At 39.7% G+C, this 97,206-nt stretch carries 80 protein-coding genes, 5 tRNA genes, 3 rRNA genes and 1 other RNA gene; 23 read left to right on the top strand and 66 right to left on the bottom strand.

The window, feature by feature from the left end; genetic code table 11:
- From LNTAR_RS17945 to LNTAR_RS17935, 3 genes are all read right to left on the bottom strand, one after another.
- The coding region (locus LNTAR_RS17945) for a GspE/PulE family protein (RefSeq protein WP_007280170.1) at positions 1–1,566 on the bottom strand (1,566 nt) is incomplete at its 3' end.
- A gap of 164 nt (positions 1,567–1,730) precedes the next feature.
- Complete coding sequence (locus LNTAR_RS17940) at positions 1,731–2,066, bottom strand: DUF2288 family protein (RefSeq protein WP_007280169.1); 336 nt, start codon at positions 2,064–2,066, stop codon at positions 1,731–1,733.
- Positions 2,067–2,156: 90 nt separating this feature from the next.
- Positions 2,157–2,363: a hypothetical protein gene (locus tag LNTAR_RS17935; RefSeq protein ID WP_007280168.1), complete on the bottom strand. Its 207-nt coding sequence runs from the start codon at positions 2,361–2,363 to the stop codon at positions 2,157–2,159.
- Positions 2,364–2,747: 384 nt separating this feature from the next.
- On the opposite strand from LNTAR_RS17935, the gene LNTAR_RS17930 reads away from it, so the two are divergent.
- The 5 genes from LNTAR_RS17930 (at position 2,748) to LNTAR_RS17915 (ending at position 5,027) form a co-directional block, all read left to right on the top strand.
- Complete coding sequence (locus tag LNTAR_RS17930) at positions 2,748–3,032, top strand: Rdx family protein (protein WP_007280167.1); 285 nt, start codon at positions 2,748–2,750, stop codon at positions 3,030–3,032.
- 59 nt (positions 3,033–3,091) lie between these two features.
- Positions 3,092–3,458, top strand: an RNA gene (gene rnpB, locus LNTAR_RS26040) — RNase P RNA component class A.
- 29 nt (positions 3,459–3,487) lie between these two features.
- Positions 3,488–4,282, top strand: a complete 795-nt coding sequence (rsmI, locus tag LNTAR_RS17925) for a 16S rRNA (cytidine(1402)-2'-O)-methyltransferase (protein WP_007280166.1) — start codon at positions 3,488–3,490, stop codon at positions 4,280–4,282.
- On the top strand, positions 4,221–4,508 hold the full coding sequence (locus LNTAR_RS17920) for a BolA family protein (protein ID WP_052607339.1): 288 nt from the start codon (positions 4,221–4,223) through the stop codon (positions 4,506–4,508). Before rsmI ends, LNTAR_RS17920 begins: the two co-directional genes overlap by 62 nt.
- Before the next feature lie 90 nt (positions 4,509–4,598).
- Positions 4,599–5,027, top strand: a complete 429-nt coding sequence (locus LNTAR_RS17915; RefSeq protein ID WP_007280163.1) for a (deoxy)nucleoside triphosphate pyrophosphohydrolase — start codon at positions 4,599–4,601, stop codon at positions 5,025–5,027.
- A 12-nt stretch (positions 5,028–5,039) separates the two neighbouring features.
- Here the strand turns inward: LNTAR_RS17915 and LNTAR_RS17910 are convergent, their stop codons facing one another.
- The 11 genes from LNTAR_RS17910 to hemF all read right to left on the bottom strand — a co-directional run bounded on the left by LNTAR_RS17910 (position 5,040) and on the right by hemF (position 15,161).
- Complete coding sequence (locus tag LNTAR_RS17910) at positions 5,040–5,405, bottom strand: hypothetical protein (RefSeq protein ID WP_007280162.1); 366 nt, start codon at positions 5,403–5,405, stop codon at positions 5,040–5,042.
- Positions 5,406–5,509: 104 nt separating this feature from the next.
- The gene (locus tag LNTAR_RS17905; protein WP_007280161.1) at positions 5,510–6,250 is read right to left on the bottom strand and encodes a DUF3050 domain-containing protein; all 741 of its coding nucleotides are present in this window, start codon (positions 6,248–6,250) and stop codon (positions 5,510–5,512) included.
- A 572-nt stretch (positions 6,251–6,822) separates the two neighbouring features.
- A 5S ribosomal RNA gene (gene rrf, locus LNTAR_RS17900) occupies positions 6,823–6,937 on the bottom strand.
- 133 nt (positions 6,938–7,070) lie between these two features.
- Positions 7,071–9,987, bottom strand: a 23S ribosomal RNA gene (locus LNTAR_RS17895).
- Between the two features lie 228 nt (positions 9,988–10,215).
- Positions 10,216–10,292, bottom strand: a tRNA-Ile gene (locus LNTAR_RS17890).
- Positions 10,293–10,300: 8 nt separating this feature from the next.
- Positions 10,301–10,374: transfer RNA gene (locus LNTAR_RS17885), tRNA-Ala, on the bottom strand.
- A 125-nt stretch (positions 10,375–10,499) separates the two neighbouring features.
- Positions 10,500–12,015, bottom strand: a 16S ribosomal RNA gene (locus LNTAR_RS17880).
- The 16S, 23S and 5S rRNA genes sit together here with 2 tRNA genes alongside, the layout of an rRNA operon.
- A 325-nt stretch (positions 12,016–12,340) precedes the next feature.
- A complete protein-coding gene (locus LNTAR_RS17875; RefSeq protein WP_007280159.1) occupies positions 12,341–13,030 on the bottom strand; it encodes a uroporphyrinogen-III synthase in 690 nt (229 codons plus the stop codon).
- A gap of 4 nt (positions 13,031–13,034) precedes the next feature.
- Entirely contained in the window at positions 13,035–13,940 is a 906-nt protein-coding gene (locus tag LNTAR_RS17870; RefSeq protein ID WP_007280158.1) for an NHL repeat-containing protein, read from the bottom strand.
- Positions 13,933–14,247 (bottom strand): hypothetical protein, encoded by a 315-nt coding sequence (locus tag LNTAR_RS17865; RefSeq protein WP_007280157.1) that lies wholly within the window; start codon positions 14,245–14,247, stop codon positions 13,933–13,935. The genes LNTAR_RS17870 and LNTAR_RS17865 overlap by 8 nt, the downstream gene beginning before the upstream one ends.
- The gene (gene hemF, locus LNTAR_RS17860) at positions 14,247–15,161 is read right to left on the bottom strand and encodes an oxygen-dependent coproporphyrinogen oxidase (protein WP_007280156.1); all 915 of its coding nucleotides are present in this window, start codon (positions 15,159–15,161) and stop codon (positions 14,247–14,249) included. Before hemF ends, LNTAR_RS17865 begins: the two co-directional genes overlap by 1 nt.
- Positions 15,162–15,409: 248 nt before the next feature.
- Here hemF and LNTAR_RS17855 point away from each other — a divergent pair, with 248 nt between their 5' ends.
- Positions 15,410–15,832: a hypothetical protein gene (locus LNTAR_RS17855; RefSeq protein ID WP_007280155.1), complete on the top strand. Its 423-nt coding sequence runs from the start codon at positions 15,410–15,412 to the stop codon at positions 15,830–15,832.
- Positions 15,833–15,902: 70 nt separating this feature from the next.
- On the opposite strand, the gene LNTAR_RS17850 is transcribed toward LNTAR_RS17855, so the two are convergent.
- Genes LNTAR_RS17850 through pth form a run of 10 tightly spaced genes read right to left on the bottom strand, consistent with a single transcriptional unit; the run spans position 15,903 to position 26,233 of the window.
- On the bottom strand, positions 15,903–16,709 hold the full coding sequence (locus LNTAR_RS17850; RefSeq protein WP_007280154.1) for a phosphoribosylformylglycinamidine synthase subunit PurQ: 807 nt from the start codon (positions 16,707–16,709) through the stop codon (positions 15,903–15,905).
- 2 nt (positions 16,710–16,711) lie between these two features.
- Positions 16,712–19,675, bottom strand: coding sequence for a phosphoribosylformylglycinamidine synthase subunit PurS (locus tag LNTAR_RS17845; RefSeq protein ID WP_040915259.1), 2,964 nt, complete (start codon positions 19,673–19,675; stop codon positions 16,712–16,714).
- Between the two features lie 10 nt (positions 19,676–19,685).
- Positions 19,686–20,141 carry a Fur family transcriptional regulator gene (locus tag LNTAR_RS17840; RefSeq protein ID WP_007280152.1) on the bottom strand — a complete coding sequence of 152 codons (456 nt, stop codon included), beginning with the start codon at positions 20,139–20,141 and terminating at the stop codon, positions 19,686–19,688.
- 8 nt (positions 20,142–20,149) lie between these two features.
- On the bottom strand, positions 20,150–22,405 hold the full coding sequence (gene bamA, locus LNTAR_RS17835) for an outer membrane protein assembly factor BamA (RefSeq protein ID WP_007280151.1): 2,256 nt from the start codon (positions 22,403–22,405) through the stop codon (positions 20,150–20,152).
- 8 nt (positions 22,406–22,413) lie between these two features.
- On the bottom strand, positions 22,414–23,874 hold the full coding sequence (gene dnaB, locus LNTAR_RS17830; RefSeq protein WP_157473675.1) for a replicative DNA helicase: 1,461 nt from the start codon (positions 23,872–23,874) through the stop codon (positions 22,414–22,416).
- A gap of 6 nt (positions 23,875–23,880) precedes the next feature.
- Positions 23,881–24,330 (bottom strand): 50S ribosomal protein L9, encoded by a 450-nt coding sequence (gene rplI, locus LNTAR_RS17825; RefSeq protein ID WP_007280149.1) that lies wholly within the window; start codon positions 24,328–24,330, stop codon positions 23,881–23,883.
- Positions 24,331–24,340: 10 nt separating this feature from the next.
- Positions 24,341–24,577, bottom strand: coding sequence for a 30S ribosomal protein S18 (gene rpsR / locus LNTAR_RS17820; protein ID WP_007280148.1), 237 nt, complete (start codon positions 24,575–24,577; stop codon positions 24,341–24,343).
- A 36-nt stretch (positions 24,578–24,613) separates the two neighbouring features.
- Positions 24,614–25,246 (bottom strand): single-stranded DNA-binding protein, encoded by a 633-nt coding sequence (locus LNTAR_RS26035; protein WP_083800079.1) that lies wholly within the window; start codon positions 25,244–25,246, stop codon positions 24,614–24,616.
- Positions 25,247–25,271: 25 nt separating this feature from the next.
- Positions 25,272–25,592: a 30S ribosomal protein S6 gene (gene rpsF, locus LNTAR_RS17810; protein ID WP_007280146.1), complete on the bottom strand. Its 321-nt coding sequence runs from the start codon at positions 25,590–25,592 to the stop codon at positions 25,272–25,274.
- Complete coding sequence (pth, locus tag LNTAR_RS17805; RefSeq protein ID WP_007280145.1) at positions 25,589–26,233, bottom strand: aminoacyl-tRNA hydrolase; 645 nt, start codon at positions 26,231–26,233, stop codon at positions 25,589–25,591. The genes rpsF and pth overlap by 4 nt, the downstream gene beginning before the upstream one ends.
- 116 nt (positions 26,234–26,349) lie before the next feature.
- On the opposite strand from pth, the gene LNTAR_RS17800 reads away from it, so the two are divergent.
- Together LNTAR_RS17800 and LNTAR_RS17795 are read left to right on the top strand one after the other, a co-directional pair.
- The gene (locus LNTAR_RS17800; protein WP_083800078.1) at positions 26,350–28,086 is read left to right on the top strand and encodes a DUF4388 domain-containing protein; all 1,737 of its coding nucleotides are present in this window, start codon (positions 26,350–26,352) and stop codon (positions 28,084–28,086) included.
- A gap of 3 nt (positions 28,087–28,089) precedes the next feature.
- Entirely contained in the window at positions 28,090–29,064 is a 975-nt protein-coding gene (locus tag LNTAR_RS17795) for a bifunctional methionine sulfoxide reductase B/A protein (protein ID WP_007280142.1), read from the top strand.
- 213 nt (positions 29,065–29,277) lie between these two features.
- Here the strand turns inward: LNTAR_RS17795 and LNTAR_RS17790 are convergent, their stop codons facing one another.
- Genes LNTAR_RS17790 through yaaA form a run of 3 tightly spaced genes read right to left on the bottom strand, consistent with a single transcriptional unit; the run spans position 29,278 to position 30,819 of the window.
- Complete coding sequence (locus LNTAR_RS17790) at positions 29,278–29,730, bottom strand: MEKHLA domain-containing protein (RefSeq protein ID WP_007280141.1); 453 nt, start codon at positions 29,728–29,730, stop codon at positions 29,278–29,280.
- Positions 29,723–30,049, bottom strand: coding sequence for a cupin domain-containing protein (locus LNTAR_RS17785; RefSeq protein WP_007280140.1), 327 nt, complete (start codon positions 30,047–30,049; stop codon positions 29,723–29,725). The genes LNTAR_RS17790 and LNTAR_RS17785 overlap by 8 nt, the downstream gene beginning before the upstream one ends.
- Entirely contained in the window at positions 30,049–30,819 is a 771-nt protein-coding gene (gene yaaA / locus LNTAR_RS17780) for a peroxide stress protein YaaA (protein WP_007280139.1), read from the bottom strand. The genes LNTAR_RS17785 and yaaA overlap by 1 nt, the downstream gene beginning before the upstream one ends.
- A 189-nt stretch (positions 30,820–31,008) precedes the next feature.
- Here yaaA and fusA point away from each other — a divergent pair, with 189 nt between their 5' ends.
- Positions 31,009–33,099 (top strand): elongation factor G, encoded by a 2,091-nt coding sequence (gene fusA / locus LNTAR_RS17775; protein WP_007280138.1) that lies wholly within the window; start codon positions 31,009–31,011, stop codon positions 33,097–33,099.
- A gap of 91 nt (positions 33,100–33,190) precedes the next feature.
- On the opposite strand, the gene LNTAR_RS17770 is transcribed toward fusA, so the two are convergent.
- Together LNTAR_RS17770 and LNTAR_RS17765 are read right to left on the bottom strand one after the other, a co-directional pair.
- Complete coding sequence (locus tag LNTAR_RS17770) at positions 33,191–35,518, bottom strand: protein kinase domain-containing protein (RefSeq protein ID WP_007280137.1); 2,328 nt, start codon at positions 35,516–35,518, stop codon at positions 33,191–33,193.
- 1 nt (position 35,519) lies between these two features.
- On the bottom strand, positions 35,520–36,116 hold the full coding sequence (locus LNTAR_RS17765; protein ID WP_007280136.1) for an RNA polymerase sigma factor: 597 nt from the start codon (positions 36,114–36,116) through the stop codon (positions 35,520–35,522).
- Between the two features lie 160 nt (positions 36,117–36,276).
- On the opposite strand from LNTAR_RS17765, the gene LNTAR_RS17760 reads away from it, so the two are divergent.
- Positions 36,277–40,035, top strand: a complete 3,759-nt coding sequence (locus tag LNTAR_RS17760) for a 3-keto-alpha-glucoside-1,2-lyase-like domain-containing protein (protein ID WP_007280135.1) — start codon at positions 36,277–36,279, stop codon at positions 40,033–40,035.
- Positions 40,036–40,130: 95 nt separating this feature from the next.
- Here the strand turns inward: LNTAR_RS17760 and LNTAR_RS17755 are convergent, their stop codons facing one another.
- Positions 40,131–41,087, bottom strand: coding sequence for a hypothetical protein (locus LNTAR_RS17755; protein ID WP_007280134.1), 957 nt, complete (start codon positions 41,085–41,087; stop codon positions 40,131–40,133).
- Positions 41,045–41,305 (bottom strand): hypothetical protein, encoded by a 261-nt coding sequence (locus LNTAR_RS17750; protein ID WP_007280133.1) that lies wholly within the window; start codon positions 41,303–41,305, stop codon positions 41,045–41,047. Before LNTAR_RS17750 ends, LNTAR_RS17755 begins: the two co-directional genes overlap by 43 nt.
- A 286-nt stretch (positions 41,306–41,591) precedes the next feature.
- Here LNTAR_RS17750 and LNTAR_RS17745 point away from each other — a divergent pair, with 286 nt between their 5' ends.
- Together LNTAR_RS17745 and LNTAR_RS17740 are read left to right on the top strand one after the other, a co-directional pair.
- Positions 41,592–42,785, top strand: a complete 1,194-nt coding sequence (locus LNTAR_RS17745; protein ID WP_085955265.1) for a phosphoglycerate kinase — start codon at positions 41,592–41,594, stop codon at positions 42,783–42,785.
- Positions 42,786–42,905: 120 nt separating this feature from the next.
- Positions 42,906–44,903, top strand: a complete 1,998-nt coding sequence (locus LNTAR_RS17740; RefSeq protein ID WP_007280131.1) for an alpha/beta hydrolase — start codon at positions 42,906–42,908, stop codon at positions 44,901–44,903.
- 29 nt (positions 44,904–44,932) lie between these two features.
- Here the strand turns inward: LNTAR_RS17740 and rtcA are convergent, their stop codons facing one another.
- From rtcA to LNTAR_RS17720, 4 genes are all read right to left on the bottom strand, one after another.
- On the bottom strand, positions 44,933–45,949 hold the full coding sequence (gene rtcA, locus LNTAR_RS17735) for an RNA 3'-terminal phosphate cyclase (protein ID WP_007280130.1): 1,017 nt from the start codon (positions 45,947–45,949) through the stop codon (positions 44,933–44,935).
- Between the two features lie 46 nt (positions 45,950–45,995).
- Positions 45,996–47,225 carry an RtcB family protein gene (locus LNTAR_RS17730; protein ID WP_007280129.1) on the bottom strand — a complete coding sequence of 410 codons (1,230 nt, stop codon included), beginning with the start codon at positions 47,223–47,225 and terminating at the stop codon, positions 45,996–45,998.
- Between the two features lie 90 nt (positions 47,226–47,315).
- Positions 47,316–48,596, bottom strand: coding sequence for a slipin family protein (locus tag LNTAR_RS17725; protein ID WP_007280128.1), 1,281 nt, complete (start codon positions 48,594–48,596; stop codon positions 47,316–47,318).
- Positions 48,597–48,862: 266 nt separating this feature from the next.
- Positions 48,863–48,936 (bottom strand) — tRNA-Leu (locus LNTAR_RS17720).
- Positions 48,937–49,228: 292 nt separating this feature from the next.
- On the opposite strand from LNTAR_RS17720, the gene rtcR reads away from it, so the two are divergent.
- Entirely contained in the window at positions 49,229–50,821 is a 1,593-nt protein-coding gene (rtcR, locus tag LNTAR_RS17715) for an RNA repair transcriptional activator RtcR (protein WP_007280126.1), read from the top strand.
- Here the strand turns inward: rtcR and LNTAR_RS17710 are convergent, their stop codons facing one another.
- Positions 50,822–51,517, bottom strand: coding sequence for a pirin family protein (locus tag LNTAR_RS17710; RefSeq protein WP_007280125.1), 696 nt, complete (start codon positions 51,515–51,517; stop codon positions 50,822–50,824).
- A gap of 62 nt (positions 51,518–51,579) precedes the next feature.
- Positions 51,580–52,044 carry a DoxX family protein gene (locus LNTAR_RS17705; protein WP_007280124.1) on the bottom strand — a complete coding sequence of 155 codons (465 nt, stop codon included), beginning with the start codon at positions 52,042–52,044 and terminating at the stop codon, positions 51,580–51,582.
- Positions 52,045–52,150: 106 nt separating this feature from the next.
- On the opposite strand from LNTAR_RS17705, the gene LNTAR_RS17700 reads away from it, so the two are divergent.
- On the top strand, positions 52,151–53,026 hold the full coding sequence (locus LNTAR_RS17700) for a LysR family transcriptional regulator (protein WP_007280123.1): 876 nt from the start codon (positions 52,151–52,153) through the stop codon (positions 53,024–53,026).
- On the opposite strand, the gene LNTAR_RS17695 is transcribed toward LNTAR_RS17700, so the two are convergent.
- Together LNTAR_RS17695 and surE are read right to left on the bottom strand one after the other, a co-directional pair.
- Positions 53,023–53,403 carry a RidA family protein gene (locus tag LNTAR_RS17695; RefSeq protein ID WP_007280122.1) on the bottom strand — a complete coding sequence of 127 codons (381 nt, stop codon included), beginning with the start codon at positions 53,401–53,403 and terminating at the stop codon, positions 53,023–53,025. The genes LNTAR_RS17700 and LNTAR_RS17695 overlap by 4 nt on opposite strands.
- A gap of 10 nt (positions 53,404–53,413) precedes the next feature.
- On the bottom strand, positions 53,414–54,190 hold the full coding sequence (gene surE / locus LNTAR_RS26030; protein WP_007280121.1) for a 5'/3'-nucleotidase SurE: 777 nt from the start codon (positions 54,188–54,190) through the stop codon (positions 53,414–53,416).
- Positions 54,191–54,392: 202 nt separating this feature from the next.
- Between surE and LNTAR_RS17685 the strand changes: the two genes are divergently transcribed.
- A complete protein-coding gene (locus LNTAR_RS17685) occupies positions 54,393–54,695 on the top strand; it encodes an HU family DNA-binding protein (RefSeq protein ID WP_007280120.1) in 303 nt (100 codons plus the stop codon).
- A 71-nt stretch (positions 54,696–54,766) separates the two neighbouring features.
- Positions 54,767–56,542: an aspartate--tRNA ligase gene (gene aspS, locus LNTAR_RS17680; RefSeq protein WP_007280119.1), complete on the top strand. Its 1,776-nt coding sequence runs from the start codon at positions 54,767–54,769 to the stop codon at positions 56,540–56,542.
- A 75-nt stretch (positions 56,543–56,617) separates the two neighbouring features.
- Here the strand turns inward: aspS and LNTAR_RS27310 are convergent, their stop codons facing one another.
- Positions 56,618–56,767, bottom strand: coding sequence for a hypothetical protein (locus tag LNTAR_RS27310; protein WP_157473673.1), 150 nt, complete (start codon positions 56,765–56,767; stop codon positions 56,618–56,620).
- Between the two features lie 186 nt (positions 56,768–56,953).
- Between LNTAR_RS27310 and LNTAR_RS17675 the strand changes: the two genes are divergently transcribed.
- On the top strand, positions 56,954–57,766 hold the full coding sequence (locus tag LNTAR_RS17675) for a M90 family metallopeptidase (protein ID WP_007280118.1): 813 nt from the start codon (positions 56,954–56,956) through the stop codon (positions 57,764–57,766).
- Between the two features lie 79 nt (positions 57,767–57,845).
- Complete coding sequence (locus tag LNTAR_RS17670; protein ID WP_007280117.1) at positions 57,846–59,270, top strand: SRPBCC family protein; 1,425 nt, start codon at positions 57,846–57,848, stop codon at positions 59,268–59,270.
- On the opposite strand, the gene LNTAR_RS17665 is transcribed toward LNTAR_RS17670, so the two are convergent.
- A complete protein-coding gene (locus LNTAR_RS17665) occupies positions 59,267–60,331 on the bottom strand; it encodes a TIGR03032 family protein (protein WP_007280116.1) in 1,065 nt (354 codons plus the stop codon). The two genes, LNTAR_RS17670 and LNTAR_RS17665, sit on opposite strands and share 4 nt — an antisense overlap.
- A gap of 143 nt (positions 60,332–60,474) precedes the next feature.
- Positions 60,475–60,555, bottom strand: a tRNA-Leu gene (locus tag LNTAR_RS17660).
- Positions 60,556–60,862: 307 nt separating this feature from the next.
- Between LNTAR_RS17660 and LNTAR_RS17655 the strand changes: the two genes are divergently transcribed.
- Positions 60,863–62,041, top strand: coding sequence for a hypothetical protein (locus LNTAR_RS17655; RefSeq protein ID WP_007280115.1), 1,179 nt, complete (start codon positions 60,863–60,865; stop codon positions 62,039–62,041).
- A gap of 54 nt (positions 62,042–62,095) precedes the next feature.
- Here the strand turns inward: LNTAR_RS17655 and LNTAR_RS17650 are convergent, their stop codons facing one another.
- Entirely contained in the window at positions 62,096–62,725 is a 630-nt protein-coding gene (locus LNTAR_RS17650; protein ID WP_007280114.1) for a cell envelope integrity TolA family protein, read from the bottom strand.
- Between the two features lie 110 nt (positions 62,726–62,835).
- The gene (locus LNTAR_RS17645) at positions 62,836–63,507 is read right to left on the bottom strand and encodes an HAD family hydrolase (RefSeq protein WP_007280113.1); all 672 of its coding nucleotides are present in this window, start codon (positions 63,505–63,507) and stop codon (positions 62,836–62,838) included.
- A gap of 123 nt (positions 63,508–63,630) precedes the next feature.
- Here LNTAR_RS17645 and LNTAR_RS17640 point away from each other — a divergent pair, with 123 nt between their 5' ends.
- The 4 genes from LNTAR_RS17640 to LNTAR_RS17625 all read left to right on the top strand — a co-directional run bounded on the left by LNTAR_RS17640 (position 63,631) and on the right by LNTAR_RS17625 (position 67,241).
- Positions 63,631–64,854, top strand: coding sequence for a PD40 domain-containing protein (locus LNTAR_RS17640; protein WP_007280112.1), 1,224 nt, complete (start codon positions 63,631–63,633; stop codon positions 64,852–64,854).
- Positions 64,854–65,732, top strand: a complete 879-nt coding sequence (gene xerA / locus LNTAR_RS17635) for a site-specific tyrosine recombinase/integron integrase (RefSeq protein ID WP_007280111.1) — start codon at positions 64,854–64,856, stop codon at positions 65,730–65,732. The genes LNTAR_RS17640 and xerA overlap by 1 nt, the downstream gene beginning before the upstream one ends.
- Before the next feature lie 3 nt (positions 65,733–65,735).
- On the top strand, positions 65,736–67,040 hold the full coding sequence (locus LNTAR_RS17630) for a hypothetical protein (protein WP_007280110.1): 1,305 nt from the start codon (positions 65,736–65,738) through the stop codon (positions 67,038–67,040).
- Positions 67,041–67,151: 111 nt separating this feature from the next.
- A tRNA-Ser gene (locus LNTAR_RS17625) sits at positions 67,152–67,241 on the top strand.
- A 1,099-nt stretch (positions 67,242–68,340) separates the two neighbouring features.
- Here LNTAR_RS17625 and LNTAR_RS17620 read toward each other — a convergent pair.
- From LNTAR_RS17620 to cysQ, 22 genes are all read right to left on the bottom strand, one after another.
- Positions 68,341–71,160 (bottom strand): bifunctional fucokinase/fucose-1-phosphate guanylyltransferase, encoded by a 2,820-nt coding sequence (locus tag LNTAR_RS17620; protein WP_007280108.1) that lies wholly within the window; start codon positions 71,158–71,160, stop codon positions 68,341–68,343.
- Between the two features lie 241 nt (positions 71,161–71,401).
- Positions 71,402–72,520 carry a GDP-mannose 4,6-dehydratase gene (gene gmd / locus LNTAR_RS17615; RefSeq protein ID WP_007280107.1) on the bottom strand — a complete coding sequence of 373 codons (1,119 nt, stop codon included), beginning with the start codon at positions 72,518–72,520 and terminating at the stop codon, positions 71,402–71,404.
- 485 nt (positions 72,521–73,005) lie between these two features.
- A complete protein-coding gene (locus LNTAR_RS17610; protein ID WP_007280106.1) occupies positions 73,006–74,376 on the bottom strand; it encodes an exopolysaccharide biosynthesis polyprenyl glycosylphosphotransferase in 1,371 nt (456 codons plus the stop codon).
- A 1,343-nt stretch (positions 74,377–75,719) separates the two neighbouring features.
- The gene (locus LNTAR_RS17605; RefSeq protein WP_157473671.1) at positions 75,720–76,100 is read right to left on the bottom strand and encodes a VanZ family protein; all 381 of its coding nucleotides are present in this window, start codon (positions 76,098–76,100) and stop codon (positions 75,720–75,722) included.
- Between the two features lie 214 nt (positions 76,101–76,314).
- The gene (locus LNTAR_RS17600; RefSeq protein ID WP_007280104.1) at positions 76,315–77,688 is read right to left on the bottom strand and encodes a nucleotide sugar dehydrogenase; all 1,374 of its coding nucleotides are present in this window, start codon (positions 77,686–77,688) and stop codon (positions 76,315–76,317) included.
- 471 nt (positions 77,689–78,159) lie between these two features.
- Positions 78,160–79,131 (bottom strand): UDP-glucuronic acid decarboxylase family protein, encoded by a 972-nt coding sequence (locus LNTAR_RS17595; protein WP_007280103.1) that lies wholly within the window; start codon positions 79,129–79,131, stop codon positions 78,160–78,162.
- 407 nt (positions 79,132–79,538) lie between these two features.
- On the bottom strand, positions 79,539–80,468 hold the full coding sequence (locus tag LNTAR_RS17590; protein ID WP_007280102.1) for a KpsF/GutQ family sugar-phosphate isomerase: 930 nt from the start codon (positions 80,466–80,468) through the stop codon (positions 79,539–79,541).
- Positions 80,455–81,213: a 3-deoxy-manno-octulosonate cytidylyltransferase gene (gene kdsB, locus LNTAR_RS17585; protein ID WP_007280101.1), complete on the bottom strand. Its 759-nt coding sequence runs from the start codon at positions 81,211–81,213 to the stop codon at positions 80,455–80,457. The genes LNTAR_RS17590 and kdsB overlap by 14 nt, the downstream gene beginning before the upstream one ends.
- Positions 81,213–81,782 (bottom strand): KdsC family phosphatase, encoded by a 570-nt coding sequence (locus tag LNTAR_RS17580; protein ID WP_007280100.1) that lies wholly within the window; start codon positions 81,780–81,782, stop codon positions 81,213–81,215. The genes kdsB and LNTAR_RS17580 overlap by 1 nt, the downstream gene beginning before the upstream one ends.
- 2 nt (positions 81,783–81,784) lie before the next feature.
- On the bottom strand, positions 81,785–82,606 hold the full coding sequence (kdsA, locus tag LNTAR_RS17575) for a 3-deoxy-8-phosphooctulonate synthase (protein WP_007280099.1): 822 nt from the start codon (positions 82,604–82,606) through the stop codon (positions 81,785–81,787).
- Between the two features lie 461 nt (positions 82,607–83,067).
- Positions 83,068–84,060 carry an NAD-dependent epimerase/dehydratase family protein gene (locus LNTAR_RS17570; RefSeq protein ID WP_007280098.1) on the bottom strand — a complete coding sequence of 331 codons (993 nt, stop codon included), beginning with the start codon at positions 84,058–84,060 and terminating at the stop codon, positions 83,068–83,070.
- Positions 84,057–85,232, bottom strand: a complete 1,176-nt coding sequence (locus LNTAR_RS17565; protein WP_007280097.1) for a glycosyltransferase family 4 protein — start codon at positions 85,230–85,232, stop codon at positions 84,057–84,059. Before LNTAR_RS17565 ends, LNTAR_RS17570 begins: the two co-directional genes overlap by 4 nt.
- Before the next feature lie 7 nt (positions 85,233–85,239).
- Positions 85,240–86,409, bottom strand: coding sequence for a glycosyltransferase (locus tag LNTAR_RS17560; protein WP_007280096.1), 1,170 nt, complete (start codon positions 86,407–86,409; stop codon positions 85,240–85,242).
- Positions 86,406–87,161 carry a glycosyltransferase family 2 protein gene (locus LNTAR_RS17555; RefSeq protein ID WP_007280095.1) on the bottom strand — a complete coding sequence of 252 codons (756 nt, stop codon included), beginning with the start codon at positions 87,159–87,161 and terminating at the stop codon, positions 86,406–86,408. The genes LNTAR_RS17560 and LNTAR_RS17555 overlap by 4 nt, the downstream gene beginning before the upstream one ends.
- Positions 87,161–87,691: an acyltransferase gene (locus LNTAR_RS28270; RefSeq protein WP_007280094.1), complete on the bottom strand. Its 531-nt coding sequence runs from the start codon at positions 87,689–87,691 to the stop codon at positions 87,161–87,163. The genes LNTAR_RS17555 and LNTAR_RS28270 overlap by 1 nt, the downstream gene beginning before the upstream one ends.
- Positions 87,692–88,540: an O-antigen ligase family protein gene (locus tag LNTAR_RS17545; protein WP_157473669.1), complete on the bottom strand. Its 849-nt coding sequence runs from the start codon at positions 88,538–88,540 to the stop codon at positions 87,692–87,694.
- Between the two features lie 404 nt (positions 88,541–88,944).
- Positions 88,945–89,886 (bottom strand): hypothetical protein, encoded by a 942-nt coding sequence (locus tag LNTAR_RS17540; RefSeq protein WP_007280092.1) that lies wholly within the window; start codon positions 89,884–89,886, stop codon positions 88,945–88,947.
- Between the two features lie 7 nt (positions 89,887–89,893).
- Positions 89,894–91,015 (bottom strand): hypothetical protein, encoded by a 1,122-nt coding sequence (locus LNTAR_RS17535; RefSeq protein WP_162026421.1) that lies wholly within the window; start codon positions 91,013–91,015, stop codon positions 89,894–89,896.
- Entirely contained in the window at positions 90,975–91,961 is a 987-nt protein-coding gene (locus tag LNTAR_RS17530; protein ID WP_007280090.1) for a polysaccharide pyruvyl transferase family protein, read from the bottom strand. Before LNTAR_RS17530 ends, LNTAR_RS17535 begins: the two co-directional genes overlap by 41 nt.
- Positions 91,962–92,386: 425 nt before the next feature.
- Positions 92,387–93,931 (bottom strand): adenylyl-sulfate kinase, encoded by a 1,545-nt coding sequence (gene cysC, locus LNTAR_RS28010; protein WP_007280089.1) that lies wholly within the window; start codon positions 93,929–93,931, stop codon positions 92,387–92,389.
- A 136-nt stretch (positions 93,932–94,067) separates the two neighbouring features.
- Positions 94,068–94,406, bottom strand: coding sequence for a four helix bundle protein (locus tag LNTAR_RS17520; protein ID WP_007280088.1), 339 nt, complete (start codon positions 94,404–94,406; stop codon positions 94,068–94,070).
- Between the two features lie 95 nt (positions 94,407–94,501).
- Positions 94,502–95,245 carry a 3'(2'),5'-bisphosphate nucleotidase CysQ gene (cysQ, locus tag LNTAR_RS17515; protein WP_007280087.1) on the bottom strand — a complete coding sequence of 248 codons (744 nt, stop codon included), beginning with the start codon at positions 95,243–95,245 and terminating at the stop codon, positions 94,502–94,504.
- Positions 95,246–97,206 lie beyond the last annotated feature (1,961 nt).

The following is a 97,206-nucleotide window of genomic DNA, read 5'->3' as shown; positions in this document are numbered from 1 at the left end:
ATTAAGTGTACCTAAAACCGCGTGTAAAGTCGTTGTTTTACCCGAACCCGTAGGCCCTACCACCAACATAATGCCGTGAGGGTTTTTGAGGAGGTCAATTAATTTACTTTCATTACTGGGAGAAAGCATCAACTTATCAAATGGTAAAGGTTCACCCTGTGCCAAGATACGAAGAACGGCCGATTCACCATTAACAACTGGAAGAGTCGCAACACGAAGTTCTAGAGTTGAACCCTGGAATCGTAAGCCCATCTTACCATCCTGAGGCTTCCTTTTTTCGGCGATATCCAGATTAGATAGAATTTTAATACGTGAAAGAACCGCCCCCATTAGCTGGGCAGGGATATCAAATACTTTTCGGCAAACACCATCAATACGGAAGCGAACTTCACCGGGGCGCTTACCTTTGTGTGGCTCAATATGAATATCCGAACAACCATCCATTGTGGCACGCACGATAATCTTATTCACCAACTGAATGATTTTTGATTCTTCTTTCGAGTCGAGAATATCACCATCCTCATCATCAGGACCAGCCTCATCAGCACTAACTGATGCACTCTCACCATCCATGATATCATCGAGTTGGCCGAAAGCTTTTAAACGCTCTTCTTCTTTGGAACTTAAGCCTAAGTATTGATCGATATCTTCTCGAAAAGCAACATGGAAGTCGTAGTACACCGCTTTAACGATATTTTGAATTTCCATAATAAGTTCTTCATTGGCTGGATCAGCCATCAATACGACAGCATGCTCGCCATCGTTCATGACGGGTACCCAACTATTACTTGCTAAGAAACCTACGTTAAGGTTTTCAATCAATGAAGGATCTAGCTCAAAGCTGGGATCAAAAGGGTGATAAGGAACTTGGTAGAAATCAGAAAGTGCATTACCCAAATCTGCAGCATTAACGCTGAATTTATTCTTCAATACTGACGCAAGAGGCACCCCTTCATCATTAGAGATCTCTTCAGCTGCCTCAAAAGTCTCTACACTGATAACCCCTGCTTCAACTAATTGGTCAAAAGCTCCACGACTACTCTTTAATTCGTAACGGAAGTTTTCTGAAACAACTTTAGCAAACTCTACCGTTCTGAAATAAGTTTCATCTGGGAAGGCACCACCATCAATATTATTGATAACCTGGAACACACCATAGAGTTTATCCTTATGGATAATGGGAACCATTATCATAGCTTCCGACATATAGCCCGACGATCTATCGTAAGCATCATCGAACCTTAAATCTGGATGCACACTCTCAAGGTATTCAGAATCATAGGCGTCATCAACCATCAATGCTTGACGAGTCATCGCAACATAACCAGACAAAGATGAAGGTGACATATAAAGACGAATTTCATCTACTGAATCAGAAGACGTTCTATACCAAGAGACAATCTCTTTATCGTTTTCGTCTTTTTGGAAAATGGTGAAACGTTCTGCACCAAAAATATCAAGTAGATCCGCTTCAATTTCCCAAAGCGTATCCTCTAGCTTATCAGCTTCTTGAAGTCGTTCGACAACTTCTTTAAAACGTAACTCGAGCTCTTCGTTAGTATCCATAAAATAATAACCTTATTTATAATTTCATCATAAAGTAATATTTCACTAGCTCTACACCTTTGCAACTCACAACTCCATCGACTGTGAGCACAAAAACTAATTTTATAGGCTTTACTAAGAGGCGAACGAAAGGAATACTTCACTCGCCTAGTTTTTACGTTAAATCAATGCTCTTTTTTAAGAACTTCTGCTTGGCTCTCTAAAACCTTGGCATAAGCCGCCATATCCATCTCTTGAATAACGACAAATGGAGAAACTATCAAAGTCAAAAAACGAAGCTTATCCTTCTTCCACTTCTCCACTTGGAATCCATCTGGGCGAAATATAGATCCGCTCTCAATCGCCTTTCCTACAATTTCGGTATTATTTTCCGCTATTGCTTCAGCCAATAAAAAACAATCTTTCCCCTCTTTTACGGCAAATAACATATCCCTAATAAAGGAATCATGTAAATCTGACCATTCACACCAGTCAGCTTCTTTCAATAATTTCTCATTCATAATCAAATCATCTTCTGTATAAAATAAAAAAGTGAAACACTTTACACAGCGTTTCACTTCCTCATACGTCTTTACAGAAAAAAACGAAGTTTATTTCACATCAAAAGATAGAAATATATCATCCCTTAAACGGCGAGCTTCATCTAAAGACTTAGTCTTTAACGAGCGTCTAATACGTTTTTTTGTCACAGCCGTAGGATATACAGTGTAATGGATGAACCATGTACCATTGTTATTCCACAAGTGATGATTGTCATTCGCTTCATCTGTTCTAATAGCTAATTCAGCTTCTAACATAATTGACTTCCTTAAAAGTATTACAAACAGTTTCAATTTAATCGACAGTAAACTTTTTCTTTTATTGGTACTGCCAATTTCAACGCTAACTTAAACACATTGGTATAATTAAGAAGTAGTTTTTATGGTACTTTTATATTTTTTCATATAATCAGCACTAATGTCATAAAAAATCTACGATATACAGGAGGGGCACTCGCTCGCAAATACGATATTCGTAAAACAAGTATAGATGAAAAATCAATAAATGCCATTTTTTACGCTTTTTTAAAAAATCCACCATCTAATTTTATAAAAAAAGACTATTTTACAATAGAAACATGAAGTATTCATATTAATCATGAAGTGAAAATTTAAAATTCGTAAAACCTTATAGACATTACAATGAAGAATAAAATCAATATAACTTACTGCCCGGGATGCCGTTGGCTTACGAGAGCTTCTTGGATGAGCCAAGAATTACTTATTACTTTTGAGAAAAATATCGATGAAGTCTCACTTTCTCCCTCTCCAGAAGCAGGCACTTTTAAAGTTTTCGTAAATGGGGAACTTGTCCACTGCCGAAAACAACACAATGGCTTTCCTGAGCTGAAAATTCTCAAACAAAAAATACGTAATCTTATATGTCCCGAAAAGGATTTGGGGCACTCAGATCAAAAAACGAAATAAGCTCCTACTAAATCCCCCTAGCGCATTGCGTAGAATTAATACCAAGTTAGATTAGCCAGCGCAACCGGTTGACGGTCGCTATGGTTCGCCATAGAGGAAAGTCCAGACACCGCAGAGTAGGATGCCCTTTTGCAAAGAAGGATACTGTGTCCCATAAAGTCACAGGAAGGAAAGTGCCACAGAAATGATACCGCCTCACTTGTGAGGTAAGGGTGAAATGGTGAAGTAAGAGCTCACCGTGCTTTTAGCGAGAGCGGAGCAGCATGGCAAACCCCATCCGGTGCAAGATCAAATAGGGAACAAAGATGCGACTCGTATCGTTTTTCTTCGTGAAATATAGTTCCGGGTTCTGATCGCATAGTCAAATGACCGTCCATTTGCGATTTTCGCAAAAGACAGGATCTGGCTTACAGCCGGTTGCGCTTTTTAAATTCTAGTTGTGGGAAACACTATATATGAGTCAAGAATCACAAGGCCAGCTCTACCTTCTTGCTACGCCCATTGGCAATTTGGATGATATGAGTTTTCGGGCAGTAAAAACACTTCAGCTAGCAGATTTGATTGCTGCAGAAGACACTCGTCGTGCGGGAATATTATTGAAGCATTTCGAGATCAAATGCAAGACGACTTCATATCACATGCATAATGAAAAAGAGAAAACATCCTACCTCATTCGCCAAGTCAAAGATGGCAAAAAGGTCGTTGTCTTATCTGATGCTGGCACTCCTGTCATTTCTGACCCAGGCTTTCTTGTTGTCAGAGATGCCGTTGAACAAGGCATTGAACCACAAATCATCCCAGGCGTTTCCGCTCTCACTTTTGCTGCAGTAGCCTGTGCCTTCCCCCTTGACTCCTTCACTTTCGCGGGCTTTCTTCCAGTAAAATCAGGCAAACGCAAAGCGCTCCTAGAAAAGTACTTAAATAACGGGCTTTGTACTTTTTTCTACGAATCACCCTTTAAAATTGATAAATTACTAAAAGATCTGCATGAAATATGTGGCCCCAACACTCCCGTTGCCCTAGTTCGCGAAGCGACAAAAATGTTTGAAGAAACCATCCGCGGCACAGTATCTGAGCTTATTGAGCTCGGAAAAGAAAAAAAATGGCGTGGCGAATTTGTTGTCGCTGTGAATATGCGCGAAGCAGACCATATTGTTACAGAAGAACCTAAAAAGAACAAGAAGAATTATGATCGATTTAGCACAAATAAAACTGAAAATCCAGCAAACCTTCTCCCCCCTTTACCTTGATATAAATGATGAAAGCAGTACTCATGCAGGGCATAGCGGCGCCATCCCAGGACAAATAACTCATCTACGCATCACTATTTGCTCTGATCAATTTGATGATGTAAGCATGATTAAACAGCATCGATTAGTCAATGAATGTTTAAAAGAAGAACTTAACAATGGTCTCCATGCTTTAGCACTTAAAACTTATAAAGTTAAACAATGGGAAGAACGTAATTATGGATGATTATGAATGGAAAAAAACTATCATTACAACTGTTCTCGTGCTTTTGATTTTGGCCGGCTTAGTCTACGGAATGCTTAAAGTCGTCTAATAATGGCTCAAAAAATAATAAATGTTTCTGCTGGTATCATTATAAAAGACGACCAAGTTCTCATATGTCAGAGACGTGAAGCACATCACAAGGGTGCCTGGGAATTCCCCGGAGGAAAAATAGAACTTAATGAAAGTCACCAAGAAGCTTTAAAGCGGGAATTAAACGAAGAACTATCAATTAATTGCGAAATAGGCCAACACTTTCATTCGGTATTTTATAAACTCAACATTAGTACACAGCTGAATTTACATGCTTACTTAATTAAAAGCTTTATAGGTACTCCGAAATGTCTCGTACACTCTAAAATCCTCTGGATCACTCTACAGGAGCTTAGCTACTATAACTTCCTTCCAGCTGATCTTCCTCTGGTGGAAAACTTATTAAATAGACATAAAAAAGAGCCAGTAAAAACTGGCTCTAAAAGATAAACTTTAAGAAAACTATTTTGTTTCTTCTTTCGACTCTTCAACTTGAGTCTTCTTGACGGGAGATAAGCCTTTTGCACGGTTATCAACGGCTTCATCTAAAGTAAAACCACCCGACATCCAATTCTTTGCTGCATCTGCACTAAACTTACTTCCGTTCCAAGCAATGATTGTTTCAGCATCAGTAATATTTAAAGCTTTCCACTCGCCATATTTTTCAGGAGTAATTGAATGCTCTGTATACTGGTTGGCTAAAGCTGCGTCAACACCTTCTGCTTTCCAAGCTGCGATTGTTTCTTCAGACATATTGTCCCAAGTTGCTTTACTAGCACACGCACTCATAAAAAGCGCAACGATTAAAACGGCAATAAATTTTTTCATTTGTATTCCTCTTATTGTTAATGACACTATGTCGTCCATGAATATAAAGGCTCGATCTGATTTGTTAAATAAGTTCTTGTAGAGTTTCTAAGAATTTACAATTCTTAATTCGATCCTATTATTTCTTTTAAAATAAAAGACCATAACTTATCACGTAGATACAATGCTTTATCGACTGCTTGCTGAGCTTCCTCTATTTTTTCAGGAGAATCACAAAAAGATTGATAGAGTCGTTCAGATGCAGGACCATGCTCACCACCATCCACTTCTATATGCCTATTTAAATAATAATGAAATAAAGACCACTCCGTAGGACAATCCACTTCTAATTTTGTAACTAGGCCTGAGAACATATCGGGGATTAATGTTTCACGTCCTTTTGCAAAAACCGCACAGATTTCATGATCGGAACCATTAAAAATAAGTTCAAAGCTAAAGTCTAAAAATTCTCTTAGCGCTACAGGAAGTTCCTTATTTAAATCAAATAAACTTTCGCCACCTTGTAAAGCTTTCATGTAATTTTGATGAAGTTCAAGATCTGCACCACATTGCTCCATCGCTTTCAAATAAAGTTCATAATGAGAGCAGTATGAGCCATTAGTTGGATCCACATCAGTCTCTTCCTCAAGAATTACTTCATTAATAAGACGCCTTAATTCAGGTGACTTTCCTGGCATCCATGGAAATTCGGGTGGAGAACAAATATGTTGAACTTTTTTAGCTAAGCTCTGAAAGTCCCACACACAAAACACATGGTACTTCATGAATACCTTAATACCCGTAGTTGACCATACTTTTTTATATAGGTCATGGTCGGCAAGTTTACCAGTTACTTCTGAACTCATTTATATCTTCTTCTTTTTTTGCCTAAGTGTATTCATTACTAAGGATTTAACAAGCTTAATAAGAAATATTTCAGTAATTATATAAAGCTAGAACAGGAGCTAAATCAAAGTGGTCAGTTCGCTGCGCTGATAGATCGTTCGCAAGCTCACTGCAAATCGGCCTTCGGCCTGCAGTTGAGGGAAATACTTTATTTTGCTGGGAGCTCCGCATTCTATGCGGAAGTTGAAATTCTATCTCTCCTGGGAGCGCGGGCATCCCTGCCCGCTTAAGTGCTGACCTCAAGCCAAACAATAAGTCCCATAAGTCCCATAAGTCCCATAAGTCCCATAAGTCCCATAAGTCCCATAAGTCCCATAAGTCCCATAAGTCCCATAAGTCCCATAAGTCCTATAAGTCCTATAAGTCCTATAAGTCCTATAAGTCCTATAAGTCCTATTGCTTAGACTCTATCTAGGCACAAAAAAAAGCGCATATCCTAAGATATGCGCTCTAAAAATTTCGGCTTGAAGCCTAGCTATAGGGAAATAAAACTATCTAGTAGAATTATCCGCCCCTACGGCAGCAAAAAAAAGGCTGGCAACGACCTGCTCTCCCACAGTCTTAACTGCAGTACCATCGGCGCTGGAGGTCTTAACTACCGAGTTCGGGATGGGATCGGGTGTGGCTCCTCCGCTGTGGTTACCAGCCGGAAAATGTTGGGAAGAAAACTTAGTGATGAAAGATAAGATCGCAAGACATAAGACTTAACTTAGTTGAGCTTATTTGTGTGTGCTTATTATCTTTTTTAGGTGACATTGAATGATGACAACTAAAAAAGAGGTGGACAAGCCTCACGGCTGATTAGTACTGGTCAACTGAACATATTGCTATGCTTACATCTCCAGCCTATCGAACAGGTAGTCTTCCTGTAGCCTTTAGAGGATAAATCCTGGGATATCTCATCTTTAGGGGGGCTTGGCGCTTAGATGCTTTCAGCGCTTATCCTTTCGCGACTTAGCTACCCAGCAATGCACCTGGCGGTACAACTGGAACACCAGAGGTCACTCATTCCCGGTCCTCTCGTACTAGGGAATGCTCCTATCAAATATCCTACGCCCGCAGAGGATAAGGACCGAACTGTCTCACGACGTTCTGAACCCAGCTCGCGTACCACTTTAACCGGCGAACAGCCGGACCCTTGGGACCTTCTTCAGCCCCAGGATGTGATGAGCCGACATCGAGGTGCCAAACCGCACCGTCGCTATGGACGCTTGGGTGCGATAAGCCTGTTATCCCCAGAGTACCTTTTATCCGATGAGCAACGGCGATACCACTTTCCACCGCTGGATCACTAGGTCCTGCTTTCGCAACTGCTCCACCTGTCGGTGTTACAGTAAAGCCTACTTCTACCCTTACGCTCTACGCATGATTGCTGACCATGCTGAGTAGACCTTCGAGCTCCTCCGTTACATTTTAGGAGGAAACCGCCCCAGTCAAACTGACCCTCTGAAACTGTCCCCCATCCGGATTCACGGACGTGGGGTTAGATGCCCAAACTAATAAGGGTGGTATTTCACTGACGACTCACAAACGCCTGACGACGCAAGTTCACAGTCTCCCACTTATGCTACACATATTAGTCCGAACAACAATATCAGATTACAGTAAAGGTTCATGGGGTCTTTCCGTCCATCTGCGGGTATCCGGCATTTTCACCGGAACTACAATTTCACCGAGATCCACGTTGAGACAGTGTCTGGATCGTTACACGATTCGTGCAGGTCGGAACTTACCCGACAAGGAATTTCGCTACCTTAGGACCGTTATAGTTACGGCCGACATTCACCAGGGCTTCATTTCGAAGCTTTGCCCGAAGGCTAACCTCTCCATTTGACCTTTTGGCATTGGTCACGTGTCACACCCTATACTTCCTCTTTCGAGTTTGCAGAGTGCTATGTTTTTGCTAAACAGTCGCCCAGACCTCTTAACTGCGGCCCCCCTGAGGGGGCACCCCTTCTCCCGAAGTTACGGGGCTAATTTGCCGAGTTCCTTAACGTGGTTTCTCTCGCGCACCTTAGTCTACTCGACCTTCCTACCTGTGTCGGTTTTAGTACGGATAACTAAGCATCAGACGCTTAGAAGCTTTTCTTGGCAGCATGGTTCTATGTTAGACGGTTCCACCCGAGGGTTTCTTCGCCCCATCACAGTTGGTTCTTATGTAAAGCGGATTTTCCTACTCTACGAATTGCCTGCTTGGTATGACTAATCCATCAGTCATTAACATTTTCCTTCCGCGTCCCTTCATCACTACACTTAGCTAGTACAGGAATATTAACCTGTTGTCCATCGACTACGCCGTTGGGCCTCGCCTTAGGGTCCGACTAACCCTGGGGGGACGAACCTTGCCCAGGAAACCTTCGGATTTCGGTGACCGGGATTCACACCCGGTTTTTCGTTACTTATGTCTGCATTCTCACTTCTATGCGGTCCACCTGTTGTTTCCATCAAGCTTCACTCCTGCATAGAACGCTCTCCTACCCCCAGCAAGCTGGGTCGCGTCTTCGGCAATGGGCTTTAGTCCCGATTATTTTCGGCGCAGAATCACTCGATCAGTGAGCTATTACGCACTCTTTAAATGGTGGCTGCCTCTAAGCCAACATCCTGATTGTCCAAGCAACTCCACATCCTTAATTCCACTTAGCCCATCTTGGGGGCCTTAGACGGCGATCTGGGCTGTTTCCCTTTTGTCTATGCGGCTTGTCCCACATAGACTGACTCCTGAGCTCATAAATTTACGGTATTCGGAGTTTGATATTTGTTGGTACCCCGGTAAGGGCCCGCGAAAAATCAGTAGCTCTACCCCCGTAAAGAAGCACTCAAGGCTAGCCCTAAAGCTATTTCGGAGAGAACCAGCTATCACTGAGTTTGATTGGCCTTTCACCCCTATCCACAAGTCATCCAAGCGTTTTTCAGCACGCAATGGTTCGGTCCTCCACCCGATGTTACTCGGGCTTCAACCTGCTCATGGATAGATCACTCAGTTTCGGGTCTACTGCATACGACTTAAATCGCACTATTCGTACTCGCTTTCGCTTCGGCTCCGTTTAATAACTTAACCTTGCCGTATACAGTAAGTCGCAGACTCATTATGCAAAAGGCATGCGGTACATCATATAAAGATGACCCACACTTTGTAGATGTATGATTTCAGGTTCTATTTCACTCCCCTTACGGGGTTCTTTTCGCCTTTCCCTCACGGTACTGGTTCACTATCGGTCACTAACGAGTATTTAGCCTTGGAAGGTGGCCCTCCCTGATTCAGACCGGGTTTCACGTGTCCGGCCCTACTTGGGATACCCGCTATATATTAAAGAAATTTCGCTTACGGGACTATCACCCTCTGTGGTTCGGTTTTCCAAACTATTCAGCTATCTCTTCAATACAATGTTGCAGGTCCCGCAACCCCTAAAAGCATGCTTTTAGGTTTAGGCTCTTGCGCGTTCGCTCGCCGCTACTAGCGCAATCTCGGTTGATTTCTTTTCCTCTAGGTACTGAGATGTTTCACTTCCCTAGGTTCGCCTCCCTAACCTATTTATTCAGTTAGGGATAACTGGACATAACTCCAGTTGGGTTTCCCCATTCGGATACCCACGGATCAAAGCTCTTTTGCAGCTCCCCGAGGATTTTCGCAGCTTAACGCGTCCTTCATCGCCTGTTAGTGCCAAGGCATCCATCATACACCCTTACTAGCTTGTCCACCAAAAATATTAAAAATAATATCTTCAGCGACACACCTAATCTCTACTAAGTCTTTCTTTGTCTTGTATTCTTTTGGTTTGCGATCTTGGTATAAATTGTTTTTTGGTTGGTTCCTTTAACTTATAAAAGTTAAAAGACCTCAATTATACTTTGACTCTTTCATTCTATTGTTTTCTTCCTTTCAAAGATCTAAAGCTCTTTCCCGCTTTCGGGAATGCTTAAATTCTGGTACGCGCACCAGGATTTGAACCTGGGACCTCATCGTTATCAGCGATGCGCTCTAACCAACTGAGCTATGCGCGTATCATAAGTGGAGCCTATGGAATTCGAATCCATGACCTCCGCCTTGCAAGGGCGGCGCTCTAGCCAGCTGAGCTAAGGCCCCGTATATAATACAGCATTAGATACTCAATGTCTGAATTATACGATAGTAACGGGGTAATAAGTCTTGTAAAAAAGTACTCTTCTTCGGCCGAGGCCTTAAAGAGGTTAGTCTTTTTCATTCCTTAAAAAGGAGGTGATCCAGCCGCTGGTTCCCCAACGGCTACCTTGTTACGACTTCATCCCAGTCACTAAGCCCACCTTCGGCGTCTGCCTCCTGCAAGCAGGTTGGCGCAACGACTTCGGGTGAACTCAGCTCCCATGATGTGACGGGCGGTGTGTACAAGGCCCGGGAACGTATTCAATGAGCCGTAGCTGATGCCCATTTACTAGCGATTCCATCTTCATGGAGTCGAGTTGCAGACTCCAATCCGTACTGAGACCGGTTTTGGGGATTCGCTCCATATCACTATGTCGCTGCCCTTTGTACCGGCCATTGTAGCACGTGTGCAGCCCCGGGTGTAAGGGCCATACTGACTTGACGTCGTCCACACCTTCCTCCCGCTTAACACGGGCAGTCTCCTTAAGGTTCTCAGCATTACCTGTTAGCAAGTAAGGATATGGGTTGCGCTCGTTGCCGGACTTAACCGAACACTTCACAGCACGAGCTGACGACAGCCATGCAGCACCTGTTTTTGCGCCCCGAAGGGAATTCGACTTTCACCGAACGTCGCTCAATGTCAAACCCGGGTAAGGTTCTTCGCGTTGCCTCGAATTAAGCCACATGCTCCACCGCTTGTGCGGGCCCCCGTCAATTCCTTTGAGTTTTAGTCTTGCGACCGTACTTCCCAGGCGGTACACTTATCGCGTTAGCTTAGACACTGATCCGACTAACCAGACCAACATCGAGTGTACAACGTTTACTGCTAAGACTACAAGGGTATCTAATCCTTTTCGCTACCTTAGCCTTCGTCCATGAGTGTCAGTATTGTGCCAGTAAGCTGCCTTCGCCTTTGGTCTTCCTTGTGATATCTACGCATTCCACCGCTACACCACAAATTCCGCTTACCTCTCACATACTCTAGTCTACCAGTTTCAAATGCAGGTTCAGTGTTAAGCACTGAAATTTCACATCTGACTTAGTAAACCACCTGCGGACCCTTTACGCCCAGTAATTCCGAATAATGCTCGCCACCTACGTATTACCGCGGCTGCTGGCACGTAGTTAGCCGTGGCTTCCTCTGGGGGTACCATCATCGTTTTTCCCCCCTGACAGATCTTTACAACCCGAAGGCCGTCTTCGATCACGCGGCATTGCTCCGTCACGCTTTCGCGCATTGCGGAAGATTCTCGACTGCAGCCTCCCGCAGGAGTCTGGGCAGTGTCTCAGTCCCAGTGTGGGTGATCGTCCTCTCAGACCACCTAGCCGTCATAGCCTTGGTAAGCCGTTACCTTACCAACTAGCATAATGGCACGCGAACTCATCCCTAAGCGTAACCTTTAAATATCAAAACATGCGTCTTGATAGTCACATCCGGTATTAGCAGTCGTTTCCAACTGTTGTTCCAAACTTAGGGGCAGATTATTCACGCGTTACTCACCCTTTCGCCACTTTCCATTCACCGAAGTGAATTTCTCGTTCAACTTGCATGCCTAATCCATGCCGCCAGCATTCATTCTGAGCCAGGATCAAACTCTCCAATCAATTGATTGTGTTTGTATCCGACTTAATTACTTATATTTTTATATTGAGTTTTCTCTCGAAAAAATTAACTCTTAAATCATCTAAATGATTTAGGAGCCCGTTACTATCATATAATTCAACTATCAAACATCTTCTTTTTCTTACTTGATTAGCGCGCTTTCGGCTTCGTTTTGTTCCCGTCGTTTCTGACAGGGCTCTTAGGATATCGCCAGTTCTTTTTTCCGCAAATGCTTTTGCTTAAAAAAAATTATTTTTTTTGGAGTTTCAGTGAGAACATAAAGCAATTTTACACTGAGCTTGCTCAATATAAAGAGTTTACAAAAAATCAGTTCGTAAACAAAACTTTTGCAGTTTCTTCAGCATTCGCCTCTTTTGCAAGAACAAAAGGTAAATCTGAGTATTGCCTAAAGGTAACAGCCGTAGATTCACCTATGAGCGAAACCTTTTTTCCTGCTAAATCCTTCGAGTTTTTCAAAGAAAAATAGGCCTCAACTGCCGACGAACTAAAAAAACATATTGCATCAAAGTTGGGAATACTTGCGATTTGATTCCTTTCAGGTAAATAAAAATCGTGGCGTTGAATTGATATACCATTTTCAGCTAAAAGGTTTACTAAGTCATTCTTTGCCAACTTAGAACAAGGGAATAAAATTTTCTTATCAACAAATTGCTTTTTATTTTCAACAATGATCTTGGCAAGTGAACTTGCCGAAAAGTTGGTTTCTGGCAACAAAGAACATGCTCGACCATAATCACCTTCGAGTGCTTCTGCGGTAGACGGGCCAACACAAGCGGCTTTATCAAAGTGATTCAATGGATATAAATGCTGCATATATAATCGAGCCGCTGTTGGAGAGGTGAAAATTACCCAATCACTTTTCCCGAGCAACTTAATTGAACCAGGAATTAACTGCATTTCTTGCAATGGGAAATCTATTACTTCAGCTGAATAGCTTTCGAGGATTGCTCTTGCTTTACTATTAGTATCTCGGAAACCCGTCAGTAGTACTCGCAAACAACTACTCCTTCGAGCTTGGCCTTGGCTTCAAAGCTGGGATCAATGTGATTGTATTTGTAAAATACTGTGAAACCATCAAAGCATTTTTTCCGGGATAGTAACTAATGGACTGAGGAGTAACGACTCCATTTTTAAACAAACGCACTCCTCGTTTACCTTCCCAATTTAGATCAAAGAGATAGACACTTTCTTTATCTTTATTGAGCAAATATAATTCGCCCTCAGAACCTTGACATAAATCAATAAAACCCTCACCAGCAGATTTTTTACTAGATGTTAGTTTTATAGTTTTTTCAGCTTTGTCTGTCTGAGAATTAAAAACGTAGAGCAAATCATTAACTGCACTTAATATATAGAGTCGGCCATCATCATAAATCATACCACTGGCTCTTGGGATTTTGTTTGTCAAAGGCTTCACTTCTGACTCAGCAGAATATATATCTTCAATTTTATATAAGGCATTCGCCATCATATCTGTAAAATATAAATCACCCGCATCAGTTAGTACAATAGATTTTAAGTGCTTCACTTTTGGCAAGGGAATCAATTTTTTAGGCTTGAGGGAAAATCCATCCAATTCAAAAATTGCGATTTGCTTACAATCTCCAACAATGAGATTCTTACCATCCAAAATCATTTGCACTGGTGCCTGAAGATCCTTTCTCTTGCCTGAGTTTGAGTGTAAAACTTTGAAAATGTTTTTTCTGGGTTTTTCAAAAGGATTAGAAATCAAAACAATTTCTGCATAGGAATCCGCAACGTTTTCTACGCCTTTCATATTACTCACCATGAAAGCTTTTTTGGCTGGGTAATAAACTACCGATGATGGGCGGTCCAAGCCTGGGTTTTGCAATTGCTGGGCACCAAGAGATAAGACCATTGTAAAAATAAGTAAAAATCTAAACATATAATTTCCTAAACAAAGCTAAAGTCACATAAGAATCTAGTTTGGCCGTAGAAATCATCAAATGACTTCCCTGCCAATACGCTTTTATATCTTCTTCTAAAGCAGATTCATCTTCTATAGAAATTTGACGAAAAAATGCTAACTCACTCTGCTCTGCAGGTTCAAAGAATACCCATAGCTCATAATCATTTTCATAAAGTCCATAAGCTTGCATAGGGTTGGACAATTTTGCCATGTCCGCAAGGCGCTCATTAGCTCCCTCTACACTGATAACCAAATCTTCTTTGGCGAATTTCAAAATCCTCATTAGACCCAATCCTTTGGTTTCAAAAAATAATCTGTAAGACGCGCTTCATCAGACCCTTTAGGATAAGACGCACAATAGTCCCAACTCGCTAAAGGTGGCATTGACATAAGAATAGCTTCTGTTCTTCCCCCAGATTGCAAACCAAAAAGAGTTCCTCTATCATAAACTAAATTAAATTCTACATAGCGACCACGTCTCTGGACTTGAAAGTTTCTTTCACGTTCACCATAGGGGTGGCTTTTTCTTTTTTCGGCAATCGGTAAATAAGCATCTAAAAAAGAATTCCCAATGGCCTGCATAAACTCAAAAGACTTATCAAAACCCCACTCATTTAAATCGTCAAAAAACAAGCCACCCACACCGCGCTGTTCATCACGGTGTTTAAGATAAAAATAATCATCACACCATTTCTTATATCGAGGGTAGACATCTTCCCCAAATGGCTTACAAGCATCTTTCGCTACTTGGTGCCAATGACGACAATCTTCTTCAAACGCGTAATAAGGTGTGAGGTCGTAACCTCCACCAAACCACCATGTAGGGTTTTCTTCTCCTGCAGAAAAGAAACGCACATTAGCATGAGTCGTGGGCATATATGGATTGCGCGGGTGAAGCACTAAAGAAACGCCAGCTGCCTTAAATGGTTTATTAGCTATTTCGCCTCTGTGAGCTGAAGCTGAACCAGGTAGTTTAGCACCTTCGACGCAAGAAAAGTTCACTCCGCCTTTTTCAAAAACAGCACCATCTTTAATAACGGCACTTATACCAAATCCGTTCAAGCCTGTTTGACCACTTTTGTCCCAGCGATCAAATTCAAATGATTTTTCACCATCAAAATCCTCTATCCCCTTACAGATGCTTTTCTGCAAAGCTTGTAGGTATGTAGTAATTTGATGAAAATCCATCTGCGACATATATAACTCCAATATTTCTATTAAACGCCAATATAGTTTTTAATTAGGGAATGTTAAGCAGAAATCTCTGTGTCTATCTTTAATAATACATAAAGGCTATACATTTTTCAGCATTTAGCTCCCTTCACTGACATGAGAGATAGAGTTGAATCAATTCTTATGTAATCCACAATATTTTGAATTATCAACTTTGTCATTGGCAAAGGAATAGCATATTAAGCTAATCACATTCATTAAAAAGGATAGACATGAAACTTTTCTACACTCTCATTTCCCTACTTTCTGTGCAATTAATCTCTGCCGAAGACGCAAAACCCAGCTTTTCTGAATTCATTTTAGGCAAATGGGAATTTGACATTCCGAATGCTATCAAAGAACAAGAAAAGGGGCTTAAAAAAGAATTGCCGGAAAAACTTAAAGACCAAGTACGTGCTCAATTAGAAGGTGCGACTGTCATTATCAAGAAGGATGAAATTGAAGTTTTGCTCATTGCATCTGAAAAAAAATTAAAGTACACAGTCAAAGAAGTTGGCCCTAATTATATTAAAACTTCTATTACTTATCCACTTGGAGGAGTCGAGAGCCGCACTTTCATCTACGAGAACAACCTTCTCTATATTCGTGAAGGCAATAAAAACTATATGATCCTAAAGAAACCAACTAAACAGTAAGCATTGTTCATTTAGACAAAAAAGCCCTTCACCAAAATGATGAAGGGCTTTTTTATGAATAGTATAGATTTTACAGTAACTCTGACTCAGCAAACTCAACCGCATTTCGGAAGATTTGCATACCTAAACCTTCTTCAGGAAGCGTGCCGTTAATCTTTTGTTGTGTCCAATGCGGGTGATTGAATGGTGAGATGTAAGCCTCTGGGTGAGGCATCAAACCAAACACTCGACCTGATTTGTCACAAATTCCTGCGATTGAATTCTGTGAACCATTAGGATTCATGGGAAATTCTTGAGTCGGCTCGATAGACACTGGATCTGCATAACGAAGACAAACATGACCACCCTCTTCTAAGTCATTCAAAGTCTCTTCATCCATTGCAACTAACTTACCTTCGCCATGGCGAATAGGCACTGGAAGTACATGGATACCTTTAGTGAATACGCACTGCGAGCTTTCCTCAACCTTTAAAGTCACCCAATTGTCGCGGAAAGTACCACAATCATTGTGCTGTAATGCCACTTCTTGATTAAATAGTCCTTTTAATGCCGGAACGATACCTAAGCGAGTCATTGTTTGAAAACCATTACAAATGCCAATGATCAACTTACCTGATTCAATAAAGTCTTCTAATTCTTGACGTAAACCATGTTTAATACGGTTTGCTAATACAGTACCAGATCCTAGGTGATCACCAAAAGAAAAACCACCAATAAAAGCAAGTACGTGATAATCCTTAAGTTTTGTTGTATCTTTTAAGAGATCATTCAAGTGAATTTTACTTGCACTTGCACCCGCAGCTTCAAAAGCTACTGCCGTTTCTTTTTCACAGTTCAGACCAAGGCCCGTAATAATTAATGCTTTAACGCGACTCATGATTAAACTCCATCCAATGTCTTCTTGTAAGACTTAACTAAGTTTTCTAAATTAAGTGCAGCTACAATGTGCTTACCTTGGCGAATAACTAATTCATCATCCAAAGTCACTGTACCCACTTTTGCAAAAGCCACACCTTCAAGTAAAGCTTCAAATTCTTCCGCTTTGTCTGGAGCTACTGTTGCCACTAAACGACTGTTCGATTCAGAGAAAAGCAACTCAGTTTCACTGAGGTCATCGGCTGGGATAAGATTAATATCAATTTCCATACCCAAACGCCCTGCAATAGATTTCCTCGCAAAGGCGGCTGCTAAACCACCAAAGGCAGGTGCGTGAAGTGAATGAACGACTTCAGCATCAGTTGCTTGATGGACTTGTTTATAAATTTTCTTCGCTTTTTCAGCATCTACTTGAGGAACTTTGTTACCCACATAGCCTTTCTGAGCTGCATACTGAGATCCGCCTAATTCAGCTAAAGTTTCGCCAATCACATAAACATAATCGCCTGCACGCTTAGATGAAAGAGTCACCGACTTAGAGACATCCATCATCGGAGCAATTGTCGAGAAAAGTAATGTTGGCGGAATAGAGATCTTTTTACCACCACGAGTACTATCATTCTTCATGGAGTCTTTACCAGAAATACACGGGAGTGTGAAAGCTTTACAGTAATCATACAAAGCTTGGTTAGAACGCACCAATTGGGCCAACTTGTATTGACCGTCAGGAGTCTTGGCTGATTCAACCGGGTCTGGCCAACAGAAATTATCTAAACCAGCAACCTTATCAATTGATCCACCTACGGCGACTGTACGACGAAGACACATGTCAATAATTGACGCAGTCATGTGGTAAGTATCAATATCAGAATAAGAAGGTGCCACACCATTGGCGAGCACAAAACCTTCTTTAGTCATTGGTTCCGCCATGAAGACACTTGCATCGGAATCAACATCCGCTTCCACACCTACATAAGGCTTAACCACAGAAAGGGCTTTTACTTCGTGATCATATTGACGTGCTTTATATTCGCTTGAGCAAAGATTTAAGCTCGCGAGTAATTCGTGAATATCGTCAGAAATTTCACTATCCAATTCTTCTGGAATCTCTTCAAATACTGGAGCTTCCCACTTAGCTTTCAACTGAAGCTTAGGATTTCCGCCGTGCATGAAGTCCAAATCAAGGAAGGCCACTGTAAGGTCATTGTAGATCAAGTGACACTTACCTGAATCGTTAAATTCACCAAGCACTGTCGCCTCTACGTCACGTTCTTGTGCGAGAGTTAAGAAAGCTTCGACTTTTTCTACAGGAACTGCAAAACTCATACGCTCTTGAGCTTCTGAAACGAAAATTTCCCATGGCTGTAAGCCCGCATATTTTAATGGGGCTTTAGCAAGATCAACAAAACAACCATTACATTCAGTTGCCATCTCACCAATTGACGAGGATAAACCGCCCGCACCATTATCCGTTACAAAACGATAAAGGTCTGCATCACGTGCTTCATAAAGGAAGTCCGCTGCTTTTTTCTGAGTAATAGGGTCACCAATTTGAACTGCAGCTACAGGAGAATCTTTGTGAAGTTCTTCTGATGAGAAAGTTGCGCCGTGGATACCATCTTTACCGATGCGACCACCAACCATGACAATGACATCACCTGGCTCAATAGTTTTAAGTGATGCTGATTTGCCGTGCTGTTTGTGCGGAAGGATACCTACTGTACCACAGTAAACCAAAGGCTTACCAATGTAACGCGCATCAAAATATTCCCAACCTAAACCATAAGGGATACCGGATTGGTTACCACCTTCGATAACACCTTGGTGAACACCATCACGAATACGACGTGGGTGAAGCAATCCCTCTGGAACTTCGCTTTCGTCAACGAAAGGAGATCCTAGGCAATAACCCCACACATTCACAAGCATCTCTGCACCTGTACCTGTACCCATGATATCACGGTTCACACCAACAATACCGGTCATTGCGCCACCATAAGGGTCGAGTGCTGAAGGGCTATTGTGTGTCTCGAGTTTAAAAGCTAAATCGTATTTTTCATTAAAGGTAATCACACCTGCATTATCATGAAAAACAGAAACGAGCCAATCAACTTGATCACCGATCTCGAAAGTTGACTTCTTAATATAACTCTTATAAAGTGAATTGATTGTTTCTACATTTCCGTCAGCATCCGTGTATTCGATATCGGCTGCGAAAATTTTGTGTGAGCAGTGCTCACTCCAGCTTTGTGCTAAACATTCAAGCTCAGCATCAGTCAACTTACCTATAAGACCCAACTCTTCACGCTGTGCGTCATTATTATTAATTGCATAGTCGCGAATCGCCTGCATTTCGTCTAATTGCAGTGCAAGTGTTTTTGAATTGGAGATCCCCATGAGCTCTTCATCACTTACATCAATATTGATGAAATCAACTTTAGGCTCTTGTATCGCTACAAACTCAGGTGTATTTGCAGGACTTCCATTATGCTTCCACTCATCGAAAGACATAATCGTGAGGCTCTGAATTAATTCATTAGCTAGCAAATCTTTCGCAATGTGCTCAACATCTTCTTTCTTTAAGTTCTTTGAGCTAATGAAATACTCTCTTGAGCTGTAAACTTTCTCTTCATCGGTCAGTTGACGACCAATAATATCACGAATAGCTTCGCGAGCTGTACGAGATACATTATCTGTTACACCAGCTAAAAAACCAACTGCAATAAACCAGTCGAAAGATCGTTGCTCTACTGCACCGATGAGACCTTGCTGTAAAACAGGGTTCACGATTTCTTTTAAAATCTCTTCCGCAGATTTTCTTTCAACATTTGCATCAATAGTCAAGACTTCAGCCGTATCTACCTTATTCAATTCGTAAGATAAAATGGATTTTGCCTTTCTTTGAACCGTATGTCCAGCGGGATCATCCATCCCTTTACGTGGGCTTATTTCCAAGCGATATATCATTTTATTACCTTTAATTATTGGCTTCAGCATCGGCTTCTTTGCAATCTCCGCAAATACCAAATAGCTGTAAGCTATGATCTTTTATCTCGAAACCATGATCGACACAGACCTTCTCTTGAAGCTCTTCGATTCGTGGTTCTAAAAATTCAACAACCTTATCACATTTGAGACACACCAAGTGATCGTGATGCGCACGGTCAACCATGTTTTCATAATGTTGGTGCTTATGCCCCAAAGTTGTTTTGTGAACAATCTTCATGTCGTGAAGAATATCCAAAGTCCTGTAAACTGTAGCACGTGAAACCTTAACTCCACTAACGCTAAGATCTGCAGCAAATTGATCGGCATCAAAGTGATCTTTTCTTTTCATAACTTCTTCAAGGATCATCAGTCTTTCACGAGTTACCTTTAAGTTCATAATCTTAAGTTGTGCTTTAAAACGTTCTAAAATTTCTTCGTAGGGCATAATTGTTCCTAAAAATTGTATCCCATATTAAAATGGAAGCTTCCTGAATCATCTTCATTTTTTGAATTATCTATAACTGGTTTACCATAATAAAGTTCAACCACACCAATTGGAAGATTGATCCTTACACCAGGGCCTGTAGTTAAACTAAGGTCGCTTAAATCGGCAAAGTCATAGGAGTCCTCCCACACATTACCTGCATCCACAAACCAAACACCATTGAAGGTTTTGTTAAATGGAACATCTAACTCTGCTGACAAGAGGAGGAATGATGCACCACCTAATGGATCTTCTCTTGAATCAATCGGACCTAACTCTCGCTCATCATAACCACGAACACGACCAATACCGCCACCGAAATAGCGATCATAAATGGGGTCATCACCAATGAGAGTATTCACTTCTGCATGAAGTTTTAGAACTGATTCTTCGAAAGCTTCATTATAAGTCGTCCAACGTACTTTAAACTTTCCAGATTCATTATCTGAACCAATCACAATAGATTGTAATTCTGATGTAAACTGCATGATGCCACCCTCATTAGGGCGACGCGTACTATTACGCGTATCTTTTCTCAAAGTTAAAATATAAGCTGAAGAAATATCTGTTGTTTCTTCATCCTCTAATTCTTTAGAAACATCATCATCCATATCCAATTGAATTTGATAAAGTCTATGTGCGTGACGAATTGTCCAAAGGGGATACTTGGATAAACGTTTGGTTATACCAACTTCATAACCCAATTTCTTCTGGTCATAGTCATCGTAATAGCGCTCATTCATGTAAAACGATGTACTAAGAGACAGAGGCTTGCCCATAAACCACGGATCCACCCAAGCAATTGTTAAATCTTGTCGCTCCGAACCAAATTGTGCACGTGATTGAAATCTTTGACCGCCACCAATGAATGGCCAACCCTCGTACAAATCGAAGTTGGACTGAGAAAAGTTTACACTACCAACAAATGAGTCCGCAGATGAAAAACCACCACCAAGACCAATCTGACCCGTGCTCTTCTCTTCTAATTTTAATTGTAGATCTTTATAGCCTTCAAGTTCAGTATTAACGGGAGTAATATCCACCTTCTCGAAGTAGTTCATATTAATCAAACGCTTTTTTGATTTATCAATCAAATCTTTATTAGCTTTATCGTCAGGCTGAATCGCTAATTCGCGACGAATGACATACTCTTTTGTATCATTGTTGCCAGTTATAATAATATCTCTAATTTTTGAAGGCTTAGCTTCAACTATACGATAATCTACATCAACTATATGTGTTTGTGGATTAGGCTTTAATTGTGCTGAACAATAGAGGTCCAGATAACCTTCGTTTTGGTACTTAGTTGTCATCCTATCAACATCCGCATCCTCGACCAAAGTAGAATAAGAGAAACCTGACTTTGCTGTGACAAGCTTTTCCAGTTCAGCCGTTGAATAGATACTGTTACCAGAAATTGTTACATTGCCCACGATGTAAGGACGACCTTCCGTAATAAAGATATCTAACTCTAAATATTCACCGTCATCTTTCTTCACGACTTTTTCTACTTTAAAGTCAAGGTAACCACGTGCTTTATACTGACGCTTAATAAGTTTTAAATCAGCATCAAAGAGAAGTTCATTGAAAAAGCCCGTATCAAACAGGTAACGCCAAAAACTTGGCTTTGTATTAATCAAGTCTGCTAAGTCGTCATCGAGTATAACAGTGTTGCCATGGAAGCGAACTTCGTCGACTTGAAGACTACTCTTTTCATCAATAGTAACACGTAAAACAACCTCTTCGGGATCGTCTGTTTTTTCTACATCAAAGAAAATATCTGCATTATAAAAACCGTCGTCATCATAAAGCTTTTTGATATTGTGCTTATCCGCTGCCATCACGGTCTCGTCTAGCAATTCATCTATCTCCACATCCATCTCGTCAGCAATATCTTCATCGTCAAACTCTTTATTACCTTCAATAATAATTTTTATGAGTTTGGGACGACGAGTTACTGTAACCTTTAAAATACCCGTATCTTCATCAAATTCAGTTTCAACGTTAATGAACTCATTCGTTTGGTAAAGTCGACGTATATCACTCGATAAAATACGAGGAGACAAGTTCGATCCAGGTTTTGATTTTATGTTATTGAGAATGAAACCAGACTGAATCTCTTCCCCTTTTGAATTAAATACTTTGACTTCTTGAATTTCTTTGGCCATCGCAAATGACGTAAATAATATTGCGATTAAAAAGACTTTATAAATTTGTTTTAACATGACACCCTCTAAAATTGATCATTATTATAATCACCACCGAAGCTTGCTACAGGGTCATTATCTATAAATTTTGTATATTGAGGCATAAAGTTAAGTTCGACGATACCCGTCTCACCATTACGGTTTTTCGCTACAATGAGCTCCGTCATTATGCCTTCTGCTTCGATCTTTGCCTGATCTTCTTCAATTTGCTGCCCACGATCCCGGTGCAAAATCATCACAATATCCGCATCCTGCTCTATCGAGCCCGATTCCCTCAACTGAGATAATTTAGGGCGGGCAGCCTCTTTACTTCCACCACCTTGCTCGGCTTGACGATTCATCTGAGCCAAAATGATCACAGGAATATTGAGTTCTTTAGCAATCCCCTTGATCGCACCAGAAATTTGTGCAACTTCTTGTTCACGACTCGCATTGCGATTTAAACCACGACCTCGTAAAAGCTGAAGGTAGTCGATCACAATGAGATCCACATCAAACTTCTCTTTCATGCGTCGCGACTTAGCACGTAGTTCCATAACATCGAGCTGAGCTGAATCATCAATATGAATCTCAGTATCAGCGAGAATGTTGGCTGCTTTTTGAATGTTTGCAAAATCATTTGTTGTCACGTTCATATTGCCTATATCTTTCAAGCTTATTTCAGCTTCAGAGGCAACCATCCTAAGGACGAGTGACTGTGTATTCATTTCCAGTGAGAAGACTCCCACTGCAATATTTTTATCGCTTTGTCCTCTGGTATTTGCCAGAGCTACATTAGCAGCAATATTCATTGCTAAAGTTGTTTTACCGATTGAAGGACGTGCCGCCAAGACGATCATCTCACTGCGTTTCAAACCACCAATCTTATCATCTAAATCTCTATAACCTGTTGAAAAGCCTTTCTCGCCTTTATCACCCTCTGCCAAGCGAAAAATCGTTCCCATGGCGGCATCGAGTTCATCTTTTAAAGCAACAGATTCTTCCTTAAATAAATTATCGGATATATCAATAACTTCTTTGTGCAATTGGTCCAAAACGGCACCAGCACTGGCATCATCCTGCAAGCACAATTCTAGCGTTTCACTAGAGCGGCGTATTAGACGACGTAAGACAGAAGCATCTTGAACAATATCCAAGTACTTATCAAAGTTTGCGGTACTCGGAACTGAGTTCATCAATTCGAGGAGGTAAACTTCGCCACCCGCCTGAACAAGCTCGGAACTCTTCTTTAAAGCATTAGCTAAAGTCAATACATCAACGGCTTCTTCATTTTTTGCCATCTCGAATAAAGCACCCGAGATATATTGATGTGCCGCAGAGAAAAACGCTTCACGCGTTTTCAGTATCGACATAGCATTAACAATTAAAGAGGGGTCATTGAGCATACAACCCAAGACCCCTTTTTCCGCATCTATATTATGCGGTAAAGGCCGCTCCCCAGAGAGGAGCGACCCAAAATTTACTGCAGTATCAGTTTTGTTTTCCACTGCGGTTTATGCTTTCACCACCCACACTTTGAGTGTAGCGCTGACTTCTGCATGAACCTTTACAGATACTTCGTGTACGCCGAGAGTCTTGATGGCTTCGCCAACAGCGATCTTACGACGATCAACTTCGATACCATCTTTTGCAAGAAGGTCGTGAATTTCTGTAACAGTAACTGAACCGAATAACTTATCATCTTCACCAGCCTGCATTGGGATTGTGATAGATGTTTCGTTGATCTTAGCTGCGAGCTCTTGTGCCACGGCAACTTCAGCTGCATGTACTTCTGCAACCTTAGCACGACGTGCTTCGATCTGCTTTAGAACTGCTTGACTAGCGTGAACAGCTAAATCACGTGGAAAAAGAAAGTTACGTGCGTAACCATTTGCCACTTTTACTGTGTCGCCAACTTTACCGAGTTTTTCGATATTATCTAAAAGTACTACTTCGATAGCCATAATAAACTCCTTATTTCACCAACGCAATGTTGCGTGCGCGTTTGATTGCTGATGCAAGCATCGCTTGATATCTTTTGCTTACGCCGGTGATACGACGAGGAAGAATACGACCACCCTCAGTCATGAATTTTTTTAATACATCTGCATCAGTGAAATCGATGTATGTAACTTTTTGCTCGCTGAAGCGGCAAACTTTTGCTCTTACAGCAGCTTTTTTACGCTTTGGTTTTCTTCTTTGATTAGCCATTTGCTTATTCCTTATAAATTAAATTGCTTCCAAAACTCAGAATGGAATATCATCTTCCACATCATCTACATCAAAAGCAGGGGCTGGAGGTATCTCTGCCTGCATTGTTTGCTGTGGCCTTTGCTCAAAAGTAGGAGCTGGTGCAGCTGCGGGAGCAGTATTCATTGGCTGACCTTGATTGGGCGGCGTAAATGAATTTTGCTGTGACGCTGCGGGAGCACTAGCTTGAGTTGGTGCCACTGGCTCCATATAAGATGGTGCTTGTGGTTGAGCTGATGGAACGGGTGCAGCTTGCTGATACGGAGTATTGCCTTGCTGACCACCACCATCATTTCTGGGTGTGTTTAAAAATTGCACTCTTTCGGCGGTAACAGAATGACGTTGCCTGGACTGGCCAGTTGTCTTATCCTGCCATTGCTCCAACCTGAGTGAACCTTCAACAAAAATTGATGAACCTTTTCTGAGGTATGTGTTGGATGTCTCTGCCTGGCGTCCCCATGCAACTACATCTACATATAAAGTATCTTCGCGGCTTTCGCCTGAAGCGGTACGGTACGGACGACTTACAGCCATTCGCAAAGTACATACAGCTTGACCTGAAGCCAGCTGACGCAACTCGGGATCTCTGGTGAGATTGCCCATTAGAAATACCTTATTAAAAGATGCCATGGTTGATTCCAGTAAAGACCGTTAATTACTTATTAAGATCTAGTGTTACCGCGTTCTCTGGGATCTCGTAGTTGTATACAACAGTTCTAAGAACAGTATTATCCAAACGGTAACTCTCGATAAACTCACTTACTTTATCTTCTGGAAGATTAAGGAAGAAACGTAGGTAAAGACCTGAAGTACGCTTGCCAATAGCACGTGCGAACTGTTTTCTACCCATATTCTTAACTGTAACATCGCTACCACCGAGTGATACGATTTGTTCTTCGACCTTTTTAGAGAAGGCTTCGCCGCCATCTTCATACTTGCGGTCATTCAAGATGAATATTGCATCATATTTTTTCATTTTTTTGTCTCCTGATTTGGTTGACCTGAATCGTTCGGCACCGTGCCATTGAACGTATTCATTGCAGCATCACACCCCTTGGTGCAAAGCATCAGTACGGCATCCACAGACGCAGATACCGCCGGAGAAATAAGCGCCATTTCCGATAAAGTAAAGTCCGACAAGACATAATCTGCGATATCTGCACCCTTGCCAGGATGATCTACGCCGATGCGCACACGATAAAAGTCAGCACCACCAAAATACTGCAAGATTGACTTCACCCCATTATGCCCACCTGCACTCCCACCTAAACGTAAGCGTAAGCGTCCAACTTTCAGGCTCATTTCATCGTAAATAACGATGATTTCTTCTGCCTTCACGGAATTCTTTTTAGCAAATTTTTTTATGGCTTCGCCAGAGTTATTCATATAAGTCATCGGCTTAATGAAGATATACTTATTGCCTTCATCCTCACACTCTGCGTATTCCGCGCGCCACTTCTTTTTGAATTTTAGAGAAAACTTTTCTGCGAATAAATCAATAGCCTTAAAACCCACATTATGTCGCGTATTCTCGTAGGAGCTACCAGGGTTGCCCAAACCACAGATCAGATATGTCTTTTGTTCATTTCCATTATGATTATTTAAAAAGGAAAACATTTCACACCGAATTTATTATTATAAAGCGTAAAAATAACTGTAAAAAAGCCTAATACACTCTCTCGTATTTGATCATTATCTTTTTTTTTTGAATTAAGTGGAGTTATTATTTCACCATGCCACATAAGAAATCCACCATACTTGCGCTCTCCAGCGACTACGACACGCGAATGTTTTTCTTTGATCAAATCAAAAGAAAAGACGTCAATCTACTCGTACGCCAAACACGTGAACGAGCCCTCCACCTTTTATCTATTTCCGATGTTTCATTATTAATTATTGATCGCAACCTAGAAGACTGTACGGGCCTCGAACTGATCAAAGAAATTAAAAACAGCGACCTCTACTTCAACGACATACCTATCTATGCCATTGGCCACAATGACAAAGAAGAAGAGGAATGCATCGAGTTCTTTAAATCAGGTGCGGATGACTACTCGGCCAGCCCGGTTGCTCCATCCATTTTCCAGGCACGAGTTAATAAACTTCTTGATTGGTCAATCAAACAAAAAAATAATCCCGTCAAACTCTCCACCCAAATGGACTCATCAGAAATACCGGGAATTTTACAACTTTTAGAAACCGAGCAATCTACAGGCATCCTCCAAGCTTCACACTCAAAAGATTACGCTCAGGCAATCCTCCACAAGGGTAAAATCATTGAAGCTCGCACTGAGTATTGCATAGGTAAAGACGCAATCACCGAAATTTTAGCTTGGCCTTTTGCCCAAATCAAATTCACCGAAAATGATGATGCTCCTGACAAAGTAGAAAAACCGAAAGCACTCAATATTTCAGCGACCCTCATGGACTGCGTTCTGGATGTCGATATCTACAACGATGCAAAAAAACGCCTCGACGATACTGAATTAGCTTTTGTACACGGCACAAAATCACTCCCTAGCAACAGTAATCGCGTAGCGAAACAAGTCGTAACTATGGCCAACTCAGGCCTTAGTCTAGGTGAAATTTACGATGCTATTCGAGTCAACCAACGTCACCTCACACTCATGATCGATCAAATGATCAAAGCTGGCTATATAAAAATTGCGCCACCGCCATTTGATAATTACCTAAAAGACAACGGACAAACTCTGCGCTCCATTCGCACAACCGAAAGCCTCGAACAATGCAAAGAAAATCTCAGCAAACTGCTCTTCCCCCTTGCTAAAGAAGTTACTGATGTCCCCTACGCAAGCTCATCCATCTTAATAGACCACAGTCAACCATCAATTATCCTTGCAGGAGACAGTGACACCACTGTTAAACGCGCCTTAGAAACCATGCTTAAAGTTGCCGCTAACTCCTCGCGAGTACATGCAAAAACAAGCTCACAAAGAAAAGGCGAAAAGCGCACCACTCTCATTTTTGATAAACATACCACCATTGATCTCGTCTGTTCAGCACAAAAACTGGATCATCACTACTTGAGTAATCTACAAAAAGACTACCCTAGCTGCTCATCCATCATCTACTGCATATCTTCTTTAGATAACCCCTCCAACCAAGCCAATCATCGTAATCTAAGAAAGCTTCGTAATGTTTTTTCTGTCCCTTTTACGGTTGCTCTACTCTCTGAACCTGAAGAAGGCTACGAACCCACATTCACTTTTGAATGCGGTAAATGCACCCATAAACTTAAAATTGAAATGAGCTTAGAGGGATCGATTGGAACATGCCCTATTTGTAGCACCGAAGTTAAAACCCCCGACTGCCTGGCCTATGCAAAAGAAAAACTTCACATCGTGGAAAACGTCCCCATTGTCACACTCCCTGCTCGATCAGATTCTTCTTGGACCACTCTCCTCTCTATGATTTGCGACGATATTTTAGACACTAAAACTTATAGGTGATTTATGAATAAACTCTTAATCCTCATTAGCTCCCTCTTTTTCATCCAAAGCTTTTGCTTTGCTGAAACAAAAAAAACAGATTCTCCCGATAAAGGAAAAGAAATCATGTCTTACAACAAGCTCACCCCCGAAGAAGCCTATGTCATCGAACAAAAAGGCACTGAACGTCCCTTCACAGGCGAATACAATAAAAACAAAGCTAAAGGCACTTATATCTGCAGAAAATGCAACGCCCCTCTCTATAAATCTGACTCCAAGTTCGACTCTCGCTGTGGATGGCCCAGTTTTGACGATGAAATCAAAGATGCAGTAAGAAGAGAAACAGATGCGGATGGTCGTCGTACAGAAATTCTTTGCAAAAATTGTGATGGCCACCTCGGTCACGTTTTTTTAGGCGAAGGCTTCACTGCCAAGAACACGCGTCACTGCGTTAACTCACTCTCAATGAAATTCGTCAAAGAAGGTGAAGAAATGCCAAAAGTAGTTCCTCGTCCCAAAACGGCGAAAGCCATTTTTGCTTCAGGATGTTTCTGGGGAACTGAATACTGGCTTCAACAAGCTCCCGGCGTCCTCTCTGCCACATCTGGCTACATTGGTGGCCATGTCAAAAAACCAACTTACAAACAAATCTGCACGGGCCTAACAGGTCATTACGAAGCCGTGGAAGTTGTTTATAATCCCGATGTCACTGACTTTGAAACCCTCGCAAAACTCTACTACGAAACACATGATCCCGAACAAACTAATGGTCAGGGACCAGATATTGGCAGTCAATATTTATCAGCAGTCTTCTATTTCGATGAAGAACAAAAAGCGACAATTGAGAAGCTCATGAAAACCCTCAAGGACAAAGGCCTCAAACCCGCAACAGAGCTCAAAGAAGCCACCATTTTTTACCCTGCGGAAGTCTACCACCAAGACTACTACTTCAAGCATCGCAAGACGCCTTATTGCCATAAGTATAAAAAGCTTTTTTAAGTCAAAAATACTCGGTATAGATATCAAACCCCAGAGGCCCTGTTCGGCTTAATGGGATCGCTGAGCTCCTGCTCGACTTAATGGGACCGCTGAGCTCCTGCTCGGCTTAATGGGTTCTAATTTAACGACTTTCTTGTCCGCAACTGCCAAGCGGGAGCTTGGCGATCTCAGGACTGAAAAATTAAGTAAACCAAAAAACTACTACCGACTCTATTAAAGATCTTCACATTGAGAGAAAGCCGCGGCTTGCCCGCGGTAAACTCCCTCCTCATCCACTAGGTTCCAAACGACCGCTTGCTTAATGAGAAAGCGCTTTCCTGTCGACGAAATACGCACGCCTTGATAATCATCAATAAAGCCATACTGAGTGACGCGATCTAAAAGTGCTTTGCGCTCTTCGCGACTCGGTGCTTCCGCGGAGTAACGCGAAGGCAAGTTGCGCATATCTAACCAAGTCAACTCGAACTTATCCAAAGCAAATTGATTCGCAAAATTAAAGATGGGATCATCTTGAGTCCCGTGAGATAGAATTGCGAAGTCCGCAAAATACATCTTCTCGAGTAAATCATCTGTGGAAGTCAGTTCCAAAAGTGGCTTTCCCAAGAGCTTTGCGTAACTCGCAAAGATCAACTCGGCTTGCACCCGGCTCTCTTTCCAATTATCCATTTAAATCACCCTTAAAGAAAAGCGCCAACCAAATACATTTGGGCTCCACTGAGCTTGATTTTACTCTATGCTTACAAGTCGCTGGTATTAACACATAGTCACCAGACTGGAGCCTTTTGACTGCTCCATCAGCATACTCTAACTCAGCCTCGCCCTGTAAAACGATGACCCATTCATGTTCATCTTGTTCATACCAAAAATCGGGATCTGAACTATGCCCTTGTGATACGATTCGTTCGATTCGAAGCGATTCGTTTTTAAAAACCTCACTAAATAACTCTTCAGGTAAATCCTGAGGAATATCGGCAAAAAGGTTCATTACTGCTTACGGGTAAAAATGTACTTATCTTCTGTACTACGTTCTGGGCAATAGCCATAACCTGCCGTATCGAACTGCATCAGATCTTCTGGGTTCGTCAGATCATTTTTAATAATATAGGCAGCCATCATGCCGCGAGCTTTTTTTGCATAGAAGGAGATGATTTTATATTTATCCGTTTTCCAGTCGAGAAAATCCACTTCGATCATCGGACGAGCTAAATTCTTTTTCTTCACTGACTTAAAGTATTCGTTGGACGCAAGGTTCACAAAATGACTATGGCCACCTGCCTCTAAGTCAGCGTTAATAGCGTCAGTAATTTTCTCCCCCCAAAACTCGTAGAGGTTTGCGCCCTTCGCATTCGCAAATTTTGTCCCCATCTCTAATCGGTAGGGATGAATTAAATCCATCGGCTTCAATAAACCGTAAAGTCCCGACAAAATTCGCAGGTGCTTATTGGCCAAATCAACTTCTTTTTCATTAAAGACATATGGATCCATCCCCGTATAGACATCACCCTTGAAGGCAAAGACGGCCTGACGCGCCGCCGGTAAAACGTGATCTGTATTCCACTCATGGAAACGCATTTCATTGAGCGTCGCAAGTTTTTCACTTAACTTCATTAACTTTGCCACATCCGCAGCATTCAGCTTACGTAGCTCTTTAATCAACTCTTCAGCTTCAACCACAAACTTGGGCTGACTAAATTTTTCGGTAGGAACCTGGCTCTCGTAATCTAGAGTTTTCGCAGGGGAAACAACACAAAGCATAACTAATCTCTCTTCAATATTAAGTCTTGGAACTCAGCTCATTTTCGGCTTTTAAAGTGATTTTAAGAAAGAGCGAAATTTTCAATTTGCAAGGGCTAGAAATCGGTTTACATTCACAGGCGATTTTTAACGTCTATATATAGATGTAAATATTTTGAATAACAAAACATTAAAAAGGAACTGACGATTATGTCTAGACCACTCGACAATGTAAGAAATATCGGTATTTCTGCACACATTGACTCTGGTAAAACTACACTTACCGAGCGTATTCTCTTTTACACTGGCCGTATCCACGCTATCCACGAAGTACGTGGTAAAGATGGTGTTGGCGCAACTATGGACCACATGGAGCTCGAAAAAGAGAAGGGTATCACTATTACTTCTGCTTGTACGTTCGCTCAGTGGGAAGATGACCGCGGCAACGAAATCAATATTAACATTATTGATACTCCTGGTCACGTTGACTTCACTATTGAAGTAGAGCGTTCACTCCGTGTACTTGACGGTGCTATCCTCGTTCTTTGTGGTACTTCAGGCGTTCAGTCTCAGTCTATCACTGTTGACCGTCAGATGAAGCGTTATAACGTTCCACGTATTGCTTTCGTTAACAAACTCGATAACCCTGGTTCTTCTCCTTACATCGTAACTGAGCAGCTCCGTACTAAGCTCGGCCACAACGCTATTATGTTCCAAGTACCAATCGGTGCTGAGTCAGAACTTAAAGGTGTGGTTGACCTCGTTAAAATGCGTTCTTTCATCTTCGAAGGCGAAAATGGCGAAAACGTAACTGAAGGCGAAGTTCCTGCAGATCTCCTCGACCACGCTACTGAAAAACGCGAAGAACTCCTCGAAGCACTTGCTGAGTATGACGATGACCTTATGGAACTCGTTATGGAAGGCAACGACGCACCAGAAGACATGGTTAATGCCGCTGCTCGTAAAGGCGTTCTTTCACTCGAACTTACTCCTGTTTTCTGTGGTTCTGCTTACAAAAACGTTGGTGTTCAAAAGCTTCTTCACGCTGTTTCACTTTACCTCCCTTCACCTTACGATGTTGAAAACGTAGCTTTCGACCTCGATAATGATGAAGAGCCTGTAACTCTTGAATCAGATGCAAGCAAAGATTTCGTTGGGTACATCTTCAAACTTGAAGACGGTGCTTATGGTCAGCTCTCTTACATGCGTATTTACCAAGGTAAAATCGCTAAGGGCGATACAATGATCAATATGACTAATGGCAAAAAACACACTGTTGGTCGTCTCATGCGCGTTCACTCTGCTGACACAGAAGATATCTCTGTTGCAGAAGCTGGTGACATCATCGCTGTATTTGGTATTGACTGTGCGACTGGTACTACTTTCACTAATGGTGAGCTTAGCTACAACATGACTTCTATGTTCGTTCCTGCTCCAGTGATCGACATGACACTCATCTTACAAGACCGTAAGACTGCTGGTAACCTTTCTAAGGCTCTTAACCGTTTCGGTAAAGAAGACCCAACTTTCCGCGTTCGCGTTGACGAAGAATCTGGTGAAACAATCATCTCTGGTATGGGTGAACTTCACCTCGAAATCTACGTTGAACGTATGAAGCGTGAATACAAAGTTGATCTCGAAGTTGGACAACCTCAGGTAGCTTACCGTGAATCAATCGAGCAAGACTCACCTTTCGACTACTCACACAAGAAGCAGTCTGGTGGTCGTGGTCAGTACGGTAAAGTTGTTGGTGCCCTCAAATCTACTGAAGGCGAGTTCGTAATGGAGAACAACGTAACTGGTGGTAACATTCCTAAAGAATACATCAGTTCTTGTGAAAAAGGTTTCGCTGGCTGCCTCAAAGAGGGTGCTCTTATTGGTTTCCCAGTTGTAAACGTAATGGTTGACCTCCAAGACGGCGCTTACCACAACGTTGACTCGGACGACATCTCTTTCCAACTAGCTGCACGTGGTGCTTTCCGCGAAGCTTATGCTAGAGCTAACCCAGTCATCCTTGAGCCAATCATGTTAGTTGACATTGAAACTCCAACTGAGTTCCAAGGTACTGTAATGGGTAACCTTAACTCACGTCGTGGTATCATCACTGGTACAACTGAAGACGAAGCATTCTGTAAGATCGCTGCTGAAGTGCCTCTTTCAGAAATGTTCGGTTATGTTGGTCAGCTACGTTCTATGACTCAGGGTAAAGCTGAGTACACAATGGAATTCGCTAAGTACTCTAAAGTACCTAAGACTCTCCATGACCAACTCGTAAAAGAATTTGCTGAGAAGAAAAAATAATCTAAGCATCATTCTTTAGAAAAACCCGAGTCGAATGGCTCGGGTTTTTTGTTGCCCATTTTCGGTCAACTATGATGAAGCATAGGTGGTCCTAATCCGTTTTAACTTTACGTGATAAGTAATCCAAGTTAATGCAGTTCCTTGTCCGAAACTTCATCCTCAAAGTAATCCTATTCTCACCCTGATTTAACTTTACGGGCAAGGTATAAGTACTCCAACGCGTCCACTTTTTAGTCGATTTGAGAATGAGTTCCTGCTCGACTCCATTGACGCCAAACAAAATAACCGCATCATCGTGACCTGCAGAGTAGCGAATGGTAATAAGCTCCTCACCAGCTTTTTCTGCATTTAATTCAAACTTCACCTTCCCATCTATATTCATAAAAAAACCATCCAAAAACTTGCTCGATGTGTAATTGATATGATCAAAATTGGTTTTCACGCCACCTGTATATTCAGCTTGGCTGGCAGGATAGATTTCAACTAAATCTTTCGTGAAACGACGAGAAAAACTTTCCAATTGTTCTTTTGGAACTTGGCCATCATTAATGGTCACATGATCGAGGCTTGGCAAAGTCAACAAAGGGCGCAAATCTTTAATTTTAGTATGTTGTAAATAAAGACTACGCAAGTTCAAGCCTGCGAACTCATTGGCATCGGTAATTGAATTATCCGCTACAAATAAATCTTTAAAATCTAAGTAACGCAAAAGGCTCAACTGAGTAATCGGAGAAGTCATGTACTTGAGCTGTGGACCCCAAAGATCCAGCTTATAATCATTAAGACCAATTTCTACCTTATGGTTTTCATGATAATAGGAAGTAATCAAAGAAGAAATCAGTTTAGGAAAGCTCTCCTCCTGATTAAAACTTTCAGCATTATAGGCGATGAGCAACTCCATCAAAACCGGCAAGCGTTTCGCAAAATTCACCATCGCCACAAACTCATCATAATTTGCTTGAACAGTAAGATCTCGTCCAGTAAGATACTTATCCACATAAGGCGCATAAAAGATGAGTTCTTTCGAATGTTTCTTATAAAAATTCACAAATTTCGGATAGTTGAGTGAAATAAAATAGTTAGCTGCCAAGGCTCTAACAAGGTAGATATCGCCCGGTGTCGTTTCATAAGCTGCCTCTAAATAACGGCTCGATCTTTCAAGCGAAACTTTCGGAGTCATGAGCAATTGATAATCTCGATATTTTTGATTATCCGAAAAAATTCGATCCACAATTTTTTTGGGCATCCGACTTATGGATTCTTCCAAATTTTTGTTTTCTTTTAAGGTCTTCTCAAGCTCCGATGCGTAGCTCTCAGATTTTTCTAAAGCCTGCAGAGTATCACTCTCACTTTGTTTAATTTCTTGCAGGAACAACAACAAAGAAATGATAATCACCATGCATGAACTCGTCAGCACTAAACTCACATACTTATTGCGGCGCCATAAAAAACTAAGCTGAGTCAAAAGGCCGGCTTCTTGGGCAAAAGTTGGGTAACTATTGAGGTAACGCTCTATATCATTTTTTAAATCTTCAACCGATTTATAACGATCTCCACAGTCAACTGACATCGCCTTTGCGATTACCGCACTTAGGCTCTTGGGCAGATCCGCACTACTCAGCCCCTGAAGATCACCTAAACGACTTTGCGCTAGGCGCTCATCTAAACTCTTCCCTTTTAAACGATCGGGAACAAGTAGAGTATACAGCAAAGCTCCCAAAGCATAAATATCGGTCTGCTCATTCTTATTCTTACCTTCCAATTGCTCGGGGGCCATGTAAGCTGGTGTCCCTTTCGCTTCGCCATACATCGTACAATGATTGAGCATGTCTGCATCAACTTGGTAGGCCGATGTTTCTTCTCCGGCATCTTTCCTAGTGAGGATCTTTCCCAAGCCCCAATCACACACGATTACTTCACCGTACTCTCCGACTTGCACATTATCTGGCTTAAGGTCTAAATGTAAAATTTTTCTCGAATGGGCATAGGATATCGCATCACAAATCTTTACGTAAATCCCCAAGAGAATATTTTGCTTACGATCTAGCTGAATGTAGTCTTGTAGGCTTGAACCCGTCTTTAATTCCATGGTAAAAAAGGGCTCACCCTCATCGGATAAGGCGATCTGGTAGATCTTAATTATATTCGGGTGATCTAGCAGAGACGTGAGTCGCGCCTCTCTAATAAAGGCATCGCGCAACTCAAATTTAGAAGGTTCATTAAGAGTCGCTTTGGCTACGTAACGGTGAGTACTATTACAAAAGACTTTAGAAATCTTTTTCATACCTCCCGTAGCTATCACGGTTTCATCAGTGAATTTATCTGCTGTCTGTGGTAATTGGTCACACAAGAGCGAAGTCACTTCTTGTGTTTCATCATAACTCTCCGCCTCCTCATACAGTGATAAAAAATCGCTCATATCAAAATTCTAAGCTCGCACGTAACTTATTCATTTCTTTCAGCAAACGATCTTTCACTCGATTGCGCAAGACATAAACTGTATTGGCGGGAACATCCAATTTCTCGCTGATCTCTTTTGTTTTCATGCCTTTTGAACTCAATAGAAAAACGTCGATTGCCTTGCCTGAAAAGAACTGTCGCAAATGCTCAATGACGTGATTCACCATATAATTGACCCACTCATCATTAATGAGCTCATCAATTCGACTGGAGTTTTCACTTTCTTCTTCTAAATCAGCAAGCGACAAAGACAATTCACGATTCTCCCGCTTTCGATAAGAACGCATATAAGCCAAAATAGCATGACGAATTACCACTCCTAACCAAGCTCTAAACTTGGCACCTTCACGCACTTCATATTGCTGTAATGATTTCCAGATCTTCAAAAGTACTTCTTGTTTCAGGTCATCGTGAATCTGATGAGGGATATCCATCTTGTGGAGTAGCATTTGGATGAAGCCAGCGTAGTACTCCACAAATTCATTCCAGGCTAATTGATCGTTCGGATCCTTCGCTCTCATAAGAAGCGTTTTTCTCGTATTATATTGATCCGTCATCTTCTGTAAATCCTAGCTAATTACATGCAGTATACAACTTTAATTGCACTCTGCGCAAAAAAATAACATAAATTTTCTCATGGCTGTAAAGAAATGAAATCTTACTTGCACTTACATAAGGGAACAAAGTAAATTCAAAAATCAATTTATAAGGAAAGCCATGAAGATAAAAACAAGTCAAGTCCTAGGAAGTTTACTGCTTTTGACCTTCGGTACACTCGTATCTGCCAAAACGCAAAGTCCCGTCATCTATGAAGCCGAGGACGCACATCGCGACAAAGTCACTCATGAGCACAACCACCTTGGATTTTCTAGCACTGGCTTTGCCGCTGGCTTTTATAACAATAACAAAGGCATACTCACTTTTAAAGCTCAATCAGATAAAGCCGGGGAGCAGGTAATCACTTTCCGTTATTCCGCTGGTTTTGGCGACGCAGAATTAAAGCTCACCATCAATGGACAAACACAAATAATCACCATGCCAGCCACGGAAGGCTGGAAAGTCTGGAGTGATCATTTTGTCAAAGTCCCTCTTAAAAAAGGCGAAAATACTATCTCTTTACAAATGAAGGACTCCACTCATAAATGCGTGAACATTGATTATTTAGCTACGGGAAAACTCGAAGTCAAATTACCCGAACAAAAGGCTAAAACCCTTCGAGACCTCTTTTTTAAGCCTGGCGGCTGGGAAAATATTGCTTCGGCAAAAGCTAAGAGAAGAAAACTCATCGTCACGGAAGAAGGCGAAGGTATGCTCATCAATGGCCGCAAAGGCAAGACCAACAACATCTCCACTAAGAAGCACTACAAAGATATTGAGTTTCACCTAGAATTCATGCTAGCAGAAAAATCCAACGCGGGGGTCTACTTCATGGGCCGTTATGAAATTCAAATTTTAGATTCATACGGAAAAGATAAATGGGGTTCCGGCGACATGGGGGGCCTCTATCAGCGCTGGCCACCAGCGCGCGGAGCTGGTGTTGCTGCTAAAGTAAATGCCGCCAAAAAACCCGGTGAGTGGCAAACAATGGATGCTGTTTTCCGCGCCCCCCGCTTTGATGAAAAAACGGGAAAAAGAATCTCACAAGCCTATTTTAAAGAAGTCAAAATTAATGGCCAAGTCGTGCAAGAAAACCTCTATGCAGTAGGTCCCACGCGCTCTTCGCAATTTAACGACGAGGCTCCCAAAGGCCCCATCATGATCCAGGGTGACCACGGCCCCATTGCCATTCGTAAAATGACTGTAAAAGAAATTGATTTAGAAAGCACTAAGACAAAAGAATTAACTGCCGATGAGCAACGTCCACTCGCAAAAAATGGTGAGGCTATGGTAGAAATGGTGGCCATGGGAAAAGGTATCTTCCAAAACAAAGGTTGCATTGAATGCCACAACACGACGACGGATAATGAATTCGTCAAAACTGGCCCCGCAATCTACGGCATTTTCCAAAAGAAACCTATAAGCATTAAAGTACTTGAGAGTGCGGAAAAACATCTTGTGGATTTTCCCGCAGACAAAAGCTACCTCTACCAATCTCTGAGGGAGCCCACTGCACACTTGTCATTAAATGTGAATGATAGCAACAAACCTCATTTGCCCATCATGCCTATTTTTACTCCGGAAACATTGAAGGACAGCGAGATTGAAGCCATCTATCACTACCTTCTCACCCTTAATGAAGAGAAAAATGCGGGTCCCAAAGTAAGCTGGCTCAACAAACCAAGTGATCAATACAATATCTGGAAAGATCGCGGTTCAGTCATTGTTCAAAATCGCCCTCGCATACAAAGAACGAATATCCCCGGTACATCTGCAAGAACTTATTTTGTTGGTCTCCCAGGAAACCTCAACTACAGTTTTGATCAGCGCACAATGGGAATCTCGATGATATGGAATGGCCCTTTCGTCAGTATTAATGGCATGATGAATGGTCGCGGTAAGCCCAGCGCTATCGGCGACAAAGCGATTAAATGGACTCAAGGCACAAGTGACTTTTTCACCCCTTACCTCGCGAGTGGCAAACTCCTAGACCGTTCTTGGGCCGAGCCTGCTAAAGCCGACTATCACTATGTTTATAAAACCCTCCACTTTGAAGGTGACTTTCTTGAAGAAGTTCGCAAACTTGATAGTAAATTTATTTCTGTTGAAACCAAAAAAGGGCAAATCCCAAAATTCCACTATGAAGTGGAAGGCAATCGACTCGACCTCACTTTCGAGGTTCAGAAAAACAATTCCATCAAGGCTATTTTTAATGCTCAATTGAAGCGTGACCTAAGCCTCAATGTCCCCACCAGCAACTTTACTGACTTCAAAGCAAGTGCAGGATCCATTGAGGGCAATAAATGGACTCTGCCCGCAGGCACCCACAAGAACATTATCTTCACGGCTAAGCGCAAAGCTCAATTCAAAAAAATCCATACCGCGGGTGTAAACTCTGCTCCAGCCGAAAACTTAAATGGACAAAAAATCAAATGGTCCAAAGCGCCTGATACTGAACAGAAAAAAGCTGGTATGGATTCCGCTTACACTCTTCACAATGCCGAAGCCCCCAAAGATATCCATGGCCGTACACAACTTTTTGAGCCGCTTGGCATTGAGTTCTTAAACAAAGACATCGCCTTTGTCACCACTCGTACCGCAGGAATCTGGAAAGTTGTTAAAGATGAGTGGTTTCTCTTTTCGGAAGGACATTATGATTCACTTAGCGTACTTATTGAATCAGAAAACTCAATTGTCATCGGTGAAAAGCCCGGCCTCACTCGCCTCATTGATAGTGATGGTGATAACTGGGCCGACAAACGCGAAAACGTTTCCGATCACTTCCGCTTCTGTGGCAATTATCACGAATACCTTTACGGACCCATACCCTATAAAGGTGGCTACCTCTACAACCTTAACCTCACGCACAACCTCCCCTTTAACTACAAAGCTGGCGGTGCCTTCATGGGAACAGGCGGGGGCTTAAAAGGTTGGATGTGTTATGTGGATAAAGATGGTAACTTCTCCACATTCGCCAATGGCTTTCGTAGCCCTGCCGGCCTCTCACTCTCTCCTAACAAGGAAATTATTTATACAGAAAACCAAGGTGAATACGTTGGCACATCCAAGGTCTTCAAAGTCGAAAAAGGCAAATTCTACGGTAACCCAACGGGTTTAGTAGATCTTCCTGGAGTGAACTTCAAAAGTAAAGAGATTCAGTGGGACAATGTAAAAGCCAAGCGCGAGACGGCCATGATTCTCCTTCCACATAATAAAGTCATGAATGCTCCTGGCAATCCAACTTGGGACCTCACCAAGGGAGCTTTCGGCCCCTTCGAAGGACAAATGTTCCTTGGTGATCAAACTCAATCCTGCATCTACCGCATTGCAACGGAAACTATCAATGGAGTCGAACAAGGTGTTGCCCTACCCTTCGCCAACAAGCTTGCCTCAGGTGTTATGCGTTTGACTTTCAACCCGAAAGACAATAGCCTCTGGGTGGGTCAGACTGGCCGTGGTTGGAGAGCGCAAGGTGGCGCTGAAAGCAGCCTCCAAAAAATCACTTTCTCTGGAGAAACTCCCAATGCCATACATACAGTCAAAGTCACTCCTAAGGGTTTTGATATTCATTTCACCAAAGCTCAAGATTCCAAAAACTTTGGTGCTATAAATGCAAGCTCATGGTATTATGAGGATTCCCCTAAATATGGTTCGCCTGAAAAAGGCAGTCGTAGCGAAAACATATCCTCTATAAATTGGAGTGCTGACCAAAAGACTTGTTCTATCCAGTTCAAAGACTTTAAGGTCGATGATATTAAAGGTACAAACAAAAGCGCTAGAGTTTATTACCTCGATCTTAACAAAACGAGCTTCGGCAAAGCCGTCGGCCCCTTCCTCTCGAAAGCCTATTACACCGTCAACTCAATACCCAAGAACTAAATCTAATCTAGACAAAAAAAAGCCCGGCACAATGCCGGGCCCAAACAAGGAATATACTAAAGTGCAGGCAACCCTACCTGCACTTATTTTGTTACTTAGAATTCGTAGATATAAGAAACCGAGATACCAGGTCCTTCAGAATCTTCGTCTTCACCAACTTCTTTCATTTTTTGGTAACCGACCTCAACACCAAGACCGAAATCAAAGAAGTAACCTGCAGAAACTTGTACTGCACGACCATTATTTTCTTCATCAGCTTCTTCATGGTCCTGAAGGTAATCAGTATAAGTACCACCTACGCGCCAGTTATAATAAGTGAACTGAGCGCCCCAGTTAACGGCCGTCATGTCGTATTCACTCTCAGCACCAACAGAACTAATATCTTGGATTTCGTTCATAAGCGCTAGACGAATATTTTCATCATAGTGAAAAATGTACTTACCGCCAATGACGAAACGCTCTTCATCATCACCGTGCTCATCACTGTAATCAGCTTCAGCCTGAAGTGCGTAACCACCAAGAACAACAAATTCATGAATGTATTCATCTGACATGAAGTAGAGGTTATCGAGGCGGAAACCTAATGCATAAGATGAGAAATCTTCTGTATTAGCAGGACCACCATCTTCAAGCTCTATATCTCCACCATCGCGATCATTAATTGCTGATTCATTAAGTGCTGTGTCTGAGAAAAAAGTCGATGCATCTAAAGTCAATTTTGAGCCATTGTCAAAACTATGTTCGTACTTAAGGTTAAACGCAATCTTTTCTAGGAGCATGAGTTCTTCTTGAACTTCGTAGCCATAATAACCAGGATACTCATGCATACCGAAGCCAATTGGAATTCTCATTTTACCCGCTTGCAGTGAGAGATCATCAACAAGAACTAGGTCTAGATATAATTGATCAATGTAAAGCACGTGATCTTCGAAATACTTATTATCAGTATCTTCATCATCATGACCGCCGCCACCATGCTCATGGCCATGTGAGTGATCTTCTTCGAGTTTCAAACCCGCGAAGATACCAATTCTATCTGTGAAATTAACCATAAAATCAGCATGTGTGTGTGAGTCTTAGCAACTTTTTGGTTATCTTCATTAAAATCAAAGTGATTAGATGAGTGAATATGACCAGTAAAGAATTGATCTTTACCGTGATCACAAATGTGCGAACCTGCAGTATGAGTATGACCTTTACCACTTGGAGCCGCTAAAGCAGTTGACGCTGCAAGAAATCCGAATGTAGTGATGAAACGTTTTAAAAACATTGATGTGTTCCTTAATTAATTATGATAATGAGTTATCAATACTAATTGTAATTGATAATCAATTATCATTCAAGTGTTAAAATTATATTAAATGATAATTAATTATCAAAAAAATTGTTTTATGGGTTTTACATACATCGCAGGGCTCTTTTAAGAGTTTTGTACTTGTCTAACAATTAAGCAAAATGCTTATGTCACAGTTTAAGTCACTCCCCGCAAAACCTTTAAATTGCGCTTTAGTGACTTCGTGTTACTTTAGGCGCGTCTATTCTAAAACTGGAGAAATATAAAAATGAAAAAAACTGTTGATGATGTAAACTTCGAAGGAAAAAGAACCTTCATTCGTTGCGATTTTAACGTACCTGTAGTTGATGGTGCAATTAGTAACGATCTTCGTATTGTTTCCGCTCTACCTACAATCAAAAAAGTTCTTGCTGACGGTGGTCGTGCCGTTCTCGCTTCTCACATGGGCCGTCCAAAAGGCCAACGCGATGAGAAATTCAGTCTCAAACTCGTAGCTGCACGCCTCACTGAGCTCCTCGATCAAGATGTTGCACTTCTTAACGATTGCTTCGGCGCTGACGTTGAAACCGCTGTAAACGCTCTCGAAAACGGCCAAGTAGTTCTTCTCGAAAACGTTCGTTTCCACGCTGCAGAAACTTCAAAAGACGCTGCTGATATCGAAGGCATGGCTGCGGAATTCGCAAAATTCACTGACATCTTTGTTGGCGATGCTTTTGGTTCTGCTCACCGTGCTCACGCTTCTGTCGTCGGTCTCTCTAAACACGTTGAAGCTGTGTCTGGTTACCTCATGGCTAAAGAACTCGAGTACTTCGGTAAAGTTCTTGAATCACCCGAAAAGCCTGTTGTGGCTATCCTCGGTGGTGCAAAAGTATCTGACAAGATCATGCTTATCGAAAACATGCTCGACAAAGTTGACAAAGTCATTGTCGGCGGTGGCATGGCTTACACTTTCCAATACGCTCAAGGTCGCGATGTTGGTAACTCACTCCTCGAAAAAGACAAAGCTGAACTCGCACTTTCTCTCATTGAAAAAGCTAAAGCTAAAGGCGTCGAGCTTATCCTTCCTCTTGATACTGTAATTGCTGATGACTTTTCTGCTGATGCCAACACTGAAGTTGTCACAGGCGACATCAAAGCTGGTTGGGAAGGCATTGACGTAGGCCCTGCGGCAGTAGAACAATTTTCTGCAGCTGTTGCTGACGCAAAAGTTGTCGTTTGGAATGGTCCTTTAGGCGTATTCGAAATCGAGCCTTTCTCACACGGTACTCGTGGCATGGGTGAAGTTCTCGCTAAGTCTTCTGCTACAACGATCATCGGTGGCGGCGACACAGCCTCTGCAGTAGTTAAGTTTGGTATTGCAGATCAAATGTCACACATCTCCACTGGTGGCGGTGCTTCCCTCGAGCTTCTCGAAGGTAAAGTCCTCCCAGGTGTTGATTGCTTAAACGAAAAGTAATCGTTTAGCACACAGCCAATAAAAAGCCACTGACTTTCGTCAGTGGCTTTTTTATTGTAGCAAAACTAGAATAATAATGTTAAACTATATCGAATAGTAAATATAGAGGGAGGTCTATTCATGTATAAACTATTAGCAGTCTTAATCTGCGTATTAAATTGTGCGCTTTTCGCAAATAACAATAGTCTAAGCGGATTGATCAATTTTGATCAGAATGACCGCAGCCTGAATAGCTACGAAACACTATTAAGCCATTTAAAGTCACTTGAGCAACACAACAAAAGCGAAGCTATAAAAGCACTTATTAAACAAAGCCAATTACTTATTAAAGCAAAAAACGCCCTACATGAAAGTTCTGAAAAACTGAAAAGTAAAACCCTCAAAGTTGGTTCAAAAAATATAGAAATCCTCGAACTACGCGACAGTTCAATTCTGTATAATTCTGCCGGAAAGGAAAAGGATGCCTCACTCAACAAAATGCCTACTAGCTTTTATTATGCCTTGCTGAAACAGGTAAACTTCCCTGACTATCTCGATGCTAGCTTTTCATACGCCGCTTTTCACGGAGACCTTAAGAGTGCTCAGCAACTCATGAACATTCTTAAAAAGGGTAAGAAACAAACTGCGTCGCACATCTACACCTTTCATTACTTTTCAAAATTAAACGATATCATAAAAACGGGCAAGCTCCTCGAAAAAGCTTCAGCGCAAATTAAGACCAATGATATTGCTGCCGCCAACAATACCCTTTCCTTCATTTCACAAACTATTATCAGATCACCAATTCAGAAAAGTTTGTTTACACCCGAGATCAAACAACGTCATGATATAATCCTAAGAACCATAAACAAAGTAAGGCAAGCCGAGCTTCTACTTTTTGCCGATTTCCCTCTTGAACCTGACCAAAGGATGAAAGTTAAATGCCTCAACTATCCGGAATTCCAATACGATGTCTACCTCCCTCCGCAGTACAAACATGACGGATCCGTTCTTCTCCCCATCATGTATACTTTCAGTCCTGGAGGCGGAGGCATGGTCGGACATTTCAAAAAAATGGCTCAAGAGAAAGGCATTATCCTTATCGGTAATCTCGAGAGTAAAAATAATCAGAGCTACGATTTAATTAAAAATTCTTGGTATGCCATACAGCGCGATATAAAAAGTCGAATTCATTTTGAACCTGGTCGTCAGTTTGCCGCAGGCATGTCTGGTGGCGCTGCCACTACTTATGTTTTTGCCCGAAGATTTTATAGTCAAATTTCCGGGGCTATACCAATGGGTGGATGGCTCGGCTTTAACACCAACCCTAACGATCATTGGCAGTTATCCGGCTACAAAGTTGTTAGAACATGCGGTAACAATGACAAGGGGGCTAAATCCTACATAAAACGTGATAAAGATATTTTAGCTACTCATAATATTGAAATCAAAGACCTTTCCTTTAATGGAGGTCACTCTCCGGCTCCCTACCCTGTTCAAATCAATGCCATCGACTGGCTCCTAGAAAAGCGCCCCCTTGCCAAAGATCAACAAGCCGCAGAGAAATTTTACTTACAAAGCGCATCACTCATCCATAGCAAGCTGGCTGGTACCGTATTAGTTGACTCTTTAAGCATTATGCGTAATCAACCCTATACTTGGACGAGCTTCAGAGCTCGCAAACTCTATGAGGAAGTTTTATATACGTATGGAACAGAAATTTCAAAATTCAAAAATAACTTGTCTAACATCAGCATGGATCGCCTTACAATCGATACATTTGGTGAAGACATGTACGGAGCGGCTCTTGTAGGCGACCATCAAACTTTCTGGGCCTGCCTCACTATTTTGGAGCAACAAAAGGGCCTCGACTTACACTTAAAAACTGCCACTTGGCAGCTTACACACTCAAAGTATGAAAAAATTAAAAACAGGCAGAAAGCTCGTGAGCTCTTTGACTCAAAAAAGAAATTAACTTTAGACGAAACTATCGTCAAAGCCTCCTTAGCCATAGCAGAAAACAAGAAAGACGAGTACCTAAAACTCAAAAAAGAAATTGAGTCACGCATAGAAGCTAGAGAAGAAAAATATTCGAAAAAACGCTACGAAGAAGTCCTCAAACAAGTCAACACGCTTTAGTTATCTTCATTTACTATAAAGTCGTTCACTCAATTAAGTCTCACACATATACCGTCTTTTCTTTCCTCAACAGAAAAACTCACATCGACGAACTTTTGAATCACCTCCATATTAGTAAGGCTGTGGCTCGAAAGTTCGGTGCATAAAAGCTCCCCCTTACCTGATAAAGCCATGGGCAAGAGAAGCTGATCAGCCAGATATTCTCCAACGGGAGCTTCGCTCAGCTGATATTTGCGAACTTCGCGAACCAACCTGTCAGCGACTCGTGCTGCCTTCAGTCCACGCTCGCCAAATGAACTTGTGAATTCCGTCACATTTTCATACTCCTGCAAAGCCATAATGATATTTCCTGGCCCCTTAGGATCTATTACTTTCTTCGCAAATATCTCATTCCATTCAAGTTTTTCACTGAGTACTTTTACCTCTGACTCAGCTATCGACAAAGGAATGGAAGAGACCCAAGCTTCGGCTTTTCGACTGATCAATTTCCCTCGCTCCATTAGTGATAATGACTTGAGTTTCTCAACTGGATAAATTTTCACTTTCATGTGCCCTCCACCAGCAGGAAAGAAACCCCAAGTCAATAAGTCCACATCAACTTCAACACCCATTTTCTTCAATTGAGGTAAAAAAGCTTTTTCCAAAAAGTCAAAGGGCGGCGCCATAGGATTGTGAGTCCCACCTTCCAATTCAAGACTACTAAAACCCTCCGCCAACATTAGCGCAGGTAAAACCGTTTGAAGCACTAAACTCGCACTTCCCGCAGAGCCGACACTAAAGTGATAATCACCTGATTTAATTTTCCCAGGCTGAAAACTTAGATGAAGCGATTTAAGTTCATCCCCTTTGACACGCGCCCCACAAATTTTTTGCGCAGCTCGCACACAGGCGAGATGTTGTCGCATCAAGCCTGGCTTCGCACGCCCAGCTCGAATATTTTTAAATTCAACGCGCTTCCCCATGATCATACTCAAAGCTAGTGAAGTACGCAAAACTTGACCACCCCCCTCACCGAGAGATCCATCTATATGTATAACTTCATTCATAAATTCTCCTTATATTGCGGAGCCCTTGCGGACTCCGCAAATTTATCTAACCTTTCACACAAACAACTTGTTTCAGTGTATGAACGATATCGACCAAGTCGTTTTGAGCAGTCATCACGGCATCAATATCTTTGTACGCCATCGGGATTTCATCAATCACCCCAACATCTTTTCGACATTCCACCCCTTGCGTTGCCTTGATTTGGTCCTCGATTGAGTACTTTTTACGCGCCGCCGTTCTCGACATAGCACGCCCCGCCCCGTGGGAACAGCTACAAAAACTTTCTTGATTCCCTTTACCGCGAACAATAAAAGATTTCGCTCCCATGCTTCCAGGAATAATACCCAATTCACCTTCACGAGCACGAACGGCGCCTTTTCTAGTCACGAGAACATTTTCACCAAAGTGATTTTCTTTTTCAACGTAGTTATGGTGACAGTTCACCGCCATCTTATTGGTCGTAAAGGGAGGCAACTCACCTGAATTTCGCAATTCTTGAATCAAGTTTTCCATCATCATAAAACGATTGGTTTTTGCATAATCTTGAGCCCATTGAACGGCGTCACAGTAATCATCAAAGTGCTCCGTACCTTCTGGAAAATAAGCGAGATCTTTATCTGGAAGATTGATCATCCATTTTTCCATATCTTTTTTTGCCTTGTTGATATAAGACATTCCGATACGATTCCCGATTCCTCTCGAACCCGAGTGCAACATAATCCAAACACATTCTGATTCATCTAGGCAAAGTTCAATAAAATGATTCCCACCACCCAAACTTCCTAGCTGCTGGACAGGGTGACGACGCGTCTCAGACTGCGGGTTTTTGGCAATGATTTTTTGATAGCCATCTTCTAAGTTTTCCCAAGCTTTAGCCACCGACGCAGGTGCTTCTTTCCATCCACCCTTTTTATGATTCGCCGAGCGACTCGAAAAATCTCCATGAGGACAAGCTGCTTCAATAGCCAAACGAATCTTAGCCAAACTATCTGGTAGATCATTCGCCTTCAAAGAAGTTTGCACCGCCATCATTCCGCAACCAATATCGACCCCAACTGCCGCGGGAATAATCGCCCCCTTAGTTGGAATCACACTCCCAATTGTCGCACCTTTACCAAGGTGAACATCTGGCATCAAAGCGATCCATTTGTAGATAAAAGGCATCTGAGCAGCTTTTCTCACCTGCTTTTCTGCCTCGGGTTCAAAAGGCACACCTTTCGTCCAGGCTTTCACCAAACCTCTTCCTTTCTCATCTGACAAAACATTAAAATTCATTTTTCTTTCTCCATAAAATTTATATTAAACTAATTGCGATTTTCGCAAATTCTTTATTGAGCTGAGGAGCTAGGCTCCTCAGCAATGTGATTAAGCCAAAGATCTCATCCCATCAATCACGCTCTTATCACCCGCGATGATTGTTATGTCCGCATTGTTGGCCACTTTCTCGGCCATCTCAATCTCACGCAACTTTAACAAGATAGGATTCTGTTCCATGATCTTTGCAGTGTTCGCTTGAGAACGCATCGCCGCAGTCTCTTCTCGACGAGTAATGTAAGAAGCCTCAGCCACTTTGCGTGCTTCAGTCACTCGGTTTAAAATATCTTTCATATCGCCAGGCAATATGATATCTTTCAAACCCAAGGAACGAACCGCTAAACCCATTTTCAAACCTGCATCTTTAATGCTGGATTCAACGAACTGCTCCAAGCTCTCCTTATCACTCAACAAACTATCTAAATCACGCGCACCGATGGCACTACGCAAAATCATTTGAGCTTCTTTGTACAAGGCTGCTTGATAGTCCTGGAATTCTTGGATTGCTTTCACAGCATCTTGCACTTTATAAGTCACTAAAGCATTGACTCGCAAAGACACTTTATCCTCAGTCATAATCTCCTGACCACTGATTTCAAAAGTTGACTCACGTAAATCCACAATTGTCACATCGACTTTTCGAATGTTCTTCCAGTAAGCGTATCGACCTTCTTCAAAACGATGTTCTAATTTCCCATCGATATTCACTAAGGCAATTTGACCGGCGTTCACATCCACTTTTTCGACTAAAGCCGAACTGGAACGAAGCATATCATTCATACGTGAGTGATTGATGAAGACCTCATCCACTGACAAAGATTCGACTTCTACCTTGTTACCTTCTTTCCAAAAGGCGAAAATAGACGCCGAAAACACATCATAGAAGCGACCGTTCACAGTAATCAAAGCGCGCTTATTATCTTCCAAAGAGAAGAACTCTAAATCGGGAAAAATTTCTGCTCTGCGAGACATATTCTCTAAATCAGCGTGAACAAAAACTTTGGACACTTTATAGATCTCAATCTCAACTTTTTCAAAAACCGTCCAATAAGCATGAATCCCAGGCTCTAAAAATCTCTCGACTCGACCATTAATTTTCAAGATCCCGCGCTCTCCTTCTAAGACTTTGACGATTTCCATATCAGTCGCCCAATCGCGATTTCTCCAGATAAAGTCCAAATGCTCACTCTTTAATTGCAATTGTCGTACATCGTAGATTTCGAACTGCACGTTTGCCAAGGGTTTCGCAAAATAGCGCCCAGCTTTTAATACGGCTTTAAACTCACCTTTTACAAATTTTAAGGCTCTTTCATATTCTTTTACTTTTATCATCTTTCTATTCCTTTTTTTCTATTAGTGTTCTCAGAAAAAGATCCGTTTCCTCACGATCAAAGTTCGCGGAAGCAGGCTTGAGCCGTCATTCTCAATCCTTCAGACTTCCATGCTCTCATCTCCTTCTTTCCTCAGCACTGACCTTCATCCAAATTGTCTCCTGCCGGCGAATCCGCCGCTTGCAAGGCTTCCTTCAACCACCCTCAAGGAGGGCTGGATTTCACTTCTCTTTTTCTTCGAACGGTTTTGTTTGCCCTTGCGGGCGGGGTTTAAGGCGAGATTCGAACTCGCGACAACACGATCCTGAGTCATGCGCTCTACCTAATTGAGCTACTTAAACATTCGCGTTACAGGCGACTGTTGGTATCGACTCCTGCTTTCAAACCGTTCACGGAACGCTAAAACCTCATCACTGTGGCTCAGGCGATAGCGCCGCCGGCATGAGTCGATGGAAGTATTAAAGAATAAGCCGTGCCAACTTTTTCGAATGAGGATTAAACGGAGTTATAAATATTTTATAATAAAGTAGATAAGAATATTTAAATATTTTATTAGAATTTCAACAAGGACATAAAGTATAAATTTTATATATATTATTATATAAATTTATATTTTTGGATATATAATTAAACATGAAAAAGAAAGTACTCATTGGCCTACTTGGCCCAAGCCTTGATATGGGAACCAAAAGCACCCGCTGGGAAAAGTGGCGTCCAAGCGTCGCCTTGTGCATGCATGAAGATCTAGCTTTTGATCGCTATGAACTTTTAAGTCAAAAACGTTTTTCTATTTTGTGCGATACCGTGGTCACCGATATTGAAACAGTCTCTCCGGAAACGCAAATCAATCATCATCATATAGAATGGCGCGATCCTTGGAACTTTGTCGAGGTCTATAGCGCGCTCTACGAATTTTCTCGCAACTATGATTTCAAAGAGGACGAAGAGTACTACATCAACATTACGACCGGGACTCACGTGGCTCAGATATGCCTTTTTCTGCTCACCGAATCTTACCATTTCCCAGCTCAACTTATCCAGTCCTCCCCAAGTCATAAAAAGCACAAAAATGTCGCTGGCACCTATTCGATCATTGACCTAGACCTCTCTCAATACGACAAGCTAGCCAATCGCTTCAAAGCCGAAGCGATTGAGAGCTATGAACTCCTTAAATCGGGAATCAAAACACAAGATCTCAAATTTAATCAACTCATCGAGAGGATTGAAAAAGTATGCTTGCGCTCAAGTGCCCCGCTATTACTAACCGGACCAACAGGCGCAGGCAAATCGCATTTGGCGAGTCGAATTTTTGAACTACGCCAACAAAAACGCCAGCTCAAAGGCAACTTTGTGGAAGTCAACTGCGCCACACTACGAGGAGACGCCGCTATGTCGACTTTATTCGGACATAAGAAAGGATCATTCACCGGCGCTAGCTCAGATCGCCCCGGCCTTCTAAAAGAAGCCGATGGTGGCCTGCTCTTTCTAGATGAAATTGGTGAACTCGGACTCGATGAACAAGCCATGCTATTGCGCGCCCTAGAAGATAAAAGCTTCCTCCCTCTCGGAGCAGACAGCCTCGCGAGCAGTGACTTTCAATTAATCTGTGGAACAAATCGCGAGCTCTATGAAGCCGTAGAAGAAGGCCGCTTTCGCGAAGATCTCCTCGCTCGTATTAACATCTGGAACTTCAAACTCCCAGGCTTAAAAGATCGCCAATCCGACATAGAGCCCAATATCGATCACGAACTTCAGAAATTTGCCGAAGACTCAGGCACACTAATGCGCTTCACCAAGGAGGCTCGAAAAAACTATCTCGATTTTGCAACTTCCGCAGATGGCGAATGGAAGGGGAATTTTCGCGATCTCAATGCCTCAATCCATCGTATGGCTACCCTAGCCGATTCTAGTCGCATTGGAAAAGAACTGGCTGAAGATGAAATCAGCCAACTCAAGCATCAGTGGAATAATCGAAACATTAACAAGGAAGATCGAATTCTCAAAGAACTCTTTTCTCCTGATTTCATTGAAGAAATCGACCCCTTTGATCTCCCTCAGTTGGCGAACGTGGTTAAAACTTGTCGAGAATCCAAGAACCTCTCCGAAGCCGGCCGCAAGCTCTTTTGCGTTTCCCGCAAAAATAAAAAAGTCCCTAACGACGCCGATCGCCTCCGCAAATACCTCGCACGTTTTGAACTTACTTGGCAGGATATTTATCCAAACTGATCAAGCCATATCAAAGAGTAAGAGTTCTGCATCCTCGATAGCTTCAACCGAGAAATCTTGAGCTTCTTCAAAACTTATCGCATCTCCAGCACTCAAGTCTTGATGATTGACACTGATGGTCCCTCGAGCAACTTGTAGCCAAACTTTGCGTTTGTTTTCAAATCTGTAAGTTAATTCTCTGCCTTGATCCAGCTCACTGACAAGAAATTTTGCGTCTTGAGCTATTTGAAAAGAACCCTGATCACCTTTTGGTGAGGCTATTAATTGCCATTGATTCGCTCTGCCTTGAGGCGAGAAACTCTCTTGTTCATATCTCGGCTTAAGAGCTTTTGTATGTGGTAAAATCCAGATCTGATACAAATGCACGGGCTCCGTGCGTGAAGCATTGAACTCACTATGTCGAATGCCCTTACCCGCGCTCATGTATTGCACATCTCCATGCTCAATCACTCCGCCATTGCCCATACTATCCTCGTGCCTTAGCCCACCTGATAGAACATAAGTCAAAATTTCTGCATCTTTGTGAGGGTGAGTTCCAAAACCTTGGCCAGCTTCTATCACATCTTCATTCAAAACTCGCAAAGGCCCAAAACTCATGGCTTGCGGATTATAATATTCACCAAAGGAAAAACTATGCTTGGTCTTAAGCCAGCCATGCTCAACATGACCCCTGTCTTGCGCTCTATAAACTTTCATTTTCCAAACTCCTTTACTCAAACTATCTTGGATCAGCCTCGATAATCTATCGCAATTTTAATTTAATTATTCACTTTATTTTTTTGGCTGATTAAGTAATCAATCGACCATTTCCCCGCGCCACTCACAAAAAGGCTTAGCATCATACCGATATAGAGTAAATGAAACTCAAAACCTTCACCTTCTTGCTGACCAAACCAATTCATGAAAAACCCATTTGCCCAATGCATTTTCAAAGCGCCTAACATTATAATTGTATGACTCGCCGCTACAAAACGCGTACCCACACCACTCAATAACATCAGTGCCCCAATGGATTCACCAATAATAACTAAGAATGCCACCAACCAAGGAAGACCTGCAACACTAGTCATATAATTCATCGTCCCTTCAAATCCATGACCGCCAAACCAGCCTAGCAACTTTTGGGCTCCGTGGGGAAAGATAACTATTGCAGCCATAAGCCTAATCAAAAGCGGGCCAAATTTATCTTCTGTATAAAAAAACTTCTCTACTAAATGTTTCATCTTCAATTTCCTTTTTTATGTTTTTGAAACTGAATAAAGATAAACAGGCTTTGATATAAAGTAAATATATGTAATTTTTAGTTAAACCATAAATAAAATTTATATTATGACTTTAGAGCAAATACATATTCTTAAAACAATTGTCGATGAAGGCAGTTTCCAAGCAGCAGCTGACAAACTCTGGAAAACCCAACCCGCCATCAGCATGTCGATAAATAAGTTAGAAACTGAGCTCGGCCTGCAGCTCTTTGATCGCGGACACCGCAAAACCACACTCACAGCTCATGGTCAACGCATCTATGAGTACGCAGAACAAATGCTAATTAACGCTGAAGAAATCACTTCATTAAGCCAATACTTAAACGAAGCGCATGAGGAAGAAATCGCCATTGCTATTGATACTATTTGCCCTTTAAAGACATTATTAATTCTGTTCAAAAACTTCTTCCAAAGTTACCCCAAGACACGACTCAAAATCAATTTTGAAGTTTTAGGCGGAACGCTTGAGCGTCTCGAACAAGACAAAGCTCACATCGTGATCTCGAACTTAGGGAGCCCCAGTTCCCCTCTCGATAGGATTCCACTATGGGACATAAACATGACTCCCGTTTGCGCGCCCAATTCGCTCAATCTTGATGATCAAAATTATATCTCCACTAATAAGTTAAAACGATCACCCCAAATTGTCATCCCAGAGACTTCTGAGGCTCGTAGCAATTCAAAGTCGCTACTCCAAGGGGGGCAGAGGCATTACGTTTCAGACTTAGAGATAAAGAAAGAAATGCTCATGGCAGGCTTGGGCTGGGGAAGTATGCCCCAGCACAAAATAAAAAATGAATTGGCATCTGGCCAACTCATTTCATTTAATAGCGATCACTTAGAAACGATCTCTATCCCTTTTTATGCTTGTCGCCGACAAGATAAACGTCACGGCCCTGTCAGCTCTGCACTCTGGGAACAACTACACTATTTACATATTTAGCGTTTTGCGATAACTGCAATTTCCACCAAGGATCCCATGGGCAAAGAAGCCACCCCCACGGCAAAGCGTGCTGGCTTAGGTTCTGTGGAAAAGTATTTCACATAAACTTCATTCACTTTCGAAAAATCGTCCATATTCGTCAAAAAAACTTCGGCTCGAACCACATGACTATATTCTAAGTTTGCTTCTTTTAAGATAGCTCCAATATTTTTCATCACTTGCTCGGTTTGAGCCTCGATTCCACCTTCAACTAATGAGCCTTGAGCTGGGTCTATAGGAATTTGTCCTGAAACAAAAATTAAATCACCTAAATCTAAAGCCTGAGAATATGGCCCAATGGCTCCTGGCGCTTGATCCGTTTGAATTTTCTTTTTCATCTTTACATTCCTACAAATTAAACTTTTCTTGACCCAAAACTCGAATATCGAGCTTGGCCACACTCACGTTTCCACGAGCAATGATATTGACATCGGCCTTTTCACGAGAATCCAAGTCATGCTTTTTGAGACTGTGCCCATAAGCGCCATTCGACTTCTGTTCGAATAAGCTCCCGTAAAAGCTATGCCCGAGATGGCCTGCCTCTAAACTCCAATCCTCTGACAAATCCTGAGGCATTTCAACTTGCCAAGTTATTGGCTCAGCTAAAAAATCGGCTCGGGTGAAAATTTTCTCTTTAATCGCGCTCATGATTAATTTAACTTCCCGACGAATTTGTTTGATTTCTTCGGGACTAAAACAACGCTCGTTTGACCAACGCTGATAAGTTTCGGGAGCCATCCTTCTCGATAGTGACACGGCAGGAACCCCTGCAATATTAGCTTCAATACACGCGCCCACAGTCCCCGAAGACATGACGTAACTCACGCCACAATTATAACCTATATTAATACCACTAATTACTAAATCGGGCTTTTCATCCCCCATGTGATAAACGCCAAAGTTCACACAATCAGCTGGACGCCCTGACAAAACACAAGTTTTGACTCCAGAAATCTCAATTTCTTCTATTTCCAGCTGCTCAAAACGACTGATGCTTTTCCCCGTCCAAGACTGCTCTTCTTTTGGCACAACAATCTGCAAATCACCTAAACCTTTTAACTCGTCTAACAAGTACTCCAAAAGCGGTGAATCTTGGCTGTCATCATTTGTTACTAATATCTTCATCTTAAACCCGTTTCATTATGCAATTTTTCAATCTCAAAATGCCTTGTTTTTTATAAGTTTCAATTGCCCTTATTTTTCCTTACAAAATCGTCGAAAACGCCTTGATTGATAGTGATTAAAGATTATGTTCTTGCCGATTTTACTGGCTCAACTGAGCAAAATTTTAACTATTTTAAAAATATATATTTATAAGGATTTCACTATGACGAAACGTGACCTCGTAGTTCGCATCGCTGACGAATCAAAACTCAATCAACAAGAAGTGATGAACGTTGTTCAAAAAACTCTTGATTACATCACTAACGAACTTGCCGCTGGCAGAAACGTTGAACTACGTAACTTCGGTGTTTTCGAACTTAAAGTTAGAAAGCAGCGCATTGGTCGTAATCCTAATAAGCCTGAAAACGAAGTGCCAATTCCTGAGCGCGTGGTCGTAAAGTTTAAATCGGGTAAAGTCATGAAAGAAAAAGTTTCTACAATTTCGCCTGAAGATATCGAAGTTTAATTTAGAATATCTTACTTCTAGGCCGGCTTAAGCCGGCCTTTTTTGTCTTAAACTTTCAAGTGAGCACTATTATGAAGAGAACACACAAATGCGGCGAACTTCGCCCAGAAAACAAAGATCAAGAAGTCATTCTTTCAGGCTGGATCAAGAGCCGACGCGACTTAGGCGGCCTCATTTTCCTCGACCTTCGTGACCGTTCAGGTTTCGTTCAAGTTAATATCGAACCCGATGCTGGAGAAGAACTCATGTCTCTCGGCAACTCGCTCCGTGAAGAGTGGGTCATCAGCGTCAAAGGTAAAGTTCGTTGTCGTCCAGAAAACATGATCAACAAGAAACTCCCCACTGGTGCTGTTGAAGTTGTTGTACAAGATCTTAAAATCGAAAATAAAGCGCGCCCCATGCCCTTTAATCTCGATGACGATAAAGTGAACGAAGAAATGCGCCTGCGTTATCGTTACCTCGACTTCCGTCGTCCCGCACTCACCGAGAAAATGGTTCTTCGTCACCGCATCACAAAAACTCTCCGCGATTACTTCGACGATCAAAACTTCTTAGAAATCGAAACTCCTATCCTTTCGAAAAGCACTCCAGAAGGCGCTCGCGACTACCTCGTGCCAAGTCGTGTTCACCCTGGTCAATTCTACGCGCTTCCCCAAGCACCTCAGCAATACAAGCAACTGCTTATGGTTGGTGGCCTCGAGCGTTACTTCCAAATTGCTCGCTGCTTCCGTGACGAAGACCTCCGTGCTGATCGCCAGCCTGAATTCACGCAAGTGGATTTGGAAATGTCTTTCATTGATGAAGAGGACATCTACTCCCTTCTCGAAGGCCTTATGAGCCGTATCATGAAAGAAGTTAAGGGTATTGACATCCCAACTCCTTTCCAACGCCTCGATTACTTCGAAGCCATGACGCGGTTCGGCAGCGACAAGCCCGACACACGTTTTGGCATGGAGCTTATCAACCTCGAGCCAGCACTTAAAAATTCAGAATTTAAAGTTTTTGCTGACACACTAGCAAACGGTGGTCGCATTGGCGCTATCAACGTTAAAGGTGGCAATAAATTCGCGACAAATAAAACGATCAAAGAATGGACTGCTCATGCTCAACTCTACGGAGCGAAAGGTCTAGCCACTATCCAAGTTAAAGAAGACGGCAGCTGGAAGAGCTCCATCACAAAATTCTTAAAAGAAGACGAAGTTGCAGCGATCACAGAGACCGCCAACTTAGAAGTGGATGATGTGCTCCTCATTGCTGCAGATAGCTTCACAACTTCCTGTGAAGTTCTCGGTCAACTCCGCCTTCACATTGCGAAGCAAACTGACATGATCCCAGAAGATCAATGGAATTACCTTTGGGTTACTGATTTTCCACTTCTCGTTCAAGATGAAGAAACACAAGACTGGCATGCGATGCACCACCCTTTCACTGCACCACACGAATCAGACCGTGATAAAATGCAAAGTGATCGCGGCTCTATCCGTGCCCGTGCTTATGACCTCGTTCTCAATGGTTGCGAACTTGGCGGTGGCTCCATTCGTATTCACGATACTCAGCTTCAATCCGAAATGTTTGATGCACTCGGCATTAGCCAAGAAGAAGCTCAACACCAATTTGGCCACATTCTCGATGCACTCGCATTTGGCGCACCTCCCCACGGTGGCTTAGCCCTCGGTCTTGACCGCATGGTTATGCTGCTTACTGGAGCTAGCTCACTTCGTGAAGTAATTCCCTTCCCGAAAACAGCTAAAGCCTCTTGCCTCATGACGCAATCGCCTTCACCGGTGAGTGACGATCAACTCGAGGAACTTTCCATCAAAACTGATGTGAAAGAAAAGAGCGAGTAAGTCTAACTCAGACTCATAAAAAAAGGCTTTTGCGAACTTCGCAAAAGCCTTTTTTAGTTTAAACTTTATTCTTGTTTATTTAGCGTCACACGGTCCACATTCACACGATCCACCCGTACAGGCACAAACACCTCCATCACTACCCGAGCAAGTACAGCCTGGGTCACTACTCGAACAAGCCCACACAGAGCAAAGAACAGCTCCAATCATTATTAATTTTTTCATATCTAGCTCCTTATTTTTTTCATAATCTAAAACTTCGCCATACTGAATCCAAATTTCTTGGTCAACTTTACTAAGCTTAGTCTAAATCAATTCCGCGAGCCCCGAATATCAAAATTTGCACCATTCGCATTTACTATCAAATTCAATTTATTGCATTAACTTTACTCAATTAGATTCGGAGATTTCATGGAGACATTAATAGGCATCACAGTTATCGCCTTAAGCTTGGCGCTTGGCATCCCCTTTTATAGAAAGCACAAACGCCAAAAGCTGATGAATTCCACTGCCCCAAATGAGTGGGAAACTTTCTTACACGAAGAAGTCCCCTATCTAGATAAACTCCCCCCTCAAGATAGGAAAAAACTTTGGGGTCTCATCCACATATTTTTAGATGAAATTGAGTTCATCCCCTGCCAGGGTCTGATTATGGAAGATCGCATCCGCGTTGCGATTGCCGCACAAGCTTGCCTACTCACCCTCAAGAATCCCACACAAAAACACTTTAATTCACTCAACACAATTTACGTCTATCCTGATGCCTTCAAATCCAACATCGAGCAAAGCGAGGGCTCATTTGTCTCCAGCGAGGAATCAATCAGACTGGGTCAATCAATTCGAGGTAGTATCGTCCTTTCTTGGAATAGCTGCCGCAAAGGAGCTTCCAATTTTCACGATGGGCAAAACGTTATTTTTCACGAATTTGCGCACCAACTCGACCAAGAACATGGTAGTGCCGACGGCGTACCGATCTTACAAGAACGTTCCGCTTACTTGGACTGGGGGAAAATCATGTACAAAAAATTTCTGTGGCTAAGAGAAAAGAAGAAAAAGCATCAGGACACACTGATCGACCCTTACGGGGCATTAAATGAAGCTGAATTCTTTGCTGTTTGTACCGAGTGCTTTTTTGAAAAACCACAGCAACTCAAAAAGAAACACCCACATATCTATCGCGTTATGGAAAATTATTATGGCTTAAACCCTATTGAGCTCATCTAAGTTTTCCACTATTTTTTAACTAAGGAAAAAATATTTCGCTTTACTTAGCGTTTATAAAAAGAAAAAACTTAAGGACGCCATGAAATCCATCATCATATTTTTCATTTTTACTAGCTCTCTACTTGCCACAGAATTTCCTCACCCTGTCAGCCCCATGTTCAATATGAAGGTGATATACGATTCCTCGACCCTTGACGTTCAAGTTATTGAAGATTGGCATTTAGTTAAGGGTCCCACACCAACTCGTCAAAAACTGATTAATATCCGTGTGGGTGAATTTTGGCCCGGCCAAGACTATCGCGTTCCACTAAGGCTTATCGTCCCTGCCAAAACGAAAGCCAAAGGTTTTCACCTAACGGGTGGAAATAATTTAAAAAAGCTCAATCAAGATCTGCGAGTTCGTGGACTAGATGAAGAATTGATCCAGCAAGGCGTCGGCTTAGCTATGACAATCGTTCAAGAATTCGGTACTTGGGGTCAAAAGAAACTCGGCGATGAAAGCAAGAAGCGTTTCGCAAAAACTCTCAACCCCAAATACTCCATTCAATACTGGGCTTGGCCTGCTAGTTTGATGCGTTGTGTAACCGCTGCCTACGCCGAAGAAAATTATTTTGAAAAAGGCAAAGTTCTTCTTTCCGGCGGCTCTAAGAATGGCGCCTCCCCCTCTGTTTCCATCATCCATGACCCACGAGTCACCGGGCTCCATGCCACTGTATCTCCTATCTGTGAATCGCCATTGCGTCTATGTGACGACAAAGCTTGGAGTGACTTGAAAAATTATTATTCGAAAAAATCAGGCGATAGCCGTCACCGTTTTTTAGGGGGTACTTTTGGCCCCATCTATAATCAAACCGCTCTCGACCAAGGCAATACCTGGGCTGACCTAAAGAAAACGGCGAACTTAGTCAGCCCACACATCTTTATTTCTCAAAACTGGAAACAACTCATGGAGCGAGGCTGCGAGCTATATTTTCATCCTGGAACACATGATTTTGTCGCTTTTGATATGCCGAGCCTTGGAAGACACTACCCGCATATCCCCACTTATAATCGTATCAATTCAGGTCACGGAAAAAAGCCTAATGGCGCCAAAGTGGAAAAACAAGACGCCACAAAACAAGCTTTCATCCTTCAACATTTCTCAAGCGCAAAAAACCAAATGCTAAGACCACCAAAAATAACTTATGAAGTCCTTGCCGCGTCAATCAAAGTAACTATTACTTTTGAACAAAATCAAAAAGCCGAATCAGGCCGACTTTACTGGAAGTACGACCGCGCTCCAGAAGGGACAATCCAATACATCAAAGAAGATTTTCCTGCTGAAAACTACAAGGAGATGAAAATGGGATCCGATGGGAAGAGTTTCTTTACCGAAATCCCTCTTCAATCAGAAAGTCAATTTATTGATTTCTATAGCAACCATCGCAAAACAGTCTCCGTGTATGGCAAAATGCTACCAAGCCACATCTCCAGTCCCTACACTCGAGTCAAACTTAAGAACTAATTAAAGTCACCCATTCGCACGACGCGACGAATTTCATCTTTTTGAGTTCCCACCGCATAACTTGACTGCACGCCGGGTAGAGTTACTACATCATACAACTCATTGATAAAGCCATCGATATTCAAACTATGCGGCAGGGAACCATCGCGCAAATCAATGACTTGTAGGCCACAGCGGGCACTGACTCCTTTTTCCGCTAAGCGCTCACTCAACTCTAAACCAGAAAAAGATTTATTATCGCGTGGTTGCGACATACCGGCTACTGCATAATCACCCGTGAAAGTAAGTCCCCTTAAGTAGCCAGGCACAAAGCAAATCGGAACAAATTGTTTTGTTTCTAAATCAACATAACCAAACTCACCCTTGCCTGAGTTATGTAGGTATAACTTACCTTGGTGCCAACGAGGAGAATGGGGCATAGATAAACCCGAACATACCACTTCATCTGTATCAATATCAACGACAACCCCACCAGCACGACGATGCTCACGCCAACCTTCATTGACATCAGTTTGAGAAATTGCGGTTACATACTTAGGCTTACCATTTACCATTGCTAAACCATTCAAATGGCACCTGTCCTCTGGAACTAAACGACTCAACCATTTCGGCTTCCAATAAGGCTTAAAACTATACCCCTCTTGAAGCGTCGCAATACAACCAAACAAACAATTGATAAAGTAAAGTTCACCATTATCGCCCACAGCCATGTCGTGAATATCTAGATCGCCTGTTGTCCACGACCTTGTGGGTAAATAAAAACGATCATACTTCTGTTGATGACTCTGACCCTTTTCCAAAATATTATCAAATTGCCATAACTGCCAAAGTGAACTTAAATAAAGGCGTTCACTCGTATCTGTACACAAGCCCATCACACGGTTAAAAGTTCTTTCAAAAACTGCGAGCTTACCGTCTGTGTTGGTTCCTGTAAAAAATAACTTCCCCGCCTGATAGGTACTAAAAGCAAAGCTGCATTGCTGATCTCGCATCCAATTCATCCATTGGCGAGACACATTAATTTCTAATTTTTTCTTTTCAGTTTTATCATTAGCCATCATTCAGAACACCCTATTGATTCAATCTTAATCTATGTTAATTAATTAGTATTACTTTCCCAAAACTATACACATGAGGATTTATAAAACAACTGAAGCAAGCAGACAAAAAAAGGCCGAACTTCATTCGAAGTTCGGCCTTAAAGTACACGAGGTGGGAGTCGAACCCACACACCATAGGTACTGGAACCTAAATCCAGCGCGTCTGCCAATTCCGCCACTCGTGCGTTGCGGTCACAGAAAATGTAGTTGTCTGAGGAAAAATCCAGTTAAAAAGGGGATTTTTTTAGTTTTTTTTATACGCAGAAGCTTTTTAGGTAAATCCATGCTCGATCACACTGGTTAATCCGAATCAAAAATATCATCGCCATTTTGCACTAACTCAAGAGAAAAAGACTCTTCACACAGAAAGTCTACGATAAAATGACCAAGAATGGCTACTTTTTTATGTTTATTTCAACTTGTGTACTTCATGCAATTCACTTAATCGGCTACTTTAGGTAAAACTTTATAATGCAATAGGAGTCCTTTTTAATGAACGTTAAACCTTTAAGCCTAATTGGCTCAATCCTTTTATTCTTCTTATTTTCATGTGCCAGCTCAAAACAGGACAGCAATTCAGAAGAGAGTCAATACCAAGTGTACCACAACGGTCAAATCCTCGACAAATACAAATCTGAAAGAATTGATCGTGAATGTTTGGTCCTAAAAGATGGCCGTTCAGTGTTTAAAGGAGAAATTGAATACGCTAACGAGCATTACGCAAATGCTGAAGCTGTCGATCTCAAAGGTCGTACACTAATATATACTGAAAATAATGGTCCCACTGACTTTGCTCAGGATATCGAGGGGCAGGTTGAAGAAATACCCCTTCACGAACGTGCTAACTTCGCTCTCATCTACACAGATGAGCAAGGCACTAACACTGTAGAGAAAATCGTTCGCGGCGGTAATGTTCAATACAAAAAACCAGGCCCGTCTCCAGAAGAACTTGCAGAGCAAAAAGCTAAAGAAGAAGAGGAAGCGAGAATCGCTGCTGAGAAAAAGGCCGAAGAAGAAAGAATTGCCGCTGCTAAAAAAGAGGAAGACGACAGAATTGCCGCAGAAGCGAAAATTGCTGCCACTGCCGCTGCTGCCGCTGCCGCCGTCCAATTAGACCTAGACAATAAAGCTAAGCAAGACTCTAAAGCTGCTGAAGAAGCAAAACTCGCTGAAGAAGCGAAACTCGCTGAAGAAGCGAAACTCGCTGCTGAGGCTAAGGCTGCTGAGGATGCCAAACTCGCGGAAGAAGAGAAACTCGCTGCTGAGGCTAAAGCTGCTGAGGACGCATTAAATGCTGCTAATATGCGTAACGTCATCAGCATTGCTTGCCAAACAAGCCTTGCTGAGGAAGCTAAAATAGAAGGTAAAAGCCTCATGCTTAACTCAACTTTATTTGTTAAAAAATCAAAAGAAGATCTTGCCAAAGTCGTATCATATAGAAAAGTGGAAAACTTTTCTTCTGCAAGTGATTACACTATTGAATACCACCACAAACAAGCCAACAAAAAGTACCTCTATCACATGGAAGTAGAACTTAAGAAAGCTGACAAAGTTATTTACTCTTCCACAGTGCCAGTAACTTGCACTGAAAACGGCAAACTCGACCAAAAAGAAATCAAGGTCATCCTAGGTGCTCCAGTTGTAGAAGAAGTTGAGGCTACTGAGAAGTAAACCTCACTCCCATTGCATTTCAAAGCCTTCCTAAACGGAAGGCTTTTTTTGTGCTTATTTATTCTGGTAATGCTTAATAAAACTATCGAGAATAATTTTTAGTGCCTTATTATTTTTCGACTTTTGATAAAGCTTTAATAATGCTAAATCGTCTTCAGTCACATCTTTCTTATCTATTATGTAAGACGACTTATTCCCATGTTTATCCTCCATACTTACCTGGATACCAGTGGGACAAGGAGCCACATCCTTAAAAAAACTACTCTCATGATCAAAGCCTGTTTTCTTACTAAGGCCCTTAGATTCCATTGACGGCTCTTTACTATCCATCAACTTCAACACTTCCAAGGTCACAACTTCAAGAATACCTCCATCTACACCATCGAGCTGATCCAACTGATGATCTAAGCTACGATGCTTTTGACTTGGGGTCATGCGATCGTATTGCTTTTTTTGATTGTCTAGAGTTTTGACTATTAGCTCTTCTTTCTCTTTTTCATCAAGGACCCGTTTCTTTGAATCCTTAATCGGCACTGATTTTTCTCTGGCTTTAACTTCAGGAGCTACTTCTTGTGGATTAACTCGCCTGTTTTCAGAACTCTCCACGGGCTCAAAGCCACCATTCAGGTATATAAGACCTAAGACGATGATATGTAATACTATACTGACCAGAAAAACTTTCATAGAGATATTAGCTTGATTATAAAAAACTTACACAAGTACAATTAAGTGCGTACTCATGCTTTTTCCACTAAAGCACAAAGCTTTTCGTGAAAGCCTATGAATAAAACTCTTTATTTAAAAGACAAAATTGGCCAATCGTTCACTCGTGCCGCCTTTAACAAAACCGGGGAAGGATTAACTGCATAAGGATTACCAACAACTTCCATAATCACCACGTCCGCAGGGCTATCACCATAGTAAGTCGCCGACTCAAGACTTCCGCCATTTTCAATAAAGAAACTTTTCATCAAATCGACTTTACCTTGCCCCAAACAATATTGACCTTCAGGCTTTCCTGTATACTTACCCTCAATTAACTCGAGTTTACTGGCAATCATGTGGTCAAAACCAAAATATTCCTTAAGAGCATAGGCAATCACTGAATTAGTAGCTGTAATCAAACATAACAACTTACCTTCAGACATTTGCTGACGGATCATTTCCTCCGCTTCTGGGTAGATCTTCTGCTTGACAACTTCAGTGAAATGCAAGCGAGAAAGCTCCAACATCTCTTCCCATGTCTTACCCTTAAATTCTGCTAACTGAAAGTCCATAAATTCAGCATCATCCAAAGTATTATTTAAGTAGTCTTGATAATATTTATCCGCCAATTCCATAGCATTAGAAGGCGCCACACCTTTTGAATGCAAAAACTCCTTCCAAGAGACATCACAATCATTATTAATAATTGTATGATCCATATCCCAAAAATATACGTCTCTCTGATGATCTTCTGTTTTCATATCCTTTATGTCGCCTTTTTTTCAAGCTTTAAGCTAGTTTTATTATTTTTCCGATTGCATAGCTAATAATCTCCTTCAATTTTAGACATTGTCGGATCAAATCAACTTACAGGGTTTAAAAAAATGAAAGTTTTCGTGTCAGTACTTCTTAGTTTTTTCTCTATGCTTACTTATGGACAGCTAGATATCACAAAAAGCGCTCAACTCAGCAATCCTCGTCTTTATCTAGAAACTTCTTCTATCTCGCCCAAACTCTCCACTAACCTAAAAAGAAAATTAATTTATTCAGATTGGTTCACCATAAGCTCAAACAAAGCTGAAAGTGAATATAAATTAAAAATCAGTGGTTACCCCAAGGTACAAGTCCGCTTACTCGACAAACTCAATCAAACGGTAGACAACTGCAACTTCGACATCAATCTCCAGAAAGTGAGCGAACAATGGCAAGCCTCACTCATTGTCGACCAAGTGCTCACACGTTTCTTCAAAAGCCAACGATTCACTCAACCCGCTTTAACAACGAGCCAAATTGCTTTCTGTGCTCGTGTCAACGGCAAGAAAGAAATCTACCTCTGCGATTTAGACGGAAATAATTTAAGAAAGAAGACCAATTTCAAAAGTATCACAGCTCTTCCTCGATGGTCTCCCGACAACCGCTACCTCGTCTACACCGTCTATGGTAAAGCATCAACCAACATCTTCCAGACTGACCTCAACTCTAATAAACACCGCATCCTGTCTCATTACCGCGGTATGAATACTGGAGCAGCCTTTAGACCAAAAGGCAATGCTATCGTCATGACTCTTTCAAAAGGTAACTCAGTTGACCTCTACTGGATGGACCTCAATAATATCGGAAAAACTGGTCGCTTAACAAAAACGACTAGCCTCGAGAGCTCCCCTGTTTTCTCCCCGAGCGGTGCTCAAATCTGCTACGTCTCCTCAAGTGTTTCATCTTCAGGTAAAGTCAGTACTCCTCGACTCTATGTGATGAATGCCTCCAAACTCACGACAAAACCTCTTTTCAATGACCGCAGCGAACGCGTTAGTCCTGATTGGTCAAAAACGAGCAATCTCCTAGTTTACTCTAAAAAAATGGGGCGTCAGTACGTCATTGCTACCTGTGACCCAAAAAACCCAAGTGGCACTGAAAAGATCATCAGTAAGACTGCTGGCCACTGGGAAGCCCCCTCTTGGTCTCCAGATGGTCGCCATATTGTTTGTACACGCGACACTGGCGGAGAAAAGCAACTTTATATTGTCGACACCTTATATAAGACGAGCCGCAAAATCAACACAACTCTCAAGCACTGCAGCTCTCCTTCATGGTCCAACCTTTATAAGTAATGCTAGCGCAATTTAAGCTCTACTTATCCTTGGAACGAGGCTTAAGTCAAAATACGATCGATGCTTACATCAATGATTTAAACGACTTCACGGCCTACCAAGAGCAAAAGCTTAATAAAGAATACCCCTCAATAAACAAAGACGATCTTCTCAATTATTGCGAAGATTGCAAAAATCGCGAACTCAATGACAGCACCATCTCGAGACGCTTAGTAACATTAAAAATCTTCTTTCGATTTTTATATCAAGAAAAAATAGTTCCCAAAGACGTCGGCGAACACCTTGAGAGTGCTCGCTTATCGCGATTACTACCCGATTATTTAAGCCTCCCAGAAATCGAGAGACTACTGCATATTTACGACGAAGCCATCCCACTACAATTCCGCAACAAATTCATCATTGAACTACTGTATTCCTGCGGACTTCGCATAAGCGAACTTTGCGGACTTCGCACAGATAGCTTCAACTACGAAAGCGGCTTCCTGCGCGTCAAAGGTAAGGGCTCCAAAGAACGCTCGGTCCCCTTTGGAACACAAGTAGCTTCAATGAGTCGTCAATACATAAAGAATATCCGTCCGCAGCTATGTAAAAAAAATAACCCCCCTGAACTAATCGTCTCTAACAACGGGCGACCTTTAACACGCTCTCGAGTTTGGCAATTCCTTAAGGAAGCCGCCATAAAAGCGGAAATCAACAAAAACCTTCATCCCCACGTCCTTAGGCACTCCTTTGCGAGTCATCTACTTAGCAATAACGCCGACCTGAGAATCATCCAAGAATTGTTAGGTCATGCAGATATCGCAACCACAGAGATCTACACACACGTTGAGAAAACTCGACTTCAAAACATTCATCAAAAATTCTTCCCCAGAGCTTAACTTATGAAATATATCACCACCCTAACTTTACTCTTCCTCGTTTTCTCCTGCAAAGAAGAAACTGCCCCAGATAACCTAGCTCGCTTGCGCATGCCACCAAACCAACAAATCTCGATTGTCACCGAAGATCAAATGACTGGCGAAACTAACAAGCTCACCCTAAAACACACTGAGGGAGGGGTCCTCGTCTACGGAATCGAAGAAGACCTAGGAAGCGACGCCATTCCCTCTTACACTGAGCTTGTCTCAAATCTAATTGGTGGGAAAAGCAAAAAGAACAAGAAATCAGAACATCTCACTGTTCCATTAAAAGAGGGAAAAGCCACACTTTTGAAATGGCCCAAAGCTGAAGATTACCAAAGCCGCCTACAGTATTCATGGCAAAACCCCGATCACCCCGAACTTAAACACCTCCTCAAAGCTGAAAAACTCGAGCCATTAATCAAAGATAAAAATGAACTCGAAAGCTTCATGATTTTAAACAACTGGACTCGCGCTCAATGGCAAGCCGGCAGCCCTAAAATTTACCCCCCTTGGAATGCGAATCGCATTCTATACATGATCCGCAATAAACAAACAGGCGGCTTCTGTGGCCAATACACTCAAGTGCTCGCTCAATCTCTAACTGGCCTTGGTTACAACACTCGCTACCTTTGGCTCAAAGCCCACTTCTCCATGGAAGTTTATTCTAACAGCTTAAATAAATGGATCATCCTCGACCCCTTTTATCAATGTATTTTTAAACAAGACGAAACTTACCTAAATGCCTACGAAGTCTACAAACTTCTAGAAACAGATGAAAGCAAGAAAGAGATCACAGTGCTAAACAGCCTTGATCAATCCACTATTTCTGGTGATCAACGCAATACTATATTAAAAGCCTATGAAAATTTTGTTATCGACCTCAAAATGAATCACCTCGAAGAAAATAAAGGCGGCACTTCCTACGTCATTGCTTACTGGAAACATTCTGCGATGCTCGCAGAAGAGAGAAACCTAAAATTTGACTTTGTTTCCCTACCTCCGCTACTCACCCCTTGGCCACAAGACCTCTACGCAAGACAAAACCAGAGTTCATTCAAGATCACAGCTATCAATGATAAATTCATTAGCTTCGAGCTCAATACCAACACCCCCTTCCATAGACACTTTGAAGCCTGCAGCGATGGTATCAACTTTAAAGCCCTCACAAATAACAAACTCAGCACTCCAATCAAAGTCGGTACACATAGTGTTTACATTCGTTCAAGCAACTCAAAAAATATCAAGGGTCCTGTTGCGGAATTTAAATACCAATACTCAAAGTAGCCTTAAATACATCCGAGCTCAATAATCTTTCAAGAAAAGTAAAAGAATCGCAAAAGCCGTGCTTGACGTACAAAGTCCCCGCTCTATTATATGCACGCACAACCAAAAAGCGGAGAGGTGGCTGAGTGGTTGAAAGCGCGTCCCTGCTAAGGATGTGTACTCGCAAGGGTACCGAGAGTTCGAATCTCTCTCTCTCCGCCACACTTTTGAAAAAGCTGAAGTTTTTACTTCAGCTTTTTTTTGCTCATAAGTATAAAAGGCATTGGCTCCCTACATTCAACCTAAGTTTAAGCTCTCTTCGCTTACACCATTCCTTTAGCACTCTGAACAAAAAAAACGGCATCACAGCGCCTCCACGTGATGAACATTAAAAGTATACTCATCATCACCTATGCATAATTGCCCAATGGATTTTTTGTGTGGCTGTATTTCTCGCCAAGACGCGAAGACGCCAAGTTGTAAAACACTTTACTTATATTTAAGAGAGCTTAAATAACTGCCCACAGAACTATCAGATTAACTCAGATAAAAAACTTAGGTTCTTGGCGCCTTCGCGAGAGATGATTTTATTTAACTCATGAGATGAGCTCTGAATTATTACCCATTTGATTCTTTGTGTGATTGTATTTCTCGCCAAGACGCGAAGACGCCAAGTTGTAAAACACTTTACTTATATTTAAGAGAGCTTAAATAACTGCCCACAGAACTATCAGATTAACTCAGATAAAAAACTTAGGTTCTTGGCGCCTTCGCGAGAGATGATTTTATTTAACTCATCATCACCTATGCATAATTGCCCAATGGATTCTTTGTGTGGCTGTATTTCTCGCCAAGACGCGAAGACGCCAAGTTGTAAAACACTTTACTTATATTTCCAGAGAGCTTAAATAACTGCCCACAGAACTATCAGATTAACTCAGATAAAAAACTTAGTTTCTTGGCGCCTTCGCGAGAGCTAATTTTTATTTAACTCATCATCACCTATGCATAATTGCCCAATGGATTCTTTGTGTGATTGTATTTCTCGCCAAGACGCGAAGACGCCAAGTTGTAAAACACTTTACTTATATTTCCAGAGAGCTTAAATAACTGCCCACAGAACTATCAGATTAACTCAGATAAAAAACTTAGGTTCTTGGCGCCTTCGCGAGAGATGATTTTTATTTAACTCATTATCACCTATTAATTAAACTCTATGGCGTTCCTTTAGCACTCTGAAGCCATATAATAGCTTAGAGTATAAATTCAGTGCCTGTGAGGACTTGGTGCATACAATATTACTTTTTAAGAGCGTTTTGCTTTAACTCGTAGTTATCTCAAAACCCGTATTTGACACCGAGATTTCTACAAAGCGTGCCCCTGGTGAAGGTGGGGCAGATTCGAGTTTCTCTCTTAACTGTACGGCATCCTGTGTTGATTTGGCAAACATCAATATATATCCGCCACCGCCTGCTCCCAAGAGTTTTTTACCTATCAGATGCTGATCTACCAGGTTCAAAATATTTTGAATTTCAGCTGTATTAGTCCCCGCATCCAAAGCCTGATTCAATTGCCAACTTTTTTCTACTGCATCAGCAACTTTTTCATAACTATTTTCTAGGATGGCATCGTAAACTCTTTTAGCATTTTCTCTTATTCCATTAAGGTTTTCCAAATGCTCCGCCTGATTAAGAAACATTCCGCGAACAATCTCACCGAGAATATTTTTAGCCACACGCGTTATCCCCGTGTAATACAATAAAATCTTTGCTTTATTTTGTGGCTTCGTAAAAATACTATCTGGTAAGCACTGGCAACGAGGTTCTTGCTTGAGCCCCTTATCAGTTTTTAAATACTTCAAACCATGGTATACGCCCCCAAACTGATCTTGCCAACCACCACCAGAAGTTAACATTTGTTCAAGAATCAGTGTATTTTGACAAATTCTCATTTTATCCCAATTTAGATTGAAGAGTTCACTTAAAACACCAATCACTGTGGATGCCAAAATACTACTAGTCCCTAAACCTGAACCCTTTGGTATGGCGCAAAGCATGGTCAACTCCAATCCCCCCCCCATTTCTTTGAGTTGCTCTTCTAAGGAATCATAGCCATGACCAAAATGGGGATCTTTACTTAAGCCGCAGAGTATTAAAGCTGCCTTTGGAATAACAAAGCCCTGCCCTAGTTGATCATAAGCCTGCAAATCATCAAAAGTTTTAACAATTTCCGACACACCGAGATCTATAGAGCGGATGATAATATGGGGATCAGTAACCTTCTTAGCAAAAGCTTGAATGGGTGCTTGACCATTGAGATTCACCGCTAGATTAACTACTTCGCCACCATTAAAAAAACAATAAGGTGGCGTATCAGTCCAGCCACCTGCCAAATCTAAACGTGCAGGTGAACGACCCCATAATATTTGATCCTGTAAAATACTGAAGCTTGGTTTTGTGAATTCAGGCTTGTTCTCAACTATACTTTTAGCTAGAGTTGCGAACGCCCTTTGCTCATAATCACTCTCTCGACTATTGAACTCATGCACCTTAGCTCTAAATAGGGCATCTTTAAGATGTGTAGCCAAATCTTCACTTTCGGCTATTGGTGGCGCCAATTGATCAAGTGGGTATATCTGAGCCAGATGATAGAGATCAAGCTGATAAAAGACGCTATTTTTATAGTTTGCGGCTAAGTTTGGTAAAATCTTTTGAAGCAATGACTTTCTTTGTGAATCTAAACTTACTAGGTCAGCTTGGCATTGTATTTCAGAGGCACTTATACATTCAAAATCTTCAAACAAGCTCTCTAAATTTTCACCCTTAATTAAAGTCTGAATCAGGTCTTCATTTAGTTCTTCTCTATTTATACAGGGAAATAAGGGCGCTTCTTGAATATCATCAATGTCTCTAATTTGTTCAGGTATTGTACCATCAAAAAGCTCTGAAATAGTCTTATTTAACCATTGCCCCTCTTTAACTGAGGCTGAAAATTTATCTCTTATCCCATAGGGACGAACACAAACTTTACCCGACTTAAGTGGCACTATATCTAAACATATTCCCTGAGGAACTTCCAGAATCCATGAATTCTCTGGAATACCCGTTAAAATATGTTCACGACTTAAATTCCAAGTCTCAGGGATATATGAATTTTCTATCCAAATGTGGCCATTGTTTTCAGCGCACATCTGATACTTGATATCCGCATTGAGTGTAAAGATATCACTATGTTTTTTACCATGGCTATTGTAGAGTTCACGTTGATTATAAGTCTTATTTTGGAGCTTTTGAGAAGATGTAATCAGCTCATCATTTGTACCGAAATGCAAAAAACTTGCCTCATCTAAAGCATAAATTGCACAAGTCAGTGAATTAATGTCATCATCATGCAATGAAGCTTGATTACCCAAACCCGCTGCGAAATCTGAATAAAGATCATAATTTTGTACTGATTCAGAGCTCATTGCATTCAAGTCACCAGCGACGCACTTAAGTGCCAAGACTTTTTGTGCTTTAGAAGATAGGAGCCAAACTCCCGCGTCAATTAAATAGTGATAGTCATTAGCCAAATCACGTATTTTGTCTGGGGCGGGCTTTTGCAACATGAATTCCAAATTATTTGCCTCCTTATCACAGAAAAAAACACCGTGATGACTCGAAACTTCGGCACTTTCCCAAAGGCCCAAGCAAATCACGTCGGCATCGGGGATTTCAGGTAAAACTCCCTTGAAATCAATCAGCGCATCTCCTGAAGCAATGAGACAATTAGCCGTACTAGCACTCAACATTTTTTTGAAAAAAGGTAATTGTAAATCAATTAGGCATTGATCGATCTTCTGGGCTTGAGAATACCTATGCACCGGCATCGGCGTCAATAGTTTACTCAGTGCCGAATAAGCTGGTAGGCGTCGACTCTGCCCACCACCATGAACAATACATTTATCACTAGTCTCGAGCCACGTCTCAAATGATAGCTCTGTATTTGTAGCCTGGTGAGCCTCATGCATCAAATGCACTGTACCACCCCCAGAACCTAAACGCCTTCCTTGTGGATCATGAGAAACAAATAAATTAGCGATGGATTTTAAAGACTCAAAAAAATGACTAGTATTAACTGGAACCGATAGAAGCGTTTGCATACTTTACTCTTTGCTATTTTTTAAAATAATCATCATGTAATCAAGATAAAGCCCTCATTGAGTACAGAGATTTCGACTTTTTAAATCTTAGCACTTTAAACAAGCAAATTCAGCTTTAAAAGCACCCACATGAAGGACTTTATAAAAATCATCATCAAAATTTATAACTTATAAAAAGAACAAAAAAAAGCGTTCGTAAGACAAAGTCTCACGAACGCTCAGATAATGAATTTAAGAAAATTTATTCTTTCGTTACATTCACTTCATAACCATGCTTTTTAAGTATTGAAGCCTTCTTAGCTTCTTCATAGTCCGACTGAACCATCTCTTCAACCATTTCCTGAAGAGTTGTCTCGGGTACCCAACCTAGTTTTTCTTTAGCTTTAGCAGGGTCACCTAAAAGAGTTTCAACTTCTGTGGGACGATAATACTTAGGATCAACAGCAACAATTTTTTGACCCACTTCAATACCAGGAGCTTGATCGCTATTGACTGCCTTAACTATGCCCACTTCTTCTTCTTCACTGCCCTGCCAATCAATCTCTATTCCAAGTTCATTAGCTGCGAATTCTACAAACTGACGTACTGAGTACTGCACACCTGTTGCGATCACGAAATCATCGGGCTGATCCTGCTGGAGCATAAGCCACTGCATTTTCACGTAATCCTTAGCGTGCCCCCAGTCGCGTAGTGCATTCATATTACCCAAATAGAGGCAATCCTCTAAACCCAATGCTATATTTGCAATGGCGCGAGTGATTTTACGAGTCACAAAAGTTTCACCACGACGTGGTGATTCGTGATTGAACAGAATACCATTACAAGCATAGATACCGTAGGCTTCACGATAATTCACACAGATCCAGTAGGCATACATCTTTGCTACTGCATAGGGTGAACGTGGATAAAAGGGAGTTGTCTCAGTTTGCGGAGTCTCACGAACTTCACCGTAGAGCTCTGAAGTCGATGCCTGATAGAACTTGGTCTTCTTTTCAAGCCCTAATAAGCGAATAGCTTCTAATAAACGGATAGTTCCCATAGCATCAACATCCGCAGTGTATTCAGGTGAATCAAAAGAAACAGCAACATGCGACTGAGCACCCAGATTATAAATCTCATCAGGCTGAATATCTTTGATAATACGAATCAAGTTAGAGGAATCTGTTAAGTCACCATAGTGTAAAATAAAATTGCGATCATCAGCATGAGGGTCCTGATAAATGTGATCGACGCGACTTGTGTTAAATAGTGAAGCACGACGCTTAATACCGTGAACTTCATATCCTTTTTCTAAGAGAAACTCAGCCAAATAAGAACCATCTTGACCCGTCACACCTGTAATTAATGCTTTCTTTTGCATATTAACCTATCCTTAATTATTTTTGTACATTTTAAAATTATCTGTGAGAATACTTAAACTCAAATCCGCCCTATTCAACAAGTCCCATAGGCTTATGACGGGTAAATTTAAATTATTTCTCATTTGTTTATATTTTGATGTCTCTTTTACACAAAAATATAATCCTCCTCAAGCACCCTACCTAAGGCAAAGCCGCATCCTAAGCTCGGAACGAGCGCATCCTAAGGCGTAGCCGCTACCTAAGCGCTTTAGCGCACCTCCCAAGTTCACGAAGTTAACGCTACCTAAGCTCGGAACGAGCGCATCCTAAGGCGTAGCCGATACCTAAGCGCTTTAGCGCGCCTCCCAAGTTCACAAAGTGAACGCTACCTAAGCTCGGAACGAGCGCATCCTAAGCTCGGAACGAGCGCATCCTAAGTTTTTGCCGTATGTTCAATTCAAAATTCAAAATTATGCATTAAGAATTCTAAAAAATCGAAGATTTTTTAGTAAGCGTTTTCTTCCCCCATGAGCGCATTTTTAACTGTGAGGTAAACGACTTTGATATCGAGTAATAAAGACCAATTTTCTAAGTACCATATATCTCTTTTAACACGCCCTTCCATGAGGTCTAGAGTTTCAGTCCCTCCACGATAACCAGTAACCTGAGCCCAGCCAGTAATGCCAGGTTTTACCAGGTGTCGAACCATGTAGGTATTGATCAGGGCGGAATATTCTTCCGTATGTTTGAGCATATGAGGGCGAGGGCCAACCACGGTCATGGTACCTAGAAAGACATTGATAAACTGTGGCATTTCATCTAAGGAACTTTTTCTTAGGATTGAGCCCAACTTAGTAATACGATTATCATCCTTGGTGGCCTGCTGCTTATCTGAATCTTTGTTGACTTTCATGGAGCGAAACTTAATCATCCTAAAAGTCTCATCATTTTTACCACTTCTTTCCTGAATGAAAAACAGTGGCCCTGGCATTGAAAAACGCATCGCAATCCAAACTAAGGGGATCAACCAAGATAAGATAAAAATGATAACCAATGAGGAAAAGAATATATCAAAGCAGCGCTTAAAAACGCGATTGGAAAAGCGTTCCAGAGGCTCCTTGCGATAATGCAATACTGGTAAGCCCTCATAAAGATCTACCGAAATATTCCTCAATTTAAAGTGACTAAATTCAGGTACGTAATGAAAGCGCACCATCTGGTTTTCACACCAAGTAATTAAGTCGCGCATTAATTTTTTGTCGGGTACTGCTTGAGACCAATAAAAGTCGTTTATTTTTAAATGAGTAATTTTTTTCTTCAGTAGCTCTATATCTTCTTTTCTGTAAATATTAATCTTATCATTCTTAAAAAGATTTACTCCAAAAGTTGATGAAGAAGAAAAAAACTTAATCAGGCGCTTAGCGCTGGCGCGATCGTCTCCCAAAACCATAACATTGCGGTATTGATAGCCCCTCCTCTCTTTATTCTCCAAGTACTTTTGATAAAACTTCCTAGCAAGTATTAAACTAAAGAAAGAAACAAAGATATAGAGCGTAAAAATCCGTTTGGGAAAAGGACTTCCAATAGAGTAACAATAAATAAAAGTTACGGTTGTTATGTGACTCAACATCAAGTTAAAAACTGATCGTGCGATGTTTCTAAAACCCATCACATTACGAATCCTATATGCCTTGTGGAAGTAGGCAGTTAAGAACCAAGAAATATTAATACCTACAAACAAAGCTAATTGCTGAAAGACATTGATGTAATCCATGTGGTAGTCAAGAAAAACTGCCACAAAATTTATTGTGAATAAATCAATTGTGGCTAAGTGCCGCTGAATAAAATCAGGTTGTTGAGTTTGTGTTGTTGACATGGTTAGTTTTGAGTTTTGAGTTTTGAGTTTTGAGTTTTGAGTTTTGAGTTTCTATTAATCTGGCGATGAATTAGATTTACTTTTGAGTGCTGAAAGCACGGTATAAATTAGCCTAGCTCGTGAGAGCTAGGTATAGGTGAAACAAGGAAAATCACGAGTTCTGAAGGAACGCTATAGTGATCTAATCCATGCTTAATTTGAGTGCTGAAAGCACGGTATAAATTAGCCTAGCTCGTGAGAGCTAGGTATAGGTGAAACAAGGAAAATCACGAGTTCTGAAGGAACGCTATAGTGATCTAATCCATGCTTAATTTGAGTGCTGAAAGCACGGTATAAATTAGCCTAGCTCGTGAGAGCTAGGTATAGGTGAAACAAGGAAAATCATGAGTTCTGAAGGAACGCTATAGTGATCTAATCCATGCTTAAAGTGTTCATAATATGACTATGTACATTATTATCACAAGGCTTACGCCATTGGGCTAAATTGAGTCATGCTTTCAGCATTATATTAAACTAGTAAAAATCAAGGCCAGTATTTTCTCAATCTATATACTTGCCGAAGTAATAGTTTCTAGTTTTGATATAATTATTTAAATAAATTTTTTAACCACAGATTTATATATTTCACGCAGAGACGCTGAAGCGACAATTTTTAATTGAGAATTACATAGAAGACTGCTGCGCTTTAAGATCACTGCGCTACAAGACCGTTCGCAAGCGAACTGAAAGACCGGCTAAAGCCTGCAAGATCGGTCACTTCGTTCCCTGCAAGAACGCTGCGCGGTAAGATCGGCTAAAGCCTTTAAGATATAAACCACTAATCTACGCTAATCATCACTAAAATGGGAAAATCAATTGTGGCTAAGTGCCGCTGAATAAAATCAGGTTGTTGAGTTTGTGTTGTCGACATAACTAGTTTTGAGTTTTGAGTTTTGAGTTTTGAGTTTTGAGTTTTTAGTTTTTATTAATCTGGCGATGAATTAGATTTACTTTTGAGTGCTGAAAGCACGGTATAAATTAGCCTAGCTCGTGAGAGCTAGGTATAGGTGAAACAAGGAAAATCACGAGTTCTGAAGGAACGCTATAGTGATCTAATCCATGCTGAATTTTAGTTAAATAATAGATCGGCTAAAGTCTTTAAGATATAAACCACTAATTTTCGCTTATTATCACTAAATTCTAGTAAAACTTATCCTGTCCATCCTGTCAACAAGTATAATCAAACAAGGAATTACACCAATGGCAGGAATGAAAGATCGCTCGAAGTGAGTTCATTAGTGCGAATCAGTGTTGATTAGTGGTTTTAACAATTCAAAATTAAAAATTGGCCGAAGGCCTCCAACTCAGCACGTAGCCCTTCTCCTCAATTGACTTGAATAATACCCTAAAATAATACCCGCAAAATCAGCCAAAAGATCTGTCCAGGAAGCTGTTCGAAAACCTGTAAAAGACTGAAAAAGCTCAAGTAATAAAGCCACTAAAGCAACATAAAAAAGAGTTGATTTAGCAGGCCAAATTTTATAGAAATAAAATGTCAATCCCCCAAAAACCAAGAAATGTTGCACTAAATCATAATTTTTACTGGGATCAGATGCCTTTCTAAACCAAAGGGGGAATTCATTGATGGGAATCAAAGCCATGGCAAAAAGCCCAAAGAGCAGCATGATTGCCAGGGCTTTTTGAATTTTGAATTTTGAATTCTCAATTTTGAATTGTTTAATCATTTGATCTGAAATGAGGGGGTTAATTGTGGAATCGGGGATTAATTTTGAATTTTGAATTCTCAATTATAGGGGAAGTTCAGATCCAAGAAATTGTACAGATTTAATTAGTGTAATTCGTGGACTATAAAACTCAGCGAAGCGTTAACTTAGGAACTCTATTCCGTATTCTCAGCCGCAGGCGTAAACTAAGGAACTTTGTTCCGTTTACTCCTCACTACAAGTGAGAAAGCTCCCCTTTCCCTATGGGATATACATTAAAGCCCAGATCATAGAGTTCTTGATGATTGACGATATTGCGACCATCAAAAAGGAAAGCTGGCTTATTCATGGAGTCAAAAATTCTTTTGTAATCAAGATCTTTGTAGAGTTCCCATTCCGTAAGAATACAAACGGCATCCGCACCTTCACAGGCCTTGTAAGGATCTTCTTCCAGGGTAACGAACTCTTCGAGTCCAGCTAAATCCGTTTTAGCATAACCTAGTGCCTGGGGATCTGATACGCTAACACGTGCATGCTCTTCACAGAGTTCTTGCACTACATGAATTGCAGGTGATTCCCGCGTATCACCTGTATCTGCCTTAAAAGCAAAACCAAGAACAGCAATTTTTTTGTCAGATACCGTGTTGAACATAGTACCAACAAGCTTATCCACAAAGCGCGATTGCTGATGATCATTCATCAAGATCACTTGCTCCCAATAATCCGCTTCGGCAGTAAGACCATAAGTTCGGCAGATGTAGACGAGATTGAGGATATCCTTCTTGAAGCAGGAACCACCAAAACCTACTGAGGCCTTAAGGAATTTTGATCCGATGCGTGAGTCCATACCAATAGCACGTGACACTTCCCCCACATCAGCTTCAGTGGATTCACAGAGGGATGAAATAGCGTTGATGGAACTCACACGTTGGGCTAAAAAGGCATTCGCTACGAGTTTCGAGAGCTCCGATGACCAGGTATTGGTCGTTAAAATACGTTCGTTGGGAACCCAATTAGCATAGACATCCACTAATTCCTGAATGGCTGCTTTCCCTAAATCATTTTGGCGACCGCCAATGAGAACGCGATCAGGATCATGCAAATCAGTGATAGCAGTACCCTCGGCTAAAAATTCAGGATTTGATAAAATTTCAAAGTGGTACTTTGAATCCCCTGCATGAAGTATTTTTTCTAGCGTTTCTGCAGTCCTCACAGGTAAGGTGGATTTTTCCACAACGATCAGATCTTTGCTCGCATTGGCACGAATTGTTCGAGCACATTTCTCAATAAATTCTAAATTAGCTGCAACCCCTGCTCCTTTACCAAATGTTTTTGTGGGAGTATTAACCGATACAAACACCATGTCCGCTTTAGCAATATTACCCTCAATATCAGTTGAAAATGTTAAGTTTCTACCGCGTGCCTCTTGCACGACGGCTTCGAGACCCGGTTCATAAATGGGTAGAGAATCAGAGTTCCAAGCATCAATTCTAGCTTGATTTAGATCCACAATGGTGACGTTTATGTGAGGACATTTCTGTGCGACCACTGACATAGTGGGGCCACCAACATATCCAGCTCCGATACAAACAATATTTTTTATAGACATCAATTTCTCCTAGTTTTTAAAAAAGTTTACGAGCTTTGCCCTGAGATGACGCGCTAGGCGCTGAGTTTAAGGCCTTTGGCCAATTTTTAATTTTAAATGCTTAATTTTGAATTGTTAAAACCACTAATCAATACTGATTCGCACTAATGATCTCACTTCGAGCGATCTATCATTCCTGTCATTAATTAAATTAGTTATTTGATTTTACTTGTTGACAGGATGGACAGGATAAGTTTTACTAGAATTTAGTGATGATTAGCGAAAATTAGTGGTTAAATAACTCTTTTGATCTTCAATTAAAAATCATCACTTCAGCATCTCTGCGTGAAATATATAAATCTGTTGTTAAATAACTCTCTTGACCTTCAATTAAAAATCATCACTTCAGCGTCTCTGCGTGAAATATATAAATCTGTGGTTAAATAACTCTCTTGACCTTCAATTCACAATTAAAAATTGTCGCTTCAGCGACTAAAGCTTTATCTCACCTCTTAATAATGAATCAAAATAAGCAATTGTCGGCTTCAATCCTTCGGATAGCTTGATACTGGGTTGCCAATTAAGAATTTCTTTAGCTTTTTCAATGTTGGGCTTACGTCTTGTTGGGTCATCCGCTGGTAAAGGCTTGTAGATGATCTGGCTAGTGGTATCGACTTGCCTGATCACTTCTTCAGCTAGTTCTTTGATGGTGAATTCATCGGGATTGCCAATATTTATGGGCCCAGTGATGGCATCATCGGAATTCATCAGCGCCTGCATGCCATCGAGCAAATCATCTTTAAAACAGAAAGACCGCGTTTGTGAGCCATCACCATAGATAGTGATATCTTTGCCCTGAAGGGCTTGGACAATGAAGTTGCTGACCACTCGGCCATCATCGGGATCCATTTTGGGACCATATGTATTAAAGATTCGCATCACTTTGATTTTAACACCATGTTGGCGATGATAATCAAAAAAGAGAGTCTCGGCACAACGTTTCCCCTCATCATAACAAGCGCGAATACCGATGGGGTTCACGTCGCCGCGATACTCCTCAACCTGAGGATGAACTTTAGGGTCCCCATAAACTTCAGAGGTAGATGCCTGGAGAATCTTGGCATTATTGCGCTTAGCTAAACCTAACATATTGATAGATCCCAAAACACAAGTCTTGGTCGTTCCCACTGGATTATTTTGATAATGAGGTGGTGACGCTGGGCAAGCTAAATTATAGATTTCATCCACTTCCAAACGTATCGTCTCACATATGTCATGACGAATAAACTCAAAGCTTGAGTGACTGAGTAAGTGCGCCACATTCTGTTTATAACCCGTTTGCAGATTATCTAAACAGATGACATTGTGTCCCTCATTGATCAGACGATCACAAAGGTGGGAGCCCAAAAAGCCAGCCCCCCCAGTAACTAGAATTGTTTTTGCTTTCATATATTTATTTCTCATAATATTAATACCTATAAATAATAGATGATTTTCAGCTACGGAGCTTAATTTTGATTTAAATCGGCTTGCTCCTTTAAAATTACTTCGTTTGAAAAAGTAAGACCAACTAAAGCCTAAAAGTTATTTAAGCCAAGGTTTGAGGTGCCGATTTGTAATCGGTTTAAGTTTCGCCTTTGCTATTGATAAGAGCGGAATTTTGGCGTAATGAGGTTGTGAAGGATTGCTCATTATATCTAATTTTTTAAAGAGTTAACAATAGATTCTAAAGCTTAGAACCTAATTATATTAACATTTTTGATAGAAAGAATTAAATTGTAAAAGTTTTTTTAATTAATTATAAAATATCAACATAGTTCATCTGATTTCGTAACAGATTTCTCCACTTTTAGTTTTTTTAGAAGTTGATACTATTTCTTTAAGATACCAACTACCTCTGAATCTTCAATTACAATAATATTATTAATTTGATAGCTTTCCATAAATTCAATGGCTTTCTGCATTGATACTAATGGACTAATGGTTTTTGGGCTGTGACTCATTATATCTTTCGTAGATTTATCGAAAACATTTTTACCAAACTTTTCAAATGAACGTCTTAGATCACCATCGGTAACAAGGCCTATTAATTGATTCCTTTTTACAACAATAGCTAAACCATACATGCACTCAGTTATAACTTGAATCAAATCTTTGACAGCTAAATCATCTGTTACGATAGGTAGATTTATTGTCTGCATTTCATCTTGTACTTTGTTGAGTAACTTTCTGCCTAAACTGCCCCCTGGGTGAAACCTTGCAAAGTTTTCTGGTTTAAATTTACGTGATTGCATTAAAGCTATGGTTAAAGCATCTCCCATTGCCAATGTTGCAGTTGTCGACGCTGTTGGAGCTAACTGCAATGGACAAGCTTCTTTTTCAACTCCAATGTTTAAATGATAGTGTGCATTCTGAGCTAAAGTTGAATTCGAATTACCTGTCATTGCAACTATAATATTGGAATTATCTTTTAGAAAAGGTAATAACTTTAATACTTCATCTGTTTCACCGCTATTTGAAATAGCGATGAAAACATCATCCTTAGTAACCATTCCCAAATCGCCGTGAAATGCTTCGCCTGGATGCATAAAAAAACTAGGTGTTCCGGTACTAGCAAAGGATGCGGCAATTTTCTTACCTATAATACCTGACTTGCCCATGCCGCAAACAATTGTTCTACCTTTGGAAGATAGAATACTTGTTACTGATTGCTCAAAGTTTACATCAAGTTGTTTAGAAACATGACATAAACCATCTTTTTCAATTTCAAAAACCATCTTTGCAATTTCAAGAATACTCATTTTTCCCATCCATAATTTTTTTAAGTTCTTTAAAATCCGATATAACATCAAGACCATGTGGTATATCACCAACATATTTAATGGCACCTATTGTATATCCCAAAGTTAAGGCCCTGAGTTGCTCAAGCTTTTCGATTTGCTCTAATTCAGCCATAGGTTTGCTACATAATTTATTCAAAACCCCTACTTTATATGCATAGATGCCAATATGACGAAATGTATTTCTCAATGTTTGATGATTGTCTCTGTTATATGGAATAGGAGCTCTTGAAAAATAAAGAGCATTACTTCTCTCAGTCAAAGCTACCTTAACAATATTTGGATCGTTTAGTTGCTTTAAGTTTTGAATACAAGAAACAGCTGTACTTATATCGAAATTATTATTTAGAACAAATTCACATAACTGCTTTAACAAATTAGGTGGAATTAGTGGCTCGTCACCTTGGACATTAAGAACAATTGTTTCATTCGACCATGAAAGTTTATGACATACTTCATTAATCCGGTCAGTTCCGCTTTCATGATTATCTTTTGTCATTACAACGTTTAAACTTAGTTTTACCGCCAAATCAAATATAACATCATGATCTGTAGCAATGAAAATATCCGATGGCAAAAAACCAGCTTCTTTAACTCTTTGGTAAACATGCCAAAAGATTGGTTTATTATTTATTTTTAACAGTGCTTTTTGAGGTAAACGTGTAGAACCATATCTTGCGGGAATGACTACTTTGATGTTTTTCATTATTGCTCAATTCCGCTCAAATCACCATATTGAATTTTATTCATAAGGGGTTCATAAACTTTATCATAAGATTTCATTTGATTAAGAAGTATCATATCAGCAACTTTTCTTGCAACTCCAAAACCTCCATTCATGTCTAGTATATAATCACAATGTTCTTTTACATATTCATGTGCATCATTTGGTGCGATAGAAAATCCACAAACTTTCATTATAGGAAGATCTAAAACATCATCACCAACAAAGCAAACCTCACTGTATTCAACATTAAGGTCTGCACAAATATCTTTTAAGCTTGGTAATTTATTTTTGCATCCAGTGACGCTCACATCAAATTTTAGTTGCTCAATTCTATTATTTAATGATGGGCTTGCTTTACCTGAAATCACGCCAACTTTTATATCGTTAGCTCTTAGAAGTTCTACTCCTAAACCATCTTTCACATTGAAGACTTTAAAGCATTCAGATGCCTCATTAACATATATAGAGCCATCAGTCAGAACTCCATCAACATCAAATAGGACTAATTTTATCTTCTGTATTTTTTTTTGATATACTTCTGGTGTCATGATTAATGTATTTCTAATTTTTCTTGAGATTTAATTAAATCATCTAAATCTTTAATTTGCTGTAAAAATGCTTCTAACAAAGACAATGGTAATGCGCTCGGTCCGTCACATTTAGCTTTATCAGGATCAGGGTGAGATTCGAGAAATAAACCTGCTATCCTTGTTGAAATACCTGCTTTAGCTAATTCTAACACCTGTGCGCGTCTACCACCAGAAGCATCGCTAAGAGGATCACGTTGTTGTAAACTATGAGTAACATCAAAAATTATTGGTGCATTATTCGTAGCAATCTTCATCTGAGAAAAACCCAGCATGTCAACAACTAAATTATCATACCCAAAACAAGTGCCTCGTTCACATAATAGAACATTATCATTACCTGCTTCTTTACATTTATTGACAATATATCTAACCTGGCTAGGACTCATGAATTGGGGCTTTTTTATGTTAATTGGTTTTTTGGCCTTAGAAATAGCTACTACTAAGTCAGTTTGTCTGGCTAAAAAAGCTGGTAGTTGAAGAATATCAACTACTTCTGCAACTTGCTCAACTTGATAAATCTCGTGCACATCAGTGATGATTTTTACTCCAAATTCTTTTTTAATTTCCTCAAATATACGCATCCCTTTATCTAATCCCACACCCCTGTACGAATGGACTGAAGAGCGATTAGCTTTATCAAAAGAAGCTTTAAATACGTAAGGAATTGATAGTTTATTTGTGACTTTCACGTATTTTTCACAAGCAAATAATGTAGAATCTAAATCTTCGAGAACATTTAGACCACCGAATAGTGTGAATGGTTTATCGTTTGAGTATATCATTATTATATCCTTAATTTAAGATTTATAGAAAATTTTGTTATGATTATTCATCTTGAGTTTATTTTTAAAAAACTCATAGTTCAAAAACGAGAAGTCATTAGTTCTTTTCTAATTTTTATTAATGTGACGTTTTATTTAACTACTTAAAAGTGAATTATTGAGATTAATTAAATGATTATATGTTTTCTGTATTTAAGTAAATTTATATGACTCCGTAAAATATTTATCTAATATGATTTTTAAAATTAGCCTAATAAATCAAGTTGTTTTAACTAATTAAAACGAATCAACTATTTATAATGGACTTTCTTATAGTTAACTATTAATTGGTCAACTCTTTATTTTTATCATAGATGATCTTAATGGTTTCCTGCGACTATACTCGAGTTGATAGAGCTTATGATTATAATCTATTAAATCGTTTCTAATTGATTTTACTGCTAAGGTAAACATTAATTAAATTATTCAAAATCCTCTGATGATATTTTTTCCCAATGCTGAATGGATTCTTCAAAAGAGTATTTAAATTCAAAACCATTCTCAATTAACCAACTGGGCTTAATATTTGTTGGAAATCCTGCTTTTTTTACTCTGGTTGGATGTATTGATGAACTTGTCTTAGTAATCTTAGAAACAATTTGAATAAAATATGCCAAAATTAAGAGTGGCCAGGAAGGGATCTGTAAAATTGGTCTCTTGATATTGAATTTATTTCTAATTACATCACACATTTCACCCAATTTCAATAAGGGGTTCTCCGCATAATTGTAAATAATTAGTGTATCTTTATGTTTCATCGCAAATGATATACTCTCAACTAAACCAAATATGTATCCGTAGCCCTTAATGATCTCTCTACTTTTTCCGGGGAAAAAGAAAGTTCCCTTTTTAACAGACTTAATCATTCTTAATATATTTCCTGGATCTTTAGGTCCATATATTACACTTGGTCGTATAATAATTAGCTTACGATTTTTTTCTTGATACATCCAATTTTGATGTATCTTTTCCGCAAGTGCCTTTGAAATACCATAGGGAGTTTCTGCATAAAGCTGTGACTTTTCGCAACGTTGATCTAACGATCTACCGTATGGAGCAATACTGGATGTGAAAATTAAATTTTGGAAACCGTAATGCTCCATGAAAAGATTTATATTTTCGGCACCACAAATATTTGTATCAAAATATTCTTCTCTCTCATGCCCCGGTTCGCGATGAATTGCTGCTAAATTAACAATCCAAGAATTAGCGAAATCAATTTCATCTTTAAATTCATAATGAATCGCTTTCCTCACATCGCATTCAAAAAACTCATTGTTACTCGGATCATAAATATCACTTTTCTTTATGTCTGCAATAATAATTTTATCAAATAATTTTAAGTCTTGAAAGTGTTTGGTTAAATTTGTACCTATATAACCAGCACCTCCAAAGATAATACATATTTTTATCATATATTAATTCCTAAGATTTTAATGAATTTTTTTACTTTTAAATCTATGTCGAACGTTAGCTCAGCATATTTACGAGCATTTTCAGCCAGTGAATTTCTCAATTTTTCGTCACCCTTTAGGCACTTTGCTTGCGATAAAAATTCTTTGTTATTTTCACAATCAACACCCAAGCCACTTTTATTATTTGTCAATATCTTATATGACAAATTTGTCTTAGGAACTGAAGCTAAAATTGGCTTTTGTGCACAGTGGTATGATAATATTTTAGAAGGCACTGAGAAATTACCTGCTTCCTTTTCTAATACCGCAACAAGTACATCAGAAGAAGCTAATATTTTAGAATAATCATTTTTATCTTGAAAGGGTAAAAGCTTCAGGTTACTAATATTCAGTTCATCTTTTTTATCTTTAAGATAATCTGCACCAGACCCTTGGGAGACAACTACTACTTTTGAGTCAATCTGTGATTGGGCCAAGTCTATTAATAATTGAGGGTTGTGTTTTAAGCCTAGAGTACCTGTGTATATGTAGTTAAAGCTTTTATCAAGCTGATGTTTTTGTGACCACGTATTTTCTTTATTTTGTGGGTCTATCTCTTTTAGAGGAGCCCAGTTTTCTAGTACATGCGTAGTATTAGTAATTTTCCATTCATTGAGTAGATTTATAAAATCTTTGCTAATCACTATGTTCGAATGCGACTTCTTAAGAAGTTTTTTCTCTAAATATATAAAATACTGAGCCGCCAAATTCCCTAAAATGCCAAACTTCTTGTTAAGTGTTTCTTTTACAGCTACACTCCACACATCTTGTACCCAAAAGTGAAACTGCTTACTATTTTTTTGTGCCCATTTATAAGCTTGATCAACTGTAAAAAGTGGACAGTTGGCTGTAATCACAATATCAGGCTTTGATTCATTCAAATATGTTTCAAAATTTTTACTATATTCAACCTCTTGGACAAAGCGCTTTTTGAAATTGTACTTATCAATTTTATCTTTTGTTGAAATACCGATTGTTTGAAAGTTTTGTTTTTTTTCGTCAATAGAATTGGAATTAGGACTTAAAAATGATGCGTTGTAGAGGTAATCAACTTTTATACAATCATTAGCTAACTTTTGAGCTAACTCTTGAATAAATGGATATTTACCATAGTCGTGTATACAGATTTTCATAATAAATTCAGGTGTTAGACCAAAAGGTTTTCCATTGCTCAGTTACCTTGTTAAAGTTAAAATTAGAACTAGTATGTTCATATGCATTGTTAGATATTGATTCACTAAAACCCCTATCATTTAACACATTTATTATTGTTTGAGAAAACTTCACTTTATCTCCATATTCACAAATCAAGCAGCTTTTATTATTAATTAATCCTGAACCACTTATACCTTCAGGAGTAGAAACAATAACTTTCCTATTCATGGCTGCTTCTATACTTTTAATTTTCAAACCTCCACTTTGTCTTTCCGGAATTATAAAATAGCTTGCCATATTGTAAAATATGTTTATATCATCTACGTCACTATGAATTTCAATATTACTTTGATCATTCAGTTTTATACAATTAGCTTTTCTGCCTACTATAAATAATTTAGTTTCTGGAGACTGTTCTTTTATCAATGGGAACACTTCATTACATAACCATTCAGCATTTCTTTTTTTGGGGAACCAATCAAATGATCCAGTTAATAATAAATGAGGTTGATAGTTATGGTTACCATTCTCTTCATCTAGATAAATGGGAATAGTACTTTGATTATTAATCTTAAACTTTTTGTCATATTTTGTGTAAGCATGATAATCACTTATATTAATAAAACTTGATTTATTAAATGTTTTTAAAATATTTAATTCTTCTCTAAGAATTTTCTTAGCTTCACGATATGCTAATAATCTTGTTATTGGATTTTTGATATATTTTGCTATACCACACATACTACCATATTCATCGTTGTGATTAATATAAATAAACTTGGTATTTGGTTTTGATGTTTTTATTAGTTTATTATAAAAGCCAAGTGATAAACGATGGTTAAAAATATAATGATCATACGTATCCCAGTTTATTTGGATTTTATCAAAATAGTGAATATATCTGACTGAACTATATGATCGTTTTGTAAATAATGAAAAAATTTTGTTAGAAGCTTTAATTTTTACTTCATGAATTAAAAAATCATTATCTTTATAAGAACTGTATGATTCAGTATTACTTTCAATAAGGCAAACTATCTCAATTTGATGATTTATATATGATAGTTTTAATGACTCAATCATCTGACGGCTGTATAAAGCTAAACCTCCATATGATTTAAATGGATTTTCTGGTGTTATAACACAAATTTTCATCTTAATAGCTTGCTGAGTTTATATTTTAGAGGTTCTAAAAAGTATATTATTAGATAATAAGCAATTAGTTTTATTTTTATTGTTGTGGGTTTTGTATGTTTATAAACACCTATAAATCTATCCAAAATACTTTTTCTATAATGTTGGACCGAAAGTCCATCATCTAAATAATTTGCAAGGGTCTTAGGCGTATATTCAAAATAGTACTGGTTCATATAAAGCTTATATATTAGTGTATGGTCAGCAGCTAAATTTGTGACCTCGAAGGGGTTTTTGATTAACAGATTTCTTTTTGTGAACATACTCTGATGACAAAAAACCATCCTCTTCCATAAGTTACTTAAATTTTTAGCTTTAATGTATCTTGTTTCTTTATTTTTACTTATTAATGCATGATCACCAAATAATACATCGGGGGTTTTTTCAGAAAGTGTCGCTGACACGAAGTTTAAAGTCTCTGAACTATAAAATGAATCGCCAGCATTCATAAAAATTACATATTGACCAGAGCATAAGTTTATTGCTTTATTCATGGCGTCATAAACACCTTTGTCTTTTTCAGATATAAATTTTGTAGGAACTTTAAACTTTAACAAAGTAGATTTTATTTTTTCTTGAGTCCCATCCTCTGAATTGCCATCAACAATTATATATTCATAGTTGTTAAAGTCTTGCAATAGTATTGATTTTGTGGTTTGATCAATTAAATGGCAACAGTTGTAAGTGACTGTGATAATAGATATTAGAGGCATTATATAAAAGGAATATTTTGATTTAATTTGTATTGAAGGTCACGACTTCTTTCTCCAATGATTTTTGCGGGATTACCTCCTACTACAGCATAATTTGGGACATCTTTTGTTACAACTGCACCTGCAGCAACAATTGCACCTTTGCCTATTTTTACACCTGGTAAAATAATTGCACGTGAACAAATCCATGCAAAATCATCGATAATAACAGAGTTTCCTACTGCTGAAAAATTGGGACAGTTTTTGTCATGATGCAGAGTCCAAATCATAACTTCAGAACTAATATTTACATTATCTCCTATAATTAATTTTCTTCTAGCATCAAGATGAGACCTTTCTCCAATTACTGATAAAGATCCGATCTGAAGATTACGATGACTTCTTACTTCTACACCAGAGTAAATATGGGAATCAGACTGTATTTTACTACCAAAAATTCTACATGTAATAATTCTTAGTTTACTGCTAGGTAACCACATTGCTAATTTACTAATGTAGGATTTTAGTCCGTATATATATAACTTAGTCATTTAAACCTGTTCTGTTTTAATTTCTGAATTTCCAATGGTATTGCTTGTATTTGACATGCAAGATGAATAAATAAGTGAAGCTAATATCCAAAAATAAACTTGTTCAAAAGCTCCAAGTACGAATATAATCAAAGTAGAAATTAATAAAAAATTATGTAGATTTATATTTTTCCCATCCAAAAAGACTTTGTAAAATAAAATGCAAAAAAAAGAAAAACCCGCAAAACCTGTAAAAACTATAGCTTTGGTAATTGCATTAGTGCCAAGTACTAAATTAGCATGAGTGTGTTCATAATCTAAATCTTTGTATATACTACTTACTTCAATTACTTTATCTTTATTACTAATCCCAAGACCAAATACAGGGTGAGTTTTTACTACATCTATCATGGTAATAATAGGAAAAATTATTCTCACATTATCACTAGTTACTTCATGAACTTGACCAAAACGATTTATTCGCTTTTGAAAAGCTTCGGTTTGAGAAATTGAAAATAAAACAACTGTCATTAATATAAAATTAATAAATAAAACTTTAGGATTTAATTTAAGCTTAGCGTCAGCTTTTTGAATCAAAAAAAACAAAAGTAATGTTAAAATTATTGTAGGACTATTTGTAATGAAAAATAATATTAATAGTATTGCTAAATAGATACCTTGATACAACTTATTATCGGTGATCTTTCTGGCTTTTATACACAAAATACAAATACATATGAATAAAACGTGCATTGATGGTTCAGAAGCAAAGACTTTTGGTCTAACCCTGCCAGTTAATGCTATGTCTCTGTAGTCTGAATTATATAACCCTCCATGAGAGTAAACTATATTTCTAAATGAGTCACTCAATGTCTTTGTGACTCCTAGAGTTTCAAAAACTGACAAAGAGAACAATATAAATACAAAAATTGGTAAGATGTAATTTATTATGTCACAATTTTTCTTAAAAACTTTTTTTAATTGAATGAAACAAAAAAATGCAAGTAAGAACTGAAATGAAGATACTAAGTTGCTATAGCTATAATTAATGTTTGGTATAAAGACATACAAGATAAGATAAAACAAAATTAAAAATAAAAATAATGCTTCATTCTTTTTGAAATCTAAGTTAAATATAGATAATATCATTATAAGAATGAGGCTTATCGCACCCCACATTACTTTACCCGTAAATTTTAATGGTATATTTAAATAGAAATTAGCAAATAAAAACAAAAAAAAGAGAACATGTATTTTGTATAATCTCAACTTTGTCATTTTACTAAGCCAATTAATTCTATTAATTTATCAAAACTCGTGGACTTTAGTTCCCAGTACCTTTCACCATTCAGGCAAATACCTGTATTGTTTGAAATGAATTTAACAAAAGATATATAATCATCCGTGAATAAAGGTTCTAATGGTTTAAAAATTGACTTAACTTTATTTCCGTTAAGATTCATTTCAAATAACATAGTTGAATAGATGCCTATGTAGGAGTTTGTATTAAACTCGTGAAAATTATTTTCTAAAATAATATTGCGATATACTTTCGTATCTCTTGGGTGAAAAATAATTTTATTGACATTGTTAATTTTCAAAATATTAACTAATTGATCCACATAAGTTTCAAAATCTATAGAATGATCCAAGTAATAGGGCTGAGATATAAAAGTTAAATCTTCATTAAATGGCTCAGTATTCTTTGCTTTTACGTTAAAAAATGACTTTTTCGTACACAAAACAGAGCCACTTATTGAAAAAACAGGACGATTACCTAAAAAACCAATTTTCCCTTGATAGTAATCAAAGATTAACCCAAAGATGAATAGTTTTATTAAACTTTTAAATGTAAGTTTTCTTAACTCTGGTAATTCTTTAACTTCAGGCCTTAAAAAAAACTCAACATTATCAGCAACGACTTTTATAGAACTATGTCTTTTCTTAAAACAATTATATAACTTGAAGCTAAAAACATCTTGTATACCAAAAAAACATACTTTTTCCTGGTGTTTAGAGAGCTTGAATAGTAGTATATAATATTTTAACCAATAAATAAAACTTAAAGCTAAAGGTTTAGACTCTATCATTGGCAAATGTATAATTTTCTTATCTGTATGAGATAGCAATTTTTTTGGACTAATAATGATTATTAAGTCACTGTCATTTAAGTCAATTTTGTCCAAATGATACTTATGATTAATTATATATAACATATTGTTTTTAAACGGTTTTTTCTTTTTTTCTAATTACAAAATAAAATACTTTCGCATACAATAACACATTTATAGTAGTTATGTAGAACTTTAACCAAAATACGTCTCTCGTACTAATAAAATCACAATTGTAAATATACATTAACAAAAAACTTACTGTGATAAAAGATACAAAAGGTGCATAAACAGCTTTATTTGATTTATATAAAATGTATGTGATGTTGCTCAGCCTAACTTGCACCACTAATGATATGAAGAAAAACAACAAAGAGTCATATAAAAAATTTGATTTTAAAGAACATAATACCAGAAAAATTAAACCTAAGATACTATAATATATTTCTTTAGGATTGATGTTTAAATTATTTGTGGCTATTTTCTTTTGACGATTAACAGACAAAATAGTAATTATTATCATGGTAAATAGTAATGCATACCTTAATTGTATGACTTCTACACCTGTTAAATTGTCAATTACAAAAAACTCTGCATAGGATATAATTGATATAAGAATACCGTTAACCCATGACATGAGACTGTCTTTTTTAATTTTTAATTTTAATACATAAATAGAATAAGATAATTTGCACAAAAGAATTAATGTAAATGATCCATAGAAGATTGTAAAGGTATTTATAATACCATAAAAATTATCAATATTTAACAATGTTGATATAATTAAAAAAAATACAAACGAAGATTCGTATAAGTAACTAATTTGTAATTTATTTAATGACCAATAGTACGCATATGCTACAGTATTTACTATATAAAATATACTGTTTAGTAAAATAATGTAATATAATTTAGATGATGATAGTAGGTCTGATTTTATAAAATTAGATTCTCTAAAGATTAAAAGAATAATAGAAATAATTAAAGTTATCACAGCCATGTGAATTAAAGGAAAACTAGAAATTTGTTTTGCCCTTATTTCTTGAACTAATTTTTGTCTATTACTTAAACCATACCAGCCAGTTAACAAAAAAAATAAATACTGTGTAGCAACAACATCTTTTTGAACGGTTGCATTAGATAGATTATCTAAAACAAATAATAAAATAAAATTAAATAGTGGAGATAGAAACCTACAAAATAATATTATCAAGGCATTCATGTAATCTCTCATTGAGATTGTTGTAAGAATCATTTAAATTTTGCTGAATATATTCTTCATCTACTGTTATATCACTATAATCATAATTTAACATTTGGAACTTTTTTAATCCAATTCCAGTTTTAAAATCATTGCAAAGATCTTTAATTTTTGATGTATTTGAATTTCCGTAGATTAAAGGTTTTCCTAACGCTATCGCTAAACATGCCCCGTGATATCTACCAGTAATCACCACCTTTGCATTAAGAAAATCTGAAATTATACTTGATAGATAATTACATGAAAGATTATTTAAGTACTTTGTTATATATTTAGAGCTATATACGTATTTTAGTAAATTAAGGCAAGTTAATTTAAACTTACTTATAGCAGTGCCAGGATTTAAATAATGTAGATTAATCCATTTTTTATTTTTATAATCTTCATTAGAATACATTTTAGCAATTTGGTAAGCTGCATCAACGCAATGAGAGTCTGTATATATCACCCATTTATTTTTTGATTTGTTTTTACATATTTTTTCAATGCCTGAATAAAATAGCATGTCGGGACAATAAACCACATTAGTCAAGTTGTTCTCTAAACACCAATTTTCATCGAACCTGGTTCTAACTTGAACAAATAAAAATGTCTTAATGATTTGTATATAATTTGAACTCATATTGCGTAGTTGCGAGTTTAAAAGTAGTGTTCTGTTATGGTACTTTTTTGAGAAATTTAAGAGTGCACATGCATATGGCTGATTGTCGTGGATTGTACCTTCTCCATTAATAATCAACAGGCAATCTTTTTGTGAATCTAAAAGATCCGAACAGCATTCAAAGTTTAAATTGTTAACCTCAAGTTCATAAATAATTTCTACATGATGTTTGTTGAGTAATTTTTTGAGCCCATAAGTTGTAAAATAACAACCAAGATGATTGTATGTGCTAGTACTGTTAATTAATATTGCTTTCATAAATATAAGTGAATTAAAAGGTTAACAATTTTTGTAATTATTATAATTTATTTTTCCTAAGATAAACATCAGAATACTCTTTTTTGTCATAGGCTGAATTAATACGTGAAAAAACTTTATTTATATCGATATTTTTTATATACAAGTTCTAATATAGTTACAATGGCGCTAATAAAATTCCCATTTAAAATGTGTAGATCTGATAACACTACGATAATTTAAGCAAGAAAAGTAAAATAAACATGTTTGGGAGGGTGTTTACTAATGAGTAGTTTATTTATTAGAGTAAAGATAAAAACCTGTTCTCAAGAAAATCAAGTTATTAGAAAGTAAGGGACAACTTTTAACAATTAGCTGTTATGATAAAAAGTTACATAAAATTTCTTTCGCAAAAAGAACTAAAACAGTTAGCTTTACTACTAAATCTATAGAATAGCTTGTAATTGTGTTATAAGTTCTTGAAGGAATTCTTCGGGGTTGAGCTGATCCGTCTTGAGATGAATCTCGGGGGTTTGCGGAGCCTCATAGGGCGAATCGATGCCCGTGAAGCCGTTTATCTCGCCAGCGAGGGCCTTTTTGTAGAGGCCCTTGGGGTCGCGTTCGATACAAGTCTCGATATTTGTATCCACAAAGACTTCGAAGAAACGGCCATCTGGAAGAATGGAGCGTACGAAGTCGCGATCTTTTTGGAAGGGAGAGATGAAAGAGCAGAGAACGATGTTGCCATTTTCCATAAAGAGCTTTGCGAGTTCACCGATGCGGCGGATGTTTTCTGAGCGATCTTTAGCAGTAAAGCCTAGGTCCGAGCAGAGGCCAAAGCGAACATTATCACCATCCAGGCTATTGACGTGCTTGCCTTGGGCATGGAGTTCTGCCATGAGTGCCTTGGCAATAGTGGATTTACCTGAGCCAGAGAGGCCAGTGAACCACAGGACGCAGCCCTTGTGACCATTGCGTTTTTCGTAATCCTCTCGGGTAAGGTCAAAGTCCTCCACTTTGATATTAGTGGATTTAACTTGGTCTTTTTGTGTTTCGCGTGATTCTGATTTAATGAACCCATAGCCGAGCAACTCTTGGCTTTCGGGGTCAAGCAGTTCAAGAAAGCCATTATTTCTATTGTTGTGATAAGCATCGAAATAGAGATTCTCTGCACAAGTGAGTTTAACCTTGCTAAAGCTGCCACAATCTAATTGTGTGACTTCTTGGCGGTGCAAATCCATGGAGTCAATAGAATAAGAAATATTTTCGATAAAGCCATTGACGCGAAAGGAATTGTGTTTGACGAGGATGCGCTGGTTTCCGGCTCTCCAAGACTGAGGGCTCAGCCAAAAGAGTTTGATATCGAGCTCACTAGCCGAGTTGGGTAGGTTATTGGGGCGGCAAATTATGTTCCCGCTTTGGATCTTTTCAGTGGAGCTGAGTAGCAAGCCGTCATCACTTGATAGGACTTTAGTTTTTTGTTGAGAAGGCAAAATGAGAACTTCTTGATTATCTGCAATGGCTCCGGATAGGGTTTTGCCCTTTAGGGTTTTGCCTTGGACTGAAGCTACTGAGAAGCGGAAGTCTGTTGGGTTGTAGGGGGCTTTGGTATTGATTTTTTGCAGTAAGTCATCAAGGGAAGTATTTGAATACCAATCGGCTTGTTCAGCAATGAAATGGATTTCCTTGAAAGAAGTTTTTTGACTATATAGCTTAAAAGATTTTTTGAACTCGCTAAAGACCTGGTGAGAAGTGGGGGCTTGAACAGCAAGGACAATGTGGACAAGTTTGCAGATATTCAACGCTAGAAGTGTAGGTTTGAGTGAATCCAGTTCTTCTACTTTGAGAGAAAGAACAACGAGGTTGACATCTTTAGCCTTGAGAATCAGGTCACCAAGCTTGCTCGTATCAGCATATGTAAAATCATATTTGGACTCAACAATCGTACTATGTTTGAGTCGTGTATTTGATATGATAAGGGCTTTGTTCATTGGGGCAATTTTTAATTGAGATTACGCGCTATGCGCTGAGCTAACGCCTGCGGCTGAGTTTACGCATTGCGCTGAGTTTACGCGCGTTGCGCTGAGTTTACGCGCTATGCGCTGAGCTAACGCGCGTTGCGCTGAGTTAAGTTAGTTTTTTAGAAAATGATGAGATCATTTGAGAAAGTTCTTTGCATTCTTGGTAAGTTTTTTCACAGAAATTAGTATTCAAGAAACCGACTTCTTTGGCAATAATTATTTGTGTTCGAAGTTCTCCGCATGAAGCTTTGGAATAGGAGAGGAAATGTTTCGTTTCTTTAACAGAATCACGTTCCATACCCTCTGCTATATTGCTAGGAATTGAAAGTGCCGAACGAGTTATCTGATCTTTAAATCCATAATCTTTTAGGCTTAAAGTTTCTTTATAAATGAGAATACTTAATTTTACTGAACGTTTCCAAATTTCTAAATCTTCAAAATTCATATTATTGTTCCTATCACTTAGGAACTTTGTTCCGTAAACTCAGCAAAGCGTCAACTTAGAAGCTTTGCTTCGTAAACTTATAAACTTTACAAAGTTTACTTTACTAAAAACCATGGATTGAGTAAATTTTCTTTATTGTATTGTAGTGGCTGTCTCGTTTCGAAGTTGAGCACTTGCTTGCCGGCGGCGAGGGCGACGGCGTGGGCGGCTGCAGTATCCCATTCCATAGTGGGGGCGAGGCGGGGGTATTGATCGGCTTTACCGGATGCTACGTAACAGAGTTTAAGTGAGCTACCGACGGAAGTGAGTTCGATGCTCTCGGTGGTTTCTTTCAGTGAATCAACGTAGTCTTGGGTCTCCTGTGACATGTGGGAGCGACTCGCTACGATAGTGAGTGACTTTTCGGGTGTTTCGTTGATTTGTAAAGGTAGCTTTTCGTCATTGAGGCTAGCGCCTGATTCATCAGCAGCATACATGTCGTCAATAGCGGGAGCATAAACCACGCCGACAGTGGGCACGCCATTTTCAACTAGAGCAATATTAACGGTGAATTCACCATTTTTTTTGATGAATTCCTTAGTACCGTCGATGGGGTCAACCACGAACATTTGCTTCCAATCTTTGCGCTCGGAGTATTCGGCGTTTTTGATTTCTTCCGAGAGAATGGGAATATCCGGCCAATTCTTTGCGAGTTCAGCACAGATGACGGCATTGGCGGCTTTATCAGCTTCAGTAAGGGGTGACTTATCTTCTTTTTCGATAACGGCGAAGTCGGTGGCGTAGATCTTCATGATCTCAGCCCCGGCAAGTCGAGCAATTTCTTCGAGTTTTTTTAGCATAGCTTATTATAATTTTAAATTGTGAATATTTAATTTGTTCAGTCAAGCACTGATCTTCACTAAAGTATTGATTTTAGGTATTTTTAAGCTTGGCAGGCTCCGCATCAAAAATGAAAAATTCATTTTTGAGCTTCCGCAAAAAGTAAGATTAAGGAAAGAGTGTTTACGATTATGTAATAATATACTTATTTTAAATCTATAGACGATCATATACTATTAACTAAATCATGATAGAGCTAATTTATTAATTTTATATTAATGTATTGATAATTTTTATGTATAAGAATTGCATTATAAATAGATTATAAATAATAAAGTTCACAATTAAAAACTAACACATGTACATAAACCATTGATGCCTAAATTTTTACACTTCAAGATGAGTCTATAATACAAATGGCAATGCTCAAAATCCACAATAAATTGCTTAATAAGTACAAAATATTTTGGAGGGGGTCTTTAAAACAAAGTTTCAAAAACAGTAAAGGATTACATAATTACTCATAAAGCGGGGCAAAGCCCCTGATAGCTTGGTCCAGGATTGGCAAAGCCTTGCTGGGGGAGCACGAGGGGGACAGCGTCCTTCTCGTATGCGCAGCATCATGCCCTCTAATCTACTTAATCGTGAAGGATTATGAATAACATTCTATGGCCTTGCTTCAGAACTCATATGTTTATTTCATCTATTTATATCCTGGTTCTCACAAACCAGGCTGAGCTATTCCATTCCTTCGGAATTCAGAAGCCGAATATTACATTATAATATGAATGATTACCCATTTGATTCTTTGTGTGATTGTATTTCTCGCCAAGACGCGAAGACGCCAAGTGATAGCTTAGATTTGTTTAAACTTTTCCAAAAAGCTTAAAGAACTGCCTTTAACTCTATAAAATTAACTCAGATAAAAAACTTAGTTTCTTAGCGCCTTCGCGTGATAAAAATTAAAAGTATACTCATCATCACCTATTAATTAAGATCTATGGCCTTGCTTCAGAACTCATATGTTTATTTCATCAATTTGTATCCTGGTTCTCACAAACCAGGCTGAGCTATTCCATTCCTTCGGAATTCAGAAGCCGTATATTACCTTATAATATGAATTATTACACATTTGATTCTTTGTGTGGCTGTATTTCTCGCCAAGACGCAAAGACGCCAAGTTGTAAAACACTTTACTTATATTTAAGAAAGCTTAAATAACTGCCCACAGAACTATCAGATTAACTCAGATAAAAAACTTAGGTTCTTGGCGCCTTCGCGAGAGATGATTTTATTTAACTCGAGAGATGAGCTATACCATTCCTTTAGCACTCTGAACAAAAAAAAACGGCATCACAGCGCCTCCGCGTGATAAAAATTAAAAGTATACTCATCATCACCTAATGAATAATTACCCATTTGACTCTGTGTGTGGCTGTATTTCTCGCCAAGACGCGAAGACGCGAAGACGCCAAGTGATAGCTTAGATTTGTTTAAACTTTTCCAAAAAGCTTAAAGAACTGCCTTTAACTCTATAAAATTAACTCAGATAAAAAACTTAGGTTCTTGGCGCCTTCGCGAGAGATGATTTTTATTTAACTCATCATCACCTATTAATTAAGATCTATGGCGTTCCTTCAGAACTCATATGTTTATTTCATCAATTTGTATCCTGGTTCTCACAAACCAGGCTGAGCTATTCCATTCCTTCGGAATTCAGAAGCCGTATATTACCTTATAATATGAAATAATTACCCATTTGACTCTGTGTGTGGCTGTATTTCTCGCCAAGACGCAAAGACGCCAAGTTGTAAAACACTTTACTTATATTTAAGAAAGCTTAAATAACTGCCCACAGAACTATCAGATTGATTCAGATAAAAAACTTAGTTTCTTGGCGCTTCGCGAGAGCTAATTTTATTTAACTTATTATCACCTAATGAAAATTACCCATTTGATTCTTCGTGTGGCTGTATTTCTC

This window comes from Lentisphaera araneosa HTCC2155 (genome assembly GCF_000170755.1).
In the GTDB taxonomy this organism is placed as follows: Bacteria; Verrucomicrobiota; Lentisphaeria; order Lentisphaerales; family Lentisphaeraceae; genus Lentisphaera; species Lentisphaera araneosa.
Note: the sequence above shows the minus strand (reverse complement) of the source record. Positions and strands in the feature narration are given on the sequence as shown.

Excerpts from the sequence above, each read along its gene's own strand:
- LNTAR_RS17930 (WP_007280167.1), top strand. The coding sequence starts at position 2,748 with ATGAAGAATAAAATCAATATAACTTACTGCCCGGGATGCCGTTGGCTT.
- rtcA (WP_007280130.1), bottom strand. The coding sequence starts at position 45,949 with ATGAATGAAGTTATACATATAGATGGATCTCTCGGTGAGGGGGGTGGT.
- bamA (WP_007280151.1), bottom strand. The coding sequence starts at position 22,405 with ATGTTAAAACAAATTTATAAAGTCTTTTTAATCGCAATATTATTTACG.
- LNTAR_RS17695 (WP_007280122.1), bottom strand. The coding sequence starts at position 53,403 with ATGAAAAAGAAAATTCAAACGGATCAAGCGCCAGGAGCCATTGGGCCA.
- LNTAR_RS17795 (WP_007280142.1), top strand. The coding sequence starts at position 28,090 with ATGAATAAACTCTTAATCCTCATTAGCTCCCTCTTTTTCATCCAAAGC.
- LNTAR_RS17565 (WP_007280097.1), bottom strand. The coding sequence starts at position 85,232 with ATGAAAATCTGTATACACGACTATGGTAAATATCCATTTATTCAAGAG.
- rplI (WP_007280149.1), bottom strand. The coding sequence starts at position 24,330 with ATGGCTATCGAAGTAGTACTTTTAGATAATATCGAAAAACTCGGTAAA.
- LNTAR_RS17785 (WP_007280140.1), bottom strand. The coding sequence starts at position 30,049 with ATGAACCTTTTTGCCGATATTCCTCAGGATTTACCTGAAGAGTTATTT.
- LNTAR_RS17620 (WP_007280108.1), bottom strand. The coding sequence starts at position 71,160 with ATGCAAACGCTTCTATCGGTTCCAGTTAATACTAGTCATTTTTTTGAG.
- xerA (WP_007280111.1), top strand. The coding sequence starts at position 64,854 with ATGCTAGCGCAATTTAAGCTCTACTTATCCTTGGAACGAGGCTTAAGT.
- LNTAR_RS17530 (WP_007280090.1), bottom strand. The coding sequence starts at position 91,961 with ATGAAAGCAATATTAATTAACAGTACTAGCACATACAATCATCTTGGT.
- LNTAR_RS17740 (WP_007280131.1), top strand. The coding sequence starts at position 42,906 with ATGTATAAACTATTAGCAGTCTTAATCTGCGTATTAAATTGTGCGCTT.
- LNTAR_RS17570 (WP_007280098.1), bottom strand. The coding sequence starts at position 84,060 with ATGATAAAAATATGTATTATCTTTGGAGGTGCTGGTTATATAGGTACA.
- LNTAR_RS17555 (WP_007280095.1), bottom strand. The coding sequence starts at position 87,161 with ATGCCTCTAATATCTATTATCACAGTCACTTACAACTGTTGCCATTTA.
- rsmI (WP_007280166.1), top strand. The coding sequence starts at position 3,488 with ATGAGTCAAGAATCACAAGGCCAGCTCTACCTTCTTGCTACGCCCATT.
- aspS (WP_007280119.1), top strand. The coding sequence starts at position 54,767 with ATGAAGAGAACACACAAATGCGGCGAACTTCGCCCAGAAAACAAAGAT.
- LNTAR_RS17670 (WP_007280117.1), top strand. The coding sequence starts at position 57,846 with ATGAAATCCATCATCATATTTTTCATTTTTACTAGCTCTCTACTTGCC.
- rpsF (WP_007280146.1), bottom strand. The coding sequence starts at position 25,592 with ATGAAAAAATATGATGCAATATTCATCTTGAATGACCGCAAGTATGAA.
- LNTAR_RS17760 (WP_007280135.1), top strand. The coding sequence starts at position 36,277 with ATGAAGATAAAAACAAGTCAAGTCCTAGGAAGTTTACTGCTTTTGACC.
- LNTAR_RS17650 (WP_007280114.1), bottom strand. The coding sequence starts at position 62,725 with ATGAAAGTTTTTCTGGTCAGTATAGTATTACATATCATCGTCTTAGGT.
- LNTAR_RS17710 (WP_007280125.1), bottom strand. The coding sequence starts at position 51,517 with ATGAAAGTTTATAGAGCGCAAGACAGGGGTCATGTTGAGCATGGCTGG.
- LNTAR_RS17765 (WP_007280136.1), bottom strand. The coding sequence starts at position 36,116 with ATGACGGATCAATATAATACGAGAAAAACGCTTCTTATGAGAGCGAAG.
- LNTAR_RS17655 (WP_007280115.1), top strand. The coding sequence starts at position 60,863 with ATGAACGTTAAACCTTTAAGCCTAATTGGCTCAATCCTTTTATTCTTC.
- LNTAR_RS17580 (WP_007280100.1), bottom strand. The coding sequence starts at position 81,782 with ATGACACCAGAAGTATATCAAAAAAAAATACAGAAGATAAAATTAGTC.
- LNTAR_RS17535 (WP_162026421.1), bottom strand. The coding sequence starts at position 91,015 with ATGAGAGATTACATGAATGCCTTGATAATATTATTTTGTAGGTTTCTA.
- LNTAR_RS17770 (WP_007280137.1), bottom strand. The coding sequence starts at position 35,518 with ATGAGCGATTTTTTATCACTGTATGAGGAGGCGGAGAGTTATGATGAA.
- LNTAR_RS17755 (WP_007280134.1), bottom strand. The coding sequence starts at position 41,087 with ATGGTTAATTTCACAGATAGAATTGGTATCTTCGCGGGTTTGAAACTC.
- LNTAR_RS17685 (WP_007280120.1), top strand. The coding sequence starts at position 54,393 with ATGACGAAACGTGACCTCGTAGTTCGCATCGCTGACGAATCAAAACTC.
- LNTAR_RS17665 (WP_007280116.1), bottom strand. The coding sequence starts at position 60,331 with ATGATGGCTAATGATAAAACTGAAAAGAAAAAATTAGAAATTAATGTG.
- LNTAR_RS17920 (WP_052607339.1), top strand. The coding sequence starts at position 4,221 with ATGATCGATTTAGCACAAATAAAACTGAAAATCCAGCAAACCTTCTCC.
- rtcR (WP_007280126.1), top strand. The coding sequence starts at position 49,229 with ATGAAAAAGAAAGTACTCATTGGCCTACTTGGCCCAAGCCTTGATATG.
- yaaA (WP_007280139.1), bottom strand. The coding sequence starts at position 30,819 with ATGCTTTGTGTTGTTTCCCCTGCGAAAACTCTAGATTACGAGAGCCAG.
- LNTAR_RS17870 (WP_007280158.1), bottom strand. The coding sequence starts at position 13,940 with ATGTTTAGATTTTTACTTATTTTTACAATGGTCTTATCTCTTGGTGCC.
- LNTAR_RS27310 (WP_157473673.1), bottom strand. The coding sequence starts at position 56,767 with ATGAAAAAATTAATAATGATTGGAGCTGTTCTTTGCTCTGTGTGGGCT.
- LNTAR_RS26035 (WP_083800079.1), bottom strand. The coding sequence starts at position 25,246 with ATGGCATCTTTTAATAAGGTATTTCTAATGGGCAATCTCACCAGAGAT.
- LNTAR_RS17595 (WP_007280103.1), bottom strand. The coding sequence starts at position 79,131 with ATGAGAAATAAATATATGAAAGCAAAAACAATTCTAGTTACTGGGGGG.
- LNTAR_RS17800 (WP_083800078.1), top strand. The coding sequence starts at position 26,350 with ATGCCACATAAGAAATCCACCATACTTGCGCTCTCCAGCGACTACGAC.
- LNTAR_RS17790 (WP_007280141.1), bottom strand. The coding sequence starts at position 29,730 with ATGGATAATTGGAAAGAGAGCCGGGTGCAAGCCGAGTTGATCTTTGCG.
- LNTAR_RS17640 (WP_007280112.1), top strand. The coding sequence starts at position 63,631 with ATGAAAGTTTTCGTGTCAGTACTTCTTAGTTTTTTCTCTATGCTTACT.
- LNTAR_RS17540 (WP_007280092.1), bottom strand. The coding sequence starts at position 89,886 with ATGTTATATATAATTAATCATAAGTATCATTTGGACAAAATTGACTTA.
- LNTAR_RS17935 (WP_007280168.1), bottom strand. The coding sequence starts at position 2,363 with ATGTTAGAAGCTGAATTAGCTATTAGAACAGATGAAGCGAATGACAAT.
- LNTAR_RS17750 (WP_007280133.1), bottom strand. The coding sequence starts at position 41,305 with ATGTTTTTAAAACGTTTCATCACTACATTCGGATTTCTTGCAGCGTCA.
- LNTAR_RS17730 (WP_007280129.1), bottom strand. The coding sequence starts at position 47,225 with ATGAATTTTAATGTTTTGTCAGATGAGAAAGGAAGAGGTTTGGTGAAA.
- LNTAR_RS17910 (WP_007280162.1), bottom strand. The coding sequence starts at position 5,405 with ATGAAAAAATTTATTGCCGTTTTAATCGTTGCGCTTTTTATGAGTGCG.
- rpsR (WP_007280148.1), bottom strand. The coding sequence starts at position 24,577 with ATGGCTAATCAAAGAAGAAAACCAAAGCGTAAAAAAGCTGCTGTAAGA.
- LNTAR_RS17605 (WP_157473671.1), bottom strand. The coding sequence starts at position 76,100 with ATGATTAAACAATTCAAAATTGAGAATTCAAAATTCAAAATTCAAAAA.
- LNTAR_RS17590 (WP_007280102.1), bottom strand. The coding sequence starts at position 80,468 with ATGAGTATTCTTGAAATTGCAAAGATGGTTTTTGAAATTGAAAAAGAT.
- kdsB (WP_007280101.1), bottom strand. The coding sequence starts at position 81,213 with ATGAAAAACATCAAAGTAGTCATTCCCGCAAGATATGGTTCTACACGT.
- LNTAR_RS17610 (WP_007280106.1), bottom strand. The coding sequence starts at position 74,376 with ATGTCAACAACACAAACTCAACAACCTGATTTTATTCAGCGGCACTTA.
- LNTAR_RS17700 (WP_007280123.1), top strand. The coding sequence starts at position 52,151 with ATGACTTTAGAGCAAATACATATTCTTAAAACAATTGTCGATGAAGGC.
- LNTAR_RS17850 (WP_007280154.1), bottom strand. The coding sequence starts at position 16,709 with ATGAGTCGCGTTAAAGCATTAATTATTACGGGCCTTGGTCTGAACTGT.
- fusA (WP_007280138.1), top strand. The coding sequence starts at position 31,009 with ATGTCTAGACCACTCGACAATGTAAGAAATATCGGTATTTCTGCACAC.
- LNTAR_RS28270 (WP_007280094.1), bottom strand. The coding sequence starts at position 87,691 with ATGACTAAGTTATATATATACGGACTAAAATCCTACATTAGTAAATTA.
- LNTAR_RS17725 (WP_007280128.1), bottom strand. The coding sequence starts at position 48,596 with ATGATAAAAGTAAAAGAATATGAAAGAGCCTTAAAATTTGTAAAAGGT.
- LNTAR_RS17915 (WP_007280163.1), top strand. The coding sequence starts at position 4,599 with ATGGCTCAAAAAATAATAAATGTTTCTGCTGGTATCATTATAAAAGAC.
- LNTAR_RS17840 (WP_007280152.1), bottom strand. The coding sequence starts at position 20,141 with ATGCCCTACGAAGAAATTTTAGAACGTTTTAAAGCACAACTTAAGATT.
- LNTAR_RS17855 (WP_007280155.1), top strand. The coding sequence starts at position 15,410 with ATGAAACTTTTCTACACTCTCATTTCCCTACTTTCTGTGCAATTAATC.
- LNTAR_RS17705 (WP_007280124.1), bottom strand. The coding sequence starts at position 52,044 with ATGAAACATTTAGTAGAGAAGTTTTTTTATACAGAAGATAAATTTGGC.
- kdsA (WP_007280099.1), bottom strand. The coding sequence starts at position 82,606 with ATGATATACTCAAACGATAAACCATTCACACTATTCGGTGGTCTAAAT.
- pth (WP_007280145.1), bottom strand. The coding sequence starts at position 26,233 with ATGTTTTCCTTTTTAAATAATCATAATGGAAATGAACAAAAGACATAT.
- LNTAR_RS17905 (WP_007280161.1), bottom strand. The coding sequence starts at position 6,250 with ATGAGTTCAGAAGTAACTGGTAAACTTGCCGACCATGACCTATATAAA.
- cysQ (WP_007280087.1), bottom strand. The coding sequence starts at position 95,245 with ATGCTAAAAAAACTCGAAGAAATTGCTCGACTTGCCGGGGCTGAGATC.
- LNTAR_RS17560 (WP_007280096.1), bottom strand. The coding sequence starts at position 86,409 with ATGAAAATTTGTGTTATAACACCAGAAAATCCATTTAAATCATATGGA.
- LNTAR_RS17645 (WP_007280113.1), bottom strand. The coding sequence starts at position 63,507 with ATGAAAACAGAAGATCATCAGAGAGACGTATATTTTTGGGATATGGAT.
- LNTAR_RS17520 (WP_007280088.1), bottom strand. The coding sequence starts at position 94,406 with ATGAATTTTGAAGATTTAGAAATTTGGAAACGTTCAGTAAAATTAAGT.
- surE (WP_007280121.1), bottom strand. The coding sequence starts at position 54,190 with ATGAAGATATTAGTAACAAATGATGACAGCCAAGATTCACCGCTTTTG.
- LNTAR_RS17675 (WP_007280118.1), top strand. The coding sequence starts at position 56,954 with ATGGAGACATTAATAGGCATCACAGTTATCGCCTTAAGCTTGGCGCTT.
- LNTAR_RS17865 (WP_007280157.1), bottom strand. The coding sequence starts at position 14,247 with ATGAGGATTTTGAAATTCGCCAAAGAAGATTTGGTTATCAGTGTAGAG.
- hemF (WP_007280156.1), bottom strand. The coding sequence starts at position 15,161 with ATGTCGCAGATGGATTTTCATCAAATTACTACATACCTACAAGCTTTG.
- LNTAR_RS17630 (WP_007280110.1), top strand. The coding sequence starts at position 65,736 with ATGAAATATATCACCACCCTAACTTTACTCTTCCTCGTTTTCTCCTGC.
- gmd (WP_007280107.1), bottom strand. The coding sequence starts at position 72,520 with ATGCAAAAGAAAGCATTAATTACAGGTGTGACGGGTCAAGATGGTTCT.
- cysC (WP_007280089.1), bottom strand. The coding sequence starts at position 93,931 with ATGAACAAAGCCCTTATCATATCAAATACACGACTCAAACATAGTACG.
- LNTAR_RS17600 (WP_007280104.1), bottom strand. The coding sequence starts at position 77,688 with ATGTCTATAAAAAATATTGTTTGTATCGGAGCTGGATATGTTGGTGGC.
- LNTAR_RS17845 (WP_040915259.1), bottom strand. The coding sequence starts at position 19,675 with ATGATATATCGCTTGGAAATAAGCCCACGTAAAGGGATGGATGATCCC.
- LNTAR_RS17940 (WP_007280169.1), bottom strand. The coding sequence starts at position 2,066 with ATGAATGAGAAATTATTGAAAGAAGCTGACTGGTGTGAATGGTCAGAT.